90 protein-coding genes and 2 pseudogenes (1 of these 92 running past the window's edge) are annotated in these 114,806 nt (G+C 64.6%); 37 read left to right on the top strand and 55 right to left on the bottom strand.

The features are described from left to right. From AC07VU_RS27935 to AC07VU_RS27920, 4 genes are all read right to left on the bottom strand, one after another. Positions 1–347: the 5' portion of a hypothetical protein gene (locus AC07VU_RS27935; protein WP_007925542.1), read on the bottom strand. The gene continues 175 nt to the left of window position 1, outside the view; only the first 347 of its 522 coding nucleotides appear in the window; it begins with the start codon at positions 345–347; the stop codon falls past the left edge of the window. A 28-nt stretch (positions 348–375) separates the two neighbouring features. Continuing rightward, entirely contained in the window at positions 376–3,966 is a 3,591-nt protein-coding gene (locus AC07VU_RS27930; protein ID WP_495030866.1) for a tetratricopeptide repeat protein, read from the bottom strand. Beyond that, positions 3,944–6,754, bottom strand: coding sequence for a bifunctional glycoside hydrolase/polysaccharide deacetylase family protein (locus tag AC07VU_RS27925; protein WP_495030865.1), 2,811 nt, complete (start codon positions 6,752–6,754; stop codon positions 3,944–3,946). Before AC07VU_RS27925 ends, AC07VU_RS27930 begins: the two co-directional genes overlap by 23 nt. Before the next feature lie 77 nt (positions 6,755–6,831). Then, positions 6,832–7,764 carry an NAD-dependent epimerase/dehydratase family protein gene (locus AC07VU_RS27920; protein WP_274303088.1) on the bottom strand — a complete coding sequence of 311 codons (933 nt, stop codon included), beginning with the start codon at positions 7,762–7,764 and terminating at the stop codon, positions 6,832–6,834. A gap of 532 nt (positions 7,765–8,296) precedes the next feature. Here AC07VU_RS27920 and AC07VU_RS27915 point away from each other — a divergent pair. Then, on the top strand, positions 8,297–9,136 hold the full coding sequence (locus tag AC07VU_RS27915; RefSeq protein WP_495030877.1) for a 5'-nucleotidase, lipoprotein e(P4) family: 840 nt from the start codon (positions 8,297–8,299) through the stop codon (positions 9,134–9,136). Between the two features lie 116 nt (positions 9,137–9,252). On the opposite strand, the gene AC07VU_RS27910 is transcribed toward AC07VU_RS27915, so the two are convergent. Both AC07VU_RS27910 and AC07VU_RS27905 read right to left on the bottom strand, forming a co-directional pair. Further along, positions 9,253–10,824 (bottom strand): alkaline phosphatase D family protein, encoded by a 1,572-nt coding sequence (locus AC07VU_RS27910; protein WP_495030864.1) that lies wholly within the window; start codon positions 10,822–10,824, stop codon positions 9,253–9,255. After that, entirely contained in the window at positions 10,821–11,375 is a 555-nt protein-coding gene (locus tag AC07VU_RS27905; protein ID WP_495030876.1) for a GNAT family N-acetyltransferase, read from the bottom strand. Before AC07VU_RS27905 ends, AC07VU_RS27910 begins: the two co-directional genes overlap by 4 nt. A gap of 187 nt (positions 11,376–11,562) precedes the next feature. On the opposite strand from AC07VU_RS27905, the gene AC07VU_RS27900 reads away from it, so the two are divergent. The 5 genes from AC07VU_RS27900 (at position 11,563) to AC07VU_RS27880 (ending at position 16,988) form a co-directional block, all read left to right on the top strand. Continuing rightward, positions 11,563–11,970, top strand: a complete 408-nt coding sequence (locus AC07VU_RS27900; protein WP_007925526.1) for an ExbD/TolR family protein — start codon at positions 11,563–11,565, stop codon at positions 11,968–11,970. A gap of 2 nt (positions 11,971–11,972) precedes the next feature. Then, positions 11,973–12,707, top strand: coding sequence for an energy transducer TonB family protein (locus AC07VU_RS27895; protein WP_277588799.1), 735 nt, complete (start codon positions 11,973–11,975; stop codon positions 12,705–12,707). 24 nt (positions 12,708–12,731) lie between these two features. Continuing rightward, the gene (locus AC07VU_RS27890) at positions 12,732–15,011 is read left to right on the top strand and encodes a TonB-dependent receptor (protein WP_274303092.1); all 2,280 of its coding nucleotides are present in this window, start codon (positions 12,732–12,734) and stop codon (positions 15,009–15,011) included. Positions 15,012–15,049: 38 nt separating this feature from the next. After that, the gene (locus AC07VU_RS27885; RefSeq protein ID WP_274303094.1) at positions 15,050–15,697 is read left to right on the top strand and encodes a MotA/TolQ/ExbB proton channel family protein; all 648 of its coding nucleotides are present in this window, start codon (positions 15,050–15,052) and stop codon (positions 15,695–15,697) included. Between the two features lie 64 nt (positions 15,698–15,761). After that, the gene (locus tag AC07VU_RS27880) at positions 15,762–16,988 is read left to right on the top strand and encodes a phospholipase D-like domain-containing protein (protein ID WP_495030863.1); all 1,227 of its coding nucleotides are present in this window, start codon (positions 15,762–15,764) and stop codon (positions 16,986–16,988) included. A 49-nt stretch (positions 16,989–17,037) separates the two neighbouring features. On the opposite strand, the gene AC07VU_RS27875 is transcribed toward AC07VU_RS27880, so the two are convergent. Both AC07VU_RS27875 and AC07VU_RS27870 read right to left on the bottom strand, forming a co-directional pair. Continuing rightward, positions 17,038–18,996 (bottom strand): GMC family oxidoreductase, encoded by a 1,959-nt coding sequence (locus AC07VU_RS27875; RefSeq protein WP_495030862.1) that lies wholly within the window; start codon positions 18,994–18,996, stop codon positions 17,038–17,040. Between the two features lie 10 nt (positions 18,997–19,006). Further along, the gene (locus AC07VU_RS27870) at positions 19,007–21,514 is read right to left on the bottom strand and encodes a hypothetical protein (protein ID WP_495030861.1); all 2,508 of its coding nucleotides are present in this window, start codon (positions 21,512–21,514) and stop codon (positions 19,007–19,009) included. Positions 21,515–21,879: 365 nt separating this feature from the next. On the opposite strand from AC07VU_RS27870, the gene AC07VU_RS27865 reads away from it, so the two are divergent. The 3 genes from AC07VU_RS27865 (at position 21,880) to AC07VU_RS27855 (ending at position 24,716) form a co-directional block, all read left to right on the top strand. Further along, complete coding sequence (locus AC07VU_RS27865; protein WP_495030860.1) at positions 21,880–22,593, top strand: SGNH/GDSL hydrolase family protein; 714 nt, start codon at positions 21,880–21,882, stop codon at positions 22,591–22,593. Positions 22,594–22,774: 181 nt separating this feature from the next. Further along, positions 22,775–24,004, top strand: a complete 1,230-nt coding sequence (locus tag AC07VU_RS27860) for an MFS transporter (protein WP_495030859.1) — start codon at positions 22,775–22,777, stop codon at positions 24,002–24,004. 298 nt (positions 24,005–24,302) lie between these two features. Beyond that, positions 24,303–24,716 (top strand): CBS domain-containing protein, encoded by a 414-nt coding sequence (locus AC07VU_RS27855; protein WP_274306801.1) that lies wholly within the window; start codon positions 24,303–24,305, stop codon positions 24,714–24,716. A gap of 114 nt (positions 24,717–24,830) precedes the next feature. Here the strand turns inward: AC07VU_RS27855 and AC07VU_RS27850 are convergent, their stop codons facing one another. Both AC07VU_RS27850 and AC07VU_RS27845 read right to left on the bottom strand, forming a co-directional pair. Next, a complete protein-coding gene (locus tag AC07VU_RS27850) occupies positions 24,831–26,138 on the bottom strand; it encodes an MFS transporter (protein WP_495030858.1) in 1,308 nt (435 codons plus the stop codon). A 45-nt stretch (positions 26,139–26,183) separates the two neighbouring features. After that, a complete protein-coding gene (locus AC07VU_RS27845; RefSeq protein ID WP_495030857.1) occupies positions 26,184–26,957 on the bottom strand; it encodes an SDR family NAD(P)-dependent oxidoreductase in 774 nt (257 codons plus the stop codon). A gap of 149 nt (positions 26,958–27,106) precedes the next feature. Here AC07VU_RS27845 and AC07VU_RS27840 point away from each other — a divergent pair, with 149 nt between their 5' ends. Further along, on the top strand, positions 27,107–28,000 hold the full coding sequence (locus tag AC07VU_RS27840) for a LysR family transcriptional regulator (RefSeq protein ID WP_495030856.1): 894 nt from the start codon (positions 27,107–27,109) through the stop codon (positions 27,998–28,000). A gap of 108 nt (positions 28,001–28,108) precedes the next feature. Further along, complete coding sequence (locus tag AC07VU_RS27835) at positions 28,109–29,086, top strand: AraC family transcriptional regulator (protein WP_495030855.1); 978 nt, start codon at positions 28,109–28,111, stop codon at positions 29,084–29,086. On the opposite strand, the gene AC07VU_RS27830 is transcribed toward AC07VU_RS27835, so the two are convergent. Then, complete coding sequence (locus tag AC07VU_RS27830; RefSeq protein ID WP_495030854.1) at positions 29,083–29,832, bottom strand: SDR family NAD(P)-dependent oxidoreductase; 750 nt, start codon at positions 29,830–29,832, stop codon at positions 29,083–29,085. The genes AC07VU_RS27835 and AC07VU_RS27830 overlap by 4 nt on opposite strands. 436 nt (positions 29,833–30,268) lie before the next feature. On the opposite strand from AC07VU_RS27830, the gene AC07VU_RS27825 reads away from it, so the two are divergent. Further along, positions 30,269–31,078: an isocitrate lyase/PEP mutase family protein gene (locus tag AC07VU_RS27825; protein ID WP_053261274.1), complete on the top strand. Its 810-nt coding sequence runs from the start codon at positions 30,269–30,271 to the stop codon at positions 31,076–31,078. Between the two features lie 148 nt (positions 31,079–31,226). Here the strand turns inward: AC07VU_RS27825 and AC07VU_RS27820 are convergent, their stop codons facing one another. Next, a complete protein-coding gene (locus AC07VU_RS27820) occupies positions 31,227–32,093 on the bottom strand; it encodes a phytanoyl-CoA dioxygenase family protein (RefSeq protein ID WP_495030853.1) in 867 nt (288 codons plus the stop codon). Positions 32,094–32,172: 79 nt separating this feature from the next. On the opposite strand from AC07VU_RS27820, the gene AC07VU_RS27815 reads away from it, so the two are divergent. Then, positions 32,173–33,195, top strand: a complete 1,023-nt coding sequence (locus tag AC07VU_RS27815; RefSeq protein ID WP_457276437.1) for a helix-turn-helix domain-containing protein — start codon at positions 32,173–32,175, stop codon at positions 33,193–33,195. A 203-nt stretch (positions 33,196–33,398) separates the two neighbouring features. Here AC07VU_RS27815 and AC07VU_RS27810 read toward each other — a convergent pair. The 6 genes and pseudogenes from AC07VU_RS27810 to AC07VU_RS27785 all read right to left on the bottom strand — a co-directional run bounded on the left by AC07VU_RS27810 (position 33,399) and on the right by AC07VU_RS27785 (position 40,695). Further along, positions 33,399–35,587 (bottom strand): annotated as a pseudogene (locus AC07VU_RS27810) (lipase family protein). A 12-nt stretch (positions 35,588–35,599) separates the two neighbouring features. Then, a complete protein-coding gene (locus tag AC07VU_RS27805; protein WP_274303116.1) occupies positions 35,600–36,376 on the bottom strand; it encodes a hypothetical protein in 777 nt (258 codons plus the stop codon). Then, positions 36,376–36,984 carry a hypothetical protein gene (locus AC07VU_RS27800; RefSeq protein ID WP_495030852.1) on the bottom strand — a complete coding sequence of 203 codons (609 nt, stop codon included), beginning with the start codon at positions 36,982–36,984 and terminating at the stop codon, positions 36,376–36,378. Before AC07VU_RS27800 ends, AC07VU_RS27805 begins: the two co-directional genes overlap by 1 nt. A gap of 12 nt (positions 36,985–36,996) precedes the next feature. Then, entirely contained in the window at positions 36,997–37,770 is a 774-nt protein-coding gene (locus AC07VU_RS27795) for a hypothetical protein (protein WP_253365213.1), read from the bottom strand. Continuing rightward, on the bottom strand, positions 37,770–38,624 hold the full coding sequence (locus AC07VU_RS27790; RefSeq protein ID WP_495030851.1) for a DUF4123 domain-containing protein: 855 nt from the start codon (positions 38,622–38,624) through the stop codon (positions 37,770–37,772). Before AC07VU_RS27790 ends, AC07VU_RS27795 begins: the two co-directional genes overlap by 1 nt. Further along, positions 38,621–40,695: pseudogene (locus AC07VU_RS27785) on the bottom strand (type VI secretion system Vgr family protein). The gene AC07VU_RS27790 and the pseudogene AC07VU_RS27785 overlap by 4 nt, the downstream one beginning before the upstream one ends. 493 nt (positions 40,696–41,188) lie before the next feature. Between AC07VU_RS27785 and AC07VU_RS27780 the strand changes: the two are divergent. Next, positions 41,189–43,606, top strand: coding sequence for a DUF3772 domain-containing protein (locus AC07VU_RS27780; protein ID WP_492570431.1), 2,418 nt, complete (start codon positions 41,189–41,191; stop codon positions 43,604–43,606). A 168-nt stretch (positions 43,607–43,774) separates the two neighbouring features. Then, positions 43,775–45,298 carry a sensor domain-containing diguanylate cyclase gene (locus AC07VU_RS27775; protein ID WP_495030850.1) on the top strand — a complete coding sequence of 508 codons (1,524 nt, stop codon included), beginning with the start codon at positions 43,775–43,777 and terminating at the stop codon, positions 45,296–45,298. Here AC07VU_RS27775 and ptrR read toward each other — a convergent pair. Further along, a complete protein-coding gene (ptrR, locus tag AC07VU_RS27770) occupies positions 45,295–46,173 on the bottom strand; it encodes a putrescine utilization regulator PtrR (RefSeq protein ID WP_009043954.1) in 879 nt (292 codons plus the stop codon). The two genes, AC07VU_RS27775 and ptrR, sit on opposite strands and share 4 nt — an antisense overlap. A gap of 101 nt (positions 46,174–46,274) precedes the next feature. On the opposite strand from ptrR, the gene AC07VU_RS27765 reads away from it, so the two are divergent. After that, positions 46,275–47,666, top strand: a complete 1,392-nt coding sequence (locus AC07VU_RS27765) for an aldehyde dehydrogenase family protein (protein ID WP_495030849.1) — start codon at positions 46,275–46,277, stop codon at positions 47,664–47,666. Positions 47,667–47,714: 48 nt separating this feature from the next. Here AC07VU_RS27765 and AC07VU_RS27760 read toward each other — a convergent pair whose 3' ends face one another. Next, positions 47,715–47,924, bottom strand: a complete 210-nt coding sequence (locus AC07VU_RS27760; protein WP_253364422.1) for a hypothetical protein — start codon at positions 47,922–47,924, stop codon at positions 47,715–47,717. A 197-nt stretch (positions 47,925–48,121) separates the two neighbouring features. Here AC07VU_RS27760 and AC07VU_RS27755 point away from each other — a divergent pair, with 197 nt between their 5' ends. From AC07VU_RS27755 to AC07VU_RS27735, 5 genes are all read left to right on the top strand, one after another. Further along, positions 48,122–48,679 (top strand): ATP-dependent Clp protease proteolytic subunit, encoded by a 558-nt coding sequence (locus AC07VU_RS27755; protein WP_274303128.1) that lies wholly within the window; start codon positions 48,122–48,124, stop codon positions 48,677–48,679. A 251-nt stretch (positions 48,680–48,930) separates the two neighbouring features. After that, the gene (locus AC07VU_RS27750; protein WP_274303130.1) at positions 48,931–49,113 is read left to right on the top strand and encodes a general stress protein; all 183 of its coding nucleotides are present in this window, start codon (positions 48,931–48,933) and stop codon (positions 49,111–49,113) included. 157 nt (positions 49,114–49,270) lie between these two features. Further along, a complete protein-coding gene (locus AC07VU_RS27745) occupies positions 49,271–49,729 on the top strand; it encodes a metallophosphoesterase family protein (RefSeq protein WP_274303132.1) in 459 nt (152 codons plus the stop codon). Between the two features lie 242 nt (positions 49,730–49,971). After that, positions 49,972–51,507, top strand: a complete 1,536-nt coding sequence (locus AC07VU_RS27740; protein WP_495030848.1) for an FAD-dependent oxidoreductase — start codon at positions 49,972–49,974, stop codon at positions 51,505–51,507. A gap of 202 nt (positions 51,508–51,709) precedes the next feature. Continuing rightward, complete coding sequence (locus AC07VU_RS27735; RefSeq protein ID WP_007925467.1) at positions 51,710–51,934, top strand: hypothetical protein; 225 nt, start codon at positions 51,710–51,712, stop codon at positions 51,932–51,934. 273 nt (positions 51,935–52,207) lie between these two features. Here the strand turns inward: AC07VU_RS27735 and ydiJ are convergent, their stop codons facing one another. Next, positions 52,208–55,276, bottom strand: a complete 3,069-nt coding sequence (ydiJ, locus tag AC07VU_RS27730) for a D-2-hydroxyglutarate dehydrogenase YdiJ (protein ID WP_277588782.1) — start codon at positions 55,274–55,276, stop codon at positions 52,208–52,210. Between the two features lie 160 nt (positions 55,277–55,436). On the opposite strand from ydiJ, the gene AC07VU_RS27725 reads away from it, so the two are divergent. Next, entirely contained in the window at positions 55,437–56,339 is a 903-nt protein-coding gene (locus AC07VU_RS27725; protein WP_277588781.1) for a LysR substrate-binding domain-containing protein, read from the top strand. A gap of 12 nt (positions 56,340–56,351) precedes the next feature. On the opposite strand, the gene AC07VU_RS27720 is transcribed toward AC07VU_RS27725, so the two are convergent. Further along, on the bottom strand, positions 56,352–57,122 hold the full coding sequence (locus AC07VU_RS27720; RefSeq protein WP_495030847.1) for a phytanoyl-CoA dioxygenase family protein: 771 nt from the start codon (positions 57,120–57,122) through the stop codon (positions 56,352–56,354). Positions 57,123–57,128: 6 nt separating this feature from the next. Continuing rightward, positions 57,129–57,359 carry a hypothetical protein gene (locus AC07VU_RS27715; protein WP_007925461.1) on the bottom strand — a complete coding sequence of 77 codons (231 nt, stop codon included), beginning with the start codon at positions 57,357–57,359 and terminating at the stop codon, positions 57,129–57,131. 287 nt (positions 57,360–57,646) lie between these two features. Here AC07VU_RS27715 and AC07VU_RS27710 point away from each other — a divergent pair, with 287 nt between their 5' ends. The 4 genes from AC07VU_RS27710 to AC07VU_RS27695 all read left to right on the top strand — a co-directional run bounded on the left by AC07VU_RS27710 (position 57,647) and on the right by AC07VU_RS27695 (position 60,538). After that, the gene (locus AC07VU_RS27710; protein WP_495030846.1) at positions 57,647–59,035 is read left to right on the top strand and encodes an S-type pyocin domain-containing protein; all 1,389 of its coding nucleotides are present in this window, start codon (positions 57,647–57,649) and stop codon (positions 59,033–59,035) included. 13 nt (positions 59,036–59,048) lie between these two features. Further along, positions 59,049–59,510, top strand: a complete 462-nt coding sequence (locus AC07VU_RS27705) for a DUF6392 family protein (RefSeq protein ID WP_277588778.1) — start codon at positions 59,049–59,051, stop codon at positions 59,508–59,510. A gap of 28 nt (positions 59,511–59,538) precedes the next feature. Next, entirely contained in the window at positions 59,539–60,012 is a 474-nt protein-coding gene (locus AC07VU_RS27700) for a DUF6392 family protein (RefSeq protein ID WP_277590005.1), read from the top strand. Positions 60,013–60,115: 103 nt separating this feature from the next. Beyond that, complete coding sequence (locus AC07VU_RS27695) at positions 60,116–60,538, top strand: NUDIX hydrolase (RefSeq protein WP_277588777.1); 423 nt, start codon at positions 60,116–60,118, stop codon at positions 60,536–60,538. A 38-nt stretch (positions 60,539–60,576) separates the two neighbouring features. On the opposite strand, the gene AC07VU_RS27690 is transcribed toward AC07VU_RS27695, so the two are convergent. The 20 genes from AC07VU_RS27690 to AC07VU_RS27595 form a co-directional block, all read right to left on the bottom strand. Further along, complete coding sequence (locus AC07VU_RS27690; protein WP_102679772.1) at positions 60,577–61,017, bottom strand: CBS domain-containing protein; 441 nt, start codon at positions 61,015–61,017, stop codon at positions 60,577–60,579. Between the two features lie 104 nt (positions 61,018–61,121). Continuing rightward, entirely contained in the window at positions 61,122–61,511 is a 390-nt protein-coding gene (gene nirD, locus AC07VU_RS27685) for a nitrite reductase small subunit NirD (RefSeq protein ID WP_087090888.1), read from the bottom strand. After that, entirely contained in the window at positions 61,511–64,072 is a 2,562-nt protein-coding gene (gene nirB / locus AC07VU_RS27680) for a nitrite reductase large subunit NirB (RefSeq protein ID WP_495030845.1), read from the bottom strand. The genes nirD and nirB overlap by 1 nt, the downstream gene beginning before the upstream one ends. A gap of 393 nt (positions 64,073–64,465) precedes the next feature. Beyond that, a complete protein-coding gene (locus tag AC07VU_RS27675; RefSeq protein WP_277588774.1) occupies positions 64,466–65,080 on the bottom strand; it encodes an RraA family protein in 615 nt (204 codons plus the stop codon). Beyond that, complete coding sequence (locus AC07VU_RS27670) at positions 65,077–65,856, bottom strand: IucA/IucC family C-terminal-domain containing protein (protein ID WP_495030844.1); 780 nt, start codon at positions 65,854–65,856, stop codon at positions 65,077–65,079. The genes AC07VU_RS27675 and AC07VU_RS27670 overlap by 4 nt, the downstream gene beginning before the upstream one ends. Next, positions 65,853–66,644 carry an ABC transporter ATP-binding protein gene (locus AC07VU_RS27665; RefSeq protein ID WP_150051348.1) on the bottom strand — a complete coding sequence of 264 codons (792 nt, stop codon included), beginning with the start codon at positions 66,642–66,644 and terminating at the stop codon, positions 65,853–65,855. The genes AC07VU_RS27670 and AC07VU_RS27665 overlap by 4 nt, the downstream gene beginning before the upstream one ends. A gap of 10 nt (positions 66,645–66,654) precedes the next feature. Beyond that, a complete protein-coding gene (locus AC07VU_RS27660; protein WP_277588772.1) occupies positions 66,655–67,686 on the bottom strand; it encodes a FecCD family ABC transporter permease in 1,032 nt (343 codons plus the stop codon). Continuing rightward, the gene (locus tag AC07VU_RS27655) at positions 67,679–68,668 is read right to left on the bottom strand and encodes a FecCD family ABC transporter permease (protein WP_274334401.1); all 990 of its coding nucleotides are present in this window, start codon (positions 68,666–68,668) and stop codon (positions 67,679–67,681) included. Before AC07VU_RS27655 ends, AC07VU_RS27660 begins: the two co-directional genes overlap by 8 nt. Then, positions 68,665–69,555, bottom strand: a complete 891-nt coding sequence (locus AC07VU_RS27650; protein WP_277588770.1) for an ABC transporter substrate-binding protein — start codon at positions 69,553–69,555, stop codon at positions 68,665–68,667. Before AC07VU_RS27650 ends, AC07VU_RS27655 begins: the two co-directional genes overlap by 4 nt. Continuing rightward, positions 69,548–71,446 (bottom strand): IucA/IucC family protein, encoded by a 1,899-nt coding sequence (locus AC07VU_RS27645; protein WP_495030843.1) that lies wholly within the window; start codon positions 71,444–71,446, stop codon positions 69,548–69,550. Before AC07VU_RS27645 ends, AC07VU_RS27650 begins: the two co-directional genes overlap by 8 nt. A 4-nt stretch (positions 71,447–71,450) precedes the next feature. Continuing rightward, positions 71,451–72,224: an HpcH/HpaI aldolase family protein gene (locus AC07VU_RS27640; protein WP_495030842.1), complete on the bottom strand. Its 774-nt coding sequence runs from the start codon at positions 72,222–72,224 to the stop codon at positions 71,451–71,453. Further along, positions 72,218–74,107, bottom strand: a complete 1,890-nt coding sequence (locus tag AC07VU_RS27635; RefSeq protein WP_495030841.1) for an IucA/IucC family protein — start codon at positions 74,105–74,107, stop codon at positions 72,218–72,220. The genes AC07VU_RS27640 and AC07VU_RS27635 overlap by 7 nt, the downstream gene beginning before the upstream one ends. Before the next feature lie 18 nt (positions 74,108–74,125). Continuing rightward, entirely contained in the window at positions 74,126–75,541 is a 1,416-nt protein-coding gene (locus AC07VU_RS27630; protein WP_495030840.1) for a DHA2 family efflux MFS transporter permease subunit, read from the bottom strand. Continuing rightward, entirely contained in the window at positions 75,538–76,758 is a 1,221-nt protein-coding gene (locus AC07VU_RS27625) for a type III PLP-dependent enzyme (RefSeq protein ID WP_495030839.1), read from the bottom strand. The genes AC07VU_RS27630 and AC07VU_RS27625 overlap by 4 nt, the downstream gene beginning before the upstream one ends. Further along, positions 76,751–78,553 (bottom strand): IucA/IucC family protein, encoded by a 1,803-nt coding sequence (locus tag AC07VU_RS27620; protein WP_495030838.1) that lies wholly within the window; start codon positions 78,551–78,553, stop codon positions 76,751–76,753. The genes AC07VU_RS27625 and AC07VU_RS27620 overlap by 8 nt, the downstream gene beginning before the upstream one ends. A 235-nt stretch (positions 78,554–78,788) precedes the next feature. Next, a complete protein-coding gene (locus AC07VU_RS27615; protein ID WP_495030837.1) occupies positions 78,789–80,165 on the bottom strand; it encodes a diaminobutyrate--2-oxoglutarate transaminase in 1,377 nt (458 codons plus the stop codon). Positions 80,166–80,525: 360 nt separating this feature from the next. After that, positions 80,526–82,940, bottom strand: a complete 2,415-nt coding sequence (locus tag AC07VU_RS27610; protein WP_277588763.1) for a TonB-dependent receptor — start codon at positions 82,938–82,940, stop codon at positions 80,526–80,528. 69 nt (positions 82,941–83,009) lie between these two features. After that, complete coding sequence (locus tag AC07VU_RS27605; protein ID WP_277588762.1) at positions 83,010–83,987, bottom strand: FecR domain-containing protein; 978 nt, start codon at positions 83,985–83,987, stop codon at positions 83,010–83,012. Next, positions 83,987–84,496 carry a sigma-70 family RNA polymerase sigma factor gene (locus AC07VU_RS27600; RefSeq protein WP_277588761.1) on the bottom strand — a complete coding sequence of 170 codons (510 nt, stop codon included), beginning with the start codon at positions 84,494–84,496 and terminating at the stop codon, positions 83,987–83,989. Before AC07VU_RS27600 ends, AC07VU_RS27605 begins: the two co-directional genes overlap by 1 nt. Before the next feature lie 227 nt (positions 84,497–84,723). Continuing rightward, the gene (locus AC07VU_RS27595; RefSeq protein ID WP_037034589.1) at positions 84,724–86,868 is read right to left on the bottom strand and encodes a phosphocholine-specific phospholipase C; all 2,145 of its coding nucleotides are present in this window, start codon (positions 86,866–86,868) and stop codon (positions 84,724–84,726) included. Positions 86,869–87,155: 287 nt separating this feature from the next. On the opposite strand from AC07VU_RS27595, the gene AC07VU_RS27590 reads away from it, so the two are divergent. After that, positions 87,156–89,870: a hypothetical protein gene (locus AC07VU_RS27590; RefSeq protein WP_495030836.1), complete on the top strand. Its 2,715-nt coding sequence runs from the start codon at positions 87,156–87,158 to the stop codon at positions 89,868–89,870. 45 nt (positions 89,871–89,915) lie between these two features. Here AC07VU_RS27590 and AC07VU_RS27585 read toward each other — a convergent pair whose 3' ends face one another. Further along, positions 89,916–90,821 (bottom strand): helix-turn-helix domain-containing protein, encoded by a 906-nt coding sequence (locus tag AC07VU_RS27585; RefSeq protein ID WP_007925420.1) that lies wholly within the window; start codon positions 90,819–90,821, stop codon positions 89,916–89,918. 162 nt (positions 90,822–90,983) lie between these two features. On the opposite strand from AC07VU_RS27585, the gene AC07VU_RS27580 reads away from it, so the two are divergent. The 4 genes from AC07VU_RS27580 (at position 90,984) to AC07VU_RS27565 (ending at position 95,409) form a co-directional block, all read left to right on the top strand. After that, positions 90,984–92,342: a glutamine synthetase family protein gene (locus AC07VU_RS27580; RefSeq protein ID WP_053261308.1), complete on the top strand. Its 1,359-nt coding sequence runs from the start codon at positions 90,984–90,986 to the stop codon at positions 92,340–92,342. Positions 92,343–92,585: 243 nt separating this feature from the next. After that, the gene (locus AC07VU_RS27575) at positions 92,586–93,674 is read left to right on the top strand and encodes a polyamine ABC transporter substrate-binding protein (RefSeq protein ID WP_053261309.1); all 1,089 of its coding nucleotides are present in this window, start codon (positions 92,586–92,588) and stop codon (positions 93,672–93,674) included. Next, complete coding sequence (locus AC07VU_RS27570) at positions 93,671–94,972, top strand: NAD(P)/FAD-dependent oxidoreductase (protein ID WP_277588758.1); 1,302 nt, start codon at positions 93,671–93,673, stop codon at positions 94,970–94,972. The genes AC07VU_RS27575 and AC07VU_RS27570 overlap by 4 nt, the downstream gene beginning before the upstream one ends. A 131-nt stretch (positions 94,973–95,103) precedes the next feature. Next, positions 95,104–95,409 carry a YceK/YidQ family lipoprotein gene (locus AC07VU_RS27565; RefSeq protein ID WP_028684074.1) on the top strand — a complete coding sequence of 102 codons (306 nt, stop codon included), beginning with the start codon at positions 95,104–95,106 and terminating at the stop codon, positions 95,407–95,409. A gap of 79 nt (positions 95,410–95,488) precedes the next feature. On the opposite strand, the gene AC07VU_RS27560 is transcribed toward AC07VU_RS27565, so the two are convergent. After that, entirely contained in the window at positions 95,489–96,256 is a 768-nt protein-coding gene (locus tag AC07VU_RS27560) for an EAL domain-containing protein (protein ID WP_495030835.1), read from the bottom strand. A 250-nt stretch (positions 96,257–96,506) separates the two neighbouring features. On the opposite strand from AC07VU_RS27560, the gene AC07VU_RS27555 reads away from it, so the two are divergent. Continuing rightward, positions 96,507–97,511, top strand: a complete 1,005-nt coding sequence (locus AC07VU_RS27555; protein WP_495030834.1) for an AraC family transcriptional regulator — start codon at positions 96,507–96,509, stop codon at positions 97,509–97,511. 119 nt (positions 97,512–97,630) lie between these two features. Here the strand turns inward: AC07VU_RS27555 and AC07VU_RS27550 are convergent, their stop codons facing one another. After that, complete coding sequence (locus AC07VU_RS27550; protein WP_274303196.1) at positions 97,631–98,155, bottom strand: SgcJ/EcaC family oxidoreductase; 525 nt, start codon at positions 98,153–98,155, stop codon at positions 97,631–97,633. A gap of 170 nt (positions 98,156–98,325) precedes the next feature. Here AC07VU_RS27550 and AC07VU_RS27545 point away from each other — a divergent pair, with 170 nt between their 5' ends. Genes AC07VU_RS27545 through AC07VU_RS27530 form a run of 4 tightly spaced genes read left to right on the top strand, consistent with a single transcriptional unit; the run spans position 98,326 to position 102,963 of the window. Continuing rightward, complete coding sequence (locus tag AC07VU_RS27545; protein ID WP_495030833.1) at positions 98,326–99,510, top strand: sensor histidine kinase; 1,185 nt, start codon at positions 98,326–98,328, stop codon at positions 99,508–99,510. Continuing rightward, positions 99,507–100,175, top strand: a complete 669-nt coding sequence (locus AC07VU_RS27540; RefSeq protein WP_495030832.1) for a response regulator — start codon at positions 99,507–99,509, stop codon at positions 100,173–100,175. The genes AC07VU_RS27545 and AC07VU_RS27540 overlap by 4 nt, the downstream gene beginning before the upstream one ends. Then, on the top strand, positions 100,172–102,514 hold the full coding sequence (locus AC07VU_RS27535; protein WP_495030831.1) for an ATP-binding protein: 2,343 nt from the start codon (positions 100,172–100,174) through the stop codon (positions 102,512–102,514). The genes AC07VU_RS27540 and AC07VU_RS27535 overlap by 4 nt, the downstream gene beginning before the upstream one ends. Further along, positions 102,511–102,963: a response regulator gene (locus AC07VU_RS27530; RefSeq protein ID WP_009044010.1), complete on the top strand. Its 453-nt coding sequence runs from the start codon at positions 102,511–102,513 to the stop codon at positions 102,961–102,963. Before AC07VU_RS27535 ends, AC07VU_RS27530 begins: the two co-directional genes overlap by 4 nt. Before the next feature lie 14 nt (positions 102,964–102,977). On the opposite strand, the gene AC07VU_RS27525 is transcribed toward AC07VU_RS27530, so the two are convergent. The 7 genes from AC07VU_RS27525 to gabT all read right to left on the bottom strand — a co-directional run bounded on the left by AC07VU_RS27525 (position 102,978) and on the right by gabT (position 110,964). After that, positions 102,978–104,234, bottom strand: coding sequence for a T6SS phospholipase effector Tle1-like catalytic domain-containing protein (locus tag AC07VU_RS27525; RefSeq protein ID WP_274303202.1), 1,257 nt, complete (start codon positions 104,232–104,234; stop codon positions 102,978–102,980). 234 nt (positions 104,235–104,468) lie between these two features. Then, positions 104,469–105,824 (bottom strand): OprD family porin, encoded by a 1,356-nt coding sequence (locus AC07VU_RS27520; protein ID WP_495030830.1) that lies wholly within the window; start codon positions 105,822–105,824, stop codon positions 104,469–104,471. Positions 105,825–105,904: 80 nt separating this feature from the next. After that, positions 105,905–107,110: an acetyltransferase domain-containing protein gene (locus tag AC07VU_RS27515; protein WP_274303207.1), complete on the bottom strand. Its 1,206-nt coding sequence runs from the start codon at positions 107,108–107,110 to the stop codon at positions 105,905–105,907. Between the two features lie 78 nt (positions 107,111–107,188). Next, complete coding sequence (locus AC07VU_RS27510; protein ID WP_053261319.1) at positions 107,189–107,959, bottom strand: DUF4198 domain-containing protein; 771 nt, start codon at positions 107,957–107,959, stop codon at positions 107,189–107,191. Positions 107,960–108,386: 427 nt separating this feature from the next. After that, entirely contained in the window at positions 108,387–108,875 is a 489-nt protein-coding gene (locus AC07VU_RS27505) for an Lrp/AsnC family transcriptional regulator (protein WP_009044015.1), read from the bottom strand. Between the two features lie 43 nt (positions 108,876–108,918). Continuing rightward, on the bottom strand, positions 108,919–109,578 hold the full coding sequence (locus tag AC07VU_RS27500) for an HAD family hydrolase (RefSeq protein ID WP_495030829.1): 660 nt from the start codon (positions 109,576–109,578) through the stop codon (positions 108,919–108,921). Between the two features lie 96 nt (positions 109,579–109,674). Continuing rightward, entirely contained in the window at positions 109,675–110,964 is a 1,290-nt protein-coding gene (gabT, locus tag AC07VU_RS27495; protein WP_495030828.1) for a 4-aminobutyrate--2-oxoglutarate transaminase, read from the bottom strand. Positions 110,965–111,236: 272 nt separating this feature from the next. Here gabT and AC07VU_RS27490 point away from each other — a divergent pair, with 272 nt between their 5' ends. Further along, positions 111,237–112,160: a 2-hydroxyacid dehydrogenase gene (locus AC07VU_RS27490; RefSeq protein ID WP_277588751.1), complete on the top strand. Its 924-nt coding sequence runs from the start codon at positions 111,237–111,239 to the stop codon at positions 112,158–112,160. Positions 112,161–112,459: 299 nt separating this feature from the next. Here AC07VU_RS27490 and AC07VU_RS27485 read toward each other — a convergent pair whose 3' ends face one another. Further along, complete coding sequence (locus tag AC07VU_RS27485) at positions 112,460–113,539, bottom strand: tartrate dehydrogenase (protein ID WP_102680891.1); 1,080 nt, start codon at positions 113,537–113,539, stop codon at positions 112,460–112,462. Positions 113,540–113,572: 33 nt separating this feature from the next. After that, on the bottom strand, positions 113,573–114,806 hold a 1,234-nt coding region (locus AC07VU_RS27480), incomplete at its 5' end, for an NAD-dependent succinate-semialdehyde dehydrogenase (RefSeq protein WP_495030827.1).

Genomic DNA, 114,806 nt, shown 5'->3' with positions numbered 1-114,806 from the left:
TTGTACTGCCACTCTTCAATGCTGCCGGACACCACATAGTCGAGATTCTGCTCGCGAGCCCAATCCATGGCTCCGGCCAAGCGCTCGTTATCGTCGAGCAGGGCTTGTTCGCCCTGCCCCGCCGCGCCGTTGTAGACCTGGGGTTGCAGGCCCCGGCTGCTCAGTACGCTAAGCAGAATCTGCTCACTGCGCTCGCCGGCCTGGGGCGTCTGGGAATAGTTGACCAGCGGCAACACGCCCCAGCGGGCGGATTTCGACAGCTCGGGGCTGTCCTGACCGGTAAAACTGCTGCAGCCGGCCATCAGCAAGGCGACCATCGCCAGACTCACGCAACGAATGGATTGCATAAGGTTCACTCCTCTTTGAATTCCATGATCAGCGTCCAAAACGGACGCTGTAGCTGACACCTGCCGTGCCCCCGGACTTGCCCGCTCCGCCTTGTGGGGCCGACTGGTAGCCGAAGGTCACCGCCAATTCGTCATCCCCTATCACCTCGGTGCCGACACCGGTACTGATGGCGTAGTTGATGGTGTTGTCGGTCCACTGCCAGCCTGAGCTGACATCCACCAGCCAGGTGTACTGCCCACGCGTGCGGTTCAGTGCCCCCGGGAAGCCACGCCGCCACGAACTGCCGAAGAACAGCTGGCCGTAGCGCTTTTGCAGCAGGGTCTGGCTGGTGATCTGGTTCGGATCCTCGAGGCCGGCCCCCGCCAGGTCGATGCCCCCGCCCAGGGTATTGGCCAGGTTGGGCAGCGAACGGTGGTCCAGGCTGTTTTGCTGGTAGTCGATGCCGCTGCGCAATGCCCAGTTCGGCCCTTCGAACTGCAAGGTGTGGTCGAACTCGATCTTCAACGCCTGGCCACTGCCCAGGTCATCGCCGCTGCGGGTCGAGAACCAGCGCTGGGCCAGGCTCCAGGACAACTGGTCACGGGCCGAATAGCGATGCCGCCCGCCGACCCAGACATCGTCCTGCTGGCCGAAGGCACGCATCAGCCCACTGTCCTCGTTCTTACGATGCCAGTCGGCGCCGACGTCCAGTTCGTTGCCGCTGTCCACCTGCCAGGTGCGGCTGGCGCCCAGGCCGTTGCGGTCATCGTCCTTGCGCAGGCTGCTGTCGAAGATCAGCGTGTAGTGGCCGTCCTCCAACTGCCGCTGCAAGGTCAATCCGGTATTGGTCTCGTTGCCCAGGCGTGATTCATCGAGGGTGTCGCCGCTGTATCGGCCCTGCTCCACCACGAGCCTGGCGTACCAGTCGTCATTCAGGTAACGCGCCGCGCTCAGGCGCGGGCCGTTGAACACCAGTCCGCCATAGTCCTGGCGTTCCCAGGCGATTTGTACGCCCTGGGGCGTGCGCTCGGTCATCTCGATGGCCTGGCGCCGCAATTGCTCACGGATCGCGGGAGGCTGGTCCTCGCCCAGCGCCGACAGGTCGACGGCCAGCGCTTCGCCGCCACGACCCAGGCTGTTCAGGGCCTCGACCCGCTGCGCCGGGTCCAGGCCATCGCTGGCCACCAGGCGCTCCAGGGCTTGGCGATTGTTGCCGCGCAGGGCTTGCTGGATCTGTTCGTAGCGACTGACCTTAAGGCCACGGGCGCGGGCCCAGGCCAGCCAGTCATCCTTCTGCGCCGACTGATTGATGTCATCCAGGCGCACCAGCATTTGCTCGAACCACAACTGCAGCATCGGCCTGGAGCCGTCCAGCCATTGCATCGCCTTGTTCTGCGCCTTGCGCGACGAGTAGCTGCTGGCCACCAGGCGCAGCCAGGTCGCATAGCCCTGGGGCGTGGCGCGGATCTGCTCAGGCGTCACCTGACGATTGAGCTTGAGCCGCAGGCGCTGGGCCGAGTCGGCATAACCGGCGCCTTCCAGCGCATCGGCGTAGGCCGCCTGGACCATCCAGTCCCGGGGATTGGCTTGCAGGTACAGGCGGTACCAGGCCAGGGCCTCGGTATTGCGCCCCAGCAACTGGCTGGCGGCGGCAAACGGCAGCCAAAGCGTGCTGTCACCGCGCGCCAGGGAACGCCATTGCTGCAGCAGCGGCTTGATCTCGCCCGTGCGCCCCAGGTCGACATACAGCCACATCAGGCGTTCGCGGAAGGTGTTGTCCTCCGGGAAGCGGCTCAAGCCCAGGCGATACAGGCGCAGGGCCTCGTCGTGATGACCCTGGTGGACCTGCAGCGCCCCGCGCGCTGCCAGTACCTGGGAATAGTCGGCGGCTTCCGGGTACTGGTCAGCCTCCTTGAGCAGATCGATCACCAATGGCCAGTCCTGAAGCTCCTGGGCCAGTTGCAGGGCCGCGACCAAGCGCCGCGGATTGTGCCCCTGGCGCCAGCTGTCGACGGTCAACTGCAAAGCCTTGCGCGGATCGCGGGTGCGATAGAGGGCGATCAGCTCACTCTCGTCGCCGGTATTGAGCGAGCCCTTGATGGCCAGCATCTTCTCCAGTGCGAGCTGCAGTTCATCGTCCGACTCCAGGTCCCAGGCCAGCGCGGCACGGGACTGCCAGTAGTCGAGGTCGTTGATTTTGTTGCCGTCGACCGCGGTGATCACCTTCCAGGCCGACTGGCTGTCAAACAGCTTGAGGTGGTTGTTGGCCCAGTCCACCCGCTCGGCGCTGGTCAACGGATAACGGCTGGCGAAGTTCTTCCAGACCGCCAGCCGCTGTGGGTACTGCTCGGTGTTTTCCAGGTTCTGCAACAGGCGGACCCAGGCCAGGCGGTGCTTCGGGTATTTGGCGACATAGCGGCGCAACCACTTTTCCGCCTGCTCGGGCGTGCCCCGGGATTCTTCGGCGTACACCAGGGCATCGAGTTCGACATTGCTCAGGGCGCGGCTGTCCATGATCCCCGCCAGCAGCGGAATGCCCCGGTCGAAGTCGTAGCTCTGCATCGCCAGGCGCCAGGTGTGCTCGAACTCGGCCGGGTTGTCCCGCAGCTTGCTCAGGCTGATCCAGTAGCCCAGCGCCGAGGCCGAGTCGCCCCGCCATTCGGCGAGATGGGCCATCTGCTCCAGCAGCAACGGATCCTCCGGATGTTGCTCCAGCAGTTGCGAACCCGCCGCATGAGCGCCCTTGAGGTCACCGAAGGCCAGTCGCTGCCTGAACTCCTTGGCCAGGATTTCCGGGTTGTCGGGCTGCGACTTGCGCCATGCGATGAAAAATGACTCGGCCAGGTCCGGACGCTTGTGCGCTACCGCCACATCGACGCCCCGGTCAAGCAGCGCAGCATCGAATTGCGCATCCGGCTGGGCGGCCAGTTCCCGGGCCAACAGCTCGGCCGCCTGAGCGCCGCGATCCGCCGCCACCAGGGTGTTGAAGGCTTCCTGCAAGAACTGGCGACGCGCTTCAGGCGTCTGGCTGGCATCGAGCAACTGCACATAAAGGTCGGCGGCGCGTCCGGGTTGCTCGCTGGCCTGGTACCACTTCGCCGCCTCGGGCAGCCAATGCTCACGCTGCCCTGGATCGCGACGCGCCAGTTCGGCATAGGCGTCCGCGGCCAGCCCCGGGGCCTGGACACTCAAGGCCAGCGTGGCCAGGCGCTCAAGCTGGGGGGATGGCAGCGTCTTGTAGTCAAAGGCCTTGAAACGTTCGGCCAGGGCCTGCAACGCTGCACTGTCGGTGCTGTTGGTCAGCGCCAGGGCATCCAGTTGCAGGCGGTAGTAGGACTTCAGCGCTGGATCGGCCTGCGGCCATTCGACCAGGTGTTTTTCCGCCCTCGGGTAATCGCCCAGCTGAATCAGCAGGTCGAGCAGCTGGGTGCGCAATTCGTTGTTTTCCGGATGGGCCGCCAGCAGCACCTCGGCATAGCTGGCGGACACTTCGTCCGGGGGGCCGAGCGTGGGACGGAAGGTATCTTCGTTGCGATAGGTCGCCCACAGCAGCACGCCGACGACCATCGCCACCAGCAGCAATGCCCAGGGGTTGAGCAGCCGTGCGCGTGGCGCCTTAGTTGCAGAAGAGTTGGGCATCACTCACCTGCTTCATGGGAAGTTGGAAATGCCACAGGCCCTGCTCGGACTTGCCGGCATAACGTTGGCCCCGGACCTCGACCCGACAGGCGCTGGCCGAACGCACCGAGAACTCCAGGTTGAATTGGCCGGCAAAAGAGAAGCTCACCTGTCGGTCACTCACATAACGCCAGTCACGCAAGGGAATATTCGCCAGCTCCAATGCCGGACGCGGGTCACGCTCGGGCCGCAGGGCCAGCAGCGCATGGTCGCCGCTCAAGGCCACATAACGGCCCTGGGGCAGATCGCGGACACCGGCCACGTTCCGCGAACGCCCCAGATCCGGCCAGCCCAGCTCCGGGTCCAGGCGCAGGGTACGCAAGCCGTCCATGCCGCGGACCTGCCAGTCGCCATTGGCGGTGCGGGCCAGGCTGGCCTGGTACAGGCCATGGACCCGATCGAGGTAGTCGCTCATCCACAACGACAAGGGCTGCTGGCCGCGCATGAACCGGTAGATATCGGCCATGGCCTTGATCGACGCCTGCTTGGTGCCCGAATAGAAGTGGTAGTACAGGTGAATGCCGCGCAGGCGCCGTGGGCTGTCGGTCAGCTCGAACGTATCGATGACGTCGCGAAAGCCGTAATACGGGCCTTTCCAGAGGTTGGTGTACATGTTCTCGTTGATCACCGGGGCGTAGTACTGCAAGCCCCCTTCGGTGGGACGCAACAAGGGGTACAGGCCGGTCAGCGATGAATTGGCTTTGGTCAGGATGGTCTGCCCGCCGTTGACGTTTTTCAGCCCGGCGTCGTAGGCCAGCTTGATGGTCTCGGCGCTGGGCAGCGCATCCCCCGGCCAGAAGAGCAACTTCACCGGCTTCTGCGCAGTGGTCAGGCGGCTGTTGATGTAGTCCCGCGATCCGACGATCTCACGCTTGAAGTCCAGGGTCTTGTAGCCCTGGATGTTCAGGCGCAATCCGTATTCGGCGTGGAAGTCCTCGTCCTGCCTGGCCTTTTCCGGCTGCAGGTAGAACGGGTGGCTGTAGGTGTGGCTGGCAACCTCGACTTTGGGATCGGCAAAGATCTCCTGGGCGAGGGGCTCCAGCTCCCTGGCGAGGAACGGCGACATGCCCTTGGGCCCGACCTCCCCTTCGATGATCGAAACCGAGGTCAGGTACGGGTTGGGACGAATGTAGTCATCCAGCACCTGGCGCCCGGAATAAGGGGTGCCGCGCACTTCGGCATGGGATGGGAAGCCATCCCCGTCGATATGCACCGTGGCGATCCGCCGGCCGTTCTCGGTGGTGGTGTCCGGGCGCGGTTGCGCCGGCAGGCGCAGGGCTTTCTGGATAAAGGCAAAGGGGTCGAGAATCCAGCGGCTGCGCTCGACATTGGTCTCTACCACATAAGGCGCCAGGGCCATGCCACCCCAGGTGCCGATGGCCACGGGGGCGTACTTGCCGCCCTGCTCATCCCCCAGCAACAGGGCCGGTTGCGGCCCGTCGGGCAGCAGCGTCACACGGGTCAGCTCTCGGGTGCGCGCCACTACCGGCGCCTCGAAGCCACCGATCAGGGCCTTGTCCTGGCTCAGTACTCGCAGTGCGCCGCGAGCCCCTGGCGCCGCGATGTTCAGCCCCAGGCGCTTGAGCAATGCGCGATCCTCGATCGGCAGGCCGGCCATGATGGCCAGCGGCACCTGTTCATCCAGGCGTTGGCCAATCCAGCCATTAAAGGCACGGCTGTCCTGGGGTGGGCCGCTGGTCATCCACACCACCACCCCGGCGTACAGGCCGGCGAAGCTGTGGGACGGCAAACTGGCATCGGCCGGCAGATAGTCCACCCGATAGCCCAGGTATTCCAGCAGACCGCCAAGCATCCGGTGCCCGGCGTGATCGTAGAGTTCGCCTTCGCGCGGGTCGTAGAGCATGGCGATGCGCCGTGGCTGTACTTCCACGGTGCTCATGCCGATGGCGTTGAGGTCCGGGGTGGTGACCACCGGGATAAAGCCTTCCTGGCTCAATTGGCGAACCAGCTTGCGCGCTTCTTCGCGACGGTCGGGCGGCAAGTAGTCGATAGCCACCAACGGCATGTTTTTCGCGCGAAGTGGCTTGAGCTCACCTTCAAGCCAGTTGCGGTCGGACTCGGAAACCGGGCGATAACGCTTGGCTGAGGCATCCCAGCCGGCATGGATCGATTCGACGGCCACGGCCGAGGCAACGCCATCGAGCTCGCCCAACACTTCGAAGCCCCGATTGAAGAACAGCTTGAGGTTCGGCTGACGGCTGTGCAGTTCCCGCAGAAACGCCGCCAGGGCTTTGCGTTGCGGTTCGCGATGAGCCTCGGGGAGCAATTGAAAGCTGTCGAGCGTATCGAGGAACAGACCGGCATAACCCTGCCCTTGCAACGCCTTGGCACGCTTGAACAGATGTTCGCGCCAGGCCGGCGTCGAAATATCCATGACCTGGCTATTCCAGGCCTTGTTACGCGTAGCGCTTGCGCTGCGGGTCAGCGACGCTTTGTCCAGGGCGACGCGGTCGCCATCGAACTCACCCACCGACAGGTAGGCGAACGGCTGGCTGCCAAGTTCGCGCAAGGTGGCAACATTGGCGGTGCTCATATGGCCCGGCTCGACCACAACCCATTCGAACTGCGCCAACTCTTGAAGCGGTGGCCGATCGGCGTACCAGAACCCGACACTGGCGGGCGCCGCCGGCGAGGCTTGCACCACCGAGTGGGTCGCACACAACGCCAGCGCGGTAAACAGCCGCCGTACCCCTTTGCAAACACGCCCCCTGCGAAACTCGATGTCCATAAATCACTCTTGAGTAGATCAATCCGCGCGATACCGGACCCGCGAGCCCTCTGCAACCGGGCCCGCAAGGCGTGGCATTAAAGACTGTGGTAAAGCCGTGCCAGGCCTTCCGCCACGGTGGTTGGCGACCCCAGGTCAAAGCGTTCGCGCAAGCGGCGATTGTCGGCCTTGGAATGCCGGATATCGCCGGAGCGGGCAGCGGCATGACTCACGCTTAGCGGTTTGCCGCTGATCCGTTCCAGGGCCGTAATCAGGTCATTGAGCGTGGTGACCCCGCCGAGACCGACATTGGTGGCATCAGCCGCGGGCTGGGGGTGCTCCAGGCCCTGGAGCAGGATCTTCACCAGGTCTTCGACATAGACGAAATCGCGGGTTTGCTCGCCATCGCCGAACACCACGATCGGCCGTCCGCTTTTCGCCCGCTCGCTGAAAATGCTGATCACCCCGGAGTACGGCGACAATGGGTCCTGGCGGGGCCCGAAGATATTGAAGAAGCGCAGGATCACCGGCTCCAGTCCATGCTGGCGACGATAGAAATTCAGGTAGTGCTCGCTGGCAAGCTTGTCCGCGGCATAAGGCGTCAGGGGGGACGTGGGCGTGTCTTCATCAATTGGGGTGCCCTCCCCGTTATTGCCGTAAACCGCGGCACTGGAGGCAAAGACCACTCGACGGATGCCCGCGGCGATCATCGCCTCGCATACCCGCAGCGTGCCGATGAAATTACTCCGATGAGTAGCTGCCGGGTGTTCGACCGAGGCGTGGACCGAAGCGACAGCCGCCAAGTGCACCACCGCGCTGCACCCCTGCATGGCTTCAGTGAGGGTCGCGGCATCGGCGACATCGCCGACCACCAGTTTCAAGGCCGCGCTGTCCATCGGCAGGTTGCTGACCTTGCCGGTAGAGAGATCGTCCAGAACCCGAACGGCATAGCCTCTCGCCAGCAACGCATCCACTAAGTGGGAACCAATGAAGCCAGCCCCCCCGGTTACCAGTACTCGTTTGGCAGACATAGATCATCCCTAAAAAATATCGCAACCCCCACCGTCTAAAGCCGGCACCCCCACGAAAATGAGCCATGGCTGTTGGCCTTATGGCTGATCTTTCCGTGGATACCTGCTCTTTAACAAAGGCTGTATCGCCTTTTTCTGGAGGGCCTCAGAAGTCCGGCGTCAAAAAAACATCAGTTAAATGACGCAAAACAGAAGCGGATACTGGGATACGAATGCCATCATGTCAATAATACGTCTAATTTTTAAGATGAAGCTGTTGGCGTCAAAAAAAGTCAGCATATTGACGCATATCCCCCTGGAGCTCTGGGCTTTGCCCCGGCGATGGAAAATCCATTTTCACGGCGATGCGCGCGCCTTGAACCTCTGCATGCGGGACCTGAGTCGGAATCACGCCTCATTGATCTCAAAACACGACACCCGTATTGAGCGGGGCACCCGAGTGCTATAGAACCCCTTGGCGGTATTGGTCAGCGCGGTGCCGTCTTTGCCCTGCTGCGTATTTACCCGCCCCGTTTCCATTCAGGTATCGAGTATGAAATCAAAAATAAACCAAGCCTTGATTACCCCTGCGCTCTTCTCGCTTCTGATGTTCCAGTGGACGCCTGTCTTTGCCGAACAGACTGCCAGCTCCCCCTCCAATCTCCTGACCGCGGCGGTTGCCTGGAAACAGACGGCGGCTGAGTTCGAGGCGCTTTATTACCAAGGCTTCAACATCGCCAGGATGCGTCTGGACCAGGCCCTGCAAGCCCGCAAGGACGGCGACCGACCGTTGGCCATCATCAGCGATGTCGACGATACCGTGCTGGGTAGCAACAGCTACTGGGGCTACATGATCAATTCGGGGAAAGAGTTTTTCGATGACGGCGCCTGGGACCAGTGGGTCGCCGACAATGGCCCGGTCGCCACGCCCGGGGCAGTGGAGTTCTTGAATTACGCCCAATCGAAGGGGGTCGAGGTGTTCTACGTCACCAGCCGCGACCAGGGCGAAAAAACCAAGAAATATGCCCTGGCCAACTTGCGCAAGAACAAGCTGCCGTTTGCCGATGAACAACACCTGACGGTCTATCGCGACAGCTCCAACAAAGAGCCACGGCAAACGGAAATCGCCAAGGACTACGAAGTGGTGGTCATGCTGGGCGACAACCTCAATGACTTCAAACGCAAGTACTACGTCGCGGACGTCAAGCAACGCAACAGCCTGATGACGGAAGACAAAGAGCAGTTCGGCCGCAAGTTCGTCCTCTTCCCCAACCCTACCGACGGCCATTGGCTCAAGGCGATCTTCGGTGATTCGGAGCCACCGGCCACCCCGGAAAACCGCGCCAGGTTCAAGGCTGCGGCCGAATCGACAGCCTGGCAACCAAAGCAGTAATCCTGGGCCACCTGCCCTGCCCGCGCCGTTCGAAAACCGGCGTTTTTCCGCAACCTTCTGAACGCTGCATATCCACTCAAAATGATTGGCCCGGCCAGCATTTTGAGTGGAACTGACTAGACCGCAATCGCCCCCGCCCGCCCCGACTCCACCACAAACGACTTGAGGGTCGAGACACTGGCATACGGGTCCCTGGGGTCGGAAATGATCCGTAAGTGGGTCAGCATCTTCCGTTCTTCCAGCTCCACCGCCACATATCCCCGCCAGCGGCTCTCGAAAAACCTTACATGGGGATTGAAGGGCAGGATGGCGTCGAACGACTGGCCGTCGGACGTGACCGAGGTGCCGACGAATTCAGTGGCGACGATCCGCGAGTCTGGGTCATGGGCGCGCGCATGCAGGTCCGTGACCCAGAACGAATGAATGTCGCCGCCCCAGAACACCGGGTTACTGGCTCGCCGGCGTTCGATGGAGGCCAGCACCCGTTCGCGAGTCGCCCTGTAGCCGTCCCAGCCGTCGGTCCAGTGCCCCAGCGCCTGGCTCGCCGGGACGTGCTGGAGCAGCGGCGCCACCAGCAGGTCCTGGGCGATCACATTCCATTGCGCCCGGGACCGGGCCAGGCCCTGGTCCAGCCAGGCTTCCTGCTGCCAGCCCAGCATGGTGCGCCCGGGGTCGCGCAAATCCAGGCAACTGTCTTCGGCGATATGCCCCTGGTGGCTGCCATTGGGCGCAATGCACGGTTGCTCGGAGCGGTACTGCCGGCCGTCCAATACATGGAATCGGGCCAGTCGCCCATAGTCCAGGTTCCGATAGATGCGCATGTCCGGCCCCCGCGGCAGGCTGGTGGCGCGCAATGGCATATGTTCGTAGAAGGCCTGATAGGCCGCCGCTCGCCGCTTGAGGAACGCGGCTACCGGAGTCCCCGGATCCTGGGACCAGCGATTGGCGTAGTCGTTTTGCACTTCGTGATCGTCCCAGGTCGCCACGCTGGGCGCGCTGGCATGCAGCGCCTGCAAGTCAGGATCGGTCTTGTACTGGGCATAGCGGTTGCGATAGCCCGCCAGGTCCAGCGCCTCGTCACTGCTGTGGGGGCGAATGATCTTGCCGGAGTCGGGCGCATAGGATTTTTCGTAAATGTAATCGCCGAGGAAGAACACCAGGTCAGGCTGTTCCGCGGCCAGGTGGCGGTAGGCACTGAAGTAGCCGCGCTCCCAGTGAGAACAGGAGACAAAGCCCAGCCGCGCTGACGCCATCGCGTGCACAGGTGGAGCCGTGCGCGACTGCCCTGTCGGACTCTGTGCTCCGAGGCTTTCAAACTGGTACCAATAGGGCCGCCCAGCCTCCAGCCCCGCGACCTCGACATGGACGGAATGGGCGAAACGCTCAGTGGCCATGACTTCGCCTTGTTTCACGATCCGCCTCATCGCCGCGTCACTGGCCACCCGCCAACGCACCGGCACCGAACGGTTCAAGCCGCCACGCCCATCGGTCGCGTTGAACAACGGCGCCAGGCGGGTCCAGATGACAAAGCCATCCGGCAGTGGATCGCCCGAGGCCACGCCCAGGGTGAACGGGTAGTCGATGCCGGCACTACGGGCGAAGGGGCTGAGGATCGAAAAAACCGTCGCCACCGCCAGGCCCGACAGCACCCGGCGACGGCCCGGATCCATGCGGATATCGTCGCTCATGACGCGGGCCGCCAATCGGCGCGCAACAGCCCGTACAGCAACATGTCCTCATGAATCCCGTTCTTGAGGAAGGCACCTTTCATGCAGCCTTCGTAACCCAGGCCGACTTTTTCCATCACCCGTGCCGAGCCTTGGTTACGGGCGAAACACTGACTGCCAACGCGGTGCAGCATCAGTTCGGTAAAGCCGAACGCCATGATTGCGCCGGCCGCTTCGACGGCATAGCCCTGGTTGCGGCGGTGAGCGGCGGTCCAACCGCCCAGGTGACCGCTGCGATGAGCCGCGGACAACCTGAGGCTGATCACGCCGATCAATTCGTCGGTCTCTCGCAGATGAACGCCCAGTGCGAGGGATTGCCCGGAACGGAAATTCGCCTCCTGGCCAGTAATAAAAGTCAGCGCCGTTTCCAGGGTGTAAGGCGATGGAATCGCTGCGGTGTTGTCAGCGATCCCGGGGCCGTTAGCCAGCTCGAACAGTGTCTCGGCCTGGTGTTTTTGCAGCGCTTTGAGCGCCAGCCGCGGGGTGAGTAACGAAGGAAGTACAACGCTCATGTCGGGGGGCTCGCCGATAAATGCGCAAAAATGCGCCCCTGGCATGTCAATTTCATGACCATCAAAAAATGACTGGTGGTTCTTCTGAAATCCGCGTCCTAGACACCTAAAAGCTTAAATTAAAGTTAACCAATCGGTCATTTTCCGTTGCTAGCGTGGCGCCCCTAATCAATGACGGGGTAACGGAATGAGAACCTGGGACGAACCGAAAAAACGCAAGGCGCACATCGAACTGATCCCGATGATCGACGTGATGATGTTCCTCTTGGTGTTTTTCGTACTCGTGAGCCTGAACGTGATTCCGGCACTGGGCATGAAGACCCAGTTGCCCAGCGCCAGCAGTTCGCAACAGCTCAAGCCGCAGAACAAGTTCATCCTCACCCTGGGCCTGGAAGGCCAGTTGCAGCTCGATGGCAAGGACCTCAGCGTCGAAGCCCTGGTGCCGGCGCTCAAGGCCGCGCAAAAGCCTGACAGCAAGTCGACCATCATCGTCAACAGCGACAAGGGCGTGGAAGTCTCCCGCCTGGTCGAGGTCATGGACACCCTGCGCCTGGGTGGCTTTACCTCGGTCTCCATCGCCACGCGCAAGTCCTGATCATGTACGCCCTGTTTCGTGCGCGTCAGCTGCTGGGCAGTGTCCCGGCCCTGATCGCCCTGGTGCTGATTGCACTGGGTATCCAGTCGCAAACCCTAAAAGTGCAGCCGGTGTATGACGAGTCGGCGGTTGAAATCGCCCTGGTCGAACCAGAACCGGAGGCAGTCCCCGAACCCGTGGTGGAACAGGAACCACCGCCGCCGGTCATCGAAGACCAAGACGCCGAGCCGGCTCCGGCTCCTCCTCCGCCGCCGCCCAAGCCACAACCAAAGCCACTGCCGAAACCTGAACCCAAGCCCAAACCGCTGCCCAAGCCAGCGCCCGTGGCCGCCAAGGCAACGCCGACACCCACGCCGCCGGCCGCCGCCAAACCCGTGCAGCCCGCCGTCGCCCCGACACCGGCCCCACCCGCCCCGCCGAAAGTCGACGGTCAGGCCCTGGAAGGTGGCTATCTCAAAGGTTTGCGCAACGAGCTGGACACCTACAAGCAGTACCCCACCGGACGCCAGGCGTCCCTCGAACGCCCCAGTGGCGAGGTGGTGGTCTGGTTGCTGGTGGATCGCCAGGGCCGCGTCCTCGACTCCGGGATCCAGACCCAGGCGTCAAGCATGCTGCTGAACCGGGCCGCCACCAACAGCCTGCGCCGGATCAAGCAGGTCAAGCCGTTCCCCGAGCAAGCCTTCGGTGGGCGCAACGAGCAACGTTTCACCGCCACCTTCAACTACAGCGTGCAGTAAGCACCCAACAGCAGGACGACAGTGATGAAGTTCACCCGGATTCATCTGGCACTCGTTGCCGCGAGCATGGGCCATGGAATCGCCATGGCAGACACCAGCGACAGCGACGTCGGCACCATTGGCGTGCAAGGCAAGGCCACGGCGGGCGGTGGCTACATGGTCCAGGAGGAGAGCGTCAAGGCGCGTTCCACGGTGACCAAGGAGGCGCTGGATAAACAGACCGCCACCGGCAACGCCGTCGACAAACTCAAATACACCCCGGGCCTGAACATCTCCAGCGAAGATGCCACCGGGCTTTCGGGTTTCCGCTTCACCATGCGCGGGCTCAACTCCGACCAGGTCGGGATGTCGGTGGACGGCATGCCGATCAACGACTCCGGCAACTACGCGCTGTACTCCAACCTGCTGGGCGACCCGGAAAACATCGAGCAGATCTTCGTCACCCAGGGTTCGGCCGAAGCCGATGGCCCGCACATCGGCTCCAGCGGCGGCAACATCGGCATCGTGACCATCCGCCCGACCAAGGAAACCGGCGCCTTCGTCAAGCAGGTGGCCGGCAGCAACGGCACCTTCAAGACCTTCGCCCGGCTCAATACCGGCGAAGTCAACGGCCTGAGCAACTGGCTCTCGCTGTCCCACACCGAAGGCGAGAAATGGCGCGGCGACGGCGCGGTGCGGGCGGACAAGGTGGAATGGAACAGCTTCTTCGACATGGGCGGCGGCAACACGGCCAACCTGATCCTCAAGTACCACGAGCAGGACAACAACAGTTACAGCCAGTTGACCAAGACCCAGTTCCAGCAGAACGGTCGCAAGTACGACCCCTACCCTTCGACGCCGGCCCTGGGCAGCAACGGCAAGGTCAGCAGCTACTACGCCCTGGCGCAGAACCCGTTCCAGACCTTTACCGCGGTGCTCAACACGCAATTCAAACTGGCCGACAACCTGGCCCTGTCGGTCATCCCGTATTACTACTGGGGTAATGGCAGCGGCGTGGGCGCCTCCAGCTATGCGCTGAACAGCGGTTCGAACCGGGGTGGCGTGTTCGACCTCAGCAACCTGCAGACCGCCGCCCAGTACAACGCCGACGGCTCCTCCACCAGCGGCGTCTATTACCGCCCTTCGCGCACCCAGACCTGGCGTCCGGGCATCACCACCAAGTTGAACTGGGACCTGGGCGACCACAGCCTGCAATTCGGCTACTGGTATGAGCGTGCGCGCCAGAGCCAGACCCAGCCGTTCATCCCACTCAAGAGCAGCGGCAAGCCGGAGAGTACCTGGCCGGATTCGGATAACGTGGTGGACGCCAATGGCAACAAGGTCCAGGGCCGCGACCGCTTCACCATTACCCCAGCGCAGAAAGTCTGGGCCCAGGACACCTGGTATTTCGCCCCGGACTGGACCCTGGTGGCGGGCCTGGCCTACATGAACGTCAAGCGGGACGGCAGCAACCACGGCAGCCTCACCGAACAGCCGGAAAAGCGTCACCAGACCTATAACAAGTTGCTGCCCAACGTCGGCCTGAAATACCAGATCGACGAGCGCGACCAGGTGTTCTACAGCCTGTCGCGCAACATGCGCATCCCACAGAACTACGTGCTCTACGACCAGGGTGTCGGCTCCATCGATTCCAAGCCGGAAACCAGCTGGAACCACGAGCTGGGCTGGCGCTACAGCGGCGACGACATGACCCTGGCCGCCACCTTGTTCTACATGCAGTTCAAGGACCGCCAGGTCTCGTCCAGGGACATCAACGGCGACTTCGCCGACATCAACGCCGGCGCCGTCGACAACAGCGGCCTGGAACTGGAGTGGAGCGGCCTGCTGCCCCACCACTTCAACTACTACACCTCCTACACCTATACCCGCGCCGAGCAGCAGGACGACCTGACTGTCTACAACGCCGGCAAGGCCATTGTCCTGCCCACCAGCGGCAAGCAGTTCGCCAACGTGCCGAAGAACATGCTGGCGGCCAACATCGGCTACGACGACGGGCGCTTCTACGGCACCTTCGGCGGCAAATACACCAGCAAGCTGTATGGCGACCTGACCAACGACGAAGCCATATCCGGACGCACCGTGTTCAACCTCGGCGCCGGTATCTACCTGCCGGTGGACAAGAAGGTGATCAAGGACGCGACCCTGCGCCTGAACGTCGACAACCTGTTCGACAAGAAGTACCTGGACGGCGTGTACACCACCAAGACCAACGCCGCGCCCTACGGCGGTTTCCGTGACGGCGACCCGGCCTACATCGTGGGCCTGGAACGGACCGTGACCGTCTCCCTGGAAGCGAATTTCTGATCGTCATCCGCCATTATCGAAGAATGAGGTAAAGCATCATGGACATGAACCTGCTTCACGACATCACCTTCTATGTGATGTATGCCGCGGTGGCCATCGCGATCTTCATCGCCATCGAGCGCGGTCTCTACTTCGCCTATGTACGGCGCCAGGCCAGGGCGTTGATGGAGGCCCTGGGCGGTCACGTGCACAGCGAGCGGGATTTGCCGCAAGGCGCGACCCGCCGCGACAGCCTGCCCTTGAGCATGGTCCTGCCGGTGCTGGCGCAAAAGGCTGCCCATGGTTCGCGCAAGGACCTGGACGACGTGATCGAGAGCCAGTACCTGTCGACCCGCGCGCCACTGGCCCGCAGCCTGTGGATCATCGAGACCATCACCACTGCCGCCCCCTTGCTAGGCTTGCTGGGGACCATCCTGGGGATCATCGACACCTTCAAGGCCCTGGCCAGCGCCGGGGTGTCCGACCCGGGCCAGATTTCCGGCGGTATCGGCACGGCGTTGTTCGCCACCGGCCTGGGGATCGCCATCGCCCTGTTCTGCGTGGTGTTCCATAATTTTTTCCAGGACAGCCTGGAGCGCATCAACGATCAACTGAAGATGCTGCTGATCCGCGCGGCCACCGGCGCCCGTGTGCAGGATGAGGTGCCGCAGCGGGCGCCGAGCCCGTTGCACAGCCGCACCGCGTAATTTCCCAGGGCGGGCGCAGGCCACGCCCGCCTTTTTTCGACATGAGACGCCTATGTCCGTATGCATGAAATTTCCACGAGCGCTGCTCAGCGTTCGGATCGCAGGCCTGGCTGGCTTGCTGATCAGTCCGCTGGCCCAGGCGGACTTTGCCGTTGCGGGGTTCGAGTTGGTGCATACGGTGCCGGTGGACACCGCGCTTGGCACGGCGGATCTGCGGCAACCCGGCCCCGTGTGGATCGAGCTGTTCGATGGCGCGAAAAGCCGGATCGACATCGGCCAGTTTTATGCGGCGGACCATCCCGGGTCGGTGCTGGGCACGGTGATCGAACACCTTGAGGCCGCCGGCAAACGCGGCGTGAAGATTCGCTTCCTGCTGGAAGAAAAGGGCCTGAAGCTGTCAGATCCCGCCACCCTGGAGCGATTGCGGGCGATTCCCAACCTGACCTTCCGGGTACTGCCCTACGCCCAGGTGAGCGGCGGGATCATCCATGCCAAGTACATGGTGGTGGATGGCAAACAGGCGTTCGTCGGCAGCCAGAACTTCGACTGGCGTTCGCTGGAGCATATCCACGAAACCGGGTTGCGCATCAGCGATGAAAGCACCGTGGCCCAGGTGCAGGCGATCTTCGAACAGGATTGGCAGGCCCAGGCGGCCGTGGCGGCAAACCAGCCGGTGCCCCTGCCCGCCCCCGGCCAGCCGCCGCTACGCAGCGGCAATTACCTGGTGGCCAGCCCGCAACGCTACAACCCGCCCGGCGTGGGCGACTCGCAACAGGAGTTGCCGCGCCTGCTGGCCGAAGCGAAGAACGAAGTGCGGGTGCAACTGCTGGACTATGCGCCGCTGTCCTACGGGCCTGACCGGACCCGGCCCTATTACGCGGTGATCGACAATGCCGTGCGGGCAGCCGCGGCGCGGGGCGTGTCGATCAAGTTGCTGGTGTCCAACTGGAACACCGACAAGCTGGAACTGCCCTACCTGAAAAGCCTGGCGGTGCTGCCCAATGTCCAGGTCAGGATCGTCACCCTGCCCCAGGCGGCCCGGGGGTTCATTCCCTATGCGCGGGTGATTCACAGCAAGACCATGGAGATCGATGGGCAGGTGGCCTGGGTCGGCACCAGCAACTGGCTTGGCGGTTACCTGGACAATTCGCGCAACCTGGAAGTGGTGATGCACGACAGCGCGATGGCCAGGCGCATCGGTGAGCTGCACGGGCAATTGTGGGATGGGCCTTATGCCAAGCCGCTGGAGGTGATGGCTGAGTATCCGGATCCGCATCCGGGCACGCCGTGAAGGCAAAAAAAGGCCGAGCCTTTCAACGGCTCGGCCTCCTGTCCAGCGTTCAGCGTTTTGACGCAACCATCGCCTCCACCGTGGTCGCTCTGTCTGCACCGGCCGTAGCCTGCCCTGCCCCGCGCGCCACCTGCGCCCGTACTGCAACAGCATCCTGCAGGATCACCTGCGCCGCCTTCTCCGCCGCCACATAGATCGAGGTGACGATGAAGAAGCCGGGGATTTTCGGGAAGATCGAGGCGTCCACCACCCGCAGGTTGCCCACGCCACGTACGCGGAAGGCGCTGTCGAGCACGGCCATCGGGTCGTCGTCGGCGCCGATCGGGCAGGTGCAGGAGGCGTGGTGGCCCCAGGCCTGGTTCATGACGAAGGTCTTGAGCTGTTCGTCGGTCTGTACCGCGTCGCCGGGCAGTTCCTCGCTGGCGATCAGCCCGGCGTCTTTCAGCGGCTGGGCCAGGTTGCGCACGAACTTGATGCCCTCCACCACCGATTGCAGGTCTTCGCCCTGGGTGTCGTTGCCCTCCTCGAAATAATGGAAGTTGATCAGCGGGGTGTCGGCCGGGTCTTTCGAGCGCAGGGTGACGTAGCCGGCGTTGTTGTTGGTATGGGCCTTGAGTATGGCCCAGGTCAGGTAGTTCAGGTGCTCGACGATCAGCTTCGAGTAGCCGGGGAAATAGCCGCGAAACAGCGCCAGCAGGGAGAAGCAGAACAGGTCCGGCAGCGGCCGTTGCTTCAGGGATTTCTTGATGATCGCCAGGACCGCGCCGTTGGTGCTGTAGACCCCGACCTTGCCCTTGGCCCACTCCTCGTACTGCGGATCGCCCTTGGCGTAGCGCGCGCCCTTGAGCACTTCCCAATTCTCGAAGTTCATCCGGTTGACCACCCCGACCTCGTAGCGGTCCTGCAGGTTGCGCCCGACGCCCGGCAATTCGACCCGCACCGGGATGTCCTTGGCTTCCAGGGTTTCGCGCGGGCCGATGCCGGAGAGCATCAGCAGTTGCGGGGTGTTGAAGGCGCCGCCGGCGAGTATCACCTCGCGGCTGGCGCGCACCTGGCGCAGTTCGCCGGCGGCATTGCGCGGCAAGGTACAGGCCCGATACAGGCGAGCGCCCTTGATGTACTCCACGCCATAGGCGCGCTGCTGGTCATCGAGCAGCACCCGGGTCACCAGCGCATCCAGCTCGATGTGCAGGTTGTCCGGGTGGCGCTTTTGCACATCCAGCAAGCGTTCGCGGGTGCCGTTGCGATGGTGGTGCCGGGTGGCCAGCGGCGGATAGCGCAGGCCGATGGCTTCCTCGCGTACCAGGCGCCAGTCGTTGGGGTCGCCCACGCCCTGCAACTGCCAGCCGATGCGCTTGAGGGCTTCGCCCAGGGCCTTGAACGCCTGCTCGGCGGCGTCGACGATCGAACGCACCAGCGACTGGTCGTCGAACGCCGCCTCCGGAATCGCCTTCTCCACATGCAGCCAGCCCTTGAAGCCATGCCGCGACGGGTTGATGCCGAACCAGGAAAGCACGCGCTGGAGCGGCCGGTGATGGCAGTTCTCCAGGTTCTGGAAGTGCTCGCGCATGGCACTGGCGTTCCACGACGGGTCACCGGTGATCTGCGCGATATGGTCCCAGTCCTGGTTGTGCGGGTAGACGGTGATCATCGCGTTGTGCGCGGTGCAGCCGCCCAGGCAACTGGCCCGCGGGTACAGCACCCCGTCGACGTTCTCGCCCTGGAAGGTCCGGGTGAACTTGGGGTCCTGCGACTGGCGGGCATCGTTGCTGTAGTGGCGGACGAAGAAGTCCCAGCGCATCGCATCGTTCTCGGTGGAGCGCGGGTGGAACGCCGGCACCTGGTACTCCTCCGGCAGCCGCGGGGCGGTGGTGTCTGCTGCCGCCGGGTCGCTGCCCGACTCCAGCACCAGCACCTTGCGGCCCTGTTCGGCCAGGCGGGCGGCGACGGTGCCGCCCCCGGCCCCGGAGCCCACCACGATGTACTCGTAATCCGTTTCGTTGTTCATCGCTGGCCACCTAGAAAGTTTTCAGCAGGGCGATCAAGGCCCGTTTGTCCGCGTCACTCAGGCCCGGCTCCTCCTTGAGGAAGCTGGTGCCGAAGTAATGCCCCTTGTCCACCACGAAGTCCGGGCACTTGCTCACCTGCAGCAGCGGCTTGACCAGGCCGGCGAAGACCTTGCGGGCTTCCTCGTCGGAGGCACCAGGCGGCAGTTGCTTGAGGTCGTGCTTGATCTTCAGCAGCAGGTCCAGCACCTGGTCGCGTTTCTCCAGGTCGATGTTGGACAGCAGGCTCACCGGCGTACCTTGCGGGATCGGCCCGAGCTGGATGCCGTCCTCGCCGAACAGCCACGGCAGCCAGTGGCTGAACAGACCTTCGAGCTTTTGCAGGAAGGTCGGCAGATAGCCGCTGCTGACGCGCAGATAGCTGGTCTCACTGGTGACGTCGACGGTGCCCATATGGGTCTTGCCGGAGCGGGTCATGACCTGGAAGTCGCCGGTGCGGTGTTCCGGCCACAGCAGCATCTGGATCGAGCTGTCGAAGGACGCCATGCGGTCCTCCACCCCACCCTTCCAGTGGAATTGACCCAGGCGGTTGTTCAGCAGCAGCGGCGCGGTGGACCACACGCTGACCAGCGAGGCCGGCCGCGTATAACCACGTCCGCCCGCCGGCATCGCGTATTCCCAGGGCTCGCCGGTGTAGGGGTTCTGCACCAGCACCGAGCCTACCGCCGGCAATTGCTTGTACGACTCCGACGAGAAGTTGTCCCAGATATTGCCGCCCAGGGCGTTGGTCGCCAGCGGGCTGCAGGCGTTGGTTTCGGTCAGGGTGACCGGCACCCGCAGCTCGGTGGAGAGGAAGTTGTCGGTCAGGAACTTCTCATCCTTGACGATGGCGCGCATCGCCGTCTTGAACTCCGGCGTCTTGCTCCAGGTCCAGTAATTGTTCCAGCACTTGAGGTAACCGTCGTTCACGCAGCCATGGTCGGGAAAGAAGGTCCAGGCCTTTTCCGGCAGTTTGCTGGAGTGGCAACGGGCGCAGGTGTCGGCGAAGACTTCCTTGCCGCGCTCCAGTACCGCCGCCGGTTCGCTCAGGTGTGCCGCGCCACCGGGGGCGTTCTTCAAGTAGTCCGGGGTCGCCGAGGCCAGGAAGAACAACGCCAGGTCCGGAGTCTGCGCCTCGTTGGCGTTCCAGTAGGAGGAGTTCTTGCGCGCCACGTCGATGCGGAACGGGGTGATCGGCTTGCCGCCGATCAGCGGCCGGAAGTGGGTGGTCCACTCCTCGCTGTACAGGCCGATATTGATGAACACCCGGTTCAAGGCCCCGAGCGCGCCCACCGAATCGGCGCCGTCCTTGAGTACCCGCGGGGTGAACACCGTGTCAGGCTTTTTGTAGAACTGCGCCAGCGGGCTGTCCGGCGGCACGCCGGGCACCTCGTTGAACTGGCGGTTGTTCAGCCCGCCGCCAGCGAGTTTTTCCTTGCCCAGGTTCGAGGCCAGCTCGATGCGCGCCTTGAGGTTGTAGACCGCGTTCATGGTGCGCGGGTTGTTGATGTAGTCGGTGGAGACGAACGAGGTGTCCAGCGCTCCCGGTTTCGAGGTGTGGAACAGCTGGTACGGGAAGCTGCTCGGGTCCTGGTTCCACATGAAGATCCGGTCGACCCAGAAGTACTGCGCGCCGGGGTTGGAGTTGAGGTTGGACCAGGCCGGATGTTCAGGGTCGGCCGGCGGGTTGGTCGGGTTCGGCCCGACATGGCAGAAGCCGCAGGACATGCCGACCCGGTAAGGTTTCACCAGCTTGTTGTCGTTGTAATAGGCCGGGTCTTCGTAATAGCGCTTGGCGTCCCACTTCTTCTGCGCGTGCTCGTCGAAGTCCGGGTTGGGGAACAGCCGCAGGCCGACGATCCCGGTGCCGTAGCCGTAATAGGAGCCCACCGGCAGGTTCTTGCCCCGGGCGCCGATCTTCACCCCGGGGTACTTGGTTTCGTCCTCGAAAGGGTCGGCGGCGCAGGACGGGTCACGCTTGTCCAGCCACAGGCCGTAGCGATCGTCACGCGGCCCCTCGCCCTTGACGTAGCAGGGTTCGTTGACCACCCCCAGCACTTGCCAGCGTTTATCGCGGTTGTATTTCAGGCTCGGGTGGTTGGAGACAGTCTTGAGCAGGTCCAGGTTGCCGACGCTGTCGCGCGAGAGCTTGTCCCACAGCGCATCGTTGCCGGCGGTCCAGACGATCCAGTTGTTGCGCCCGCGGGCGAAGGCCTGGAGTGCCTGCTGTTCGGTAATGCCGGGGATGAAGGGCGACAGTCGCTCGACCAGCAGTTGCGGTTGCCTGGACACGCCGTAGTCCATGTCGGCGAAATAGTCCTCGTCGGCGCCTCTGAGGCTGCCGGCATCGCGGCCGACGCATTTGGCTTCGTCGAGTCGCTCGCCGGGCTTGTTGCCGCAGGGGTTTTTCGTATCGCTGCTACAGGCCTGTAACAGCACCAAAGGAAGGAAAATGCTCAACATCAGCTTCACGGGTGTCATGCGCTGCTCCTTGCATGTGCTGCAGACCGGTCCCTCTGTCCTTGGGGACACCTGTGTCGCGACCGGTTCTTTTTCTGATGGCCGAACAACCGACTGCCTGCGCACCGGGCCGGTTAACCTCGGCACGCCAATCGCCTTACAACGCCCTACAGCCGCCATACTAGGCCATGGCAAGCGGCTCAATACTTACATTTGGCGATGAAAAACCAGGGGTAATTGCGATTGGCTATCGGGGATACCCGGGGGCCGTTATTCACCCTTCGGCGTCACCGGCGGTCAGGGCTACACTCGCCAGCCATACCCGTTCCGAGGCGGGCCACGGCTACCTGCCAACGCCACCTTTTTTTACCGCGAGCGTACTGCCCATGACCGACGTGTTCGCCAAGGTGGCCCTGGGGCCGCTGTTACTCGCCCAGGGCCTGTACACCCGCTGGGTCACCCCCAGGTTGCCGGAGGCCGAAGGCCCTCGCCAAGGCCGGCACGCCGACGCCAGCGGGCCGGCCCTGCGCCTGTTGATCCTCGGCGACTCCGCGGCGGCGGGCGTCGGCGCCCTTACCCAGGACGAGGCGATTGCCGGCCGGCTGGTGGCTGGCCTCGCCGGCGACTTCCAGCTGTCATGGCAGCTGCGGGCACAGTCCGGGCTGGACTCGCGACAGTTGTTCCAGCTGTTGGAGGACGGCCCGGCCGAGCCCTTCGATGTGGCCCTGGTGTCCATCGGCGTCAACGACGTCACCAGCCGCATCGCCGCGGCCGAATGGCAGGCGCGGATCTCGCGCCTGATCGCACTCTTGAGCGAGCGCTTCGAGGCCCGGCATATCGTCTTCCTGCCCGTGCCGCCCATGCATCTGTTCCCCGCCCTGCCCCAGCCGCTGCGCTGGTACCTGGGCCTCAGGGCCCGGCGTTTCAACAGCCTGCTGGTCGAACTGCTGGCCGGCCAGGATCACTGCGCATTGCTGGCGACCCGCTTCCAGCCGGCCGCCAGCCTGATGGCCGGGGACGGCTTCCACCCTTCCCCGGCGCTCTACCAGATCCTCGCGGATGAAGCGGCGCGGGTCATTCGCCAGCGTTGCAGCCGCTAAGCCGCTCCCCCTCTCCCACACATCCGCACCCGCCCTGGACGCCGGCCAACAAACTCCGGGGTTTCGCGTATGGTGCCCGGCGGCGTGCCCGATATCATTTGCTGGCCGGTTCGCAGCAGCCTGCCGGCGCCGAACCGACGCCCTGACGTTCACCTCGATACTCAACGGACCCCATACCTTTATGCCCGCATCCACGCTTGCCGGTGGCCGGCGTTCGAGCAGCTTTTTGTTTTGCCTGGCGCTGTCCTTGATGGTGCCCCTGATGAACAGCAGTGCTCCGACGCCGCTCTACCCCTTCTACAAAGAGCAGTTCGATCTGAGCGCTCTGGACCTGACGCTGATTTTCGGCGCCTATGGCATCGGTGTACTGATCGCCCTTGTCGCCATGGCGCGGATCGCCGGCAATGTCAGCGACCTGCGCCGCCTGTTCGTCCCCGCCAGCCTGCTGGTGCTGGTGGGTGCCGCGGCCTTTGCCCACGGCACCGCCCTGGGCCCGTTGTGCGCGGCGCGGTTGCTGGCCGGCCTCGGGTCGGGGGTGATGACCGCGGCGGTGAATGTGGCGCTGGTGCGTTTCAACCCGGGGCACAACGACAAGTTGCCGGCCCTGGTGGCGACCCTGGCGATGGTTTCAGGCCTGGCCCTGGGGCCGCTGGTCAGCGGCGCGGCGTTGCAGCTGGACCTGCGCCCCCTGGCAGCGCCTTTCTGGCTGATCGCCGCGCTCGGCCTGGCTTCGGCGGTCGCGACCCTGATCCTCTGGCCATCCCGGGCGGCCAGCGATGCGGCGACACCCGCGGTGGCAAACACCCGCCCGGCCAGCCTCAGGCAAGCCTTGCGCGGCATCGGCCTGCCCTTTCACCTGTGCGCCTGGAGTGTGTTCTTCAGCTGGTCCTTCGCCGCCTGCGTGTTCGTGATCGGCCCGCAGGTGGCGCAGCAGGTGTTCGGCCTGGAGGACCGCGGAATCTTTGGTTATGTGGTCTCGGCCTATCTGCTGATCGCCGGCATCAGCCAGCTCTGTTGCCAGCGCATGGACGCGCGCCAGGTGCTGCTCAGCGGTTGGCTGTGCCAATGCCTGGCATTGCTGGTCCTGCTCCTGGCCTGCTACAGCCAGGCCCTGTACCTCGCCCTGCCGGGGCTGGCGATCGGTGGCTATGCCTATGGCGCGCTGTTCGTCGGCAATGCCCGCCTGGTCAACCAGCTGGCGCCCCGGCACAGCCACGGCAAATTGATTGCGTATTTCTACGCCACCGTCTACCTGTTCAACGCCACGCCGGTGCCCATGGGCCTGCTGGTGGACGCCTGCGGCATCGTCACCGCCAGCCACCTCGCGCTCGGGCTGTTCCTGGTCATTGGCCTGGCCTTGTTCGCCTTGGCTTGCCGTACGCGTTTTGTCGCAGGCGCCGAGCACGCTTGATCGGGGCTGGTGAGCGGCGTTCAGAAACCTTTGCCGAAGACGGACAGAACGCACCCTCGAAGGCCCTGTCCTAGCGGCTAACCACTCGTCGGACGCCACCGAACAAATTTCAACTTTTGAAAAATACCGGCACTCCCAATTAGTGCCGGCAGAAAGCGTCGGACGCCAACAAGAAAGGCGGCCAGCCCGGCGGCGCCCGTGGAGGACGTAGCTGATCGTTGAGCCCCACCGTGCAAGGGCTCCGGCCCTTGCCTCTCATGCCGGGCCACCACGGCCCGGCCTTTCGAGGAGAAGCATGATGAAGATCTCTGAAGTCATGACCCGTAACGTACAGACCGCACGCCCCGAACAGACGCTGCGGGAAGTCGCCAACATGATGGCCAGCATCGACAGCGGCGCGATCCTGGTGAACAGCGAGGACCGGTTGGTCGGCATGATCACCGACCGCGATATCGTCATTCGTGCCGTGGCCAAAGGCCAAAGCTGCGATATGCCGATCAGCAGCGTCATGAGCAATGACATCCGCTATTGCTTCGACGACCAGGAGGTCGACGAAGTGGCCCGCAACATGGCCGATATCCAGCTGCGGCGCCTGCCGGTGGTCAATCGCCAGAAACGCCTGGTGGGCGTGGTGTCCCTGGGCAATATCGTCAAGGCCCACGATAGCCAGGCCAACAGCACGGTGCTGCAGGGCGTGGCCAAGGCCCATTGATAGCCTGGCCCCAGACGGCTGTGGCCGAGCGGCCACGGCCGGTATCTACCCGGTGGGCCGGCGCAATGGCGAGGCAGCCGTCGGCCCCGGGTTCTGTCGTCGCCCGGCGTGATCTCAACGCCGGACCTTCACCACGGCCATCAGCAGCGCCGAAGACAGCACGCCGAGGGTCATGAACACATAGGCCGCCCCGGGATTGCCGGTGAGGCCGATCAGATAGCCGACGATCCACGAGCCGACGAAGGCACCCAGCGCGCCACAGGCGTTGATCAGGCCGATCGCCCCGCCGAACACATTGGCCGGGAGCACTTCCGGGATCAGCGCGAAAAACGGTCCGTAAGGCGCGTAGAGCGCGGCGCCGGCGACGGTCAGCAAGGCGAACGACAGCCAGAAATGGGATGGCCCCAGCAAGTACGAACAGAAGAACGCCAGCGCGCCCACCCCCAGCAGCGGCCAGACAAACGACTTGCGCCGCCCGGAGCGGTCCGAGGCCCAGGACACCGCGAGCATGGCGGCGACGGCGGCGACATAAGGCACCGCGCTCAGCCAGCCGACCGTGACGATGTCCGTGGCGGCCGCCTGCTTGATGATGGTCGGCAGCCACATGATGAAACCGTAGACGCCGATGCTCCATAAGGCATGCACCGCACAGAGCTGGATCACCAGCGGGCTGGTGAAGGCCTGGCGATAGTTGCGCACGGCCTTCAGGCCCTGTTGTTCCTCGGCGAGGATGGCGGCCAAGCGGTCTTTTTCCTGCCGGCTCAGCCAGTCGACCTGCTCGGGCTTGTCCCGCGCCAGGCGCCACCAGACAAACGCCCACAGCACCGCCGGCGCGCCTTCGATGACGAACATCTCGCGCCAGCCCCAGGCATGAATCAGGTAGCCCGAGACCACCGACATCCACAGCACCGTGATCGGGTTGCCCAGTACCAGGAAGGTATTGGCCCGCGAGCGCTCCTGGCGGGTGAACCAGTTGCTGATGAAGATCAGCATCGCCGGCATCACCGCGGCTTCGACTATGCCCAGCGACACCCGGATCACCATCAGCATTGGGATATTGGTCACCAGGCCGGTGGCCATCGCACACAGGCCCCACAGGATCAGGCTGCAGAACACCAGTTTGCGCACGCTGTAGCGCTGCGCGTAGATGGCGCCGGGTACCTGGAAGAAGAAGTAGCCGAGGAAGAACAAGGCGCCGATCAGTGACGAGGTGCTCTTGCTGATGCCCAGGTCCTGCTCGATGCCCGCCGCGCTGGCGAAGCCATAGTTGGCCCGGTCCAGATAGGCCAGGCTGTAGGTGATGAAGATCAGCGGAATCAGGTACAGCCAGCGCCTGGGCGCGAAGCCCGTGGCGGTGGTTGGCGCATGCCCGGCCTGGTCGCGGGTGTGCGGCGGCAGTGCCGGTTCGTTGAGATGGCTCATGGGTGTCCCCTGTTTGTTGTTGTTTTTCAGGTATGGGTGCGGGGCTCAAACGACGCTGGTCAATCCTCCGTCGACAAAGATCGTCTGGCCATTGATGAAGTCCGAGGCCGCCGAGGCCAGGAACACCGCCGTGCCGCATAGCTCCTCGACCCGGCCCCAACGCCCGGCCGGCGTGCGTTTGCACAACCATTGGGAAAACCCCTGGTCGTCGATCAGCGCCCGGTTCATTTCGGTCGCGAAATAGCCCGGGGCCAGGCCGTTGGCCTGGATGCCATGGCGCGCCCATTCGGCGCACATGCCTTGGGTGAGCATCTTCACCGCGCCCTTGGACGCCGCGTACGGGGCGATGCTCGGCCGGGCCAGCGCGCTCTGCACCGAACAGATGTTGATGATCTTGCCGCGGCGCCGGCCGATCATGTGCCGCGCCACGGCCTGGGACACATGGAACACCCCGTCCAGGTTGACCCGCATCAGCGCGTGCCAATCCTCGGCGACGAAATCCTCCAGCGGTGCGCGCCGCTGGATGCCGGCGTTGTTCACCAGGATGTCGATGGCCCCGACCTGCGCCTCGAAGGTGTCTATGGCCTCGAACAGCCCAGTGCGATCGGTGACGTCGAACACCGCGATCTCCGCGCCGATGCCCTCGTCGCGCAACTGCCGGGCAGCGGCCTGGGCCTTGTCTCTATTACGATCGTTGATCACCACCTTGGCGCCGGCGGCGCCCAGGCCCCGGGCCAGTTCCAGGCCAATGCCCTTGCCTGAACCAGTGATCAGGGCCCTTCTCCCATCCAGCTGGAAACAACCGGGATTGAATGACATGCTTTTCTCCACAAGACGGCCGCTGTTTTTTAAAGGGGCCTTGCGGGCACTTCAACGCAGCTGGCGGGTGCTGTCCAATCGTCATTGGTGATCTGGTAATCAACCTTCGTGATCACCGCCTCGAATCGTTTTCAGCCTGGAGTCGCCCGATGGAAATCAAACACCTGCGCTCGTTCGTGACCCTGGCAGAGGAGCTGCATTTCGGCCGCGCGGCGCAACGGCTGGCCATCGTCCAGCCGGCCTTGAGCATGCAGATCAAGCTGCTGGAGGAGGAATTGGGCGTGCGCCTGTTCGAACGCAACCGCCACGCCGTGGCACTGACCGAGGTCGGGGCGATCTTCCTGCCCGAGGCCCGCGTGACCTTGCATCAGGCGGCTCACGCGATGGATGTGGCCAGGGCTTCGGGCCGTGGGGAAATCGGCCGCGTGCGCCTGGGGTTCGTTTCCTCGGTACTGCCGGAGTTCCTGCCGACGCTGATCCGCGCCCTGCATCAGCGCTTCCCGCGCATCGAGCTGGAGCTCAAGGACATGCCGGGGCCGGACCAGGCCGCGGCGCTGAAAAACGGCCAGCTGGACTTCGGCCTGATGCGCCTGCCGGCGATCATTCCCGGCATCCAGACCCGCGAGGTGTTGCAGGAGCGTTTCATGGTCGCACTCCCCAGCGATCATCCGCTGGCCTCGCGCGCCACCCTGCAACCGGCGGCGCTGGCGCAACTGCCGGTGTTGATCCTGGCCAGGCGTTACGCCCCGGGCTTTCACGATCAACTGATGCAAGTGCTGAACAGCCATGGCCGGCAACTGGAAGTCGCCGCGGAACTGGGCGAGTTCACCACCATGCTCGCCCTGGTGTCCGCCGGGCTCGGCATTGGCTTGCTGCCTGCCCACGCCGGGCGGGCAGTACCCGCCAACGTCGTGGTCCGCCCCCTGGAGCTTGGGGACTACCGGGCGACCACCGGCCTGGCCTGGGTGGAACTGGACAATGCCCTGAAAAGCACCGTGTTCGGGGTGATCGGCGACGTGTTCTTTCAGGGCCGCGGGCAATGATTTTCGGCGACAACCCTGGACCGAGGATTTCCTCCTGGCAGCCCCGCTCCAGGATTATCGGCATGCTAAAGTTGGTTCAAATTTGCCAATCGTCCAAAAAGGTGCCCCATGGATCCGCTTTCCGGTGTCCTTTCGCTGCTGAGAATCCGTAACTACCATTCGGCGGCCTTGAAGCTGGGCGGCGACTGGGCCTTCGACTTTCCCAGCCGGGCCGGCATCAAGTTCACGGCCGTGGTCAAGGGCAGCTGCTGGGTCAAGGTCAGTGGCGAACCCGCGGCGCAGCACCTCCAGCAAGGCGATTGTTTCCTGATGACCCGGGGCCTGCCCTTTACCTTGTCCAGCGATCTGTCCGTGCCGGCCATGGATTCCGCAGGCTTCTTTCAAACCCCGGCCCCGGACGAACTCACCCTCGATTACGGCGGCGACGATGTGCAACTGGTGGGTGGGCGTTTCGACTTCACCGGCATCCCCACCCGGTTCCTGCTCAGTACCCTGCCCTCGCTGGTGCATGTGCAGGGCCACTCGCCGCAGGCGTCGATCCTGCGCTGGGCGCTGGAGCGCTTTACCGCCGAACTGCAACAGCAGCGGCCCGGCCGCTCGCTGATGAACGAACACCTGGCGCACATCATGCTGGTCGAGGTGCTGCGGGCCCACCTCGCTGCCCTGGAACGCAACGGCCTGGACCGCGATGACATGGGCTGGTTTTTCGGCCTGGCGGACCGCAACCTCAGCGCCGCCCTGAGCGCCCTGCACGCCGCTCCGGCGCGACGCTGGACAGTCGAGCAGCTGGCGCGGCTGGCGGCCATGTCGCGCTCGGCCTTTGCCCTGCGCTTCAAACAGATCGTCGGCGCCGCGCCAATGGAATACCTGACCCACTGGCGCATGCTGCTGGCCGGCGATCGCCTGAGAAACTCCAGCGACTCGGTGGCGACCATCGCGTTTTCCCTGGGCTATGAATCGGAGAGCGCCTTCAGCACCGCGTTCAAGCGGGTCATGTCGCACTCGCCACGCCAGTACCAGCGCGAGCAGTCGGCCGCCGTCGAGGCTGATCTCAAGGCTGATGTCGAGGCTGCTTCCAAGGTTTAGTGCAGACCGCCGCCGATCACCAGGATTTCGCCGGTGATCCACCCGGCGTCACTGGACGCGAGGAAGGCCACCGCGGGGGCGATGTCCTCGGGCTTGCCGATCCGCCCCAGGGGGGTGATGGCTTCGATCTTCTGCCGGAAGGCATCCTCGAAAAAGCCGCTGGCATGCACGCCTTCGGTGACCACCAGCCCGGGGTTGACCGAGTTGACCCGGATGTTCTTCGGCCCCAGTTCGTTGGCCAGGGTCCTGGTGATGGCGTCCACCGCGCCTTTGGAGGCGGTGTAGACCGTCGAATGGGCCGGGGTGAACGAGGTGACGCTGGAGCTGATGTTGACGATGCTGCCGCCGTCCGGGTTGAACACCCCGACCGCTTCGCGGGTGCACTGAATCAGGCCCAGGACGTTGAGGTTGAACTGGCGGTGGAACTCCTGCTCATCGATCTCGGCCAGGGGCGCGGTGGAATAGACGCCGGCGTTGTTCACCAGGATATCGAGATGGCCGTGCTCATGGGCGATGGCCTTGAACAGCGCCTTCACTTCCAGGGCATTGGCGACATCCGCCTGGATGGCATGGGCGCGACCGCCCGCCTGCAGGACCTCTTCGACCACCCGCTCGGCCTCTTCGCGACCGCGGCTGTAGTTGACGATCACCGTGGCGCCGTCCCTGGCCAGCTGCTTGGCGATGGCGGCGCCGATACCTTTGGACGAGCCGGTGACCAGGGCGATTTTCTTGTGCAGTCTTTTCATTCTCGTGTGCTTCTCTTGCAGGTTCAGAAACGCTGACCAGGCCTTGAACAACTGGCCTTTGGTCGACAAACCCAGCTTATGAGCGACGCCACGAACGGGTAATAGCCGGTCCTCCAAAATAGCTTCGCCATCGTCCAGGGGTAGCGGGAAGACCTGCGCGGCCGGAAATGGTCGCGGGCCAGGTCCATGCCCTCCGGGCAGGCGCGGCTCGACTCATGCATAAACCCCACACATTCCACTGCGCTCCTTGTGCTCATGAACATCATTGAAACCAAACTCTCCTGCCTGGCCTAAGCTATAGCGCTGCCGAGGGGGCCGGGTTGCCTTTCCAGGCAGCAATGATCGGGCAGAGTGCTTCAGCACAGTGAACGGGCCGATAGCCGTGATGCCGTTGGCCCTCATCCATAAGCAGGACTTTCAAAGGATCTGGATTTTCATGACGACACTGGATAACGCTTTCCACAACCTTCACCAGCAAGGCCTGCTGGTCTTGGCCAACGTCACCGATGCCGGCGGCGCGCGTCTCGTCGAACGCCTGGGCAGCAAGGCCGTGGCGACCAGCAGCGCGGCGGTGGCTTGGTCCCATGGCTACCAGGATGGCAACAAGCTGCCCCTGGAGTTGCTCCGCAGCACGGTGCACTCGATGGCCCGCGTGCTCAGCGTGCCGCTGACCGTGGACATCGAGGGTGGCTACTCCGATCACCTCGGGCGCGTCGCCGAGACGATCGACGCGGTCATCGCCGCCGGCGCGGTCGGGATCAACATCGAAGACGGCCTGGGCTCCCCCGAGCTGCTGGTGCGCAAGGTCGAAGTCGCCCGCAAGGTGGCGGACCAGCGCGGGGTCAACCTGTTCATCAACGTGCGCAGCGACGTCTACCTGAAAAACCTGTTCCCCGCCGAACAGCGGCTCGAAGAACTGCTCAAGCGCGCCGCGCTGTATACCGATGCCGGGGCCAATGGCCTGTTTGCCGCCGGCGTGGTGGACGCCGAGGAAATCGCCGCGGTGTGCCGGGACAGCCGACTGCCGGTCAACCTCCTGTCCCGGGATGGCTTGCCCGCCCCCGACGAGTTGGAGCGGCTCGGGGTAAGACGCCTCAGCGCCGGCTCGAGCATCGCCGAGTTCCTGTATGGCGCCATGGCCACGCTGGCCCGCAGTTTCCTCGACAGCGGCCAGCTCGACACCCATGCCTTGAAGGCCCATACCTATGGCGAGTTGAATGCCTTGATGGCGGACAAAACCGCGTGACGGCGCCCTCGCCGCCCCGTTCGAGGCCCGCTTTGGGCTGAACGCCGGGACGCTCCGCGGATCGCCACGCAGCGTCCCCCGCCTGGCCGCCCGGGTCAGGCGATATGGCCTTGCGTATTCGAGCCATGGCCTGGTTCTTGGTCACGGCTCAGCGAGCATCCGGATCGTCCAGCATGCGCTTGGGGTGCATGCCATTGACCATGCCCATGAACGGCGCGTGGATCGAGTAACCGAGCATGCGCTGGATGTGTTCGCTGCATTGCCGGGCGACATGGCGCGGGGTCGACAGGATGAAGTTCTCCTGCTGGCGCGCCCAGGGTTCGCAGTACTGCGCCGTCAGCGCCAGGCGTGGCGCGCCGCTGCGATTGGCGCCGCCGCCGTGCCAGAGGGTGCCGAGGAAAAACACCACCGAGCCCTTGGGCATGACCACCGGCAGCACGGCGGCCTGTTCGGCGGCGGTGGGCAGGCGCCCGTCCCACAGATGGCTGCCGGGAATCACCACGGTGGCGCCGTTGTCGCCGGTGAAGTCGTCCAGGGCCATGATCGTCGCCGCGCCATAGGCCGGCCGCGGGCGGGCCATGGGATAGAAGGCATCATCGTAATGCAGGTGCTGGGCGCACTCGCCCGGCAGGATATTGATCGCCTGCAGCTGCGACAGCAGGTAATTGGGCGCCAGGAGTCGGTCCAGCAGGCCCAGGATCAGCGGGTGCTCCACCAGCCCATCGCAGACCCGCGTTTTCGCAATCACCGCATACAACCGCTGGGTGCGTGCGCCCTCGAACGAGTTGCGCCCGGTCTGGCAGAAACGTCCCAGCAGATCCTCGCGCATGCGACTAACCTGCTGCTCATCGAACAGCCGTTCGAGCACCACGAAGCCGTCGCGTTGCAGGCGGGCCATCAGCTCGTCGAGTTGCGCGGCGGGCACGGCGGGCTGGGTACCGGCGGTCGATCGATAGGTCCTGGCGCATCCGTTGCTCATGTAGTCGTGCCGCTCGGGCAAGGTTGTTGTTGTCATCGACTGGCTCCTTGGGAGTGGGTCGTATCAATCTGCAGGACGTTGGAGTGGCCGCCAATGACGCTTTGCCTCAACTGACATGACCCGCCCTTACCCGCACTGGATCGTCGCCCCGACCATTCCCGCGCGTTTTGTGCGCGAGATGCTGGGGCAACTGCGTCTCGACGCCGACGCACGCGCCGCGCTGCTCGAACGCTGCGACTTGCCCAGGGAGGCCCTGCGCGACGGCTATCGCGTGGCGCCGCTCAACTACCGCGCCTTGAGTCGCCTGGCCGTGGGCGTCGGCGCCGACGAAGCCTTGGGTTTCTTCGCCCGCACCGTGCCGCCGGGCAGCTTCGAGCAATTGCTGCGGCTGCTGGTGCACCTGCCGACCCTGGCCGATGCCTTCGAAGAGGCCGCGCGCTTCTACAAGCTGTTCGACGATTCGCCGCCCTGGCGCCTGGAAAAGCACGCCAGGATTGCCCGCCTGGTGCTGACGCCGCGCCCCGGGGCGCAAACCGACTCGGTGCTCTGGCCGCATATGCTGCTGTTGGCGCTCTGGCACACCGGCAGCTGGCTCACCGGCGAAACCCTGCCGCTGCGGCGGATCGTCCTGCCCGGGCACCTCGGCGGCTTCACCGCGCAAACGCGCTTTCTGTTCGGCCGCCAACCTGGTTTCGCCACGCAGGCATGGCTGGAGCTGCCGGCGGTGAACCTGCAGGCGCCGCTGATGCGCCGGCCGGCGGAGGCGGCGCGCTTCGCCCGCCACCTGTTGCCGGCGGTGATCGCCCCCGGCCCGCTGGCCAGCTTCGACGCCCACCTGCGCGCCTTACTGTGCGCCGCCGAGCCCTTTGCCGGGCTGTCGGAACTCGAGGCGGCCAGGGCCCTGGGCATTTCGCGGCAGACCCTGGCCCGCCGGCTGGCGGCGCTCGGCGTGACCTTCCTCGGGGTGCGCGATGAATTGCGTCGGGACCTGGCCTGCACCCTGCTCGCCCGCGGCTCGGTGAGCGTCGCCAAATTGGCCGAACGCCTGGGCTACTCGGAACCCAGCGCCTTCCAGCGCGCCTTCAAACAGTGGACCGGGCTGCCACCGGGGGCCTATCGTGGCGGCCGGCGCGGGTGATGCAGGACAAAGGGGGTTCCACGACTCAAGTTCAGGCGGTGATGGGGCACACTTCGAGGGCGATTACTTTTGACATCTACGGCGCTGGAGTGCCCGTTGAGATCGTGGCGAAGGTTCTTGAAGGGCTCTTAAACCGTAGAGATTCGAGTGGGAGATTGTGTAGGCAACTATTTCGTCGCGCGTTGCCTGCTACTGCTCTGTCATTAGACGATTGAATCAATATCAAGCGTGTGTGGTGCGCCAATGGTGTGTCCGTAGATTGAAGCCAACAGACCATCATCAGCATCTGCAGTGGGGGCCATGGCCAGTTGTTCGGCCACTCTGTTTTCCGGGTGGGCATTCCAGCGAGGCAGGCTCTCGGTCAGCAGGTCAGGCTGTGTTGAGACCGACCCATAAACAAACTTCTCGTCAATCGTCACTCGGCGCAGGGTCTCCAAACGTTCGAGGGTCATTTGCACTTTATCGACCTCGCGATTGAGCGCGCCTCGATGGTCAGTTCATGGGCTCGGGCATAGGGACCAGGGTTACCGTTGAGCATGCGGCGCTTGAGGCGCAGTTGGTCAGTGATTTTTGTCAGGTCGCCCTTGACCCGTTCGACCTCTCCATCGGTCACTCGCGAACGCTTGAGCTCCAGGGCCTCCTGCCAGCGTCGCAATGTCGCCCAGCAACCAGGGATATAGCCGCCGACCATTGAATGATTCCCCCCGTCAAGAATCTGCGAAATCAAGCCCGGTCTTTCAGGCAATCCCTTGTTCTGTTGAATGGCCAGGGTGCAGGCCGCATGCTGGGTAATGGTGTCGCAACCCGGCTCCCAGAGGATGGCGGATTTCTCCTGGCCACCCAGGTCTACTGGAAAGAAGTGGTACAACCTCCCGTGATGCTCATAGGGTTCTCCGCTCAGGTTAGTAATACCTGCTACGAACACCGAGAGACCCAAGGGGACGTTGACGAAGGTCAAGGCTGCCCCTGTGCCATAGACAGATGCCTTGGTGTTCATCCAGGTCCCCGGCACGCTGGGCACTGGGTCGTTATGGTTGACCATGCGGTAATGCACTAAATCGGCAGCACCTTTTACGAAGGTCGCGTCAGCAGCCCTTGGGGAGCCGTAGGTGTACAGCACGATGTCGACTTCATATTCTTTCTGACGGCGCAGCATTTCAGAGAGCAGCAAGGTAATTGCCCCTCCCAGGCTATGGCCGCAAATGATCAGTTTCTGTCCGGTGTAGAACCTTTCAAGATACTTGAGCGTGAGGCTATAGACCTTCAGTGCGGCCTCATAGAATCCTCGGTGCACCTTGCCCACACCTTGTGTAAATGGAACCTGAAACGCATCAGCATCGCGGAGCCCATCCGCGAACTTCTCATTGGTGCCGCGTACTGCAATCAGGACCAACTCATCGTTATGCGTGATAAACGCTTGGGTGTCGGTGTTATCAATTTGGTTACGATCATCAAGAAAATGAAATTTGGCTGGATGTTCTTGTTCTTCTTCTAAATCCGGGCTATTCGATGGATAAAGGTCAGGGTCAAACGGCACGATCTCCGGGCGCTTGGAGTACGGCACGTCTTCATACAACGGGTAGTACGCCTTGGCTTGCCCAGGGTCCACCTTCCAGATTTCATCGAACTTGGCCAGGGCGTCGCCAAACCAGTTACCCATACTGGGTTTCTGTAGGAAACCTACGGTCTTCTTCGTGATCGGTGCCTTATCCGGCTCCTGGCCAAACGGGTTGTAGCTCAAGGTGGCCATGATGGCGAGTTGATACAGATTCAGCGCACAGAACTGCGAATCGGTGGAGAGCATCGGGCGCAAGGCCCGTAAAGGGCGAACCTCCAGTACGTTGTGCTTGTTGGGCAGCAGACAGACACCACGCTCGCCATGCTCCTGCATCAGCTTGGCCCATGCCGGACGGAGTGGGTAGTGACACTCGACCTCAGGTGGTAAATGCGCAACATGTTCGACCAAATGACGAACTTCGACTTGGCAAAAGAAATCCGCACAGGCTTGCGCCGGGTTGCTTTGGGTCCGTGAGCCGTCTTTATGAAAATAACGGGTTTGCTCGGCGCGAACTTGAAGTTCAGTTATTGGAAGTGGGTAATGTGGTCTTTGCATACGGCGCACATAGGTTAGTTCCTGTCCTTGATATTGCTCTTCGATGATTAACGCTATTGGACCAGCAAAATGATTGTCTACTTTGCCTTTGCCCGTGCTATCGAGCTTTCCGGTGTACGTGTAGCCTTCCGTATCGATGACTTTATAGGACAGCCCTGCGTATGGAGCCCCCTCGCCAAACTCATCCACTAACTGAAAGCTGGTCCATTTACCTTGAGCAGGGCAGGTAAACATGCGGTTATTTAGCGGGTGCTTCAGCTCTTCATCCAAAGTAGTCATTAAGTGATTTCCTTATTCTGTGCAGCCAGGGTAAATGGTACAAGTACGGCCATCCGGCATTTTGAAAGTGCTGAAGTCTTTATAGTTGCCGAAGCAATATGCGTCTTGATCTTCAAGGCCTTTGCCCAGGCAGCGTTTCCAGCCATTAGGCACCTTGACCCAGGTATCACCCCACCCCGGTCTTTCCTCATCAGCCAGTTTGATATTCAGCTTCACGGTTTTACCCGGTAGTTGATCCAAGGTGTAAGCCCCAACGGGACGCCCTTTCGTCACCACTCCCTGAGCGTCAACTTTCTTGCAGTCGAGGAGTTTTCTTATGTATCGCTTAGGACCAACTGTACGAAACATCCATTGGCATTGACCATTTATGGTGCTTTCTCCAGCAGTATCAAAAAATCTTTTTTGGTGTTCTTCAAGCTGCTCACGAACAACAATTACTGCCGTATCGCTGCTGAAGTCTCCATAGTCTTCTCCATAAGCAGCGTAAATATCTAATTCGACACGATAGATGGCCAGTCGACAACCTTCGACAGTGCGATATATGGGAATTTCAGAGTCGGGCTTGTATCTTTCCTTGTAATCCAAATGCCATCTTTGATTGTAGCCAACATCCGTTTTTTTAACCGTACAGGTTTCTCCCTTGACGGGAGCATATTGAGCCACGGCTTCGTAAGTAAAGTTAGAAGGCATATCGGTGGTAAAGGTAAAGCTCTCCGACTTACCAATAGTGCACCCTGCTACCAGGGCCATACAGCTCCCCCAAAACAGGCTTTTAAATGTTCGTGTCATTACGAGGCGTCTCCTTGCCAGAATTGCGTTGCCTGATAAACCCGCTGGAAATGAGCTGTCGGAGTTTCCTCAGGATGCGCCTGCCAGCGCTCGGCAAGTGTACCGTCTGTTTCCTTTAAACTCTGGGCCAACAAGAACCCCAGTTGCTTCGGGGGCGGTATCACATGCTCGACGAAATGACGAACTTCGACTTGGCAAAAGAAATCCGCACAGGCTTGCGCCGGATTGCTTTTGGTTCGAGAGCCGTCTTTATGGAGGTAACGGGTTTGCTCGGCGCGAACTTGGAGTTCAGTTATTGGGAGTGGGTAGAACTGTCTTTGTTGTAGATAGGCATAAAGCTCATTGCTTCCTTGGTACTTCTCTTCGATGATTAATGCTATTGGGCCGGCAAAATGATTATCTACTTTGCCTTTGCCTTTGCCCGTGCCGTCGAGCTTTCCGGTATATGTATATCCCTCTGCATCGATGACTTTATAAGACAGTCCTGCGTATGGCACGCCCTCGCCAAACTCATCGACTAACTGAAAGCTGGTCCATTTACCTTGAACAGGGCAGGTAAACATACGGTTATTTAACGGGTGCTTTAATTCTTCATCCAAGGTGGCCATTGAGTGATTTCCTTATTCTGTGCAGCCAGGGTAAATGGAGCATTGCTTGCCATCGGGCATGCGGAATGTACTGAAGTCTTTATAGTTGCCGAAGCAGAATGCATATTGATCTTCAAAGCTTTTGCCCATGCAACGTTTCCAGCCACCCGGGACCTTGACCCACGTATCGCCTATAGATGGCTTTTCCTCATCAGCCAGTTTGATATTCAGCCTCACGGTTTTACCCGGCAGTTGATCCAAGGTGTAAGCCCCAACGGGACGCCCTTTCGTCACCATGCCCTGAGCGTCAGCTTTTTTGCATTCGAGGAGCTTTGTAATATAGCGATCAGGTCCGATAGTGCGAAACGACCATTGGCACTGGCCATTTATGGCGCTTTCTCCAGCGGCATCAAAAGTTCCTTTATATTGCTCTCCCAGTTCTTTCCTAATAGCGATTGCCGTTGTGTCGCCGCTGAAATCTCCACGGGATTTTCCATAAGTGGCATTTATTTCCAAGTCAATTTTATAGATGACCAGTCGACAGCCTTTAACTGTGCGATAAATTGGAATTTCATGTTCCGATTTGTATTCCGTTCGCCACTCTCTGTTAAAACCCAGGTATGGATTATCGTCGAGAGTCACCGTACAGGTTTCTCCCTCGGCAGGTGCATATTTAGCTATCGCGTAATAAGCAAAATTGGGTGGCAGATCAGCAGTAAAGATAAAACTTTCCGACTTACCAACAGCGCACCCTGCTACCAGGGCCGTACAGGAACCCCAAAACAGGCTTTTAAATGTTCGTGTCATTACGAGGCGTCTCCTTGCCAGAATTGCGTTGCCTGATAAACCCGCTGGAAATGAGCTGTCGGAGTTTCCTCAAGATGCGCCTGCCAGCGTTCGACAAGCGTACCGTCTGTTTCCCTTAAGCTCTGGGCCAATAAGAACTCCAGTTGCTCCGGCAACTGCCAGCCCCAGGCGTCCGCCAAGGCCAACTGAGCGCTAAGCCATAGGTCGGGATCTTGTTGCTCGGCCATTTGGGCGTAGGCCTCCATATGCTCTGCCAATAGATAGCGACGGGCATTGACCTCGCGTAGATGGGCCGATTGGTCGCCCTCGGCGGGCACGCTCCACCATGCAGGGTTCCTGGGGACTGGACGGTTGTCTGGGGCTGGATTGCCAAGGGCTTTCCAATGTTCTCCCTGCCAGTAGCAGACGCTGATTGCGGGGCCCAGATATTCAGGAACGTCCTCAATGGCCAAGTGCCCAAGTGCGCGGCTCAGCACACGGTTGTCGTGAAAGCGGTAGAGAGCTTGATGGGGGCGTATCCCGACAATCAGCCGTTCGCGCCAATGTCTGACCAGCTCGTTCAGTCCTGCTTCTGGCGCAACACTGGCCAACCAACCCCAGTTCCTTTCAGGCGCCTTGAGCAACTCGTTCAAGCGTCCATCTCCAGGGTTGTCGATGAGGAATATAAAAGGCCCTGCATCCGCCAGATCGGCGACCGGTGTCTCGCTGTACACGCTGCAATACTGGCCAGCATCCTGACTGCCTAATAGAAGCTGGCGAGTGTTGAGTTCACCCTCCGAGTCCAGAATCAGGCATAACGAATGCCCAAGGCGGTGTTGCTCGATCATCCATCGCTGAGGCGCCGTTCTGGTCATGCCGTGGCTCCTTCAGTCAGGCAAACACCATTTTTGCAGGCCTCGCAGATCGGACAGAAATCAGCGCTTTTCACCTTGGAGATGGCCATCAGGGCATTCTGGGAGGGGGCAATCATCGGCGCGAGTGCTGGAGGGGTCATCAGGGCTGTCAGTGCCCCAGGCAATATGGGATTGGCCGCAGTGCCTCCTACCGGGGCACCACCGAGTTGAATATCGGAACTGCTGAAGATTCCGCCAGGGCCAATCACGATGTGTTGACCACCGGCCTTCAAGGTAATGCTGGCGCCTGCGTCCAGAATCAGATTGGCTCCGGCCTTAAGGTGGACTTCCTGCCCCGCTTCGGCGACCAGCGCTTGGCCTACGCGGGTATGGCTGCTGTTATCTACCAACAAGTAGTCGTTGGCCTTGAGCTGCACTTTGCGGTCAGCGGTGACGGTGCGCTGGTCTTCAGCTTCCAGCACGACGATGCTGTTGCCCTTGATGATTTCCTTACGTTCGTTGCCGACTTCCAAGCGGCTATCGTTTTCGACTTTCTGTTCCATGTCACGTTGGGCGCGCAGGTAGATCAGCTCCTGGCCGCTACGGTCTTCCAGATGCAATTCGTTGAAGCCAGTGCTGTCGGGCGAACTGCGACTGCGCAAGACGCTGCGAGTCTTGTGAGCGGGCAGTTCGTAAGGGACAGGGTTAGCGCTGTTGCTTAGACATCCGCTGATCAAGGGGGAATCCGGGTTGCCCTCCAGGAATGAAACCAGTACCTCCATACCGACCCGAGGGATGGTCACCGCGCCGTGGCTGGTTCCTGCCCAACTGGAGGCGACACGTAGCCAGCAACTGCTTTTATCATCTGTCTGACCTTCGCGGTCCCAATGGAACTGGACCTTGACCCGCCCATATTGATCACAGTGGATTTCCTCGCCTCTGGGGCCGGTGACCAAAGCGGTCTGACTGCCGAGTATCCGAGGTTTCTCGTAGGCCTGTTGTGGGCGATAGAACACGTCCCACGGTGTCGCGGTAAAGGTATTGCGTAGCCCTGATGGAAGTCGTCCTTGTGGTCGCTGGTGTCACTGGGAAGGCTTTCTTCCAGCACCTGAGGTTGCAAGCCTTCGTGGCGAATTGAAGTGAGCAACCAGAGGTCATTCCACTCTTGGCGTGGATGGTCGGACAGCTCCAGAAAGTGGCCAGTGACCAGCGAGGGTTGATCACTTTTACCTTCGGCCTGACGGTAGTCGGCACGATGTCCTTCCAGGGTCCGTTGGCTCAATTGCTTGCCCCGTTCGCGCTGAAGGAAACCACCAGGGTAGCGGTAATCTTCCAGATCAGGCTGTCCGCTCTCGGTCGCTGGGCGGTAGTCCGCCTCCAGCGTCATGCGGGCTTTCTCGAAGTCGTAATCACGTTGCGTGGTTCGACTGGTGCGGGTCGCAAGACGCAGGCTAAAACGTTTGATCACGGGGTCATCGGCAACCAGACCACTGTCCTGCACATAGGCTGTCGGTCTGTTCAGCCTGGGGAATGTCGTCTGGTCGTCACCCAATACCAGTACGTGGCCTTGTTGCGAGTGCCGAAAGTGGTAGTGGATGCCTTCTTCCCAGCACAGGCGCTGAATGAAGTAGAGGTCAGATTCGTTGTACTGGACGCAGTAGTCACGGGCTAGGTAGATCGACCCCAGTTGAAACTGGTAGGCGTTACTTTGGATGCCGTGTTCTTCAAGAACCTGCGCGATGATGTGCGGCACGGTTTGCTGCTGGAATATTCGTTGGTTGGTCCGGTGCGCCAGATAGGTTAACTGCGGGACCAGGGTCAGGCTGTAACGGGTCAGACGCTTACCGGAGTCGCCTTGCGCGATGCGATAAACCTGCCCATGAATACCGGCGCCACTGTTGTTGAAGGCCAGAAAGGCCTGCTTGTGCAATAGACTTTCAATGTCCAGGTCGGGCCGTTCGCTGACCAACTCCAGATCAAATGAATACGGCGCGCTGATGGATTCTTGGCCAGTGAAGGAAAGGACCTGAAGGTCGTGCTTGAAGTCGTTGAGGGTCAGGCTGAACTGCGTCTGTGGACTTGCATTGAACATCCCATGTTCCTTTTCCAATCATGTTGCGTGGTCCCATAGAGGGCAAAGGCTTCTGTGGGTAAGCAGGAAGCAAAACGCCTTCACGCTAACAAGCGAGACAAAGGAAATATTTGGGAGCTTTCCCAAAATACCGGTTGAATTATCGGTATTCAGAATGAGTTGGATAAGGCATCGCCATGTCGATCCGGTTATGGCGTTTTTCAAGCGAAGGTGCTGTTTGGCTGGGGCGATTTACGACCTTAAGTTTCTCTTGGTCCAAGCAGCCAATAATGCTCGGAATGCTACGGGTTCTGACTGCACCGGACCGATCCCTCGCGTCCAGGCGCCTTTCGGTGGATTTTTTCACCGCCACCCCGTTCTCGAACGCCGTGTAAACCGGCATGCTGCGCCACCCTGATCGCCATGGCTGCGGGCCGCCCACCGGGGAATTTATGCCGCGATGGCGCGGTCTATGCTCGTCAGGGCTGGTGAACAGCAAAAGAGGACATGACAGATGCGGCGAGTGAGACAGAACCGCTGGGGGATGGGGCTGTTGGCCCTGTTGCTGTGTATTGCGCTGCCGGCCTTCGCGGCCCCGGCGTCCGGGCCGCAGAGTGTTGCCCGCAATCAGCTGCCGCTGCTGGCCGAGGGCGCGGATCTTGAGCAGCTCAACGACCGGCTGGAGCTGATCCGCCAGAGCGTGTCGGCGAGCGGTAACGACGACCTGCTCTCGGACCTGCGCCAGGCCGCGCTGCAAGTGCAGAAGCAGGCCGACAGCCTGATCGCCCTGCGCGCCACCGATATCGAGCGCCTGGACGACCAACTCAAGGTCCTCGGCCCACCGTTGCCCGACGAAGCGCCCAGCCTGACCAGCCAGCGCCAGGTGCTGAGCGCGCAGAAGGACAACCTGCTCGACGAAGAGCGCCAGGCCAACCTGCTCAGCCAGTCCGGCCGCGACCTCGCCGCGCAGATCATCAACCTGCGGCGCAGCCTGTTCAATTCGCAGATCAGCACCCGCTCGGCGAGCCCCCTCAGCCCGGCCTTCTGGTCCACGCTGATCCGCCCGACCGAGGATGACCTCAGGCGCCTGAACCGCCTCTCCGATGAGGTCTGGACCGCATTCGATACGGCACTGGCCCCCGGCAATCGCGGGCTGTTCATCACCACGCTGGTCATCGCGGCGCTGATCTGGGTGGTCGGCCGGCGCCTGCTGGAACGCCTGGCGATCTGGTCGATGATCCGCTGGCTGCCCGAAGGCCGCCTGCGCCGCAGCGCCCTAGCGCTGACCGTGGGGCTGGCGACCATCGTCACCATCAATGCCGCCGCCTCGCTGCTGCGCTGGGGGCTGGTCAACAGCGCGACCCTGAGCGCCGATGTGCTCAACCTGATCGGCCAGTGGTTGACCCTGCTGATTTTCTGCTCCTTCATCGTCGGCCTCGGCCGCGCCATGTTGATGTTGTCGCGCCCGTCCTGGCGCCTGCCGCCGATTCCCGATCAGATCGCCACGGCCCTGGGGCCGTTCCCGCTGATCCTCGCGCTGGCGCTGCTGCTCACCGCCGGCGAGGAACGGATCAACAGCGTGATCGCCAGCAGCCTGGCCCTGACCGTGGCGGTCAACGGCCTGACGGCGCTGGTCACCGCGCTGATCTTTTTCTTCGCCCTGCTGCGCCATCGCCGTACCCGCCGGCGCTTCGAGCTGGAGCGCCCCACCGGCATCGCCGGGCTGCTGCCCTTCATCGTGGCGGTCTGGGTGGCGGTGATCCTGCTGTCGCTGCTCAGCGGCTACCTGAGCCTGGCGTACTTCCTCACCGTCAAGCTGCTGTGGATCAGCGTGGTGACCACCAGCGCCTACCTGCTGATCGCCTGCTTCGGCGACCTCTGCGAAACCCTGCTGTCGCCCAAGCAGCCCGGCGGCCTGGCGCTGGCGGCGGCCCTGGGCCTGTCGCCGCGCCACCAGGCCCAGGCCACCACCGTGCTGGCGGGCATCGGCCGGACCCTGCTGCTGTTCACCGCGGCGCTGCTGGCCTTCATGCCGTCCGGATCGAGCCCGGGGGAACTGCTGGAAGGCTTTGCCCAACTGGATGTCAGCGGCCGGTCCCTGGGCAACCTCAACATCGTGCCCCAGGACCTGCTGCTGGCGGCGGCGTTCCTGGTCGGCGGGATGTTCGCCGTGCGGGTGCTCAAGCGCTGGCTGAGCGAGCGGTTGCTGCCGGAAACCAACATGGACGCCGGCATGCGTGCCTCGCTGGTGACCCTGGTCGGCTACATCGGCTTTGTCCTGCTGGCGATCGTGGTGATGTCGACCCTGCGGATCAACCTGACCAACCTGACCTGGGTGGTCAGCGCCCTGTCGGTGGGTATCGGTTTCGGCCTGCAGGCCATCGTGCAGAACTTCATTTCCGGGTTGATCCTGCTCACCGAGCGGCCGGTGAAGGTCGGCGACTGGGTCAGCCTGGCCGGGGTCGAGGGCGATATCCGGCGGATCAACGTGCGCGCCACGGAAATCCAGATGTCCGACCGCTCCACGGTGATCGTGCCGAACTCGCAGTTCATCTCGCAGAACGTGCGCAACGTGACCATGGACAACGCCCTGGGCGTGGTCGGCATCACCCTGACCCTGCCCCTGGAAACCGATGTGCTGCAGGTGCGCGAGCTGTTGCTGCAGGCCTATGCCGAGCACGAGGCGATTCTCAAGGCGCCGGCGACCTCGGTATCGTTCAAGGACCTGACCAGCAACGGCCTGATCATCAGCGTCAGCGGCTACGTCGGCAGCCCGCGCTCGGTGTCCGGTGCCCGCAGCGACCTGCTGTTCACCATCCTCGGGCGCCTGCGCGAAGTGGGCATCGCCCTGTCGTCGCCGCAGAACCTGATGCTGATCAGCGACAGCCAGGACAAGGCGGCTGGCGAGCCACCGGCCCAGCCCAGCGCATGAACCGGCCCCTGCAGGGCGCACCGCCGGCGAGCGCCCTGTTTTTTATCTTGCGATGGAAAGCACTGAGCTATCGTGGCTAAGGCCCTGGCAACTTTTTCAACGAGCGGCAACTGTCATCGAGGAGCCCGACGACAGCCCTGTTTCACTTCCGGCAAGACAAGGAACACCATGGACGGAAAACCCGGCATCAGCCCCGAAGACATTGCCCTGGAGTCGAAACGACTTCCCGCACTGGCGGTCACCATCGCCTTCCTGATGGTGGTCGCGGTGTCGATTCTCAGCATCTATGGCATCCAGGTCATCAACAGCAAGGCCCATGAACTGGCGCAAGCCCGGCTGATCTCCGGCAACCTGGCCCTGTCCATGGCACAACAGGCGACCGATACCTTCGACGAAGCCAACCTGATTCTCGAAGAGCTGATCGAGCGCCTCGACGACCTGTCGCCCCAGGCCCTGGAAAAAACCCAGAAGCTGCTGAAAAAGCGCGTGTTCACCACCGAACAGTTGCACGGCCTGTTCTTCTATGACCGGGAAGGCAACTGGGTGCTCACCTCGTTCGACTACAAGCCGCCAAAGGCGAACAACTCGGACCGCGACTACTTCAAGTTCCACCGCGAGAACGCAACCCTGTCCCCCAGGGTCGGCGCGGCCCTGCGCAGCAAGACCACGGGCGACTGGGTGATCCCGTTCTCGCGCCGGGTCAACGACGCCCAGGGCAACTTCAAGGGCGTGGTGCTGGCGACCATCAAGATGGAGTACTTCGACACCTTCTTCGATCGTTTCAGCATCGACGACAAGGGCGCGATCTTTCTCGCCCTGCCCCAGGGCACGATCATCGCCAGGCGGCCGTTCGACGAGAAACTCATCGGTGCGTCCCTGGCCCGGGGCGAAATCTTCTCCGTGCACATACCCCGTGCCCCCGCCGACACGGTCATGGTCAAGTCGATCATCGACGGCGTCGACCGCCTGTTCGGCTATCGGGTGCTGTACAAGTACCCGCTGGTGGTGGCGGCGGCCAACTCCCGGGAATCCATTCTCAGCAGCTGGCGCGCCGATACCTACCAGCTGACCGCGATGATCGCCGTGGTGCTGCTGATCAACCTGCTGGTCGGCATCCTGTTGTTCAAACAGGTGCGCAAGGGCCTGCGGGTGGAAAGCCATTTGAAGAAAGCCCGCTCGGTGCTGGAGACCCTGGTGTTGCAGGACGGCCTGACCGGCCTGGCCAACCGCCGGCACCTGGAGCGCAACCTGGAACTGGAGTGGCTGCGGGCGGCCCGGCAGCGCTCGTCGATCAGCCTGATCATGCTCGATATCGACCACTTCAAGAGCTTCAACGACCGCTATGGCCATGTGGCGGGCGACCATTGCATCTGCGCCGTCAGCCGGGCCATCAGCCAGTGCGTGCGGCGCCCCTCGGACCTGGCAGTGCGCTACGGCGGCGAAGAGTTCGCGGTGCTGCTGCCGGACACCGAGCCTGGCGGCGCCTACGTGCTGGCCGAGAGCATCCGCCTGGCGGTACAGGAACTGGCGATCGAGCATGTCGACAACCCCGGCGGCGTCGTGACCATCAGCCTCGGCGTCTACAGCTGCGTGCCCGCCACGCCCGAGTTCAAGACCCTCTTGATGCAGGCCGACTCGGCGCTGTACATGGCCAAGCGCGCGGGGCGCAATCAGACCGTGCCGACCTCCTAGGCGCTGGCCGATACCGCCCCGCGCTCCTCCAGCAAGCGCACGAAGTGGGTCAGGCTGCGCGATACCGTGCCGCGGCGCCAGATCAGCCAGGTCTGCAGGAAACGGAACGGCTGCGCCAGCTGCCAGATGCTCACCGTGCCGCAGCCCGGCATGCTTTCCAGCATGCTGCGCGGCATCAGCGCCAGGCCGGCGCCGGCACTGACGCAGGCCAGCATGCCGTGGTAGGACTCCAGTTCGTGGATCTTGCCCGGCACCGCGCCATCCTCGCTGAACCAGCGTTCGAAGTGATGACGGTACGAGCAGTTGGCGCGAAAGGCGTAGATGCTCTCGCCGTTGACGTCGCGCCCGCGGGTGATGGGCGCATGCCCCAGCGGCGCGATGATGAGCATTTCCTCGTCGAACACCGGCACGCCTTCCAGGCTCGGGTGCAGCACCGGGCCATCGACGAAAGCCGCGGTCAGGCGCCCGGACAGCACGCCATCGATCATGGTCCCGGAGGGGCCGGTGGACAGGTCCAGCTCGACCTTGACGTGCTTCTGGTTATAGGCCGCCAGCAAGGCCGGAATCCGCACCGCCGCCGTGCTTTCCAGGGAGCCGAGGGAGAACGGGCCCTGGGGTTCTTCGCCGGCGACCGTCAGCCGCGCTTCCTGCACCAGGTCGAGAATCCGCCGGGCGTAGTCGAGGAAACTCCAGCCGGCCGGCGACAGGCGCAGGCGGCTTTTCTCGCGGATAAACAGCTCCACCCCCAAATCCTGCTCCAGCTGCTTGATCCGCGTGGTCAGGTTGGAGGGCACCCGGTGGATGAGTTGCGCCGCGGCGCTGATGCTGCCCTGCTCGGCCACCGCCTTGAAGATTTCCAGCTGCACCAGATCCATCTCATTCTCCAAACGTGAAAGATATGCTCTTTATTATTCAGTTTTCATAAGCCCTGTACCAGCCTAACCTGCGGCCATTCCCCAGCCCACAGGACGCTGCCATGACCCCGGTTTCCAGCCAGACCCACGCCCTTTCGATCAACCCCGCCACGGGCGAGCAGATTGCCCATTACCCCTATGAATCCGCCGAGGCGCTGGACGCCGCCCTCGCCCGCGCCGCCGCGGCCGCCGCCCAGTGGCGCCGCAGCAGCCTGGAACAGCGCTCGGCCCTGTTGCTGGCCCTGGCCAAGGCCCTGCGCGACAACGGCGAAACCCTGGCCCGCAGCATCACCCTGGAAATGGGCAAGCCAATCGCCCAGGCCCGCGGCGAGATCGAGAAGTGCGCCCAGCTCTGCGAGTGGTACGCCGCTGAAGGCCCGGCGATGCTCGCCCCCGAGCCGACCGCGGTGCCGAGCGGCAAGGCGCGCATCGAGTACCGGCCGCTGGGCCCGATCCTCGCGGTGATGCCGTGGAACTTCCCGATCTGGCAGGTGCTGCGCGGCGCGGTGCCGGCGCTGATCGCCGGCAATACCTATGTGCTCAAGCATGCGCCGAACGTCATGGGCAGCGCCTACCTGCTGCTGGAAGCCTTCCAGCGCGCCGGTTTCCCGCAGGGCGTGTTCGAGGTGATCAACGTCACCGCGGACGGCGTCTCCCGGGCGATTGCCGACCCACGGATCGCCGCCGTAACCCTGACCGGCAGCGTGCGCGCCGGCATGGCGATCGGCGCCCAGGCCGGCGCGGCCCTGAAGAAATGCGTGCTGGAACTCGGCGGTTCCGACCCCTTTATCGTGCTCAACGACGCCGACCTGGACGCCGCCGTGCAGGCCGCGGTCATCGGCCGCTACCAGAACACCGGGCAAGTCTGCGCCGCCGCCAAGCGCCTGATCGTCGAGCAAGGGGTGGTCGAGGCCTTCACCGAGAAGTTCGTCGCCGCCACTCGCCAGCTGGTAGTTGGCGATCCGCTGGCCGACGCCACCTACATCGGCCCCATGGCGCGCTTCGACCTGCGCGACGAACTGGACGCGCAAGTGCAGGCCACCTTGAGCGAAGGCGCGACCCTGCTGCTGGGCGGCGCCAAGGCCGAGGGCCCGGGCAACTTCTACCTGCCGACGGTGCTAGCCGGCGTCACCGACCGGATGACCTCGTTCAAGCAGGAACTGTTCGGCCCGGTGGCCTCGATCATCAGCGCCCGGGATGCGCGACACGCCCTGGAACTGGCCAACGACAGCGAATTCGGCCTGGCCTCGACTATTTACACCCGGGATGTCGCCCTGGCCGAACGCCTGACCGCCGAACTGGAAACCGGCGGCGTGTTCATCAACGGCTATTGCGCCAGCGATCCGCGGGTGACCTTCGGCGGTGTGAAGAAAAGCGGCTTCGGCCGTGAGCTGTCGCACTTCGGCGTCCGCGAGTTCTGCAACGCACAGACGGTATGGCTGGACCGCAACTGACCTCCCACCCCCGATCTCCTGTTCCTTCAGCCACCCGTCGTGTCACGGTCAGCGGCGGTCATCGGACAGTGGCGTCGGTTCGTTCGGTGCCGGCAGATCGGGGATCATTGGCCGTTCCCTGTCATCGTCACGCCGCTTATCGCGTTCGGCATCGTCGTTGACGTTGGGATCGATCACCGGGTCGTGCCGGCGAGCCGGTTGCAGAGGGTCGGGTTCAGGAGTGCCGGGCTCGCTGGGGTCATGCATCGACTGGAACATGGTGCACCTCACGACAGGCCCGGTGAATCCGGGCCCTACTCCGTTAGGCACTGGGCCGGGCCTTCGGGTGCGAGGCAATGGATAAGCGGTCGCCCGGCCCTCCTGGCCAGACATGTGCTCAGCGAAACTTTCGCCGCCATCCGGGCTCAATCGTAGAGCCAGGTCACGCACCGTGGCCCGCACCGGGAGGCCGTCCGATGACCGAGCATATCGTGCATTTTCACTGCCAGATCGACCAGGGCACCACCGAACGCTTTCGCGACAGTTGCCTGGAAGCCATCGAACAAGGCGCCACCTCGCTGCTGTTGAATCTTTCCACCACCGGCGGCAGCACCAATTTCGGCTTCACCCTCTACACCTTTCTCAAATCGCTGCCGGTGCCGCTGTGCGCGATCAACGCCGGCAACATCGAGTCCATGGGCATCATCATGTTTCTCGCCGCCAACCGGCGCATCACCGCGCCGCATTCGCGCTTTCTGATCCACCCGATGAACTGGTACTTCAGCCAGAACTCGGTGGATCACCAGCGCCTGCGCGAATACCTCTCCAGCCTGGACAACGACCTGGCGCGCTACGTGAAAATCTATGAGCTGGAAACCGCTGACGCGGCGACCCAGCTGGATATCTTCAAATGCCTGTCGGCCGAGGAAAAGGTCATCGCCGCCCATGAGTCGCTGGCCTACGGCATCGCCCACGAGGTGCGCCAGGTGATCTTCGCCGACGACGTCAGGCACTGGAAAGTCTCGGGCGGCTGATCGCGCAGCCCCAAACACATGACCCACGACCTAAGCACCCAACCGATGCTCGCCCGCTACGAGAACCATAAAAAGCGCCGCCGAAGCGGACGGGCCATGGGCATAAACGCACAGGCTGGAGCCGGCATGCATTCGCCCCCTCACGACCAGTCCACTCGTCGTCCCGCAAGAAACTTTTTCAAACTTTTGTTTGCGGTTGTGTTTCCCAATCTTGCGAGGTGTCAAATCGCTCACTATCGAGGATTGAAAAAATGGCTACCAGCGGAAAAAACCCACTCATGGGCAACAAGGACACTCAAAAAACCTCCCCGGCCGGCAAGAAATCCGGCGGCCAGGGCTCGGGGGGCAACATCCCCGCCGATCGGCAAAAAGCCCCTGACGCAGGCAAGAAAGGCGGCACCCAAGGCTCTGGCGGCGGTACCCGCAAAGCCTGATCCACAACGCCGGAGTGTCGTCCCTGACGCACTCCGGCTTTTTTTGCCCGGACCGCCCATGCCACCGGCCTGCCCGCGCCGGTTATCGTCGAGCGCTACCGGCTATGCTTGCACCACGGCGAAACCACATTAGACAGCCTTCGATGAAAAGCGACGCATGAAAATAGGCCTGATCTCCGACACCCATGGCTTGCTTCGTCCCGGCGCGCTGGCGGCGCTGCAGGGCTGCGCGCATATCCTGCATGCCGGTGATATCGGCGACCCGCAGATGCTCGCCACCCTCGGACACCTGGCGCCGGTGACCGCGGTATTCGGCAATGTCGATCAGCCCCATGACTGGGCCCGCGCCCTGCCCCATCACCTCACCGTGCAGCTCGATGGCGTCGACCTGCTGCTCTGCCATGTCCTGGCCGAAGTGCCGAAACCCCTGCCGCCGGGCGTGCGGGTAGTGGTCACCGGCCACTCCCACCGGCCGCTGCAGTTCTGGCAGGACGATGTGCTCTATATCAACCCGGGCAGCGCCGGGCCAAGGCGCTTCAAACTGCCGGTCAGCCTGGGGTATCTGACCATTGAGGCCGGCCGGGTCGAAGGCCGTGTGATCGAACTGGCGGTCTAGCGGTCTGGCTGTCTAGCGGCCTGGCCCGGGCATGACCGGCTATCGGAGCATGCCCATCGGCCGGGCTTTGCAGGGTCCACACTTAATCCAGCGAATGGCGGCGTTCATGACGAAAGCCGTGCGAAGCCACTTGGCCGGGCCGCGTTGCGCCCTCGAGCAGAAGATTCCGTACCCGGCCCCGCGCCCCCGAGAAGGTGGCGCGCCAGGATGGCCGAGGGCGCGGAACGCGCAGGAGAAAAGCGATGACCTTTTATGTCGTGGCCCGTCTCGACCAGTTGCCCGAAGACCGCGGCACCCGGGTCCAGGTCGGCGCCGAAGCCGTGCTGCTGGTTCGCACCGGCGATCAGGTCCGGGCCTACCAGGCCGATTGCCCTCACGCCGGGGCGCCCCTGGAACAGGGCGCGGTGTATCAGGGGCGCCTGATCTGCCCCTGGCACAAGGGCGCCTTTGCCTGCGACAGCGGGCGGGTCTGCGAGCCGCCGCCCCTGGCGAGCCTCAAGCGCTACAAAGTCGACATCCGCCATGACAATCGGGTCTGGGTTGCCGACCAGCCCATGGCCGAACCCGCTCCGCCACGGCAGGCCGACTCGCGCCGGCTGCTGGTAATCGGCGCCGGTGCCGCCGGGGCCGCCGCGGTAGCGACCCTGCGGGCCAAGGGTTTCGCCCGGAACCTGACCTGGATCGACAAGCAAGCGCGGCCCGCCTATGACCGCACCGCCCTGAGCAAATACGTGCTGGCCGGCGAGATGCCGCCGGATGAAGTCCCGGCCCTGCTCGAGCCGGAGTTCTATCGCAAGGCCGATCTACAGGTGCTGCAGGCCGAGGTCCTGCGCCTCGACCCACGTCGGCGACAGATCCTGTTGGCCGACGGCCAGCGCCTGGACTACGACGCCGCGCTCCTGGCCACCGGCGCCGAACCGCGCCTGCCGGCCATCGAAGGCGCCGACCTGCCGGGGGTGTTCATGCTGCGCTCGCGGGAGGATGCCGCGCGCCTGCTGGAACAGGCCCGCCCCGGTAAACGCGTGGCAATCGTCGGCGACAGCTTTATCGGCCTGGAAGCCGCCTCGGCCCTGCGCAAGCGCGGGCTGATGGTGCACCTGATCGGTCGCCACCCGGTACCGCTGCAACGCCAACTGGGAGAACGCATCGGCAGCGCCATACGGGCCCTGCACGAACGGCACGGGGTGATCTACCACGCCGGTTGCGAAGCCCGGGCCCTGGTCGGCGAAGGCCAGGTGCAACAGGTGGTCCTCGACAACGACCAGCGCATCGCCGTCGACCTGGTGTTGTTCGGCACCGGCGTCAGCCCTGCCACGGCCTTCGTCGCAGGCCTCGAACGCGCCGAGGACGGCTCGCTCAAGGCCGATGCCGGCCTGGCCGTGGCCGACGGCCTGTGGGCGGCCGGCGATCTCGTGAGTTACCCCTGCGACGGCCGCTCGCAGCGCATCGAACACTGGCGCGTGGCCCAGCAACAAGGCCAGCTCGCGGCGTGCAACATGCTCGGCGAGCAGCTGAGTTTCAGCGTGGTGCCCTTCTTCTGGACCTACTTCTACGACCAGACCTTCGAGGTGCTCGGCCACGCCCGCCGCTGGAACCAGATCGTCTTCGAGGGCGAGCCGGAGCAGTACCGCTTTATCGCCCTGCTGTGCTTCAACGAACAGGTGGAGTCGGTGGTCGCCTGCGAATACCCGCGGGCCATGGCCCTGTTGTCGCAGCGCATGCAGCGGCCGCTGTCGCGCAGCGAGGCCCTGGAGCTGATCCATGGCACGCCGGAATAACCTTGACCCGCGCCCATCCGCGCGCTGCCGACAACCACTCGGCAGCGCCATGGAACCCCCGGTAAAAGGCGATTCTCCAAATTCAGGCAGGGTCTCGATATCTCGGCCAGCGGCCGAGGCACCCGGTGCAAGGTGAATACCCATGGGCTCAGGTGTCTTGCCGTGGCCGGCCCTATGCAGGATTAAGGAGGACGATGCATCCATGAGCAGGACAGAACGAATCAACCGCGAGCTGGCGAACAACGCCCGGCTGTTTGCCGAAGCCGACCGCCTGGATGTCCAGGCCTATGAGCTGCTTAATACCGACCATGTCGACGACGACCGCCTGGCCCTGTTCAGCAGCGCCAAGCAGCGGGCCAACGAAAAATACCTGGAAGCGCGCAACGACTGGCTGCGCATCAAGCAGTTGATGGACGGCACCGACTGAAGCCCCCCGCGCCGGCGGGAAGATCCGGGATGCTGGGTTTGCGGTCGCTGCGTCGGAATGCCGCCCAAACCGAGCGCAGCCTCGCAGGCTCGGCAGCGGCTACAGGAACCACGTTGCCTGTGTAGCCGCTGCCGCAGGCTGCGCACGACCGCGCAGCGGGCGCTGGACCGGACACCGCGTTTTTCCAGGCAGACCACGGACTCAGGCTTTGCGGCAACTGCGTTGCCGTACGTAGCCTCGCGGGCTCGGCAGCGGCTACATCGCCCCCTGTCGTCAGGTCGCTAGCGGGCGTTTGCGCAGTTGTTCCAGCAGAGCCTGGAGTGGATGCTGCAGGCCCTGCCCCTCCTGGCGCTTGACCTGGCTGCGGCAGGAGTAACCATCGGCCAGCAGCCGGCCGCTTTGGCCGTGGCGGGCCACCAGCGGCTGCCAGGACTGCTGGTAGATCACCTGCGAAGTGGCCAGGTTGCGGGTCTCGTGGCCGTAGGTGCCGGACATGCCGCAGCAACCGCTGGCCAGCACTTGCAGCTTCAACCCCATGCGCGCGAACACCTGTTGCCACAGGCCGATGCTGCCCGGCTCATTGGTTTTCTCGGTGCAGTGCGCAAGGAACTGATAGGGCTCGGCCTCGGCGGTCGGGTTCGCTTCGGCCGATGCCTCACTAGGTACTGCAGGCAGCACCCGGGCCAGCCATTCCTGCGGCAACAGCACCTCCGGCGCCTGAGCCGCCCCCAGGGTCTTGCGGTACTCCTGGCGGTAGACCAGGGTCATCGCCGGATCGAGGCCGACCAGGGGCACGCCGCTGGCCTGCAGCTTCAGCAGCGACTGCGCGTTGTAGCGCGCGGCCCGGGCAAAGGCGCCGAGGAAGCCCTGAACCTGCAAGGGTTTGCCGTTTGGCGCGAACGGCGCGAGGTAGATCTGGAAGCCCAGGCGCTCGATCAGCTCCAGCCACTCGGCCGCGAGCGGCGTTTCGAAGAACCGGGTAAAGGCGTCCTGCACCAGAATCACGCTGCGTTCGCGCTGTTCGGCGGACAGCGCCGCCAGTTGCGCGGCGTTGGCCATGCGCACGTTGCGCCGGCGGCACACCGCCTGGAAATCCAGGGTGCTGAGCAACGGGCTGTCGACCATCCCCGCCAGGTGCTGGAGCGCCCGGCTCACCGGTGCCGCGCCGATCAGCGCGTTGTACAGCCGCGGCAAGCGCGCCAGATAGGGAACGCTGAACTCCAGGGAACCGATCAGGTAATCCTTCAGCGGGCGCAGGTAGCGGCCGTGGTACAGCTCGAGGAAGCGCGAGCGGAACTCCGGCACATTGACCTTGACCGGGCACTGCCCCGCGCAGGACTTGCACGCCAGGCAACCGGCCATGGCGTCGTACACCTCATGGGAGAAGTCCTCGCGCCCGCCCAGCCGCGCTGCGCTGTTGTAGACGCGCCGGGCCAGATTGGAAAGCCGCGCGCCACCGCCGTTCAGCACATCCACCCCCTGCTCGCCCTGCAGGCGCAGCCACTCGCGGATCAGCGAGGCGCGGCCCTTGGGCGAATGAATGCGGTTGCGGGTGGCCTTCCACGACGGGCACATGGCGTCGTCCGGGTCGAAGTTGTAGCAGGCGCCGTTGCCGTTGCAATGCAGGGCGCTGTCATAGCTCTGCCAGACGCGCTCGTCGATGGTGCGGTCGAGCTCGCCGCGCAGCACCACTTCGTCGACCCGGGTCAGGCGCGCCTCCGGCACCGAGGCCGGGGTGGCGATCTTGCCGGGGTTGAGCTGGTTGAACGGGTCGAACGCGGCCTTCAGGGCCTGCAGCGACGGGTAGAGCTCACCGAAATAGTCCGGCACGTACTGCGAGCGCAGGCCCTTGCCGTGCTCGCCCCACAACAGGCCGCCGTGCTTGTGGGTCAGCGCCGCCACCGCATCGGAGATCGGCCGGATCAACGCCGCCTGCTTGGGGTCCTTCATGTCGAGGATCGGCCGCACGTGCAGCACGCCGGCATCGACATGGCCGAACATGCCGTATTGCAGGCCGTAGCCATCGAGCAGCGCACGGAATTCGAGGATGTAGTCCGCCAGGTTCTCCGGCGGCACCGCGGTGTCTTCGACAAAGGGCTGCGGCCGCGCCTCGCCCTGGACGTTGCCCAGCAGGCCCACCGCGCGCTTGCGCATGGCGTACACCTGGTTCACCGCCTGGGCGCCGATGGCCAGGGTATGGCCCAGGCGCAGCACCGAATTGTCCTGCTGCAGGTGGCGGACGAAGGCGTCGACTCGCTGCTCCAGCTCTTCCTGGTCGTCGCCGCTGAACTCGATCAGGTTGATGCCCAGGGTCGGGGCGTCCGCCTGCTCCGGGAAATACCGCGCCACGCCGTGCCAGACGATGTCCTGCATGGCCAGCATCAGCACCTTGGAATCCACCGTCTCGATCGACAGCGGCTTCAGCGCCATCAGCGCCTTGGCATCGCGCAGCGCATCCATGAAGCCGGCGTAGCGCACGTTGACCAGGATCGAGTGCCGGGGAATCGGCAGCACATTCAGCCGTGCCTCGACGATAAAGCCCAGGGAACCCTCGGAACCGCACAGTACGCTGTTGAGGTTGAAGCGCTCTGGACTCTCGCGCAGGTGCGCCAGGTCATAACCGGTCAGGCAGCGATTGAGCTTGGGAAAGATCGCCTCGATCAGCTCGGCCTGGTGGTCGGCGATGTCCTGGGCACAGCGGTAGACCTCGCCGATCCGCCCGGGCTGCGCGGCCTCTTCGGTCAACTGGCGGTTGTCGATCGGCGCGCTGTCCAGGCGGCTGCCGCCCAGCAGCACGGTGCTCAACGCCAGTACGTGGTCGCGGGTCTTGCCGTAGGTGCAGCTGCCCTGCCCGCTGGCATCGGTGTTGATCATGCCGCCGACGGTGGCGCGGTTGGAGGTCGACAGCTCCGGGGCGAAGAACAGGCCGTGGGGCTTGAGGGCGGCGTTGAGCTGGTCCTTGACCACCCCGCTCTGCACCCGCACCCAGCGTTCCTCGACGTTGATCTCGAGGATCTGGTTCATGTGCCGCGACAGGTCGACCACGATGCCGTCGGTCAGCGACTGGCCGTTGGTACCGGTGCCGCCGCCACGGGGAGTGAGCACCACCGCGCGATGTTCCGGGCTCGCCGCCAGCCGCGCCAGGCGTTCCACGTCCGCGACATCCCGGGGGAAGACCGCGGCCTGCGGTAGCCGCTGGTAGATCGAGTTGTCGGTGGCCAGCACCGTGCGCAGGCCCAGGTCACGGGCGATCTCGCCACGAAAACCGTCCGCGGCCAGGGCGTCGAGGAAGCTTTGGTAGTGGGCCAGCGGGTCGCGTTCGGGGGCAAGCAGAGCAATCATCAAAATGGTTTCCAGGCAGAGAAAAGGCGCAGCGGTGCATGCAAAACACGTATGCTTGCACGCAGCCCGAGGGGCGGCGGCCAGCCGAAAAAGCCTATTTTCCTAAAGCCTTGCACCGTGGGCAAATGTATTTCATGTGCTTTTTTCATGAGTTTTATGAATGAACCCCAGACGTCTCACTCCGTCGATGTCGGTGCTGGTGGCCTTCGAGGCCGCGGCGCGGCATGGCAGCTTCACCAAGGCCGCCGAAGAACTGGCGCTGACCCAGAGCGCCGTCAGCCGCCAGGTCCAGGCCCTGGAGTCACTGCTGGAAGTGCCGCTGTTCAGCCGTGACGGCCGGCATATCGAGCTGACCGCCGCCGGCGCCCTGTATCACCACGAACTAGCGGCGGCCCTGGCGCGGATCCGCAACGCCACCTTGCAGACCATCGCCCACAAGGCTGGCGGCGGTCCGCTGCACCTGGCGGTGCTGCCGACCTTCGGCTCGAAATGGCTGCTGCCGCGCATGCATGACTTTTACGCCAGCCACCCGGGCACCCTGGTGCATATCCATTCGCGGATCGTCACCAGCGACCTGTCGAAAGACACCGCCGACATGCACGCGATCATCTGCGCCGGCACCGGCCACTGGCCCGGCTACGAGGCCCATCGGCTGCTGTCGGAAAAGCTCACGGTGGTGGCCAGCCCCAAGGCCCTGTCCGAGCACGCTTCGATGTCCGTCGCCGAGGTGGCCGGGCAGCTGCTGCTGAACGTGGTGTCGCGTCCCGACGCCTGGCCCGAGTGGTTCGAGCAGAACGGCTTGCATCCGCGGGCGATGCGCATGGGCCCGGGGTTCGAACTGACCGCGCACCTGATCCAGGCGGTGGTCGCCGGCATCGGCATCGGCCTGGTACCGCGCATCCTGGTGCAGGACGAGATCCACAGCGGCGAGCTGGTGGCGCTGTTCGAGCCGGTGGACAGCGGCCGCGGCTACTACCTGGCCTACCCGAGCCGCTATCAGCACCTGCCATCGCTGCAGGCGTTCAGCCGCTGGTTGCTGTCGATCCCCTTTCCCGACAGCTGACAGTCCCTTCGCTCAGTCGTACTCGGCCTCCTCATGCTCGCCCAGCAACCGCCGCTGGCGCGCCGAGGCCGCCGCCAGCACCTCGGGGTTGAAGCGCCAGTGCAGGTACGGCGAAAACTTCTGCGCCACCATGCGCCGGCCATAGTGCACCTGCAGCAGATAGCGGATGCGTTCGGCGCTGCTGTTCTCGCTGCCGGCATGCCACAGTTCGCTGCGAAACATCAGCGCGTCGCCAGCCTGGCACAGCACGGCCTGGGCAGTTTGGCCATGCCAATGTTCCTCGCCGGCCCGTGGCGGCCGCCCGGCGCGATGACTGCCCGGCACCACGCGGGTCGGGCACAGGTCCTGGTCGATATCGTCCAGGTACAGGTGGCAGGTGCAGATCTGCATCGGCAGCTCGAAGGCCGGATCGCTGAGCAGGCTGCTCGGCAGCTGCATCGCCAGGTAATCCAGGTGCAGGCCCATCCCTTGAAAGCCCGGATGGCAGCGCCAGGCGGTCTGGCCGATGACATGGCAATCGTCGCCCAGCGCCGCTTCGGCCAGCTCGATCACCCCCGGCAGGTCGAGAAACGCCAGCCACAGTGGGTCGCGGTTGAACACGCATTTGTAGTGTTCGAGCAAGCCGCTGTAGTCCCAATGCTGGGGCTTGAGGCCGTCGATAGCGCGGCGCAGCAGCTGGATCTGCAACCCGTCGAGCACTCCGGGCAGCAGCACGAAACCCTCACTGTGCAATGCCCGCAGACGCTCGGCGGTCAGTGCTGACGGGGGTTGAACGTGGGTCATGGCGGGCTAGTCGATGGGGCCGATATTGATCAGCCGGTCGCTACCCAGCCCCGGCACCCTGGCCAGCACCCCGACCGGCGTGGCGGCGGAAAACTCGATGACATAGCCCATGCCGCTGCCGTCCTCCTCCATGGCCACCACCCAGCGCGCCACTTCGTCGGGGTTCAGGCTCAGCGCCCGCGCCACCCGGCGTTGACGGCGTTCCTCGAGCGTTTCGTCCAGGGAGTCGTCGTTCATCTGGCTCAACCTCCGGCGGATAGCAGCCCCTCCGGGCCTGGTGCGGCCCTTACAACGGCTGTGAAAATCATTGTGGGCAAAAGTTGAACCCCGCTCCGTGCGCCGTGACGAACGGCAGCGTTTAGCGCCAGAAATGGATCGCCGGTTTTATCGCCGGCCCACAAGCGAGTTTTCTTTCGAGCGTTTCAGAAAGGGCCTAAAGCGCCGCACCGGGGTGGCCCCCTAGCATTCGTGGCCTATCCAGAAGCCGGGGCCGCTCATGCATTTACTGATTTGCGCTTACTGACATGCGCTTATTGAAAGCCTCCGACCGGCAGGCATGGAACGCGCACGATCCGTATTTCGCCGAAGCCCAGGTGCGCATGGCCCTGCAACACAACAGGTCAAGCCTTGAAGGGTTGGACGAGCTGTTGCGCGAGCACTACAGCATCCACAGCGACCGGGAAATTCTGGCCGCCGTCAGAAACGGCGACTGGGTGCTGGTCACCGACAACTCCAGCGCAGGAATCGGCAACCTGCTCTGCCCCGCACCCGAACCGCAGCCGGTCTACCTTCGGCCAGATCCCTGGCCCGATCCCGTTCCCCGCACCGACCTGGTCTTCGCCAAGTCCATCAGCAGCGTCCCCTGGGGCACCACCCAGGCCGGCAGCGCCAGCGAGCCCGCGGGCAATTTCGGCAAGACCATGCTGATGGCCTCCTCGGCCACCGAGGTCGGGCTCGGCAGGGTCGCCGGCGAACGGCTCCTCAGGAGCTTCGCCTGGTCAGTGCAGATGGCCGGCACCGCGGCCAGGACCCTCGGCGGCCCGGCGGGACAGGTGCTGCTCCTGGCCATGACCCCGACCCGGCTCGGCGACGACGCCTTCTACAGCGAAGAACAACTGCGCGAGCTGCGCGCCGCCACTACCCGGGTGCGCTTCCAGTTCCGTCGCGACAGCCAGGGCGCGCTGCAAATCCATGGCATCCACACCAGCGCCCAGTCGGGCCAGGACAGCGTCCCGGTGATCAAGGCCCACTGGAACGCCGACAAAAACGCCATGCAGGCCCACCTCGGCACGCTCACCATCACCTGGACACCGCACAACGGCCCGGTGGTCACCGCCCCGACGCCCTACCCGGGCGTGACCGACGAACTGGCCAACCTCATGGTCCACCCCATCGCCGAAGGCGGCGACAGCCAACTCCAGGGCGCGCCCCTCGACGAGTTCAAGGTCGAAGACTGCATCATCACCTTCCCGATCGGCAGCGGCCTGCGCTCGTTGTACCTGGTCTTCGCCAAACCCATGGTCAACCCACTGGAAGTCGGCCCGGCGAATGATCTTTCCAGTAGAAGCGCCAAGGATGGGTTGGATATTGATCACATACCGTCGCAGAAGGCGTTGGAGTTTTTTTTGAATGAAAACGTTCCGGGCATACCCGAAGCAAAAATAAGGAAACACCTACTGAAAGCCCCCAGCATTGCAATTCCCCGGAAGGTGCACCAAAAGTACAGTGAGACGTATGGCGGTAGAAACAACAAGGCCCAGCAGGCTAAGGATGCCGCTGACCTGCACACAGCCGTAGACAGCAACCTCGAAGCCATCAAACCCTTCCTGCTTGAAGAAGGCTTCACCGAAGAGCAAGTCGAAAAGGCACGAAGCGACCTGCATAACCTCCATCAGGAACAAGGCTGGTATTGATATGAACGCTGCAATGATCGATGACTTGGTCAAAAACCTCGGGCGCACTTACCCCGAAATGATTGCCTCAGGAATGTATCTACCAGGAGGGCCACCAAAGGGCATCTTTGATGACAGCGACAGGGTGACAGTGTCGCCGGAGCCAGGGATCGAATTGGGTTTTTGGGCCAGCACTCAACGTTTTGAAAACCTGTTCATTACCTTTCTTGAGGGTTTTGAAGGAGAACCCATATACCGAGGGAGCCTTCCCTACCAGCTCAAAACGAAGATGAATCAGGCGTGGGTTAAATCTCAATATGGCGAGCCGCTGGAGTCAGGAGCGCCTTATAGAGTTCCTATCTCCGGCATGACAGGCGGCTGGGATAGCTATCGTTTTCCAGGCATGTCCAAGAGCGTCCATGTGTTGTTCAAGTACACCGTTGAAATGGAAGTGGAAGGTATCGTCTTCAGGCTGAACGAAAGATCACATGCGTAGTTTTGCAGGAGGTACCGTGAGCGAGGAAATGAACGCCGTCATGATCGATAAGCTGGTTAAGAGTCTTGGCCGCACCTACCCCGAGATGATTGCCTCTGGCATGCATCTTCCGGGAGGTCCGCCAATGGGTATTTTCGAGGACAGCGATACCTTATCGATGGCCCCTGAGCCAGGTCTTGAAATGGGGTTCTGGGCCAGCAATTTACGGTTTGAAATTTTCTTTATCAGCTTGCTCGAAAGCTTCGAGGGAGCATCCACCTACGGGAGAGGACTGCCCTACAAACTTGAAACTCGAATGAGCCAACAGTGGGTACGATCCCGTTTCGGAGAGCCTTTTGCATCACGAGCCCCCTTCAAAATGCCCATTCGAGGTATGACAGGTGGGTCTGATACCTATCGTTTTTCGAGCATGCCTAAAGAGACTCAAGTGGTTTTCAAATACAACGGCGAAATGGAGGTTGAAGATGTAGTGTTCGAGCTGAACGAAAGATCACAGGCTTAGTTCTGCTGGGACAATGCTGGTCTTTGGTATGAACGCCGTATCCCCTCCGGGAAGGTTTTTCAGCTGAGCAGGATGCGAAATTACAAGCCAAGAGGAAGATGGCATGACAGTAGATAAAGCCTGTCCGGTAGTGCTACGGAGCAGTGAAACGCTAGAAATCTTGGCGTTTGAGCATCCGCTGGCAGGTCTGCAACTGGTCAAGGGTAGCGTGGAACCCGGAGAGTCAACCGAGATGGCCGCTGCCCGTGAGCTGGTCGAGGAAGCCGGGATTCAAGGCAAGGTGGTACGAGATTTGGGGGCGTGGCGCTCGCCTATAACCGGACAGATGTGGGCACTCCATGAGTGCCATGTCGCGCAGGACCTCCCTGATACCTGGGTTCATCATACTGAGGATGATGGAGGGCATGAGTTCAGGTTTTTCTGGCATCCATTAATGAGTGAGCCCTCTGAAGCCTGGCATCAAATGTACAAAGATGCCTTGGGGTTCATAAGACTTAGTCTCGCAAAAGCACCCATGGAGAATTGACACTCAATCCGGCCATCTCACTCGCCCGCCCCCTCCCCTCAATGCCCCCGAATATAGTGCTCCAACTGCCGAATCAGGTCCGCCTGCTCGACAATCGCTTCCTTCACCAGATCACCAATCGACAGCAAGCCAATCAGTTGCTCGCCGTCCAGCACCGGCAGGTGGCGCAGGTGGCTGTCGGTCATCACGGCCATGCAGCGTTCGATGCTGTGCTGGCTGTCGGCGGTGACCACGGGGGCGCTCATGATGGCGCGGACCGGGGTGCCTACCGATGAACGGCCTTGCAGCACCACCTTGCGCGCATAGTCGCGTTCGCTGATGACGCCGACCACCTGCCCGGCTTCCATCACCGGCAATGCGCCGACGTTTTTCTGCGCCATCATCTGCAGTGCTTCGAGCACCATCTGGTCCGGGCCGATGCTGTGCACCTGGCGGTGTTCCACGGCCTTCAACTTCAGCAACTGAGCAGCGGTTTTCATGGGCGTCTCCGATACTTGAGCAACAGGGGTTCCGGCCCCGCGCCGGGTGGCGCGGAGTCAGGCATGCATATAGGTTGAATCGTGGATTGGCTAAGGCGCGCGGCTTAGCGCACGCCGATTTCCACCACGTCGCCACGCAGCCGCGCCGGCCAGGTGCGCAGGCGTTGCTCCGGGTATTCCAGGCAGGTGCCGTCGGCCAGGCGGAAGTGCTGCTTGTACAGGGGCGAGGCGATCACCAGCTCATCCTTGATGCAGCCCACCAGGCCACGCCCGATCACGTTGGCGCCGGACTGCGGGTCGTGGTTGTCGATGGCGTAGAGGGTCTGCTGCGCGGCATCCGGCAGGTAGATCAGCGCCACCTGGGCGCCGTCGTGCCAGACCACCACGCCGCTGTGGCTAACCAGGTCCTGGCGGCTGCACACCGCCTGCCACTGCACGCCGGGCTGCTCGACGAATCCACTTTCGATAGGTTGCAGGCTTGGCGACAGGCTCATCAGAGCACCTCCTCGGTGACAGGGATCAGGTTGAGTTCGGCGGCCATGATCGGCCGGCGCTGGCCGCGTTCCTCGACAAAATGAATGTCCGGGTCGGGGCGCTGGTCGTTGACGAAGGTGCGGAAGCGCTTGAGTTTTTCCGGGTCCTTGAGGGCGTTGGCCCATTCGCATTCGTAGCGGTCCACCACCAGCTGCATCTGCGCTTCCAGTTCGGCGCCCAGCCCCAGGCTGTCGTCGATCACCACCGCCTTGAGGTAATCCAGGCCGCCCTCCAGGCTTTCGCGCCACACCGAGGTGCGTTGCAGGCGGTCGGCGGTGCGGATGTAGAACATCAGGAAGCGGTCGATGTAGCGGATCAGCGTCTGGTCGTCGAGGTCGGTGGCGAACAGCTCGGCGTGGCGCGGGCGCATGCCGCCGTTGCCGCAGACATACAGGTTCCAGCCGTTCTCGGTGGCGATCACGCCGACGTCCTTGCTCTGCGCCTCGGCGCATTCGCGGGTGCAGCCGGACACCGCGAACTTCAGCTTGTGCGGCGAGCGCAGGCCCTTGTAGCGGTCCTCGATCTCCAGGGCCATGCGCACGCTGTCCTGCACGCCGTAGCGACACCAGGTACTGCCCACGCAGGACTTCACGGTGCGGGTCGACTTGCCATAGGCATGCCCGGTCTCGAAACCGGCGGCGATCAGCTCGGCCCAGATATCCGGCAGCTGGTGCAGCTGGGCGCCGAACAGGTCGATGCGCTGGCCGCCGGTGATCTTGGTGTAGAGCTCGTATTTCTTCGCCACCTGGCCGATCACGATCAGCTTGTCGGCAGTGATCTCGCCACCGGCGATGCGCGGCACCACCGAGTAGGTGCCGTTCTTCTGCATGTTGGCCATGAAGGTGTCGTTGGTGTCCTGCAGCGGCACCAGGGAGCGGTCCATAATCGGCTGGTTCCAGCACGAGGCGAGGATCGAGCCCACCGCTGGCTTGCAGATATCGCAGCCGACGTGGCCACGGCCGTGCTTGGCGAGCATCTCGTCGAAACTGAGGATGCCCTCGACCCGCACCAGCGCGTACAGCTCCTGGCGGGTATAGGCGAAGTGTTCGCACAGGCTCTTGTCGACGCTGACGCCGCGGGCAATCAGCTCATGCTCGAACACCTGCTTGAGCAGGCCGGCGCAGCCGCCGCAACCGGTGCAGGCCTTGGTCCGGGTCTTGAGCTGGCCGAGCTCGGAACAGCCACCGTCGATGGCCGAGCAGATCGCCCCCTTGGTCACGTTGTGGCAGGAGCAGACCGTGGCCGATTCGGGCAAGGCGCCCGGGCCGAGGGTCGGCGCGCCGGCGCTGGACGGCAGGATCAGGCCGGCCGGTTCGGCGGGCAAGGCAATGCCGTTCTGCATGTATTGCAGCAAGGTGTCATAGTAACTGTTGTCGCCCACCAGCACGGCGCCGAGTACCTGCTTGCCGCTGGCATCCACCACCAGGCGCCGGTAGCTGGCGGTGGCCTCGTCGATGAACTGGTAGCTGCGCGCGCCCGGAGTCAGGCCCTGGGCGTCGCCGATGGAGCCGACATCCACCCCCAGCAGCTTGAGCTTGGTCGACATGTCCGCGCCCATGAAGGGCTCGCCCGGCTCGCCGCACAGCTGCGCGGCGACGCTGCGGGCCATCTGGTAACCCGGGGCCACCAGGCCGAAGAGGCTGCCGTTCCAGCTGGCGCACTCGCCGATCGCGTAGATGTGCGGGTCGCCACTCAGGCACTGGTTGTCCACCACCACGCCGCCGCGCGGGCCGATCTCCAGGGCGCAGTCGCGGGCCAGGGCATCCTGGGCGCGAATCCCGGCGGAGAACACGATCAGGTCGGTTTCGAGGAAGTCGTCGCCGGCGAAGTTCATCCGGTAGCGGTACTGCTCGCCGGCGCTGATCGACTGGGTGCCCTTGCCCAGGTGCACGCCGACGCCCAGGGCTTCGATCCGCGCCTTCAACGCGCGACCGCCCTGCTCGTCCAGCTGCACCGGCATCAGCCGTGGCGCGAACTCCACCACATGGGCTTCCAGGCCCAGGCTCTTCAAGGCGTTGGCCGCCTCCAGGCCGAGCAGCCCGCCGCCCACCACCACGCCGCGCCGGGCATTGGCGGCCGCGGCGCGGATGGCGTCGAGGTCTTGCAGGGTGCGATAGACCAGGCGCGAGTCGCCTGCGGCGCCGTCGATCGGCGGCACGAAGGGATAGGACCCGGTGGCCAGCACCAGCTTGTCGTAATGCACCGGGCCGGCGGCGGTGATGACCTGGCGGTGCTCGCGGTCAATGCGCAGCACCGCCACCCCCAGGTGCAGGGTCAAGCCCGGGGCCTGGTACAGCGCGGCATCGCCCAGGGCCAGGGATTCGGCGTCGCGACCGCTGAAATACTCGGACAGGTGCACCCGGTCGTAGGCGCGCATCGGTTCTTCGCTGAAGACGTGCAGGCGGTACTGCTCGAGGGCGCCGCGCGCCACCAACTGTTCGACGCAATGATGTCCGACCATGCCGTTGCCGATCACGATCAGGGTTTTGTGTGTGTTCAAAGGGGCAACAATGGCATTCATAAATAGCACCCGACCCAAGCCAATCACGGTTTTTTAAAGCAAAAAAAAAGCGCCTGAAACCTTACGGTTCCAGGCGCCTTTGCCTGTTATTTGCGGTGTGCGATCGGGCTGCTGTGCCTGACTCACCGAGTGCCCATGGCCGGTTGGCCGATCGATCCGCGTTGACCGAGGGGGCGGCCCGCCCGCGACATGCGCGGTGGGGCGTTAGCGGCTGTCTTGCAGCCTTTGTGCCAGGCTGCGCCGCACGCCTTGAAAGGCCGTGCTGGTGGGGTTGCGCGGTCATTCTGCAAGGCTCCCGGATAGCCTGCCCTGGGCCAGGAATCGCCTTAGCCTGGTGCAAGGCCGGAGCCGCGAGCCTTATAAAAGTGCAAACCCGGCCGGTTCGCCGACGCGTCAGCGGGTGGCGGCCAGGCGCTGCAAGAACGCCGCGCGCCGCTCGCGGTCCTGCTCTTCCTTGGCCAGCAGCTCTGGCAACAGCGCCTCGGCCCGTTGCCCGTCGAGGATGAACACGCCGTCGTCGTCGCCGATGGCGATATCCCCCGGGTTGACCCGCACCCCGGCCACTTCGATAGGCAGGTTGACCTCCCCCCGCTCGCCGATGCCGCGGGTGGTGTAGGCGCTGACGCCACGGCTGAACAGCGGCAGGCGATGCTCGCGCAAGGCGGCGACATCGGTGACCGCGCCCTCCACCACCACCCCGGAAAGGCCCTTGATCAACCCGGCCAGGGTGCGCAGTTCGCCCCAGCAGGCGCACTCCTGATCGCCCACGCACTGGATCACCAGCACATCCCCCGGTTCGCTGAGCAGCAGCGCGTCGCGCAGGATGGCGCCATCCGGGGCGAAGACCTTGGCCGTCACCACATTGCCGAGCATGCGCAGGCCGTCGAACAGCGGACGGATGCCGCGCAGGTAACCCTCGTCGCCAAAATGGCCGAGGGTCGAGGGCGCGATACCGTGGTAATGCTCAAGCAAGGCGGCGCTGGCGTGGTGTTGGCGGGGAGCGATCATCGGCATTTCCTCGGGCGCAACAGCGGACAGGTGGAGCAGTATTCGGCCGGTTCGGTGGCCTCGTAATAAAAGCAGCAGGTGCGGCGAAAGCGGATGCTCTTGCCCTCCTCCAATTGCGTCGGCGGCCGGCGGAAGTGCCGCAGCGGGTTGTAGTCCAGGCCGAACAGCGCTGGCGCGGCCTCTTGCAGCAGCCAGTCGAAGTCCGCCTCATGGCGCAAGCGGATCAGCGGGTCCTCGACCTTGCCCATGCGTTTTTCGTACAGCGAATAGACCCGCACCGCAGTGTTTTCCCAGAGGATGCGCCGGGAAATGCCGCTGACCCGGTTGAAGGTCTGCCACAGCGGCGCCAGCAGCCCGGCGAACAGCACCTCGACAATTGCCGAGCGCCAGGCGTCGCGTTCGCCTGCGGCATACGCCTGGGGCGGCCGGTCTGCCAGCGGCATCGACGACGTCCAGAGCCCGTCGTCGTGGCCGTACTCGATCACGCAGTCGTCCAGGGACAGCAGCAGGCCCTGGTCGCACACCGACATGGCGTACAGGCAGGCGCCGGTGGCGAGGAAGGAAAAACGCTTGGCCAGCAGCGAGGCGGTGATCGCCCGGGTCGGCGAACCGATCACCGGCCCCAGCTGGTCGAGCAGCGCGATACAGGTTTCATCGTCGAGCAAAGCGCGGGCGCTGAGGGAGCGCTGGCGGTCGCGTTGGGCCATGGGTTTCAGGCGCAGCGGCCCGGATAGCACGCTCCAGTCTTGCGGGTTGAAGGCGGCTTGCAGGTTCATCGCGGCAGTTCCCGGCCAAAGGGAATGCACAGCGGCGTGCCGAAAAACGGATCGGCGATGATCCGGCAGTTGAGGTCGAACACCTGCTTGACCAGTTCCTCGGTCAGGATCTCCTCGGGCCGGCCCTGGGCGAACGCGGTGCGCTGGTGCACCGCCACCATATGGTCGGCGTAGCGGCAGGCCAGGTTGAGATCGTGCAGGACCATGACGATGGTCTTGTTTTCCTGGCGATTGAGCTCGCGCAACAGGTCCAGCACTTCGATCTGGTGCGCCAGGTCGAGAAAGGTGGTGGGCTCGTCGAGCAGCACGATCTCGGTGTCCTGGGCCAGGGTCATGGCGATCCACACCCGCTGGCGCTGGCCGCCGGACAAGGCGTCCACCGGCCGCTCCGCCAGCGCCTGCACGCCGGTCTGCAACAGGGCGCGCTCGACCATGGCTTCGTCCTGGGCCGACCATTGCTGCATCCAGTTCTGGTAGGGATAACGCCCCAGCGCCACCAGCTGGCGCACGGTGATGCCTTCGGGGGCGCTGGGCATCTGCGGCAGGATCGCCAGTTCGCGCGCCACCGCCGCGGTGGATTTGCGCTGGATATCCTCGCCATTGAGGATCACCGAGCCCTGCTGCGGCTTGAGCAGCCGCGCCAGGGATTTGAGCAGGGTGCTCTTGCCGCAGCCGTTGCTGCCGATCAGCACCGATACCTGGCCCGCCGGCAGTTGCAGGTCCAGCCCGTCGATAATCACCTGGCGCTGATAGCCCAGGGTCAGTTGCTGGGTTGCCATCGAGGACATCGGGAATTCCTTAGTGCCGCTGGTTGATCAAAAGATAAAGAAAGAACGGTGTGCCCAGCACCGCGACAAAGATCCCCGCCGGCAGGTCCAGCGGCAGGAACAGGGTGCGCCCGATCAGGTCGGCAAGCATCACCAGGTTGGCGCCGACCAACGCCGCCATCACCGCCTGCCCGGCAAAGCCCGGGGCCACCAGGCGCTTGGCGATGTGCGGCGCGATCAGCCCGACAAAGGCAATCGCCCCGCCCCAGGCCACCGCCGCCCCGGCCAGGGCCACGCTGACCAGCAACAGGCCGGCGCGCAGCCACTGTACCCGCACGCCGATGCCCTGGGCCAAGGCATCGTCCAGTTGTTGCACCCGCACCTGGCGCGCCAGCCACACCAGCAACGGCAGGATCGCCAGCAACCAGCCGGCCAGGGCCCGCGGCTCCGGCCAGCTGGCACCGTAGACGCTGCCGGTGAGCCAGACATAGGCCGACAAGGTGGTGGTCAGCGGGCTGAACACCAGGACAAAGGTGGTCACCGCCGCCAGCAGAGCCGACACCCCGACGCCGATCAGCACCAGGCGCAGCGGCGAGGTGCCCTGCTTCCAGGCCAGCAGGTAAATGGCCAGGGCCGCCAGCCCGGCGCCGAGCATTGCCGCCAGTGGCAGGAACTGCGGGCCCAGCAGCAACGAAAAGAACGACAGGTACAGCACCGCCGCGGCACTGGCGCCGCTGGTGATGCCCAGCAGATCGGGGGACGCCAGCGGGTTGCGGATGATGCTCTGCAAAATCAGGCCGGACACCGCCAGCGCCGCGCCGACCAGGGCCGCCAGCAGCAGGCGCGGCAGGCGCAGTTGCTCGACGATGAACAGCAGGCGCTCGTCGCCGCCGCGCCACAGCAGCTCCAGCACGGTCAGCGGCGACAGGTTGAGCTTGCCCAGGGACAAGGCGCCGAGCATCACCAGCGCCGTCGCCAGCACGGCCAGCAACAGCCGCCACAGGGTCGCCAGGTCGATACGCCGCGAGAAGCTGGCGGTGCGCAGGGTCAGGGTGTTATTCATAACGGCCTCCGCGACGGGCCAGGAAAATAAAGAACGGCGCGCCGAACAACGCGGTCATCACCCCCACCGGCACCTCCTGCGGCAGGATCACCAGGCGCCCCAGGGTGTCGGCCAGCAACAGCAGGATCGCCCCCAGCACCGCGCACCCCGGCAGCAACCAGCGATGGTCGATGGACAGGCCCTTGCGCACCATGTGCGGCACCAGCAGGCCGATGAAACCGATGCTGCCCGCCAGCGCCACCGCGCTACCCGCCAGGCCGATGATCAGCACGCTCATCAGCCAGCGGATCAACCCGGTGCGCTGCCCCAGGCCGATGGCGATGGCTTCGCCGGCGTTGAGCACATTGACCTGCCCGGCCAGCAGCAACGCGCCGAGCAAGGCCAGCGCGACCCCCATCAGCAGCGGCGCGGCCAGCCCCAGGTCACGCTCGGACAACGACCCGGCGAGCCAGAACAGCACGGTGTCCAGCCCCTCCTCGTTGACCACCAGCAGCGCCTGGCTGAAGGCGGAAAACAACGCGGTGATCGCCGCCCCCGCCAGGACGATGCGCAGCGGGTTGAGGCTGCCCTGGCCGCGATTGCCGATCAGCCACACCAGGCTGCCGGCCAGCGCGGCGCCGATAAAGGCGCACCACAGCCACTGGCTCATGGACGACAGGGCAAACAGCGACGAGCACAGGATGATCGCGAAGGTCGCCCCGGCATTCACCCCGAACAACCCCGGCGATGCCAGCGGGTTGCGGGTCAGCGCCTGCATCAGCGCCCCCGCCACCGCCAGGCTCGCACCCACGGCGACGGCCATCAGGGTGCGCGCCAAGCGACTGTTGAAGATCAACTGCTGGCCGGCGCTGAGGCTGTCCGGTTGCAGCAGGCCCTTGAGCAACTGCGACGGTTCGATCCAGGTCGCCCCGGCCGCCAGGCTCAGGCCTGCGCACAGCAGCAGGACGACCAGCGCCAGGCCGAGTTTCAGCCCACGGCTCATGAAGACGCCACCAGGCGGGCAATGTCGTCGAGCATCAGGTTGGCGCCGAGGATCCCTCCGGAGAAACTCCAGGCGATGCCATCGACCCGCCACACCTGCTGCTGTTGCACGGCGCGCAGCTGCTGCCAGAACGGGTAATGCACCAGCCGTTCATAGTTGTGCTGCACCGCCTGGCTGTCGCGCTGGAATACAAAAAACAGGTCGGCATCGACCACGGGCAAGTTCTCTTTGCTGGTGAGTTTGATATAGGTGCCCCGGGACTCGCGGGCGACCGGGTTCCAGGCGAAGCCCAGCTCCGTCAGAACCGAGCCGGCGAAACTGCTCGGCAGGTAACTGCGGATGTGGTCTTCACGCACATCCAGCACCGACACCGTGGGCGGCCAGCGCCCGGCGAAAGTCACCTGCAACTGCTCGCGCAAGCGCGCCACCCGCTGCTGCCATTGCCCCAGCAGGCTGCTGGCCTGCTGCTGGCGGTTCAGGGCCGCGCCCATCAACGCCAGGGTGCGCTTGAACTCGAAGACTTCCTCGAGCATCAGCACCGTGCCCATGCGTTCCAGCAGCGGCGCGATGCGCTGGTGGCGAAAACGCGAGGCGACAATCACGTCCGGCTCCAGCAGCACGATGTCCTCAAGGCTGGGCTGGGTTTCCAGGCCGACATGAGGAACATTCGCCAGCGCCGGGCGCAAATAACGGAAGGTCGGCTTTTCGCTCGACGACTCCACCACGCCGCAGGGCGTCACGCCCAGCGCCACGGCGCTGTCGGTGGCGCCCTGGAACAGGGTGACCAGGCGCAGCGGTTCGGCGCGGGCGATCCGTGGCAAGGCCAGCAACCCCAGGGACAGGCGCAACAGCGTGCGCCTGCCGGGATGGATCAGCGGGTCAGGCATCGGGAGCCAGCCGCTGGAACGGGTTGACCACCTCGCCCTTGCCGAACGGCATGCTGCCCGGGCCGCCGGCGCGTTCGATCATCGGCGTCAGCAGCAGCTTCTGCGGCCAGCGCGGCGCTTCGAACAGCTGGTGCCTGATCATCGCCCGCGCCTCGTCGTCGAAGTCGATGCTCTGCAGCAGAGCGTCCAGCACCTGGCGCAAGGTGCGCCACAGTGCAGTGGCCGGCACGGCGTAGACCTGGGCCAGGGTGTCGATGATCGCCCGCACGTTGACCTGGATCGCCAGGGTCTGCAGCCAGAACAGCAGGTCCTCGGGACGCTGGTGGTACAGGGTGTTGGCGTGGCCCTTCTTGATCCGGTATTCCGGGTCGGCCATGCCGTTGCGTTCCAGCCACGGCACGAAGATGCGCAGCGAATCGTGGTCGCGCAGCAGCAGGCCCTGGGCCTGGCCGGCCTTCCACACCAGCACCGCGTTCTGCCCGTGCACCTCGCCGAGCATGCCGAGGCGGAACATCCGCAGGTTGACGTCGAAGAAGCGCTGGCACAGCTCGCCGAACAGGGTCAGCACCGAAGCCTGGGTCACCGGCAGTTCGCGGTACTGCATCCACTCATCGAAGAAGTGCCGGTTGCTGCCGGGCAATGGCGTGCCCAGGGCGGCCATCGGCAGCAGGCGGCAGTCCGGGTCGTCGAGCAAGGCTTGTGGGTAACCGCGGACCATCGCCGACAGGTGCCGCGGCGCCTCGTCGAACAGGGTCGCCTGGGGCGGCATGAAGGCCCACCACTTGCTCTCGTCGCATAGGTACAGGCTCTGATCCAGCACCGGATCGAGGCGTCGCACCTGATGCAGCAGCGCTTCGCTGAGGCCGCCGTTGATCATCTTCACCGCCGGCAGGTAGCGCGAGGCGCCCAGGGAATAGATGGCCATCGGCAGCTTGAGGTAGTCGGCGCTGGCGAAACAGGGGGTCATCGAGCGCAGCGACGAGGTGGCGAATACCGTGGCCTCGCTGAAGTCCAGGCGCTGGCAGTCGCCACGGGCGAAGGCATCGCCCAGTTGCGCCGGCAACACATGCTCGAACTGCCACGGGTGCACCGGCAAGGCCACGTGGCTGTCGCCAATGCCGCGCTCGCGCAGCTCCCCGGCCAGGCGTTCCTGCAAGGTTTCCGGCAACAGGTAGCGCGCCGGGTAGACCTGTTCCAGGTCCGCCACGCCCGCGCCGCATTGCAACAGGCTCTTGTGCACCGCCACCCAGTTCAACGCCACCGGCCGGGCGAACTCGGCCTGGTACTGCTGGTATTCGGCCTGCAGCAAGCCCTGCTTGGCCTTGGCCAGCGGGTGGTACGGACGATCGCGCAGCGAAGCCCACTGCTCCATGGTGCGGAAAAAGGTCGCGCCGTCCTGGGCCATCAGGCCCTGGTGGTCGACCCGGTGCTCCAGGGACAGGGCGGTCTGCCAGACGCTGATATGCAGCACTTCGAGGAACAGCGTCAGGCCCTTTTCATTGTCCTGGAAACGCGGGCCCATGCCGGTGAACACCCGGCGCATGAAATCCACCGGGCCCAGCGCCGTCCAGCGCTGCTCCTGACGGGCCAGAACCTGCGTGCCCGGAACCTTTTCCCACTGCTGGGTGATGCCCGGGCGCAGGGCGATGCTGATAAAGCGCTGTTCCTGGGCGTCGCAGCACCATTCCCAGATCCGCTGCTGCCCATCCGCGCCTTCAAGGGTTGGGGCTTCGAGGGCTGGCGCTTCGAGGGCTGGCGCTTCTGGATGGGCCTGGCGCCATTGGCTGGCGGTCAGCAGCGGCAAGGGTTCGCGGCCAAAGAAGTCTTCGGCGAGCAGGCAATCGATCAGGTCCTGCATCACCAGCTCGGCGGCCATGGTTGTGAAGTTCATCGGATTATTTTCCTTCTAGAAAAAGGGGGGCCAACCTGGCCTGGAGAGCACGAAAGGCAATGCCGCGTTCGTCGCCGAGGACAAAGGCCCGGACCCCGCGCTCGCGCCAGCGTCCCAGGTCGCCCTGCTGTCGGGGAATCGCGCAATACGGCACGCCGGCATGGTCCGCCGCCTGCCAGCTGTCGAGCAGGGCCTGCTGGACCGCCGGCTGGTCGATCTGCCAGGGCATGCCGAGGGATTGCGAGAGATCGGCCGCGCCTTCGAGGATCATGTCCAGGCCCGGCACCGCAGCGATCTGCGCGGCGTTACGCACGCCGGCGGCGCTTTCGATCATCGCCACCAGCATGATCTGTTCGTTGGCCTGCCCCACGTACTGCGCCAGGCTGTGCTTGCCGAAACTGCCGGGGCGCCCGGCGTTGAGGCTGCGCTGGCCCAGCGGGTGGTATTTGCAGGCGGCAATCGCCGCCTGCAACTGCCCAGCGGACTCGATCATAGGCAGCACGATGCCCTGGGCGCCGCCGTCGAGCAGGCGCAGCATTGTCTTGGGGTTGAGGTCGGCGACCCGCACCAGCGGCGTCAGCTCGTAGGCTTCGGCGGTGCGGATCATGTGCTCGACGGTTTCCGGGTTGATCAGCACGTGTTCCATGTCGATGATCACGAAGTCGAACCCGGCCTCGGCGATCAGCTCGATGGCCGCCGGCGCCGGAATCGAGCTGATCAGCCCGTACACCGTTTGCCCGGCCGCCAGTTTGCGTTTCAGCTGGTTGCTTCTCAGCATGCTTGCGGCCTGTAGGCATGGAGTGGATTGGGCACCGACTTGAAGCGCCGCTCGCCGTCGCCCAGCAGGCGGCGCTTGGTCAGCTCTTCCACCTCGTAGCTCGGCGCGAACACGTCGAACAGGCCGAAACGGTCGCGGTGCTGCGGATGGGCGTCCTGGTAGTCGAGGATTACTTCGGCGGTCATTTGCCAGAACTGGCCTTCGTCGAGCTGGTAGTGCTGGCGCAGGAAGATCGCCATCTCCGCCAGGCAGATAAAGAAGAAGCAGTCGCAGGAGAAATCCCGTACCGCGTTGACATCGTCGGTGAGAATGAACGAGTTGCGATTGAGCTTGGCGTGACTGGCCGGCAGCGGCACCAGCTCCGGGCACAGCTCGGGGCGCGCCAGGTGCGCCGGCGAGTAGCGCACGCCGTCGTGGAAGTCCTTGAGGGCGATGCGCTGCGGCCAGCCCTGCTTGACGATCAGCACGATGTTCTGGCCGTGGGATTCCATGCCGATGCCTTCGGCGTAGAGCATGTGGATGATCGGCGGCACCGTCACCTGCAGCAGCTGGCGGGTCCAGGCCTGCAGGCCGTACTGGCGGATCCAGGCGTCGATGAACGGCTGCTGCGGCCCTGTGCCGTAGCGGTTCTCCACATGGCTCAGGCCGTTGAACGGCACGGCCTGCTCGTCCGCCTTGAGGTACTGGTGGAGGCTTTCGCGCCAGATCGCCCCCAGGGTGCCGTAGGCCTGGGGACTGCGGGACTCAGGCAGGTGCTGGTAGTCGAAGCTGACCCCGGCCACCTCGCCGAGGATCACGAAATCCAGCTGGCGCGCGGTGCTGTCGCTGGCGATCAGCTGTTGCAGCCAGTCGGTGATGATCGGCCCATTCAGCACCGTGTGCCGGGCCAGGATGCGCGTGCTGGAGGTGTTGGTCATGCTCATGGCCAGCTTGAGGTACGGCCGCTGCTTGGCCGTGGCGTTGGCCAGGGTGCGGATCGACTGCTGGGCCTTGTACTCATCAATCGAGGTGCCGAGGTGGATCAGCTCGCCGCTGAGCAGCTCCGGGTAGAAGGTCGGGACAATCAGGTTTTCCCACTGCCATGGGTGCACCGGCAGCAGCTGGTAGTCGTCCAACGCCCTGCCCTGGCTGGCCAGTTGCTGCTCGACCTGCTGCCAGCGCTCGGCGCCCAGCTCCTGGCGGATAAAGGTCGGGAAGTCGAGTTTCTGCGAATGGTTGAGCGAGGCCCGGTTGCGCGCGACCGCCAGCCACACCACGGCGATCGGCGTGGCGAACTCCGGGCCGTAGGCCTGGTTGTCCGCCAGGGAAAAGCCGATGCGCGACTTGTAGCACGGGTGGTAGCTGTGGGCGTCCATGAAGTGCTGCTCCAGGGCGTCCACGTCCAGCTGGTGGGCCGGCTTTTCGGCCTGGTAGCCCTGGCTGCGCGCTTGCAGATCCTTGAGCTGGGTCTGCTCCAGTTCCTGGATGAAACGCCCCAGGTGCGGGCTGTCCTGGTAGTCGCCGAGCAGCTCGGCCAGGGCCTGGTGCAGGTCCGGCACGCTGCGCTGGCCGCGGCTGTCGAGGCGTTCCAGGCTGGCGGAATCGAGGCGGATCAAATCGAAGCTGGCGCTGAGCAGGCCGTTGCAGTGGTACTCCACCCGCTGCTGCTGGCCGTCGATGCCGAGCACCACGAAACGGCGCTGGCCGCTGTCATGACCGTGCGGGCCGCCCTCCAGCGGCTGGCTGTCGAACGGCAGCACGCCTTCATACAGCAGGGTCTGCAACAGCTGGCCGACCACCCGCTGCTGGACTTTTTCGTCGATACGCCCATCCACCGTGGCCAGCCAGGCACCGGGACCGGAGGGCTGGCTTGAGGTTGTCGAGATTGCAGTCGCCATGTTCATACCTTGTGCGAAGAAGGGTTAACGGTGTTCGAGCGCGCCGGGCACAGCCTCGGCGGTCTCGTCGGAAAGGGGAAAACGCCAGGCGCAGGGCAACGCCAGCAGGATCAGCAGGCCGGTGGCCACGAACACCTCGCTGATGGCGGATGACATGCCCGCCTGGGCCTGCACGCCGCCATCGATCAGGCGGAACTCCAGCCACAGCGAGGCGATGACAATGCCCAGGGACGACACCAGGCGCCGCGAGATGTTGTTCATCGCCGCGCCCTGGGTGACCATCGGCTCGGGCAAGGCATTCAGCCCGGCGGTGGTCACCGGCATGTAGGACAGGCCCAGGCCGGCGCCGCGCAGCATCATCAGCGCGAACACCAGGCCGATCGCCGCATTGGCCGGGAGCAGGCCCAGGGCCAGGGTCGACAGTCCGGTCAGCAGCAGGCCGATGGACACGACAAGACGCGGCCCGTGGCGATCCAGGGCGCTGCCGCCCATGCGCCCGAACAGGCTGGCGAACACCGCCGTGCAGAGCAGCGCCAGGCCGGTCCAGATGGCGCTGTAGCCGAGCACCGTCTGCACCAGCAACGGCAGCAGCACCAGGCACTCGAACATGCCCACCGACTGCACCACGGCGATGATCACGCTCAGGCGGTAACCGCGCAGGGCGAAGATCCGCAGGTTGAGCAGCGGCGCCTCGCGGCGCAGCTCCAGGCGGACAAAGGCCGCCAGGCACAGCAGCGCCACCAGCAGCAGGCCCAGATTCAGCGGATTGGCCAGCGCGGCGGCGTGGTGCAGACGACTGATGGCGATCATCAGCAGGCCGATGCCCGAGGCGATCAGCAGGTAGCCGGCCAGGTCGAACGGCTTGCGCTCGGCCGGCTCGGAGGCCGGCAAGACCGCAAGGCCCATCAGCAGCGCGACGACGCCGATCGGCACGTTCATCAAAAACAGCGAGCGCCAGCTGAACCACTCCAGCAGCAGGCTGCCGCACAGCGGGCCCACCGCCGGCGCCAGCATCACCGCCGCGCCCCACAGGCCGGTGACCCGGCCGCGCTCGTCCTTGGCGTACACCGAAAAGATGATCGCCAGGGACAGCGGGATCATCAGCCCGCTGGCGATCCCCTGCACCACCCGCGCGGCAATCACCAGGGCGATGGAATCGGCCAGGGCACCGAGCAGCGAACCGCCGATAAACAGCGCCACGCCCCACAGGTACAGGCGTCGCCGGCCCAGGCGCTGGCTGAGGAAACTGGTCAGCGGCATGGTCATGCCCATGCTGGTCATGAACGCCGCGACTATCCAGGTGGCCATCAGCGGGCCGATGGCGAAGGCCTGCATGAACGCCGGCAGCGCCGGGTTCAGTGAGCTGTTGTTGAGGCTGACGGTCATAGTGCCAAGCAGCACGTTGACCACCACCCAAGCGCGCGGTGCCTTGAAACTCACAGACCGGCTCCTTCGAGCAATTCACCCTGGCGCAGGAAGTGCTGCGCCGGCCGTGGATGACAGAGGAAATCGGCGTGGGAAATGTTGTAGCCATAGGCCCCGGCCATCGGCAGCACCAGCAGGTCGCCGACGCTGACGCCCTTGAGCGGCTGGGCCCGGCTCAGCACATCCTTGGGCGTGCACAGCTGGCCGACCACGGTCCAGGCCTGCTCCGCACTGTGCGCCGGCTGCGGCGTGCGTGGCAGGTGAATCAGCGGGTGGTCGTGGCTCTGCGCCGCGGGCAGGCGGAACTGATGGGTGCCGCCGCGGCACACCAGGAAGTGCTCGCCATGGCTGGTCTTGGTGTCCAGCACCTCGATCACGTAGTAACCGCAGAAGGCGCTGATAAACCGCCCAGGCTCGAAGCGCAGGATCGGCGCCTCGCTGCCCTGCTCCGCCAGCCGGCGTTCCAGGTAGTGGCACAGGCGCTGCCAGTCGAACTGCTGGCCGCTGAGGTAATCGACGCCGATGCCGCCGCCGACATTCAGGTGGGTCAGTTGCTCGGGGTGCGCCGCCAGGGCCTTCCACAGCGGCCAGCGTTGCAGATAGAAGTCCAGCAACTGCTCATGGCGCTCCACCGACTGCTGGTGGGACATGGCGTGCACATGGAAACCCTTGAGGCGCAGATGGCTGGCGCGGTCGACCCTTTGCACCGCCTCGGCCAGCTCCGCCTCGTCGATGCCGAACGGCGTGGCGGTGCCGGCCATGGCCAGCCGGCTCGACTGGTTCTGCGGCAACTGCGGGTTGATGCGGATGAATACCGGCTGTACTCGCCCGGCTTCTTCGGCCAGGCGTTGCAGGCGCTCGATCTCGTTGAGGCTTTCCAGGTGCACCGCTTCCACCTGATGGGCCAGGGCCGCGCGCAGGTCGGAATCGAGCTTGCCCGGGCCGGAAAACACATAGGGCTTGCGGGTCGGACAGGCCACCACCCGCTCGATCTCGCCGCCCGAGGAAATCTCGAAACCACTGACCAGCGGGGCCAGCGCCGCCAGTACTGGCGCCTCGCTGTTGGCCTTGATCGCGTAATACAGCTCGACCCCGGCCGGCAACGCCGCCATCACCTGGCGCACATGGGCCTGCAAGGCATCCAGATCGTAGATAAAGGCCGCCAGCGGGTCGGCACTGCCGGCCCGGGCCAGCTCGATGGCGCGCAGGACCGCCTGGGACAACTCAGCCATAACGGGCCTCCTCGCTCCACGGCGAACTCAGGCTGACGTAGCCGGCCTGGCGGTCGGCCTTGGCGGCCAGGCGCACCTTGAGGTTGGTCTTGCAGGCGATCGGTTGGCCGGCGATCAGCGCGTCCAGCTCCGGCGCCGGGCGTACCAGCTCGTCACGGATGCGCCGCAGTTGCTGCTCGACCCGCTGCCACATCAGCGGCGCCAGGTACGGGCGTTCCCAACTCAGGGCCAGCACCGCTTCCGACAGGTTGTTGATCAGCAGGCAATAGGTGATGCGGCTCCAGCCCTGCTCGCGGGAGTACAGCAGCGACTGGCGCACCCGCGGGTGCAGGCCGACCTCGATCTGCGCCATGCCCAACTCATCGGTGAGCTTGACCCCCTCGAAGTCCCGCAGCAGCAACTGTCGCGGCTGGCCCTGGTCGTGGATCAGCACAGTGTTCTGCAGGTGCGGCTCCATCACCACGCCGTGGTTGAAGAACAGCGCCAGCACCGGCCTCAGCAGCAGCGCCTGATACTGGTCGAACCAGTCCACCAGCTGCTCGTCCGCCAGTTCGCGGGCGTTGAAACCTTGCAGGAAGTCATGCACCAGCGGCCGCGAATGGATGTCGCGGGCGAACAGGGTGCCAGCCATCACGCTGCGCTCGGCGCCGGCGCGGCGGCAGAAGTTCTCCCGCAGGATCGCCCCGGTCTGTTCGCGGAACCAGTGGGCGTCGGCTTCGCTGGCCTGGGCCGGCGCCCAGCTCATGGAGCCCGGCTCGGCCACCGCCGACAAGCCGCCGAGGGTCTCGGCCTGGGTCCGCTGCAGGCGCTGGAACAGCTGGTCGATGATCAGCGTGCTTTCCAGCTCGTACCAGGCGTTCTTGCGCACGCAATTGGTGATGCGCACGTTCAGCGAGCCCTTGATGAAAAAGTCGTGGTCCTCGATGTACCAGGTGCGCATCGAGGCCGTCGGGCTGGCCACCGGCCCGGTGGCCCCATGGTCGATCACCTCGCCCAGCTCCAGCAGGCGCTGCACGCGGCGGTCCTGCATGAACAGCTCGGCCTGCACCGGGTGCATGCAGATCATCGCGTGCCCCGGGCGCGCCCGGCCCTGGTCGGCGAAACCGGCCATCACCTGCTCCTCGCTGAGGCCGCTGGCGGTCACCCGCAGGCCCTGGCGCGGCACCTCGAACAGGTGCAGCGCGGTCTCGGCCTGGAATTCCGGGGCATAGGTTTCCTGGGCCAGGTGTGCCGGCCACAACCGCGCCTTGGGCGCCGGATGGTTGGGGTGGCCGAACCACAGGCCCTGCTCGCTGGCCAGGTAGCCGCTCAGCGGCGCCGGGCCCTGGCCGTCCATGTTGTGGGCGACGATGGCGGCGGTCAGCGACTGGCTTTGCAGCACCTGGTCCAGCAGCTCGTCGTTGCTGGCCCGGGTCATGTGCTCGCAGGCGCCGAGCAGTTGCTCGACGAACTCGGCAAAGGCCAGGCAGCGCCAGGTCTCGCCTGCTTCGCGCCGGGCATACACGTCCGACAGGTAACGGTGGCTACCCAGGTGGTCGCGGCGGTCGACCATGACGAAGAACTGCTGCCGGTTGGGCAGGTCGATGGTCAGCGGAATGCCCTTCCATTCCAGGCCGTCCAGGTAACTGCCGGGGGCGATGCCCTGCATCTGTGTCGGCCAGCTGTAACTGAGGCAGTTTTCCGGCAAGGCGAACTCTTTGATCAGGCAATTGAGCAAGGCGCGAGTGGTCGCCAGCTCACTGACCATCTTCGATAAAACATGCTTTGATAAAACATCGCGATCTGAATAATTCATACATGCTCCACAGTAGCCCGTGCGCTCACTGGCTGCGTACTGTCGCGGCAAATAGTTAGTTGCTCTTCGGCCATACCGAAAGCCGACAGATAGCCGTCGAACGAACTCGTCCGCTTGCACTTTCCTGCAACCTTGAACAAGAAAAACCTGTCGCCTGACAGTTATTCAACCAAGACTTAAAAGTGTGAAAAACGACACACTTTCATCGAATACGCTTCACTTCAAAAACAGCACGTCAAGCACGTGCCTGCAATAAGGCGTCCGCCATTGCGCGAGTAAATCGCTGGATAACTTGCTGGCACTGTTCGTCGTCGATGACCAGCGGCGGCAACAGGCGGATCACATTGCCGCGGCGCCCGCCGCGCTCCAGCAGCAGGCCCTGTTTGAAGCAGTGCTGCTGGATGGCCACGGCCAGGCCCGGGTCCGAGGGGAAATGCCCGTGGCGGTCGGCCGGCTGGCGTTCGTCGACGATCTCGATGCCCAGCATCAGGCCACGCCCGCGCACCTGGCCCAGGGCCGGATAGCTCGGCTGCAAGGCCATCAATTGCTCCTTGAGCCACTGCCCGCGGCGCTCGGCCAGGGCCGCGATGTTCTGCTCGCGCAGCACCTGCAGGGTCGCCAGGCCCGCGGCCATGGCCATCTGGTTGCCGCGGAAGGTGCCGGCGTGGTTGCCCGGCTCCCAGGCATCGAATTCGCGCTTGATGCCCAGCACCGCCATCGGCAGGCCGCCGCCCACCGCCTTGGACATGACGATCATGTCCGGCTCGATGCCGGCGTGCTCGAAGGCGAACATCTTGCCGGTGCGGGCAAAGCCGGCCTGCACCTCATCGAGGATCAGCACGATGCCGTGCTGGCGGGTCACTTCGCGGATCGCCCGCAGCCAGCTGGCCGGCGCGCAGTTGACCCCGCCCTCGCCCTGCACCGCCTCGAGAATCACCGCCGCCGGCAGCGACACGCCGCTTTCCACGTCTTCGATGAACTGGGTGAAGTAATGGGTCAGCGCCTCGACCCCGGCCTCGCCGCCGATCCCCAGCGGGCAGCGGTATTCGTGGGGGTACGGCATGAACTGCACGCCCGGCATCAGGCCGGCGATGGCGTGCTTGGGCGCGGTATTGCCGGTCAGCGCCAGGGCGCCGTGGGTCATGCCGTGGTAGGCCCCGGAGAAACTGATGACGTTGTGCCGCCCGGTATGGGTCTTGGCCAGCTTCAGCGCCGCTTCCACCGCGTCCGCCCCGGACGGCCCGCAGAATTGCAGGCAGTAGTCGCGGCCCTGGCCCGGCAGCAGGCTGAGCAGGGTTTCGCTGAAAGCGTCCTTGACCGCGGTGGTCAGGTCCAGGGTGTGCATGGGCAGGCCCGAGGCCATGAAACTGTCGAGACTGGCCATGATCGCCGGGTGGTTGTGCCCCAGGGCCAGGGTGCCGGCGCCGGCCAGGCAGTCCAGGTAGGTCTTGCCTTCGACGTCGGTGACCCAGACCCCATGCGCCTTGGCGATGGCCAGTGGCAACTTGCGCGGATAACTGCGCACATTGGATTCGAACTTGCCTTGCCGGGCCAGATAGTCGGCATTGGTCTTTTGCAGAGGACTAGTGCGCAATATGCCATCATTCAACATCTGTTCACCCTCGTTAAATTCGACATGCAAATTATTATCATTAATAAAAACACGCAACTACTTATTCAAACTTATTTGGAATAGTCGCATGGCACCTGCGGATATAAGTCAACTATCGCGCCCACGCCAAAAACCAAGTTGATAAACTTGGTGAAACGTCATTTATGACGTATGAAACTGCCATATTATTGCCATCTTTCCGACAACTTCATTAGTTGCCATTAAATGGCCAACACCTCATTCAAGAGGCGAGCAAGTTGATCAACTGATAACGGGCATACTTTCTTCCTCGACCAAAGGAACCGGTCATGACCAACACGGCGGTGCGCCCTTCCCTGTGGCGCCAGTCCGCATCGTTTCTTAGAAACCCACGGTTGCCGAAAGCAACAGGGTCCGTGGCGTCGCCAGGGTCAAGCCCGGCTCGCTGTCGTCCGAGGCCCCGGCCGAACTCCAGTAACGCTTGTCCAGCACGTTTTCGACATTGGCACGCAAGGTGATGTCCTTGTCGTCGAGCTTGAAGGCGTAGCGCGCGCCCAGGTCGAAACGCTCCCAGGAGTCGATTTCCTTGCTGTTGGCCTGGTCCAGGTACTGCGAGCTGGAATAGATGCCGCGCGCGGTCAGGGTCAGGCCCTGGACCTTCGGCACGTCCCATTCGGCCCCCAGGTTGACGTTGTACTTCGGCGTGGCCGGCGCGCGGTTGCCGTCGAAGGTGCCGTTGGTGGTGTCCTTCAGTTCGCTGTCGATGTACATCACCCCGCCCAGCAGGCGGAAGCCCTTGAGCGGTTCGCCGAACACGCTGAGCTCGACGCCGTCGTTCTGGCGCTTGCCGTTCGGGCCGAAGACCCGGGTGGTGGCGTTGGTCTCGTAGGCCGGCTGCTTGATGCGGAACACCGCGGCGGTCAGGGCGAAGGCCCCGGCGTCATACTTGGCACCGGCCTCGACCTGGCGGCTGATGAACGGCGGGAAGATTTCGTCTTCGTTGATCGAGGTCGACGGCGCGATCTTGCCCTGGCTCAGGCCTTCCATGTAGTTGACGTACAGCGACAACTGATCGGTGGCCTTGAACAGCAGGCCGCCCGAAGGCGAGACCTTTTCCTCGTCATAGGCGGTGTCGCCTTTGACGCCGTCGCTCCAGTCGTCGACCTTGACCCGTTGCCAGCGCGCGCCGAGGGTCAGCAGCAGGCGGTCATCGAAGAAGCCCAGGGTGTCGGACAGCGCCACACCGCTGAAGCGGTTCTCGGTGTAGACCTTGGGGTCGAAGCGCGTCGGCCGCGACGGGGTCGGCGTCGGCCGCGGGTTGTAGAGGTTGCTGGGAGACGCGGCATAGCGCGCGCCGCCGTTTTCGAAATCCATGTAGAAGTAGCTGGCCGCCAGGTTGACCTCATGGCTCACCGGGCCGGTGTGGAACCAGCTGCGTACGCCCGCCGTGGTGGTGCGCACGTTTTCGTCGCGGGTGAAGTCGCGCGGCTGCACGCTGAAGTCGCCGGCGTCGTTGGTGATCGACACGGCATGCCGGAGGAAGTCGTGGTTGCTTTTGCGCGCGCCGACGCCGCCGTACAGCATGATCGAGTCGTTGACGTCGTATTCGGCGTTGACCGTGCCGAAGGTGTCCTTGGTGCGTGCCTTGCTCCAGGACTGCGCATAGTTGTGCCGCACGTCATCCGCGTCCGGCACCTTGGCGTTAGGGCCTATCTGCACCCGTTCCTGGGGCGCGTCGGTGTCGCGCTCGGTGTGGCCGATGTCGGTCGACAGGCGCAGGCGTTCGCCACGGAAATCCAGGCCCAGCACGGCCATTTCACGATCGACGCTCTGGTGATCCCATTCGGTGTCGCCGGACTGCTTGACCGCGTTCAGGCGCACGCCGAACTTGTTGTCCTCGCCGAAGCGCCGGCCGATGTCCACCGCGCCGCCGAGCTGGCTGTCGGAGGCGTAGCTGCCGGTGAATTCGGTAATGGGCTTGTCGGTGGCGCGCTTGGGCACCACATTGATCCCGCCGCCGACGCTGCCCCGCGGCGAGATGCCGTTGATCAGCTGGGTCGGGCCCTTGAGGATGTCCACCCGGTCGGCCATTTCCATGTCGATGGTGTAGGTCGGCAGCACGCCGTACAGGCCGTTGTAGGCGACATCGCTGTTGAACAGGCTGAAGCCGCGGATGGTGAACTGCTCGTAACGGCCGCCCGCCGGGTTGGTGGCGCGCACCGAGGGGTCGCTGGCGATCAGGTCGCCGAGGGTCCGCGCCTGCTGGTTCTTCACCACCTCGCTGGTGTAGGTGGTCATGCTGAACGGCGTTTCCATGAAGTCCTTCGAACCCAGCAAGCCTTGCGAGCCACGGCGCGCCACCTGGCCACCGGCGAAGACGTCGCTGTCGGTCGCGCCGCTGGCGCCGAGAATCGAGGTCGGCGCCAGTTGCAGGCTGCTGCCTTGCGGCGCCGGGGTCAGGATGTACGCCTGCTCACCCACCGGTTGCAGTTGCAGGCCGGAGCCTTGCAGCAAGCGGGCAAAGCCCTCCTCCACCCCGTACTCGCCGGACAGGCCGCCGCTGTTGCGGCCGCTGACCAGCTGTGGGTCCACCGACAGGTTGACCCCGGCGAGGCCGGCGAAACGGGTCAGCGCGGCGCTCAGCGGGCCGGCCGGCACCTGATAGCTGCGCCGCGCGGCGTCGTCGGCCAGGCTGGCCTGGATGAATAACGGGCTGGAACTGAGTGTCAGGATGAGGCCCAACTGCAACAGTCCGGGGGAAACCGGACGCAAACGGTATGGCAATACTACGGGCATGGGAGGAAGCTCTCGTTTTTTTGTTCACTTACCTGGAATGACCGGCGAGGCGAAAAAAAGGGACAGGCTTCAGCCAATATTTTTTTGCGGGGTGTTTATCGGCGGGGTTTCTTTTGCCGAAGTCAGGGTGACCCAATAGCGGGTGCGCGAATGCACCTCCAGCGGCAGGCTGGCGGCCAGCAGCGACAGCACGCGGTCGGTGTTGTCGAGACGGAAGCTGCCGGTGACACGCAGGGCTTCCAGTTCCGGTTCCCAGCGCAGCAGGCCCGGGCGATAACGACCGAGCTCGCGCAGGAAATCCCCCAGGGGCTGGTTCTGCGCCATCAGCACGCCGTCGCGCCAGCCCGGCAACTGCGCGTCGAAGGCATCGATCTGGCCGGCGCCGTCCACCCGTAGCCGGACCCGCTGGCCTTCGCCCAACAGCAGTTGCGGGCCGAACAAGGGTTGCAGTTGCACCGAGCCGCTGACCACCGACACCCGGCAATCGTGTTCATTGAGGCGCACGCAGACTTCGCTGCGGCTGACAACGATGCGGCCATAAGGCGCCTGGATGGTCAGCGGCGCGCTGCCGGTGACCTTGAGCGCCATCTCGCCGCGCACCAGGGTCACCTGCCGGGCGCCCAGGTCGACGTTGACCGCGCTGGCGGTGTTCAACTGCAAGGCGCTGCCATCGGCCAGGGACAATTTGCGATGTTCGCCGGTGCCGGTCTGCAGGTCGGCGCGCCATACGTCCAGGGGCAGCTGGCGCCCCAGCAGCCAGGCGGTCGGCACCAGCGCGGCGACGCCGAGGGCGCGCTTGAGTACCGCGCGCCGCGACGGCTCGGGACGATCCAGGGTGGCCAGCGCCAGGGCCGAGGGCAGCGCGGAGAAACGCTGGCGCAGCAGCTGCGCTTTCTGCCAGGCGCTTTCGTTCTGGCTGTTGCTGTTGCGCCAGTGCTGCAGGCGCGCGTGATCGTCGGCGTTGGCCGCGCCGGACTCCAGCAGCGCCAGCCACTGGGCCGCCGCGCGGGCCACCTCGCGGGTTTCGCTGGACGGCGCCGAGCGCATCACAGCTCCACCAGCAGGCAATGTTCGTAGGCCTGGGCCATGTAGCGCTTGACCGTGCGTTCCGAGACGTCGAGGCGTTCGGCGATCTCGCGGTAGCCCAGCCCTTCCAGCTGGCTCCAGAGAAACGCCCGGCGCACCAGGGATGGCAGGCCGTCGAGCAATTCGTCGAGGGCTTGCAGGGTTTCCAGCAGCACCCAGCGCTGTTCCGGGGACGGCACGCTGTCTTCGGGCAGGCTGGCCAGCGCGTCCAGGTAAGCCTGCTCCAGTTTGCGCCGGGTGTAGAAGTTGCTCAGCAGGCGCTTGCCCACGGTCACCAGGTAGGCCCGCGGCTCGCGCAGGTCGACCAGTTGCTGGGAGCTGGTGAGCACGCGCAGGAAGGTGTCCTGGCTCAGGTCCGCCGCATCCCAGGCGTTGCCCATGCGCTGGCGCAACCAGCTCTCGAGCCAGCTGCGATGATCGCGGTACAGGGCATGTAGGCTTTGCTCCGGTGGCGTCGCTGCTTCAATCATGTCAAGAGCCCTGCGCGAAGGATTATTCAAATGAGACTGATTCTAATTAATATTCATAAGGCAAACCAAGTCCTTTCGTGTGATTGGGTTCTGGTTTTCGTCTGCTGGGGAACATCGGCGGGTGCTCTGGAACCATGGTCCCAGGGGCTGAAGAGATCCAGGTGAAGCACCCGGTCGGCTGCTGAAACAGCGCCCGGCCCCTTGCGGGCCGGGCACGATTGCGCGGTTTACACGCCCATCAGCGGGTCGCTGATGCTGTGCGCACCGGTTTCCAGGCGCCCGGCCAGGCGCCGCAGCCAGCCACCCTCGCCGCGCAGGGTCAGGTCGTACCAGCCGCCGCTGGCCTGGCAGGCGAACATCTGGTGGACCTCGCTGCGCCCGGGCACGTCGAAACGCCATGGCCCCTGATGGGTGTAGGGACAACGCTCGATGGTGATCGACACCGGCTCCTTGCCCGGGTTGCTCAGGGTCAGCTGCAGGTTGTTGCCACGGCTGAACATCGACACCTCGGGCTGACGCTCCAGCAGGTTGCCGTGGAAACTGCGGTGGAAGCCGTTAGGCCCCAGCAGCCACAGCTTGTAGCGGCCCGCGGTCTGCCAGCTGTCCTTGAGCTGCTTGCCCGCCTCCACCGTATAGCGACGGGGAATGTCCAGCAGGTGCAGGCGATCGTAGACATGGAACACCGCGCCCTGCTCGCCGCTGTTCTGCAGGCTCAGGGTCAGGCTCAACGCCTTGCGCTTGGCCTTGGCCTCGACATTCAGCCGATACGGCAAGGCTCGCGATGGCCGGGCCACGCGTTGCTGCTGCGGCAGTTGCTGGCGGCTGGGGTCCGGCAGCGGCACCTGGGCCAGTTGTTCCTGGCGTTGGCGCAAAAGGTCCGCGGCCTGGCGGGTGGTGGTGTGCAGCGGCGGGAGGATTTCGCTGTTGGGATTGACGAAGTTGAAGGCCGAGGTCAGGTCGCCGCACACGGCACGGCGCCAGGCGCTGATGTTCGGCTCGCGCACGCCGAAGCGCTTCTCGAGAAATTGCAGGACCGAGGTGTGGTCGAACGCCTGGGAGTTGACCCAGCCGCCACGGCTCCAGGGCGACAGCACCAGCATCGGCACTCGCGGGCCGGGGCCGTAGATGCCGCCGTCCGGACGCGGTTGCTGGGTGGTCCCCGGTGGCGCCGGGTGGGTGAACACCTCACTGTCGAAATCCACCGTGGACTTGCCGGCGAAGCTGCCGTCCAGGCGCCGTGAAGGTGCCGAGGGCGACGGCAGATGGTCGAAGAAACCGTCGTTCTCGTCGTAGTTGACCAGCAGCACGGTCTTGCTCCAGACCTCGGGGTTGTCGGTCAGCGCCTTGAGGATTTCCTGGGTGAACCAGCCACCCTGTACCGGGCTGGACGGCCCCGGGTGCTCGGAATAGGTGGCCGGGGCGACGATCCAGCTGACCTTGGGCAGCTTGCCCTGCTGCACATCGTTGCGAAACCCGGCGATCATGCCTTCCAGGTCGCTGCCGCTGCGCGCCGGCAAGGTGTTGCCGTTGCCCTTGTACAGCGGCACCCGGGCATTCAGCGCATCGCTGTACGGCACGAAGGCAGTGAAGTCTTCCGGCGGCTGCGCCGGGTTGCCGGCCGCCACGCTGGCGCGGCGGTACTGGCGGAAACCGGCCAGCGGATTGTCGCCGAAGTTGTCCGGCAGGTATTGGTAGATCTTCCAGCTGACGCCCCGCTCTTCCAGGCGCTCGGGGTAGGTTTTCCAGGTGTAGCCGACGTCCACTGCGCCCGGGCCGTCCCATTCGTTGACCACCGCCGCCACGTTGGCGCCGGTCGGGCCGTTGGTGCCGGTCCAGTGGAACAGGCGGTTGGGGTTGGTCCCGGCGTGCACCGAACAGTGGTAGGCATCGCACAGGGTGAAGGTGTTGGCCAGGGCGAACTGGAACGGCAGCTCCTGCTCGCGGTAGTAGCCCATGGACGTGTTGGTCTTGAAGGTCGGCCAGGCGCTCATGCGCCCGCTGCCCCAGGCCGCGTGCTCGTCGATCCACGAATGCGGCGTGCCGTTGACTCGCTGCGCGTTGCCCCGCGAGCTGTCCAGGTGATACGGCAACACCACTCGCCCAATGCCCTGCTGCTCCCACACCGAACGCTTGCCGGGCAGCGGGATGGTGAAGCGGTCGCTGAAACCGCGGACCCCGGGCAAGGTGCCGAAGTAATGGTCGAAGGAGCGGTTTTCCTGCATCAGGATCACCACGTGCTCGACGTCGCGGATAGTGCCGGTGCGGTTGTTGGCGGGGATCGCCAGGGCCTGGCGGATGGAGTCTGGCAGTAAGGTAAAGGCCGAGCCGATGGCGGCGGCCTGCATGAGCTTCCTGCGAGTGAGAGTAGGCATACGCGGTTGAATTCCTTGAAGTTACAGGGCGGGAAATAGCGACCCACGCAAAGTAGTGACCTCAAGTAACAAGCAAGTTACACGGCGGTTGCAGGCCGCGGTCAAGGCATTCATAGATCTTGATACAGCCGCATTAACTCTCTAAGTCGATGATTTTTAATTACATTTCTAAATAAAGAATATTTCGTGAACTTCATCCCGAGTTGCTCCTTGTATTCGGAAAAATCTGACGGTCTGCTTTAATCCTATTTGCACAATGCCACTACTTCAGTTTGCAAGGAGCAATCATGGACTCGACCCAGCACTACGAGGGGGAAAGGAAGCGCATCGAGAACCGCCGTACTGCATTGGGTCTCAAATACCTTGCCGCGCCGGCCGGCCAGCCTCCCAGGATCTGGGGGCTGGCGCTGTCCGGGGGCGGCATCCGCAGCGCCACCTTTTGCCTGGGGGTGCTGCAGGCGATGGCCCGGGCCAATGCGCCGGAACAAGCCAACCCACGACCGTCGAAGACACCGCAAGACAACCTCACCACCACCCTGCTGCCGCGTTTCGACTACCTCTGCACGGTCAGCGGCGGCGGTTATATCGGCAGTTTTTTCTCCAGCCTGTTCATCCCCAATCGCCTGCGCCGGGAGCAGGCCCAGGAGCGCGCCGAAGCCTCGCCCCTGTCGCCTGCCCAGCAAGCGGCCAGGACCGCGGCGGTCAACGCCTATCAGGTCCTGCACTACGAGCCGCCGGGACGTATCAGCACCCACACCGACTACGCCAGCGTCAGCGACAAAGACATCGGCAAGGGCCCCACGGCCTGGCTCCGGGAGAACGGCCGCTACCTGACCCCGACCGGCTCGGGGGACGCGCTCTACGCCCTGGCGATCACCTGGCGCAACTGGCTGTCGCTGCACTTTGTCATCGGCATGCCGATCGTCCTGATCCTGTCGTTGCTGATGCTGTTGCAAGTGAAGTACCTGCCCAATCTGTTCCTACTGCCCGGCGCGGTGTTCATCCTCGGCTTGCTGCCCTGCTGCCTGGCCTACTGGCTGGTGCTGCCGAAAAACAGCCTGAGCAACCCTCCGGCCCTGAGCAACCTGGCGGCCGTGGCTTGCACAGTGATGGCGCTGCTCTTCATCGGCATCTGGGCGCTGCTGCAACAGCCGGACGACAGGCCCAACGTGCGCCACCTGTTCCTCGGGTTCGCCGCCATCGCGCTACTGGGTATCGCCTACGCCTGGCTGCTGATCTGGCGCCTGAAGTACCGCACCCACAAGGCCAACGACGAAGACGGGATCTTTACCGTGCGCAACTACCGGGTCGAAGTCACCCGGGTGCTGTCGCAGATCATCATGGCCCTCGGTGCGCTGCTGTTCGCCGCGTTCCTGGTGTCGCTCTCCGAAACAATCTACCTGCACCTGCAGACCCTGACCCAGGGCTCCATCGGCACTCTTCCGCTGCTGATCTGGCTAGTGCGCCGCCTGGCGCTGTTGCGGGACGAGAAGAGCCTGCCAGACTGGCTGCGCCTGCTGCCCCTGGAGGTCATGAGCCTGGTCGGCGGCCTGCTGTTGCTGGCGGCGGTCTGCCTGGTGTGGATGCTGTTCGTGGTGTGGTTCGCTGCCGATGGCAGCTTCAACCTGCTGGAAAACGGGCATGTGCTGCGGCTGGCCCTGCTGGCCGGCGTGGCGGCGGCGCTGACCTGGGTCAGCAGCCGCTTCGTCGGTTTCCTCAATACCTCGTCGTTGCAGTCCTACTACAGCGCGCGCCTGGTCCGCGCCTACATGGGCGCCACCAACGGCAAGCGCTTCGACGGCACGCCCGAGCAACGGCGCAAGCACATGAGCGTGGCCGAGCCACTGAGCAACGACGACATCAGCGTCGAGCACTACTACGGCACGCCGAACGCCGGCCCGCTGCACCTGATCAACGTGACCATGAACCTCACGGTCGACCCCGCCGAGCAACTGGTGCAGCGCGACCGCAAGGGCAAGCCGCTGTGCCTGGCGCCGGGCAGCGTCAAGGGCGAAGGGGCCTTCATCCTCGATGGCAAGGTCTATCAGCGCGACCTGGAGAATATCCCCGCTTCGGAAATCGCCTACCCGCTGACCATCGGCCAGTGGATCGGCGTTTCCGGCGCGGCCTTCACCACCGGCCTGGGGCGCGCCACCAGCCTGGGCATGTCGCTGCTGCTGGGCCTGGCCAACGTGCGCCTGGGCAACTGGTGGCCCAGCCGCTTTATCGACGCTAAGCCGGAAAAGCCCAGACAATCCCCGGGCCTGAAGCTGTCGCGCTGGCTGCCGACCCAGACCTACCTGTTCTACGAACTGACCGCGCACTTCCACGGCCATCGGCGCGCCTATCAGTACCTCTCGGACGGCGGCCACTTCGAGAACACGGCGGCCTATGAACTGCTGCGCAAGGAGCGCCAGGTCGAGTTGATCGTGATGTGCGACTGTGGCTGCGATCCCGATTACCGGTTCGACGACCTGAGCAACCTCATCCGCCTGGCGCGCATCGACCACGGCCTGGAGATCAGGGAAGACGCAGAGATCACCGGGGACGATGTACTGGGCAAAGTGTTCGGGCGCATGGAGGACTTCAAGATCGCGCCGTCGCCGGCGGACCCGCATTGCGCGCTGCTGCTCAACGTCTACGCCTGCACCGAGCCGGACACCCTGGTCAGTCGCATCCTGGTGCTCAAGCCCCGGCTGATCCCCTCGGTATCGCCGGATGTGCAGAACTACGCGCTGATCAACACGTCCTTCCCCAACCAGCCCACCGTCGACCAGTTCTTCGACGAGGCGCAGTTCGAAAGTTACCGCCAGCTCGGCTTGAGCATCGGCCAGCAGGTCTTCGGCAAGGGGGGCAACGGCGATGCCATCGCCCAGGCACTGTGGCGCTACCTGCGCGACCACCCTGTGGGAAGCGCGCACGAGGATGACCAGCCCAAGCCGCCGCGTCCGAGCCGCAATGGCCAGCGCCGCCCTTCGGCAGACAGGCCTCCCCGCGCATGACACTGGAAATGGCGCCGACCCTGCGGGCCCGCGGTCAGGAACAGCTCAACGCTGGCCGCGGCGCAGGGTCTCGCTCGGCAGTTCCTTGAACAGCGCGCGGTAGCTGCTGGAAAACCGCCCGAGGTGCCAGAACGACCAGCGCATGGCCACCTCGGCCACGGTGGTTTCGTCCGGGCCGCGGCGCAGCAGTTCGCGATGCGCGCTGTTCAGCCGGCGCAGGCGCAGCCACTGGGTCGGCGCCATGCCGGCGAAGGCCTTGAACGCGCCTTGCAACTGGCGCAGGGAAACCCCGGCCACCTGCGCCAACTCCAGCAGGTTGAGGCTGTCTTCCGGGCCGTCCGCCGCCCACTGGGCCACCCGCTGCATGATCGCCCGCTCCTCGGCGCGCCGGCGCAGGCCGCCACCGTCCAGGCGCACGCAGGCGTTGTCGAGGATAAACAGGCAGTCCTCGAGCAACTGCTGGGTCAGGGCTTCGCGGCTGGGTGGGTCGAGGGTCTGCGACAGGCGGGTCAGGGTGGTGCTGAGCCAGCGGCTGAACAAGGCGTTCTGCCCGCAGTTGAGCGGCGCCAGGAACAGGCCGTCGAGGCGCTGCGCGTCGAGGCCATGGCCGCGGACGAATTCCGGGCCGAACACCACGGCGATTTCCTGGTAGTTCTCCGGGGTGATCCAGATGTTGCGGCTCTCGCCATTGAGCAGGTACAGGGCGTTGTCGCTGCGATCGAAACAGAACGCCAGGGAGTCCTGCGGCGCGCTGAAATTCTGCTCGACCCGGGTGTTCATGCACTCCTCGTAGATCTGCACCCCTTGCAGGTCCAGATAGCGCACCTGCCCGGCGAAATGCCCGGGCGACATCTGCTGGTAATGCTGCACCCAACCCGGGGTGGCACGGATCTGATCGGCCACATCGAAGGTGTTGAAGGCCTGGACCTGGAGAGCTGTAGACGCTGTCATGAAGGGACCTTGCGCACTCTTTTGGTGCGCTTTGGTGCTGCTTAAAGTGGATAGATGGAACCGCGAGGCTTGCCCAAGATAGTCGTCAACGCGCCACAGGGGAAGCCTTGATGGGCGACTCCAAGTGCTGGCGCGTCACCGACAATCATTGACGAGGTCCTTATGAATGCCCCTTTCGATCAGCTGTCTACCTGGCTGAAAGAACACAAGATTACCGAAGTGGAGTGTGTGGTCAGCGACCTGACCGGCATCGCCCGCGGCAAGATAGCGCCCACCAACAAGTTCCTGCATGAGCGAGGCATGCGCCTGCCGGAAAGTGTGCTGTTGCAAACGGTAACCGGGGACTTCGTCGACGACGACATCTACTACGACCTGCTGGACCCGGCGGACATCGACATGGTCTGCCGCCCCGACGCCTCGGGCATTTACCTGGTGCCCTGGGCCATCGAGCCGACCGCCATCGTCATCCACGACACCTTCGACAAGTTCGGCAACCCCATCGAGCTGTCGCCGCGCAACGTGCTGAAGAAAGTGTTGCAGCTGTACGCCGACAAGGGCTGGCAGCCGATCGTCGCGCCGGAGATGGAGTTCTACCTGACCCAGCGCTGCGAAGACCCGGACCTGCCGCTGAAGGCGCCGCTGGGCCGCTCCGGCCGGGCCGAAAGCGGGCGTCAGTCGTTCTCCATCGACGCCGCCAACGAATTCGATCCGCTGTTCGAGGACGTCTACGACTGGTGCGAAGCCCAGGGCCTGGACCTCGATACGCTGATCCACGAAGACGGCCCGGCGCAGATGGAAATCAACTTCCGCCACGGCGACGCCCTCGACCTGGCCGACCAGATCACCGTGTTCAAGCGCACCCTGCGCGAGGCCGCGCTCAAGCACAACGTCACCGCCACCTTCATGGCCAAGCCGGTGGCCGACGAACCCGGCAGCGCCATGCACCTGCACCAGAGCGTGGTCGACAGCGCCACCGGCAAGCCGATCTTCGCCGACGCCGAGGGCCGCATGAGCGAGCTGTTCCGCCATCACATCGGCGGGTTGCAGAAGTACATCCCCCAGGTGCTGCCGATGTTCGCGCCCAACGTCAATTCGTTCCGCCGCTTCCTGCCGGACACCTCGGCGCCGGTCAATGTCGAATGGGGCGAAGAGAACCGCACCGTCGGCCTGCGCGTGCCGACCTCCGGCCCGGAAGCCATGCGCGTGGAAAACCGCCTGCCCGGCGCCGACGCCAACCCTTACCTGGCCATCGCCGCCAGCCTGCTGTGCGGCTACCTGGGCATGGTCGAGGGCATCGAGCCGAGCGCCGCGGTGGAAGGCCGGGCCTATGAGCGGCGCAACCTGCGCCTGCCGATCACCATCGAAGACGCCCTGACCCGCATGGAAGAGTGCCCGACCATCGAGCGCTACCTGGGCAGCAAGTTCGTGCGCGGCTACGTCGCGGTGAAACGCGCCGAACACGAGAACTTCAAGCGCGTGATCAGCTCCTGGGAGCGCGAGTTCCTGTTGCTCAGCGTCTGAGGCCTGCGCGATTCGGGCGCTGCCGCGCACACCGTTGTAGCCGCTGCCGAGCCTGCGAGGCTGCGATCGATGGCGCAGCCATCGCCAGACCGTCGCACGCGGTGTACCTGATGCAACGCGGTGGCCGGGTTTACGACGGCTGCGCCGCCGATCGCAGCCTCGCGTTGCTCGGCAGCGGCTACGGGGCTACAGGGCTTCATGAATTTGGCAAACACCATAACAACCGCAAAAAGGGGTATCGCTATGCGTCTATGGAAATCAGTGGTTCCGCTGGCCCTGACGGTGCTGTTCGGCGCCACGGCCCAGGCCGAATCGACAGTCAGCGTGTACAACTGGACCGACTATATCGGCGAGACCACCCTCGCCGACTTCCAGGCCAAGACCGGGACCCGGGTCATCTACGACGTCTTCGATTCCAACGAAACCCTGGAGGGCAAGCTGCTGGCCGGGCGCACCGGCTATGACCTGGTGGTGCCGTCCAACCACTTCCTGGCGCGGCAGGTCAAGGCCGGGGCCTTTCTCAAGCTGGACCGCGCGCAGCTGCCGAACTGGCGGAACCTCGACCCGAAACTGCTGGCCCTGCTGGAACAGAACGACCCCGGCAACCAGTACTCGGTGCCTTACCTGTGGGGCACCAACGGCATCGGCTACAACGTCGACAAGGTCAAGCAGGTGCTGGGCATCGACAGCATCGATTCCTGGGCGGTGTTCTTCGAACCGGAGAATCTGAAAAAGCTCAGCCAGTGCGGGGTGTCGATGATGGACTCGCCGGACGAAGTGTTCCCGGCGGTGCTCAACTATATGGGCCTGGACCCGCGCAGCGAAAACCCCGCGGACTACAAGAAAGCCGAAGCCAAGCTGCTGGCGATCCGTCCCTACATCACCTACTTCCACTCCTCCAAGTACGTCTCGGACCTGGCCAACGGCAACATCTGCCTGGCCTTCGGTTATTCCGGCGACGTGTTCCAGGCCGCCAACCGCGCCAAGGAAGCCAAGAACGGGGTGAAGATCGCCTATTCGATTCCCAAGGAAGGCAGCAACCTGTGGTTCGACCTGCTGGCGATCCCGGCGGACGCCAGCAATCCCAAGGAGGCCCATGCCTTTATCAATAACCTGCTGGACCCGCAAGTGATCGCCAAGGTCAGCGCCTATGTCGGCTACGCCAACCCCAACCCGGCATCGCAGCAATACATGGACCCCGAGCTGGTGAACAACCCCGAGGTCTACCCACCCCAGGCGGTGCTCGACAAGCTGTACATCTCCAGCACCCAGAGCCCGCAGACCATGCGCCTGATGACCCGCGCCTGGAGCAAAGTGAAGTCCAACAAATGAACCAGCACAGCCATGCACAACACACCCGCTCCTACTACGCCGCCTCGGCCAACGCGCTGCCGGACTACCCGCCGCTGAATGCCGACCTCAGCGCCGATGTCTGCGTGATCGGCGGTGGTTTCACCGGGGTCAACACCGCCATCGAACTGGCGCAGCGCGGCCTCTCGGTGATTCTCCTGGAAGCCCGGCGCATCGGCTGGGGCGCCAGCGGGCGCAACGGCGGGCAACTGATCCGCGGCATCGGCCACGACGTCAGCGGCTTCACCCGCTACGTCGGCGCCGAGGGCGTGCGTTACCTGGAACAGGCCGGCATCGACTCGGTGGCGCTGGTCGGCCAGCGCGTGCGCGAGCACGGCATCGACTGCGACCTGCGCTGGGGCTTCTGCGAACTGGCCAACACCCCGGCCCAGTTCGCCGCGTTCCAGGCCGAGCAGGAACACCTCGCGGCCCTGGGCTACGTGCATGAAACCCACCTGGTCGCCCCGCAGGACATGGCCCGGGTGGTGGCGTCCTCGGTCTATGCCGGGGGCCTGGTGGACATGGGTTCCGGGCACCTGCACCCGCTCAACCTGGTGCTCGGAGAAGCCGCCCTGGCCCGGACGCTGGGGGTGCGGATCTTCGAGCAGAGCCCGGTGCTGGAGCTGAGCCACGGCGACAGCGTGCGGGTGCGTTGCGCCAGCGGCACGGTGCGCGCCGCAAGCCTGGTGCTGGCCTGCAATGCCCACCTGGATGACCTGGAGCCGCGGCTTGCCGGCAAGGTACTGCCGGCGGGCAGCTACATCATCGCCACCGAGCCCCTGGCGCCGGCCCTGGCCGCCGAACTGATCCCGCAGAACCTGGCGCTGTGCGACCAGAAGGTCGGCCTCGACTACTACCGGCTCTCGACGGACCGCCGCCTGCTGTTCGGCGGCGCCTGCCACTACTCCGGGCGCGACCCGGCGGACATCGGCGCCTATATGCGGCCGAAGCTGCTCAAGGTGTTCCCGCAGCTGGCGAATGTGCGCATCGACTACCAATGGGGCGGCAAGATCGGCATCACCGCCAACCGTTTTCCCCAGGTTGGGCGCCTGCGCCAGTACCCCAACGTGTATTACGCCCAGGGTTACTCCGGGCATGGGCTCAACGTCAGCCACTGGACCGCGCGCCTGCTGGCCGAGGCCATCCACGCCGGGCACAGCCAGGGCCTGGACATCTTCAGCGCAGTGCCGCACATGACCTTCCCCGGCGGCCCCGCCCTGCGCGCGCCGCTGCTGGCGCTGGGCATGCTGTGGCATCGGTTGCGCGAGGTGCTGGGCTGAAAGCTCAACGGCTTTGCCCGCGGTTTCTCGGCTGAGGCGCCCGACGCCTTCGCCGGCTGTTCGCCCCGACCATTGCCACCCGGGCTGGCCTGAAGCCTCGACCAGTGCGAAGATGCGCGCCGCAAATCGGCTTGCTAAGGAATGGCATCATCAAAGCGCTCACTGCTCTCGTCCTGCTCGGCACACTCGCCCTCTCGGGCTGCGGCACCCTGATGGCCCGTGCCAGCAATCAATACATTTCCTACGACTTCTACAAAGGCACCCAGCAAAATATCCAGCTGCTGACCATGCGTGACGCCCGCGGCTACGACGGCTACGCCACTATCTACTGCTGGATGAGCATCGTCTGCCCGCTGGTGGCGGTGGTAAGCCTGCCGGTGGATGCGGCGGTCGATACCGTGCTGCTGCCCTACGACGCCAAGGGCGTTTATTACTGAAGCCGCGGCCGGTCGCTGGCGGCATGGGTGAATGGACTGCCGCCGTCATCTCTGACAAGCACCGGCAAACCGCTCCCGCTCAGTCCGCCACCACTCGCTCGGCCACCACCCCACGCAACCGGCACGGCACGCCCAGGCGGTCGAGCCGTGGCCGGCCGAACAGGTAGCCCTGGCCCCATTCGCCACCGCAGGCCGTGGCCAGGGCGCGGTCGGCTTCGCTCTCGATGCCTTCGATGATCACGCAGGGCGCCAGGGTCTTGCACAGCTGCACCAGGTGTTTCAGGGTCGGCACGCTGTTGGGTTCGCTGCGGGCGCGTTGCAGGTAACCCTGGTCGATCTTGACCATGTCGGGGCAGGTCCGGCGGATGAACTCCAGGGTGCCGAGGCCGGCGCCGAAGTCGTCCACCGCCACCCGGCAGCCCAGCTCGCGCAGGCACAGGACAAACTCGATGGCCGCCTCGGTGCTCGGCGGCGTGGCGCTTTCGGTGATTTCGATCACCAGCCGCGCGGCCACTGAAGGGGCGTCGCGCAACTGCGCAAGGGTGGCGGACCAGAACGGATCGACGATCGCGCTCTGCGCCGAGATGTTGCAGCCCAGGCGCAGGTGCTCGTCGTCCAGCAGGCGCTCGATCACGCCCCCCACCACGCTGCGGTCCAGCTCGCGCATCAGTTGATGGCGTTCGAGCATGGCGAACGGGTAGACGCCATTGCCGGGCTGTTCGACATGGCGCAGCAAACCTTCCAGGTACAGCACCCGGCTGGTGTCGGGCAGCCGCACCACCGGCTGGAAGGCCAGCGCCAGTCGCCCCTGCGCCAGTTCCCGATAGAAGTCTTTGACGCTTTGCATGACAGATCCGTAGTCGAAGCGGCGACAGCGCGCCGGGTGGGCTTGGCCAGGATGCGTCGGCGCGCCCGACGTGATAATGGCTCATTGCTATTTATGATCCCCCCTGCCCGGACGGCTCGAAAGTGTTCCCGGATACCTTTCGTTTGTCCTTGGAAACACCGCACCGCCCTTTCTCGACTGTGGCCCGAGGTTTATTGCGATCATGCGCCAGCGCCAATGACATCAATTAGCCACCAGTCCAGGAAGTACTATGCACAGAATGACCGGCACCAGTTTCCGGGTGCTTGCCGATGTCCTGACCGATGCCGGAGTCAAGGTCGAGACCTTGCTCAAGCGCCACGGCAGCAGCCATCAGGAGACCTGTGAAAACCCCATGGGCGTCAGGCTGGAGCTGGTCTACGCGGTGCTGCAAGACGCCGTGCACCTGTGCGGCAACCCGGACCTCGGCCTGCTGGCGTACACCAAGGCCCACCCGGCCAACCTGGAAGTGCTCGGCTACGCGCTGATGTCCGGCGCCACCCTGGACACCGCGCTGCAACGCCTGGTGGACTATCACTCGCTGGTCAGCAACGGCTTCTACCTGTGCCTGGAGCGCAGCCCCCAGGCCGTCACCCTGATCGGCTTCGACATCGCCCTCGAACCGGGCCTGGTGCCGCGGGCCTTCATCGATGCCGGCGCGGCGCAGACCCTGGGCCTGGTGCACTGGCTGCTGCCCGGGCACAAGCCGCAACCGCTGGCGGCGGGCTTCACCTACCCGCGCCCGCCCGACACCCGCGCCCTGGAGCGTCTGCTGGGCGCCAACTTGCAGTTCGACGCGCCCTACAACAGCCTGAGCTTCAGCCCGCGCGATTGCGCCATGGCCCTGCCCAGCGCCGACCCGGCCCTGGATGTGCTGCACATGGAATATGCGCGAACCCGCCTCAAGCTGCTGCTCGACGGCTCGATGACCGCGCGGGTAAGGCGGGTGTTGTCCGAGCGCCTGGCCCAGGGCGGGCCCAGCGACCTGCGGCACATCGCGCAGCTGGTGGGGGTCAGCAGCCGCAGCCTGCAGCGACGCCTGGGCAACGAAGACATGCACTTCTCGGCGCTGCTCGACGAGGCGCGGTTGATGCTGGCCCACAGTTTCCTGCGCAACTCGGCGCGCAGCGTCAAGTACATTGGCGCCCTGCTCGGCTTTCGCGACCAGAGCAGCTTTCACAAGGCCTGCCGCCGCTGGTTCGGCATGACCCCGGGGCGTTATCGCCAGGAAGGCTGAAGCCGCCTGAACCTTGTAGGAGCGAGCTTGCTCGCGATAGCGGTGGATCAGTCAACGGATTGCGTGACTGTCGGGACGCCATCGCGAGCAAGCTCGCTCCTACAGAAGGGGTCGCCTTTTCAGCGATGGCTGGCCTGCAATGGCGGCTGCGCCTGGGGCATGGCCGAGGAATGGTGGTTGAGGATCTTCCACTGGCCGTCGATGCGCTCGTAGAGGAAGGTGTAGCGCGCCTGCACCTGGCGGGTCGCACCACCGGCCTCGTGCAGGGTGAAGGTGTAGACGCCGCTGTCCATGGCCGCATCCGCGCCCAGGTGGCGGATTTCCCGGTAGTTGATCTGGCCCACCGGCTTGCCCGCGAGGAAATGCTCGAAGTAGTCCTGGATCTGCGCCGGGGTGGTGCGCACCTGGTTCGACACGGTCGGCTGGAGGATCGCGTCGGCGGCGTAAAGACTGGTTACGTTTTTTGCGCTGCCGCTTTGCAGGGCCGCGTTCCAGCGATCGAACAGGCCGGCGATCTCCCGGTCGCCCTGGTTTTGCGGCTGCGCGGCGACGGTGCGGTACACATAAGGCGTGGCGTCCAGGGCCTGGGCCAGGGGCGCGGTCAGCGCCAGTAACAGGGCAATGGCGGTAGTTGGCAGTTTCATCGGAAGGCTCCAGTGGGTTTCAATGCGCCCACTTTGCCCACCCGTTGCGGCCTCGCCATCGGCCAACCGGTGCCGGCGGCCTATGCCATTCGGCAGATAGGCCCACAGCCGGCAACCGGGTCTAATGCCTGCTCGCGAGCGCACGCCCTTCACGCTGGAGCCTGTTTTTCATGCAAAGCCCGACCCACGACCCCGGCAGCGCCCTGGCCATTCGCAGTCAGTATCGCCAGGCGCAAAGCCGCGCGGCGCGCCTGCGCCTGCTGGTGGACACCGGCCAGGAACTGACCCAGTTGCCGCCCGCGGCCATGCGCCAGCGCGCCCTGCAACGAGCCTGTGCTTTTATGGCGATGGACCACGGCCTGCTGCTGGAATGGCACGCCGTCCAGCCGCCCCAGGCCACCGCCCAGCACGGCGGCAGCGAACGCCTGGTCGCCCTGCACGAACTGGCCAAGTCTGCGACCCTGCACCCCGAATGGCTGCCGCAGACCGATGCCGCCCTGCCCCAGGTGCTGCGCATTCCCCTGCCCGGCGCCGACGGCCAGGCCTTCGGCGCCTTGCTGCTGGCCAACAGCGTGGCCCTGGCCGCGCCCGACAGCGAGGACCTGGAATCCCTGCAGCTGCTGGCCACCCTGCTGGCGGCGCACCTGGAAAACCAGCGCTTGCTCCAGGCCCTGCAAGCCCGGGAACGCACCATGTCGGAACTGGTGCACCGGCTGTTCAGCGCCCAGGAAGACGAACGCAAGCGCGTGGCCTACGACCTGCACGACGGCCTGGCGCAAACCCTGGCCGGGCTGCACCAGCGCCTGCAAGGGTTTGCCGGGCGCTGCCCGACATTGCCGCAGGAGCTGCACAACGAGTTGCAGACCATCCTGACCCTGGCCCAGGGCTGCGTCGGCGAGGGCCGGCAGTTGATCGGCGGCCTGCGCCCCAACGTGCTGGACGACTTTGGCCTGTACAAGGCCATCGACAAGGAAGCCGACCGCCTGCGCGACGCCGGTCTCGAGGTGCACTGGCGGCAACAGTCCAGCGCGCGCCTGCCGGGCGCCAGCGAGATCGCCCTGTTCCGCATCGCCCAGGAAGGCATCAACAACATCCTCAAGCATGCCCGCGCCAGCCGCGTCGAACTGAGCCTGCAACTGGCCGACGGCCAGGCCGCGCTGGCGCTGGCAGACAACGGCGTCGGCTTCGCCCTGGGCACCCCGCTGTCCAGCTGCGGCAGCCAGCACCTGGGCCTGGCGGCGATGCGGGAGCGCGCCAGCCTGCTGGGTGGCGAGCTGTCCTGGCACAGCGCCCCCGGCCACGGCACCCGCCTGCTGGCCCGGGTGCCGCTGCCCGCTGCTGGAGAACAGCCATGAACCCTGCCCTGCGCCTGGTGCTGGCGGACGACCATGAAGTCACCCGCACCGGTTTTGTCGCCCTGCTGGCCGGCCACCCGGAGTTCGAGGTGGTCGGCCAGGCCCGGGATGGCCAGGAAGCCCTCGACCTGTGCGAGCGCCTGCAACCGGACATCGCCATCCTCGACATCCGCATGCCGCTGCTCAACGGCCTGGGCGCCGCGCGCCTGCTGCAACAGCGGCAACCGGCGATCAAGGTGGTGATCTTCACCATGGACGACAGCCCCGACCACCTGGAAGCGGCGATTGCCGCCGGCGCCGTCGGCTACCTGCTCAAGGACGCCAGCCGTGGCGAAGTGCTCGGCGCCCTGCAGCGGGTGGCCCAGGGCGAGGAAGCCCTCAACAGCAGCGTCAGCGCCCGGTTGCTGCGGCGCATGGCCGAACGCAACGCCGGCGGCAGCGCCCAGGCCGCGCCCCTGACCGCCCGCGAACGCCAAGTGCTGGGGTTGGTGGCCGGCGGTTTCAGCAACCGCGAGATCGGCGAAAAGCTCGGCATCACCACCGGCACCGCCAAGGCCCATGTGGAACGGGTGATCGGCAAGCTCGGCGCGGCGGACCGCACCCAGGCCGCGGTGCGCGGCATCGCCCTGGGGCTGGTGGCGCAGCCCGCGGGAGACTGGCCATGAGGCTGCTGGCCAGCCGGCACTGGCTCGACCTGCCCCTGCGCGGCAAGGCGCTGGTGGTGATCTCCCTGCCGCTGGTGATCCTGCTGCTGTCGCTGGTGCTGATCTACATCACCGAACGCCAGACCGCCCGCGCCGAGGAAGACGTGCGCCGGGTGCTGCTGGTGCAGGGCGACATCCAGACCGTGCATACCCTGCTGGCCGAAGCGGCGGCCAGCGTGCGCGGCTACCTGCTGACCCGCCGCGAAGACTTCCTGCCCAGCTACGAACGTGCCCAGCCGCTGATCCAGGCCGCCCTGCAACGGCTGGACAGCAACATTCGCGATGCACGCATGCGCGACCACCTCAAGGCCATCGCCCCGCTGATCGGCCACAAGCTCGACGGCCTGGTGGCCCTGCGCAACGGCCGGCCCGACGACAGCGCCAGCATCACCGCGATCCTGATCGAGAACAAACAGGTGCTGGACGTGCTGCGCGAGCAGATCAGCGCCATGCGCATCCGCGAAGACGGCTTGCTCGCCGAACGCAGCGCCGCGGCCTCGGCAACCCGCATGCGCCTGCTGCTGGCCACGCTGCTGGCGGCGCTCTGCGGTCTGTTCGGAGCGATTGTCGCGGTGCTGTTCTTGTCCAAGGGCATAGTCGCGCGGGTGCAGCAGGTGCAAGGCAACGCCCAGCGCCTGGCCCTCGGCCAACCGTTGCGCCCGCAAGCCCCGGAGCAGGACGAAATCGGCCAGCTCGGCACCCGCCTGGTGGAAGCCGGGCAACTGCTGGCCGAGCGCGAGCGGGCCCTGCGCGACAACGAAGAACGCTTGCGGCTGATCATCGACGGGGTCAAGGACTACGGGATCTTCGCCCTCGACACCCAGGGCCGGGTCACCACCTGGAACGCCGGCGCCGAGCGGATCAAGGGCTACCGCGAACAGGAAATCCTCGGCCGGCACTTCTCGCTATTCTACCTGGCGGAAGAATGCCCGGCGCACCCGGACATGGCCCTGCGCGAAGCCACCCGCGACGGCCATTACATGGAAGAGGCCTGGCGCTGCCGCAAGGACGGCAGCCGCTTCTGGGCCAGCGTGGTGATCACCGCGCAGTACGACGCCAGCGGCGCGTTGCGTGGCTTCTCCAAGATCACCCGCGACATCACCGACCGCCGCGCCGCGGAAATCGCCCTGCGCACCGCCCGCGAGGAAGCCGAAAGCGCCAGCCGCGCCAAGAGCGAATTCCTCTCACGCATGAGCCACGAACTGCGTACCCCGCTCAACGCCATCCTCGGTTTCGCGCAACTGCTGGACATGGACTCGCCGAGCGGCCAGCGACCCCAGGTCGGCCATATCCTGCGCGCCGGCCAGCACCTGCTGACCCTGATCAACGAGGTGCTGGACATCGCCCGCATCGAGGCCGGGCACCTGGCGCTGAATGTCGAGCCGATCGCCCTGGCCGCGGTGCTGCACGAGGCCCTGACCCTGGTCTCGCCGATGGCCACCGACGCCGGCATCCAGCTGGCCGCCCTGCCCGCGCTGAATGAACACAGCGGGGTGATCGCCGACCGCCAGCGGCTGATCCAGGTGCTGCTCAACCTGTTGTCCAACGCCATCAAGTACAACCGGCCCTGGGGCCAGGTGCGGATCGCGGTCAAGGTCCTGGACACCCGGGTCGAGGTGGCGGTCAGCGACACCGGCGCCGGCATTCCCCTGGAGCGCCTGGACCAGTTGTTCCGTCCCTTCGAACGCCTGGGCGCCGACCCGCGGGTGGAAGGCACCGGCCTGGGCCTGGCCCTGAGCAAGAGTCTGCTGGAAATGATGGACGGCAGCCTGCGGGTGCACAGCACACCGGGCCAGGGCTGCTGCTTTACCTTGCAACTGCCCTTTGTCCAGGTGGCCGCGACCGGCGCGCCCCTGGCCCTGGAGCAACAGCTATTGGAACAACCGACGGCGGTGCTGCCGGCCCGGGCCGAGGCCGGGGCATACCGGGGCCAGGTGCTGTGCATCGAAGACAACCTGTCGAGCCTGGCGCTGATCGAAACCCTGCTGCAACGCCGCCCGGGCATTCGCCTGCTGTCGAGCATGCAGGGCCAGATGGGCCTGGACCTGGCGCGCCAGCATGCACCGCAACTGATCCTGCTGGACGTCAGCCTGCCGGACCTTACAGGCCTGGAAGTGCTGCGCCGGCTGCGGGAGTCGCCGACCACCGTCAGCACCCCGGTCGTGATGATCACCGCCGACGCCAGCGCCCTGACCCACCGCGCCCTGTTGCAGGCCGGGGCCACGGCGATCCTGACCAAGCCCATTCATATCCCGGCGTTTCTCGCCCACCTTGAGCAACATTTACCGGAGCCCGCATGAACCATGATTTGCGCATCCTGATCATCGACGACCAGCGCCCCAACCTCGAGCTGATGGAGCAGCTGCTGGCCCGCGAAGGCCTGCACAACGTGCTGAGCAGCACCCAGCCGCTGCGCACCCTGGAGCTGTTCAACAGCTTCGAGCCGGACCTGGTGATCCTCGACCTGCACATGCCCGAATTCGACGGCTTCGCCGTGCTCGAACAGCTCAACCGGCGGATCCCGGCCCACGATTACCTGCCGATCCTGGTGCTGACCGCCGACGCCACCCGCGACACCCGCCTGCGCGCCCTGGCCCTGGGCGCCCGCGACTTCATCAGCAAGCCGCTGGACGCGCTGGAAACCCTGCTGCGGATCTGGAACCTGCTGGAAACCCGCGCCCTGTACAAAGCCCTGCGCCAGCAGGTGCCGGCGCAGCAGATCGAGCTGCTGCGCCGGCATCGGCAGTGAATGGGCGAGCGACCCTAGAGGTTGTACTCATCCAGCCTCGGCGAGTCGCCCACCTGCTCGATCAGCGCGGCATCGATGCGCAGCAGGTTTTCCGGCTGGTACGTCAGTTGGCTGCCCCAGGGCTGGTCGTCGGCCAGGGAGCCTTTCAGGCGGACGGCCACGGAGTCATGCACCCGGACTTTCTGCCCGGCCCCAGGCACGGGAATCTCCCGCGACCTGGGTTTGCCGAACGGCGGCATCGAACCGTACTCACGGACTCGCTTGTGGGTCTTCGAGTTCCAGACCAGGCGTGGCACCCACTCGGCGATCAGCCAGTTGCGGGTCAGGGAATCGTGGGCCTGGGCCAGCGGATCCTGTAGCACAGAGGGTGGATAGAGTTCTGCGCGACAGGCTTCGGCATCGATGCTCAACCCGGCTTCCAGGCACTCGCCGACCATCCAGCGCAAGGCAATCAACGCCAGCTGCGATTCGCCGGCGGGGTAACCGCCGCCAATATCGGCATGCACGCCGGCGAACCAGACCTGCTTGAGGTTCACGCCCTCGTCCTCTGTCCAGAGGTTCTGGCGGAAAAAGCTGCGGCGTTCGTCCAGGGACACCGCATGGCGGATGATCTTCACGTCTTTGTTCCGGCGGGTGTAGGGAACAATCAGCGGGTCGTACACCCAGCCCACCGAACTCACGGTGTCGAACAACCCGAGAAAGTGAATGCTCACCTTCCGGGCAAAGCTGCCCTTGAACGCCTCCATCAAGTCGAAGTCCGGCTTTTTGTCCGCGCTCATGCGCCACCAGGTGTAACTCATGGCCCGTTGGCGATTCGGTTTGGAATTATCAGCGGATCGCTGGCGAGTGGTCAGCAGCGACCAGGCAAAGTCCATCAACTGGACCTGATGGGCCGGCAGCAGGCCGATGGTATGCAGCAGCGCCGCCAGCACCCGCACCGCGTAGGAACCGCGGGAGAAACCGAAGAGGAAGATCTGGTCGCCGTCCCTGTAGTTCTCCATCAGGAAGCGGTAGGCATTGAGCACGTTGCGCTTGATGCCCCAGCCGAACATCAGCCCGGCGATGCGCGACGGCACCTTCTGCCATTCGAACAGGGTTTCGCTGAGCCCGAAGGTGCCCACGCCCTGGTCGTAATAGGCCAGCAGCGTTTCGCTGTCCTTGGGTAGCGAGCGAAACAGCCGGACCACGTTGGTCGGTTCGTCACTGAAACGGTTGTTGGTGCCATCGATGCAGACGATCAGCTGGCGCGCCTTGATCCTTGTGTTCTCCACGACCTGGTTACCTCATGGCAGTCAAGTGAGGTTCCCGCGCGGCCAATCGGCCAGGCGAGGACCGGTGTCACCCTACGTCCGTGTCATGACAACTGCTGCGGTAAAGCCTGAAGGGCTCTCCAAGGCATAGCAGCATTAACGGCACCCGGCCATAAAGGCCCGGGCAATAAATGTCCGGACCATGCCCCCCCCTCCGCAAGGAGGGGCCGGGCGCTGACGGGCCGTGCCTGGGCGCTAGAACCTGCCGCCCAATGGATACTCGATCGCCAGCCGCAGCTGGTCGGCATCCAGCTCCGCCTGGGCTTTATTGCCGCGGTGCACGGCGTGGCGCAGGGTGACGGCGAGGTTTTTCGCCGGGCCGGACTGCACCACGTACTTGGCCTGCAGGTCACGTTCCCAGTGCTTGCCGCCTTCGCCGTAGCCCAGCCAGGCGTAGCCGCCGCGCGGGTCCATATGGCTGCCGTCGATGCCGCTGCCGCGCACGTACAGGGCGCTGAAGGTCAGGCCGGGCACGCTGTAGCCGGCCATGTTGAGGTCGTAGCGGGCCTGCCAGGAGGCTTCCTCAGGGGCGTTGAAGTCCGACAGGGCCACGGCGTTGCTCAGCAGGATCGCGCCGCGGGTGACGTAGTCGTAAGGCGTGTCGCCGTCGACCTTCTGGTAGCCCAGGCCAAAACTGTGGGCGCCGCTCTTGTAGGTCGACATCAGGCTCCAGGTGGTGTTGTCGATGCGCCCGGACAGGGCCTTGCCGGTGTCCTGGGTGCGGTACAGGTTGAAGTCGAACGTCAGGTCCTGGCCCTGGCTCAAAGGAAGGTTGTAAAGCGCGCCGAGGTACTGCTGGCGCCAGGTGTCTTCGTACAGGGCGCTGAACAGGCTGGCGTTGAGGCCCTTGATTGCCGTATTGCGCACACCGACCAGGTCGAAGCTGTCGCCCTGCTGGCCATTGGAATAATTGACCACGAACCCCTGGTCGTGGCTGGTGGCGTTGCGGTCGGTGCTTTCGTTGAAGTGGCCGCCGTACAGGGTGGTGTCGCTCAGCTCGCGGCTGGTGAGGAACCAGCCGGTGGCGGTCTCGGGCAGCAGGCGGCTGTCGGAGGAACCGAACACCGGGGTCTTGACCCGCTGCTCGCCGTAGCGCAGTTCGGTGGAAGAAAAACGCAGCTTGGCCACCGCGCCGCCGCGGCTGAACTCGTCCTTGGGATGGCCGTCGTTGTCCACCCCCAGCAACCGCGCCTTGCCGGCCCGGCCACCGCCGCTGTCGAGTTTCCAGCCGGAATACACATGGGCGTCCAGGCCGAAGCCGAGCGTGCCCTGGGTGAAACCGGAGCTGTAGTCGGCCATCAGGCCGTAGGCCCACTCCTCGGCCAGGTCGCTGCGTTCGGCGCGGGGCTTGTAGGCGTTGCGCGCGCCGTTGCTCAAGGAACCGTGCCGATAGTCGCGACGGTCGTAGAGGCTGCGGTTGAACAGGCTCCACTGGCTGTCTTCGATAAAGCCCTTGGCATTGTCCTGCTCCGCGGCCAGCGCGAGCAGGCTCTGGCCTCCCCAATACCAAAAAAATGCCAACAACAGGGTGTGTCGGGTCAAGGTCTTCACTGTGGAACTCCCGAAAATCGATAAATGGCGGGCGATAAGAGGCAGTGCGCCGCTATACGGGCGCACCACCGGGATCCCACTCAGAGGTATTTGAGGATCGCGATATCGCGGCGACGCTGCTTGAGGCCGGCGAACCAGCGCGTCGGGAAGAACAACAGCACGCCGAGGATGAGGCTCCACAGCCAGACGCCGGACAGGTTGTCGAAGCCGTAGTAAGTGCCCTGGTTGGCGCCCCAGATGGCCACGGCCACCAGGTACATGGCCTTGAGCACGTACAGGTGCAGCAGGTAGAAGAACATCGGCGCGCCGCCGTAGATCGCCAGTTGCGCGGTCGACCAGCGCGCCTGGACCTTCTCGAAGTACGCCAGAAGGATCAGCCCCAGGCCCAGGGTCGGCATCAGGAACATCAGCGACGGCGGGTACTTCTTGGCGCTCATGAAGCTCATGAAGGTGCGCAGCGCATCGCCGGTCTGCACCCAGGGCTTCTCGCCGTAGACGTTCAGGTAGCGGATGAACACGAAGGCCACCAGCAGGCCGACGCCGACCTTGAGCAGCCGCGAAATGCGCGCCGCCGGCTGCACGTCCTTGCCGAACCACGGGCCGATGGCCCAGCCCAGCAGGATCACGCCGATCCACGGCAACACCGGGTAGGTGGTGCGGGCGCGGGTGAACTCGGTGATGTCGATGAACACCCGCTGGTGCAGGATCGACCAGGGCACGAAGAACGGCGACTCGGGGCCCACCACCACGTCATCCAGCAGGTTGTGCCCGGCGACGATGGCCACCCCCAACACGATCAGCCAGCTGCGCTTGAAGTGCAGCAGGCCGGCCAGCACGATCATGCAGATGCCGATGCACCAGATCACCTGCAGCCACAGGGTCTTGGGCGGGAACTCGGCGTTCCAGGCAAAACACACGAAGGTCAGTTCGAGGAACACCAGGAACAGGCCGCGCTTGAGCAGGAACACCGAGGTTTCCCCAAGGCTGTGTTTCTGGCTGTAGAGCCAGGCCGACAGGCCGGTGAGGAAAATGAACACCGGCGCGCAGATCTCGCTGAGCATGCGGGTGAAGTACAGGTCCGGGGTCACGCTCAGGGCGTCGATCGGGTCGGTGACCTGGCGATGCAGGAGGAAGGTCTCGCGCACGTGGTCCACCAGCATGCACAGCATGACGAAGCCACGCAGGGCGTCGATCGCCAGCATCCGTGTGTTGGCCTTGGCCACGCTGCCCGCCAGCGCAGGGGACGCAACGCCCGCCTGCCCTGCCAATCCAGTAGAAAGAGTCATATCAGTCACTCATGTTGAAGGTCGTTGAACCTGGGCAAAACCCTGTCGCCGACTCGGCACAGGGGTCGGGACACGGGGTCAGGATTGCTTTTTCAAACGCGCGACTTCCGAGGCCGGCAGCGTTGAAGGCGCCCGTGGCAACGGCGGCTTGCCCTGTGGCTGGTGGAACGACAGCGTGGAACTGAAGCTCTTGAGGTCGTAGGCCTCGGCCTGGTTGTCCGGGCCCTGGCGGGTGCCCGGGGTGCGGTCCTTGTATTCGGCGGCCACCACGTAGGTGCCCTGCCACGGCAGCGCGAAGCTGACCTTGCCGTCCTTGTCGCTGGTCTGGGTGAAGACTTCGCCCGAGCCGGTTTCCAGGATCACGGCCTGGGCGGCCAGCGGCTTGAGCCCATAGAACACCTGGAACTGCGCCTGGCCCGCGGCGGCCACGCCGGTGGGGACGATGTCCAGCGCCAGTTCCGGCTGGCGCGCGCGCAGGTCGCCGACCCAGCGGGTGGCGGGCGTCCAGTAGGTCTTGAGGGTCTTGCCGCCTTCATGCAGGTCGAAGATCGGATACTGCGTGTCCTGCGCCAGCAGGCTTTCGTCGGCCTTGGGCTGATGGCCGACGCTGAACGACTGGCGTTGCAGGCTCAGCCCCAGGGCAGGATTCGCCGCCGACCAGCCCTTGAGCTGGCGAAAACGGTCGAGGCCGCCAGGGGTCACTTCCAACATGTTCTTGTCGTACTCGCCGTAATACAGCGTCAGGGGCTGCCCCGGCGTGTGCTCGTACCAGATCTGGTGGGCCTGGGTACCGCCGGCCAGCATCAGCGCGCCCAGCCCTATCAATGTGTTTGCCGTGCTCTTGTGCATCGTGTTGCGCTCCTTTGTGCTCTCATTCAACGAATCGCCGCCCCCGCTCTGATGGCGTTGAACTTCCCGGGGAGACGATGCGCACCTACCACTGGCTGGCATTACAGCGCAGGCTGTTCTGTGCTTTGTTCCGATTTGCCGCGGCACACGCCCGTCGCCTGCCGTTTTCTCGGGACAAACAGCGATTTATGCGGTGTGCGCCAGGCTGAAGCATCCAGGGGTCAGCGGTGCGTGGATTGTCCGATCGGGGTGCACGCGGGGCTTTTCATGCCCGGTGTTGCTTCCTTGCGCGCCACCCGCTGTCACTCACGGGCCCGGCAAAAGGCCGGCCCAGACGCAAGCGCGCCCGGTCATGGGCGCGCGTGAGGGTGATTGATCAGACGACAAAATGTTATCAGATAACATTTCGTTTTGAGAGAAGAACGCGTCAGTGGCGCAACAATTTACGCAGGGGCACGCCGTCCTTGAGGACCGGCGACTTGATGACGATGTAGCTGAAGTACTTGGAGATGCCGATGTTCTTGTCCAGCAGGCTTTCCACCACCTCCTGGTAATGCTGGATGCTGCGGGTCATGAACCGCACCAGATAGTCGTAGCCGCCGCTGATCAGGTGACACTCGAGCACCTCGTCCACCAGGCGGATATTCGACTCGAATTTGGCGAAGTCTTCGCGCTTGTGGTCGCTCAGGGTGATCTCGGTGAACACCATGACCGAGTCGGTGATCTTGGCCAGGTTCAGGTGCGCCTTGTAGCTGGAAATGTAGCCGGCCGACTCCAGGCGCTTGACCCGCTGCAGACACGGACTGGCCGACAACCCCACGGCATCGGCGAGGCTGACATTGGTCATGCGTCCGTCTTTTTGCAGCTCAACCAAGATGTTGATATCAATACGGTCCAGTTTGACTAAACCTTCCATCGTTTACCTCTTGATTGCTGTGGGATGCAATCGACAAGCAAGATCAGCGCCGTAACGACGCCTGATGCTGGGCCACCAGGTCGGCCATGCTGTTGATGCAGTAGTCGGCGGCGCAGGGTTGCGGATTGCGGCTGCCGGCGCGGCAAATCAGGCAAAGGCCCGCCGTCGCTTGCGTCGCCGTGGCCGGCGGCCGGGTCACCTGGAGAATGTCCTCGGCGCGCAGGTCGTTGTCCGCCAGCCACTGACGATCCTGCAGCGACTGGCTGGCCAGGGAGATGAAATCGTCCTGGGCGATCCCCAGCCGCTCGCACAACAACGCGCGGTCCTCGGCATCGCGATCGCCCTGCACCAGCAGCCGATAGAACTTGCGCAGGTACAACATCGCCCCCGGCGCGTCCTCGAACAGCGACCAGCCCGGCACCGAACGGGCGAAGCTCATGCCCTCCTCCCAGGACGCCTTCAGGCCCCAGCGCTCGGCCAGTTGGCGATGGGCGAAACACAGCAGGCCGCTGAACCCCAGCTCGGCGAAACGCGGGTACAGGCCCCGCACCGTTTCGGTGAATTCGCCCAGCACCTGTTCCTTGTCCGCCTGCCCGCGGCGACTGTCGAGCAAGGGCTGCAAGGCGGCCCAGACCCCCGAGTCGCGGTCCACCAGGACCGCGTCGCAGTCGATCAGCAACGCACGATAATCAGTCAGCCCCATGGCGTGTACAGCCTCCTATGATGCGTTCCATCGATCCATGCTCCAAAAATGCCCACTGGTGGCGCCCGGCAGCCCGGCGCCGACCGGGGCATCAGCTCAGTTCAAGACTCGTGCCAGCGCGGCGTCGAGAATCGCCAGGGCTTCGTCGATCTGCTCGGGAGTTGTTACCAGCGGTGCCAGGAAGCGCAGGACGTTACGGTGGACCCCGCACTTGATCACCAGCAATCCGCCCAGGCGCGCCTGGTCGATCAGCCGCTGTGTCAGCTCGGCATCCGGGCTGCGCGCCGCGTCGTCCTTGACCAGTTCCAGCGCCAGCATGAAGCCGCTGCCGCGCACATCGCCGATGCGCGGGTACAGCCGCTGCAGGCGCAGCAACCCTTCGCGCAGACGCAAGCCCAGCGCCACGCCACGGGCCAGCAACTGTTCCTCTTCGTAGGCATCCAGCACCGCCAGCGCCGCGGCGCAGGCCAGGGCGTTGCCGCCGTAGGTGCCGCCAAGGCCGCCGGGCAGCGGCGCGTCCATGATCTGCGCCTTGCCCACCACGCCGGACAGCGGCAAGCCGCCGGCCAGGCTCTTGGCCACGGTGACCAGGTCCGGCAGGATGCCGGCGTGCTGGAAGCCGAACCAGCTGCCGGTGCGACCGAAGCCCGTCTGAATTTCATCGAGGATCAACACGATGCCGTGTTGCGTGGCCAGGGCGCGCAAGGCCTGGAGGAACTCCGCCGGAGCGGCGAGGAAACCGCCGTCGCCCTGCACCGGCTCGATGATGATCGCCGCCACGCGTTCGGGCGCGACCTGGGTGGCGAACAATTCCTGCAATGCCTGCAGGGCCATCTCGCTGCTGACCCCACGATAGGCGTTCGGGTACGGCGTATGGAACACCTCGGGGGCAGTGCCGAAGTTCTGTTTGTACGGCTGGCTCATGCCGGTCAGCGTGCTGCCGAGCAAGGTGCGGCCATGGAAACCGCCACGAAAGGCGATCACCGCCGGACGCTGGGTATGGGCGCGGGCGATCTTCACCGCGTTCTCCACGGCCTCGGCACCAGAGGTGAAGAACGCTGCCTTGTAGGGCTCGGCGCCGCCGATCATCTGGCTCAGGCGCCGGGCCAGGTCCAGGTAGGGTCTGTAGGCCACCACCTGGAAGCAGGCGTGGGAGACCTTCTGCAACTGCGCCTGCACCGCCGCCACTACCCTGGGGTGGTTGTGGCCGATGTTCAACACGCCGATGCCGCCAACGAAATCCAGATAGCGCTCGCCGTCCACGTCCCACACCTGGGAGCCCTCGGCGCGGTCGATGACCAGCGGATGGGCAGTGACCACGCCCCGCGGCACGAACCGATCGCGCTGCTGGAGCCAATGAGGTGTTTCGTCGACCTTGCTATTCATGGCGTTCCTCATACTGAGCCAGGCAACCGGGAAGCGGTTGCGATGGCTTCAGATTAAGGCTTCGACGGAACCGACTTAGCCGAACTTGGCCCCTGAGAAATCCGGATCCACTGTTTTCACCCCGGCAAACGGCAGATTCCTTCAGCCCCGCCGAATCTGCCGGCCAGGGCCTCGAAGCGTGCTGTACAAGGCTTTCGGGCGCGGCCTTTCGACAGATCCTGCTTTGCCGTTACGGCATCATGAAAGCATCCCCCGTCGATCAGGAGCCGCCCATGGCCCTTCTCTATAAAGCTGACCCCGTGCGTGGCGAACACTGGCGGGCGCTGTTCGCCGAACAGGCCCCGGACATTCAATGGCGCGCCTGGCCGGACCTTGGCAACCCCGAGGAGATCCGCTACCTGGCGGCCTGGCAGGCACCGGACGACCTGAGCCTGTTGCCTAACCTGGAAGTGCTGTTCGCCCTCTCGGCCGGGGTCGATCAACTGGACCTCGCGCGCCTGCCGCCGGACTTGCCGGTGGTGCGCCTGCTGGACCCGGGCATCACCCGGGGCATGTGCGAATACGCCAGCTTCGCCGTGCTCAGCCTGCACCGCGACATGCTGCGCTACCGGCAGCAACAGCTCGCCCGCTGCTGGCAGGCACACCTGCTGCAACCGGCGGCGCAACGCCGGGTCGGGGTCATGGGCCTGGGGCAACAGGCGCAGCAGATCCTCGCCACCCTGCGGCCGCTGGGGTTCGCCCTGGCCGGCTGGGCCCGCAGCGCCCACCGCATCGACGGCGTGCAGTGCTTTGCCGGCGACCAGCAGTTGCCGGCCTTTCTCAGCCAGTGCGACATCCTGCTGTGCGTGCTGCCCCTGACCGAACAGACCCAGGGCATACTCGACCGCACGCTGTTCCGTCAGTTACCCCGTGGCGCGGCGCTGATCAATATGGGCCGTGGCGGCCACCTGGTGGAGCAGGACCTGCTCGACGCCCTGGCCAGCGGCCAGCTCAGCGGCGCGGTGCTCGACGTCCTGCAACAGGAACCGGCCCCGGCCGAACACCCGTTCTGGGATCACCCGCAGATCCTCCTGACCCCGCACATCGCCGCCATGACCCAGCCGCAAAGCGCCTTCGCCGTGCTGCTGGACAATATCCGCCGCCACCAACGCGGCGAACCGATGCTCGGGCAAATCGACCGGACCCAGGGCTACTGACCCTACGATCGCTGTAGCCGCTGGCGCAGCCTGCGATCGGCGGCGCAGCCGTCGCAAAACCGCTGATCGCGTGCATCAGGCCGACCCGGGATACAGCCTTGGCGGGCTAGCGCCCGATCGCAGCCTTCGGCAGCGGCTACAGGGGCCGGTGTTCAGCAGGAAAACCGAGAGCGCTGTAGCCGCTGGCGCAGCCTGCGATCGGCGGCGCAGCCGGCGCAAAACCACTGGCCGCGGTGCGTCAGATCGATCCGGGATACAGCCTTGGCGGGCTAGCGCCCGATCGCAGCCTGCGGCAGCGGCTACAGGGCTTCGGCAATCGCCGCGCCGACGTCTTGGGTCGAGGCCTGGCCACCCAGGTCCGGGGTGATCGGGCCCTGGGCGATCACCTGTTCGATGGCCTTGAGAATGCCGTCGTGGGCGTCGCGGTAGCGCTGCTCACCATTGCCGAGGAAATCCAGCATCAGCGCGCCGGACCAGATCATCGCGATCGGGTTGGCGATATTGCGCCCGTAGATGTCCGGCGCCGAGCCGTGCACCGGCTCGAACAGCGACGGGAAGCGCCGCTGCGGGTCGAGGTTGGCCGAAGGCGCGATGCCGATGGTGCCGGCACAGGCCGGGCCGAGGTCGGAGAGAATGTCGCCGAACAGGTTGGAGGCCACCACCACATCGAAACGCTCCGGCTGCAAGACAAAACGTGCGCAGAGAATATCGATGTGCTGCTTGTCCCAGCTGACCTGCGGGTACTGCTCGGCCATCAGCGCCGTGCGCTCGTCCCAGTACGGCATGCTGATGGAAATCCCGTTGGACTTGGTCGCCGCGGTCAGGCGCTGGCGCGGCCGGGCCTGGGCCAGGTCGAAGGCGTACTGGAGAATGCGGTCCACGCCACGCCGGGTGAACACCGACTCCTGCAGCACCAACTCATGCTCGGTGCCCTCGAACATCTTGCCGCCCACCGAGGAATACTCGCCCTCGGTGTTCTCGCGGATCACCACGAAATCGATGTCCCCCGGCTCGCGCCCGGCCAACGGGCACGGCACCCCGGGGAACAGCCGCACCGGGCGGATATTCACGTACTGGTCGAAGTCGCGGCGGAACTTGAGCAGCGAACCCCACAGGGAAATATGGTCCGGCACCTTGTCCGGCCAGCCCACGGCGCCGAAGTAGATGGCGTCGAAATCCTTGAGCCGTTCGAACCAGTCCCCGGGCATCATCTGCCCGTGCTCCAGGTAGTAATCGCAGTGCGCCCAGTCCAGCACCTCGATCTCCAGGTCCAGCCGCCACTTGTGCGCGGCCTGCCGCAGCACCCGCAATCCTTCCGGCAACACTTCCTTGCCGATCCCGTCGCCGGCGATGGCGGCGATCCTGAATGCCTTGCTCATGTCGCATGTCTCCTCGAAGTCGGTGCGGGCGGGTCACAGGCCGCCGATGTGGAACGCCTTGATCTCCAGGTATTCGTCCAGGCCGTACTTGCTGCCTTCGCGGCCCAGGCCCGATTGCTTGATGCCGCCGAACGGCGCCACTTCCATGGAGATGATCCCGGTGTTGAGGCCGACCATGCCGAACTCCAGCGCTTCGCCGAAACGCCAGGAACGGCGCAGGTCCTGGGTGAAGTAGTAGGCGCCCAGCCCGTAGGGCGTGGCATTGGCGATGGCCAGCGCCTCGGCCTCGTCGTGAAAGCGCATCAGCGGCGCCACCGGGCCGAAGGTTTCCTCGTGGGCCAGGAGCATCTCGGTGCTGGCCTCGCCCAGCACCGTGGGCAGCACGAACTGGCTTTCGCCCTGGGGAATCCCGCCGCACAGCAGGGTCGCGCCCTTGCCCAGGGCATCGTCGATATGCCGGGCGACCTTGCTCACCGCCGCGGCATTGATCAGCGGGCCGATGCTCACGCCCGGTTCCAGACCGTTGCCGACCTTGAGCTTGGCCACCTCCTCCACCAGGCGCTGGGCAAAACGTGCGTAGATGCCGTCCTGGACCAGGATGCGGTTGGCGCAGACGCAGGTCTGCCCGGCGTTGCGGAACTTGCTCTGCATGATCCCGGCGATCGCCTGTTCCAGGTCGGCATCGTCGAACACCACGAACGGCGCGTTGCCGCCCAGTTCCAGGCTCAGGCGCTTGATGTGCTCGGCGCTCTGGCGCATCAGCAGGCGGCCGACCGCGGTGGAACCGGTAAAGGAAATCTTGCGCACCGCCGGGTTGCCGGTCAGCTCTTCGCCAATCCCGGCGGGCATGCCGGTGAGCACACTGAACACCCCCGGCGGAATCCCCACCCGCTCGGCCAGCACCGCCAGGGCCAGGGCCGACAACGGCGTCAGGTCGGAAGGCTTGACGATGATCGGGCAACCGGCGGCCAGGGCCGGCGCGCATTTACGGGTGATCATCGCGTTGGGGAAGTTCCACGGGGTGATCGCCGCGCAGACCCCCACCGGCTGCTTGAGGGTCAGCAAGCGCCGGTCGCCAGCGGGTGCCGGCAGGGTGTCGCCGCAGATGCGCCGCGCCTCCTCGGCGAACCATTTGACGAACCCGGCGCCGTAGCGGATTTCGCCCTGGGCTTCGGCGACGGGCTTGCCCTGTTCGGCGGTCATGATCAGGGCCAGGTCGTCGAGGTTGTCGAGCATGGCCTGGTACCAGCGCTCCAGCAGCTGTGCC

This window comes from Pseudomonas sp. GW821-FHT02B10 (genome assembly GCF_059421865.1).
This window is presented reverse-complemented; position numbering and strand designations above follow the sequence as displayed.

What these genes read in the sequence shown, in the direction of transcription:
- AC07VU_RS27930 (WP_495030866.1), bottom strand. Translation starts at nt 3,966, where the DNA reads ATGCCCAACTCTTCTGCAACTAAGGCGCCACGCGCACGGCTGCTCAAC.
- AC07VU_RS27925 (WP_495030865.1), bottom strand. Translation starts at nt 6,754, where the DNA reads ATGGACATCGAGTTTCGCAGGGGGCGTGTTTGCAAAGGGGTACGGCGG.
- AC07VU_RS27920 (WP_274303088.1), bottom strand. Translation starts at nt 7,764, where the DNA reads ATGTCTGCCAAACGAGTACTGGTAACCGGGGGGGCTGGCTTCATTGGT.
- AC07VU_RS27915 (WP_495030877.1), top strand. Translation starts at nt 8,297, where the DNA reads ATGAAATCAAAAATAAACCAAGCCTTGATTACCCCTGCGCTCTTCTCG.
- AC07VU_RS27910 (WP_495030864.1), bottom strand. Translation starts at nt 10,824, where the DNA reads ATGAGCGACGATATCCGCATGGATCCGGGCCGTCGCCGGGTGCTGTCG.
- AC07VU_RS27905 (WP_495030876.1), bottom strand. Translation starts at nt 11,375, where the DNA reads ATGAGCGTTGTACTTCCTTCGTTACTCACCCCGCGGCTGGCGCTCAAA.
- AC07VU_RS27900 (WP_007925526.1), top strand. Translation starts at nt 11,563, where the DNA reads ATGAGAACCTGGGACGAACCGAAAAAACGCAAGGCGCACATCGAACTG.
- AC07VU_RS27895 (WP_277588799.1), top strand. Translation starts at nt 11,973, where the DNA reads ATGTACGCCCTGTTTCGTGCGCGTCAGCTGCTGGGCAGTGTCCCGGCC.
- AC07VU_RS27890 (WP_274303092.1), top strand. Translation starts at nt 12,732, where the DNA reads ATGAAGTTCACCCGGATTCATCTGGCACTCGTTGCCGCGAGCATGGGC.
- AC07VU_RS27885 (WP_274303094.1), top strand. Translation starts at nt 15,050, where the DNA reads ATGGACATGAACCTGCTTCACGACATCACCTTCTATGTGATGTATGCC.
- AC07VU_RS27880 (WP_495030863.1), top strand. Translation starts at nt 15,762, where the DNA reads ATGAAATTTCCACGAGCGCTGCTCAGCGTTCGGATCGCAGGCCTGGCT.
- AC07VU_RS27875 (WP_495030862.1), bottom strand. Translation starts at nt 18,996, where the DNA reads ATGAACAACGAAACGGATTACGAGTACATCGTGGTGGGCTCCGGGGCC.
- AC07VU_RS27870 (WP_495030861.1), bottom strand. Translation starts at nt 21,514, where the DNA reads ATGACACCCGTGAAGCTGATGTTGAGCATTTTCCTTCCTTTGGTGCTG.
- AC07VU_RS27865 (WP_495030860.1), top strand. Translation starts at nt 21,880, where the DNA reads ATGACCGACGTGTTCGCCAAGGTGGCCCTGGGGCCGCTGTTACTCGCC.
- AC07VU_RS27860 (WP_495030859.1), top strand. Translation starts at nt 22,775, where the DNA reads ATGCCCGCATCCACGCTTGCCGGTGGCCGGCGTTCGAGCAGCTTTTTG.
- AC07VU_RS27855 (WP_274306801.1), top strand. Translation starts at nt 24,303, where the DNA reads ATGAAGATCTCTGAAGTCATGACCCGTAACGTACAGACCGCACGCCCC.
- AC07VU_RS27850 (WP_495030858.1), bottom strand. Translation starts at nt 26,138, where the DNA reads ATGAGCCATCTCAACGAACCGGCACTGCCGCCGCACACCCGCGACCAG.
- AC07VU_RS27845 (WP_495030857.1), bottom strand. Translation starts at nt 26,957, where the DNA reads ATGTCATTCAATCCCGGTTGTTTCCAGCTGGATGGGAGAAGGGCCCTG.
- AC07VU_RS27840 (WP_495030856.1), top strand. Translation starts at nt 27,107, where the DNA reads ATGGAAATCAAACACCTGCGCTCGTTCGTGACCCTGGCAGAGGAGCTG.
- AC07VU_RS27835 (WP_495030855.1), top strand. Translation starts at nt 28,109, where the DNA reads ATGGATCCGCTTTCCGGTGTCCTTTCGCTGCTGAGAATCCGTAACTAC.
- AC07VU_RS27830 (WP_495030854.1), bottom strand. Translation starts at nt 29,832, where the DNA reads ATGAAAAGACTGCACAAGAAAATCGCCCTGGTCACCGGCTCGTCCAAA.
- AC07VU_RS27825 (WP_053261274.1), top strand. Translation starts at nt 30,269, where the DNA reads ATGACGACACTGGATAACGCTTTCCACAACCTTCACCAGCAAGGCCTG.
- AC07VU_RS27820 (WP_495030853.1), bottom strand. Translation starts at nt 32,093, where the DNA reads ATGACAACAACAACCTTGCCCGAGCGGCACGACTACATGAGCAACGGA.
- AC07VU_RS27815 (WP_457276437.1), top strand. Translation starts at nt 32,173, where the DNA reads ATGACCCGCCCTTACCCGCACTGGATCGTCGCCCCGACCATTCCCGCG.
- AC07VU_RS27805 (WP_274303116.1), bottom strand. Translation starts at nt 36,376, where the DNA reads ATGACACGAACATTTAAAAGCCTGTTTTGGGGGAGCTGTATGGCCCTG.
- AC07VU_RS27800 (WP_495030852.1), bottom strand. Translation starts at nt 36,984, where the DNA reads ATGGCCACCTTGGATGAAGAATTAAAGCACCCGTTAAATAACCGTATG.
- AC07VU_RS27795 (WP_253365213.1), bottom strand. Translation starts at nt 37,770, where the DNA reads ATGACACGAACATTTAAAAGCCTGTTTTGGGGTTCCTGTACGGCCCTG.
- AC07VU_RS27790 (WP_495030851.1), bottom strand. Translation starts at nt 38,624, where the DNA reads ATGACCAGAACGGCGCCTCAGCGATGGATGATCGAGCAACACCGCCTT.
- AC07VU_RS27780 (WP_492570431.1), top strand. Translation starts at nt 41,189, where the DNA reads ATGCGGCGAGTGAGACAGAACCGCTGGGGGATGGGGCTGTTGGCCCTG.
- AC07VU_RS27775 (WP_495030850.1), top strand. Translation starts at nt 43,775, where the DNA reads ATGGACGGAAAACCCGGCATCAGCCCCGAAGACATTGCCCTGGAGTCG.
- ptrR (WP_009043954.1), bottom strand. Translation starts at nt 46,173, where the DNA reads ATGGATCTGGTGCAGCTGGAAATCTTCAAGGCGGTGGCCGAGCAGGGC.
- AC07VU_RS27765 (WP_495030849.1), top strand. Translation starts at nt 46,275, where the DNA reads ATGACCCCGGTTTCCAGCCAGACCCACGCCCTTTCGATCAACCCCGCC.
- AC07VU_RS27760 (WP_253364422.1), bottom strand. Translation starts at nt 47,924, where the DNA reads ATGTTCCAGTCGATGCATGACCCCAGCGAGCCCGGCACTCCTGAACCC.
- AC07VU_RS27755 (WP_274303128.1), top strand. Translation starts at nt 48,122, where the DNA reads ATGACCGAGCATATCGTGCATTTTCACTGCCAGATCGACCAGGGCACC.
- AC07VU_RS27750 (WP_274303130.1), top strand. Translation starts at nt 48,931, where the DNA reads ATGGCTACCAGCGGAAAAAACCCACTCATGGGCAACAAGGACACTCAA.
- AC07VU_RS27745 (WP_274303132.1), top strand. Translation starts at nt 49,271, where the DNA reads ATGAAAATAGGCCTGATCTCCGACACCCATGGCTTGCTTCGTCCCGGC.
- AC07VU_RS27740 (WP_495030848.1), top strand. Translation starts at nt 49,972, where the DNA reads ATGACCTTTTATGTCGTGGCCCGTCTCGACCAGTTGCCCGAAGACCGC.
- AC07VU_RS27735 (WP_007925467.1), top strand. Translation starts at nt 51,710, where the DNA reads ATGAGCAGGACAGAACGAATCAACCGCGAGCTGGCGAACAACGCCCGG.
- ydiJ (WP_277588782.1), bottom strand. Translation starts at nt 55,276, where the DNA reads ATGATTGCTCTGCTTGCCCCCGAACGCGACCCGCTGGCCCACTACCAA.
- AC07VU_RS27725 (WP_277588781.1), top strand. Translation starts at nt 55,437, where the DNA reads ATGAACCCCAGACGTCTCACTCCGTCGATGTCGGTGCTGGTGGCCTTC.
- AC07VU_RS27720 (WP_495030847.1), bottom strand. Translation starts at nt 57,122, where the DNA reads ATGACCCACGTTCAACCCCCGTCAGCACTGACCGCCGAGCGTCTGCGG.
- AC07VU_RS27715 (WP_007925461.1), bottom strand. Translation starts at nt 57,359, where the DNA reads ATGAACGACGACTCCCTGGACGAAACGCTCGAGGAACGCCGTCAACGC.
- AC07VU_RS27710 (WP_495030846.1), top strand. Translation starts at nt 57,647, where the DNA reads ATGCGCTTATTGAAAGCCTCCGACCGGCAGGCATGGAACGCGCACGAT.
- AC07VU_RS27705 (WP_277588778.1), top strand. Translation starts at nt 59,049, where the DNA reads ATGATCGATGACTTGGTCAAAAACCTCGGGCGCACTTACCCCGAAATG.
- AC07VU_RS27700 (WP_277590005.1), top strand. Translation starts at nt 59,539, where the DNA reads ATGAACGCCGTCATGATCGATAAGCTGGTTAAGAGTCTTGGCCGCACC.
- AC07VU_RS27695 (WP_277588777.1), top strand. Translation starts at nt 60,116, where the DNA reads ATGACAGTAGATAAAGCCTGTCCGGTAGTGCTACGGAGCAGTGAAACG.
- AC07VU_RS27690 (WP_102679772.1), bottom strand. Translation starts at nt 61,017, where the DNA reads ATGAAAACCGCTGCTCAGTTGCTGAAGTTGAAGGCCGTGGAACACCGC.
- nirD (WP_087090888.1), bottom strand. Translation starts at nt 61,511, where the DNA reads ATGAGCCTGTCGCCAAGCCTGCAACCTATCGAAAGTGGATTCGTCGAG.
- nirB (WP_495030845.1), bottom strand. Translation starts at nt 64,072, where the DNA reads ATGAATGCCATTGTTGCCCCTTTGAACACACACAAAACCCTGATCGTG.
- AC07VU_RS27675 (WP_277588774.1), bottom strand. Translation starts at nt 65,080, where the DNA reads ATGATCGCTCCCCGCCAACACCACGCCAGCGCCGCCTTGCTTGAGCAT.
- AC07VU_RS27670 (WP_495030844.1), bottom strand. Translation starts at nt 65,856, where the DNA reads ATGAACCTGCAAGCCGCCTTCAACCCGCAAGACTGGAGCGTGCTATCC.
- AC07VU_RS27665 (WP_150051348.1), bottom strand. Translation starts at nt 66,644, where the DNA reads ATGTCCTCGATGGCAACCCAGCAACTGACCCTGGGCTATCAGCGCCAG.
- AC07VU_RS27660 (WP_277588772.1), bottom strand. Translation starts at nt 67,686, where the DNA reads ATGAATAACACCCTGACCCTGCGCACCGCCAGCTTCTCGCGGCGTATC.
- AC07VU_RS27655 (WP_274334401.1), bottom strand. Translation starts at nt 68,668, where the DNA reads ATGAGCCGTGGGCTGAAACTCGGCCTGGCGCTGGTCGTCCTGCTGCTG.
- AC07VU_RS27650 (WP_277588770.1), bottom strand. Translation starts at nt 69,555, where the DNA reads ATGCCTGACCCGCTGATCCATCCCGGCAGGCGCACGCTGTTGCGCCTG.
- AC07VU_RS27645 (WP_495030843.1), bottom strand. Translation starts at nt 71,446, where the DNA reads ATGAACTTCACAACCATGGCCGCCGAGCTGGTGATGCAGGACCTGATC.
- AC07VU_RS27640 (WP_495030842.1), bottom strand. Translation starts at nt 72,224, where the DNA reads ATGCTGAGAAGCAACCAGCTGAAACGCAAACTGGCGGCCGGGCAAACG.
- AC07VU_RS27635 (WP_495030841.1), bottom strand. Translation starts at nt 74,107, where the DNA reads ATGAACATGGCGACTGCAATCTCGACAACCTCAAGCCAGCCCTCCGGT.
- AC07VU_RS27625 (WP_495030839.1), bottom strand. Translation starts at nt 76,758, where the DNA reads ATGGCTGAGTTGTCCCAGGCGGTCCTGCGCGCCATCGAGCTGGCCCGG.
- AC07VU_RS27620 (WP_495030838.1), bottom strand. Translation starts at nt 78,553, where the DNA reads ATGAATTATTCAGATCGCGATGTTTTATCAAAGCATGTTTTATCGAAG.
- AC07VU_RS27615 (WP_495030837.1), bottom strand. Translation starts at nt 80,165, where the DNA reads ATGTTGAATGATGGCATATTGCGCACTAGTCCTCTGCAAAAGACCAAT.
- AC07VU_RS27610 (WP_277588763.1), bottom strand. Translation starts at nt 82,940, where the DNA reads ATGCCCGTAGTATTGCCATACCGTTTGCGTCCGGTTTCCCCCGGACTG.
- AC07VU_RS27605 (WP_277588762.1), bottom strand. Translation starts at nt 83,987, where the DNA reads ATGCGCTCGGCGCCGTCCAGCGAAACCCGCGAGGTGGCCCGCGCGGCG.
- AC07VU_RS27600 (WP_277588761.1), bottom strand. Translation starts at nt 84,496, where the DNA reads ATGATTGAAGCAGCGACGCCACCGGAGCAAAGCCTACATGCCCTGTAC.
- AC07VU_RS27595 (WP_037034589.1), bottom strand. Translation starts at nt 86,868, where the DNA reads ATGCCTACTCTCACTCGCAGGAAGCTCATGCAGGCCGCCGCCATCGGC.
- AC07VU_RS27590 (WP_495030836.1), top strand. Translation starts at nt 87,156, where the DNA reads ATGGACTCGACCCAGCACTACGAGGGGGAAAGGAAGCGCATCGAGAAC.
- AC07VU_RS27585 (WP_007925420.1), bottom strand. Translation starts at nt 90,821, where the DNA reads ATGACAGCGTCTACAGCTCTCCAGGTCCAGGCCTTCAACACCTTCGAT.
- AC07VU_RS27580 (WP_053261308.1), top strand. Translation starts at nt 90,984, where the DNA reads ATGAATGCCCCTTTCGATCAGCTGTCTACCTGGCTGAAAGAACACAAG.
- AC07VU_RS27575 (WP_053261309.1), top strand. Translation starts at nt 92,586, where the DNA reads ATGCGTCTATGGAAATCAGTGGTTCCGCTGGCCCTGACGGTGCTGTTC.
- AC07VU_RS27570 (WP_277588758.1), top strand. Translation starts at nt 93,671, where the DNA reads ATGAACCAGCACAGCCATGCACAACACACCCGCTCCTACTACGCCGCC.
- AC07VU_RS27560 (WP_495030835.1), bottom strand. Translation starts at nt 96,256, where the DNA reads ATGCAAAGCGTCAAAGACTTCTATCGGGAACTGGCGCAGGGGCGACTG.
- AC07VU_RS27555 (WP_495030834.1), top strand. Translation starts at nt 96,507, where the DNA reads ATGCACAGAATGACCGGCACCAGTTTCCGGGTGCTTGCCGATGTCCTG.
- AC07VU_RS27550 (WP_274303196.1), bottom strand. Translation starts at nt 98,155, where the DNA reads ATGAAACTGCCAACTACCGCCATTGCCCTGTTACTGGCGCTGACCGCG.
- AC07VU_RS27545 (WP_495030833.1), top strand. Translation starts at nt 98,326, where the DNA reads ATGCAAAGCCCGACCCACGACCCCGGCAGCGCCCTGGCCATTCGCAGT.
- AC07VU_RS27540 (WP_495030832.1), top strand. Translation starts at nt 99,507, where the DNA reads ATGAACCCTGCCCTGCGCCTGGTGCTGGCGGACGACCATGAAGTCACC.
- AC07VU_RS27535 (WP_495030831.1), top strand. Translation starts at nt 100,172, where the DNA reads ATGAGGCTGCTGGCCAGCCGGCACTGGCTCGACCTGCCCCTGCGCGGC.
- AC07VU_RS27530 (WP_009044010.1), top strand. Translation starts at nt 102,511, where the DNA reads ATGAACCATGATTTGCGCATCCTGATCATCGACGACCAGCGCCCCAAC.
- AC07VU_RS27515 (WP_274303207.1), bottom strand. Translation starts at nt 107,110, where the DNA reads ATGACTCTTTCTACTGGATTGGCAGGGCAGGCGGGCGTTGCGTCCCCT.
- AC07VU_RS27510 (WP_053261319.1), bottom strand. Translation starts at nt 107,959, where the DNA reads ATGCACAAGAGCACGGCAAACACATTGATAGGGCTGGGCGCGCTGATG.
- AC07VU_RS27505 (WP_009044015.1), bottom strand. Translation starts at nt 108,875, where the DNA reads ATGGAAGGTTTAGTCAAACTGGACCGTATTGATATCAACATCTTGGTT.
- AC07VU_RS27500 (WP_495030829.1), bottom strand. Translation starts at nt 109,578, where the DNA reads ATGGGGCTGACTGATTATCGTGCGTTGCTGATCGACTGCGACGCGGTC.
- gabT (WP_495030828.1), bottom strand. Translation starts at nt 110,964, where the DNA reads ATGAATAGCAAGGTCGACGAAACACCTCATTGGCTCCAGCAGCGCGAT.
- AC07VU_RS27490 (WP_277588751.1), top strand. Translation starts at nt 111,237, where the DNA reads ATGGCCCTTCTCTATAAAGCTGACCCCGTGCGTGGCGAACACTGGCGG.
- AC07VU_RS27485 (WP_102680891.1), bottom strand. Translation starts at nt 113,539, where the DNA reads ATGAGCAAGGCATTCAGGATCGCCGCCATCGCCGGCGACGGGATCGGC.